Annotated in this window: 114 protein-coding genes and 1 tRNA gene (1 of these 115 running past the window's edge); 48 read left to right on the plus strand and 67 right to left on the minus strand. The window is 55.3% G+C overall.

Features of this window, described 5'->3' with window-relative positions:
* Window positions 1-238, plus strand: a 238-nt coding sequence (locus ACR0AA_RS19530; protein WP_480756892.1) for a transposase, incomplete at its 5' end; no start/stop codon positions are given.
* 132 nt (window positions 239-370) lie between these two features.
* Window positions 371-874, plus strand: a complete 504-nt coding sequence (locus ACR0AA_RS19535; RefSeq protein WP_480666344.1) for a hypothetical protein — start codon at window positions 371-373, stop codon at window positions 872-874.
* A 133-nt stretch (window positions 875-1007) separates the two neighbouring features.
* Here ACR0AA_RS19535 and ACR0AA_RS19540 read toward each other — a convergent pair whose 3' ends face one another.
* The 7 genes from ACR0AA_RS19540 to ACR0AA_RS19570 are packed head-to-tail and all read right to left on the minus strand — an operon-like array spanning window position 1008 to window position 9346.
* Entirely contained in the window at window positions 1008-2393 is a 1386-nt protein-coding gene (locus ACR0AA_RS19540) for a M20 family metallopeptidase (RefSeq protein ID WP_480666345.1), read from the minus strand.
* Between the two features lie 12 nt (window positions 2394-2405).
* A complete protein-coding gene (locus ACR0AA_RS19545; protein ID WP_480666347.1) occupies window positions 2406-3812 on the minus strand; it encodes an amidohydrolase in 1407 nt (468 codons plus the stop codon).
* Window positions 3813-3832: 20 nt separating this feature from the next.
* The gene (locus ACR0AA_RS19550) at window positions 3833-4837 is read right to left on the minus strand and encodes an ABC transporter ATP-binding protein (RefSeq protein WP_480666348.1); all 1005 of its coding nucleotides are present in this window, start codon (window positions 4835-4837) and stop codon (window positions 3833-3835) included.
* Window positions 4834-5811, minus strand: coding sequence for an ABC transporter ATP-binding protein (locus ACR0AA_RS19555; RefSeq protein ID WP_480666349.1), 978 nt, complete (start codon window positions 5809-5811; stop codon window positions 4834-4836). Before ACR0AA_RS19555 ends, ACR0AA_RS19550 begins: the two co-directional genes overlap by 4 nt.
* A complete protein-coding gene (locus ACR0AA_RS19560) occupies window positions 5808-6731 on the minus strand; it encodes an ABC transporter permease (RefSeq protein WP_480756896.1) in 924 nt (307 codons plus the stop codon). The genes ACR0AA_RS19555 and ACR0AA_RS19560 overlap by 4 nt, the downstream gene beginning before the upstream one ends.
* The gene (locus ACR0AA_RS19565) at window positions 6728-7705 is read right to left on the minus strand and encodes an ABC transporter permease (RefSeq protein WP_480486506.1); all 978 of its coding nucleotides are present in this window, start codon (window positions 7703-7705) and stop codon (window positions 6728-6730) included. The genes ACR0AA_RS19560 and ACR0AA_RS19565 overlap by 4 nt, the downstream gene beginning before the upstream one ends.
* 60 nt (window positions 7706-7765) lie before the next feature.
* Complete coding sequence (locus tag ACR0AA_RS19570) at window positions 7766-9346, minus strand: ABC transporter substrate-binding protein (protein WP_480666352.1); 1581 nt, start codon at window positions 9344-9346, stop codon at window positions 7766-7768.
* 181 nt (window positions 9347-9527) lie between these two features.
* Between ACR0AA_RS19570 and ACR0AA_RS19575 the strand changes: the two genes are divergently transcribed.
* Entirely contained in the window at window positions 9528-10439 is a 912-nt protein-coding gene (locus ACR0AA_RS19575; protein WP_480666353.1) for a LysR family transcriptional regulator, read from the plus strand.
* On the opposite strand, the gene ACR0AA_RS19580 is transcribed toward ACR0AA_RS19575, so the two are convergent.
* A complete protein-coding gene (locus ACR0AA_RS19580) occupies window positions 10436-11977 on the minus strand; it encodes a M81 family metallopeptidase (RefSeq protein WP_480666354.1) in 1542 nt (513 codons plus the stop codon). The genes ACR0AA_RS19575 and ACR0AA_RS19580 overlap by 4 nt on opposite strands.
* 151 nt (window positions 11978-12128) lie before the next feature.
* On the opposite strand from ACR0AA_RS19580, the gene ACR0AA_RS19585 reads away from it, so the two are divergent.
* The gene (locus tag ACR0AA_RS19585; protein WP_480756900.1) at window positions 12129-12629 is read left to right on the plus strand and encodes an RES family NAD+ phosphorylase; all 501 of its coding nucleotides are present in this window, start codon (window positions 12129-12131) and stop codon (window positions 12627-12629) included.
* A gap of 101 nt (window positions 12630-12730) precedes the next feature.
* Here ACR0AA_RS19585 and ACR0AA_RS19590 read toward each other — a convergent pair whose 3' ends face one another.
* Window positions 12731-13294 (minus strand): TetR/AcrR family transcriptional regulator, encoded by a 564-nt coding sequence (locus ACR0AA_RS19590; RefSeq protein ID WP_480666356.1) that lies wholly within the window; start codon window positions 13292-13294, stop codon window positions 12731-12733.
* Between the two features lie 78 nt (window positions 13295-13372).
* Between ACR0AA_RS19590 and ACR0AA_RS19595 the strand changes: the two genes are divergently transcribed.
* Genes ACR0AA_RS19595 through ACR0AA_RS19610 form a run of 4 tightly spaced genes read left to right on the plus strand, consistent with a single transcriptional unit; the run spans window position 13373 to window position 15512 of the window.
* Window positions 13373-14254, plus strand: coding sequence for an oxidoreductase (locus tag ACR0AA_RS19595; RefSeq protein ID WP_480756903.1), 882 nt, complete (start codon window positions 13373-13375; stop codon window positions 14252-14254).
* A gap of 21 nt (window positions 14255-14275) precedes the next feature.
* On the plus strand, window positions 14276-14719 hold the full coding sequence (locus ACR0AA_RS19600; RefSeq protein ID WP_480666358.1) for a hypothetical protein: 444 nt from the start codon (window positions 14276-14278) through the stop codon (window positions 14717-14719).
* Between the two features lie 21 nt (window positions 14720-14740).
* A complete protein-coding gene (locus ACR0AA_RS19605) occupies window positions 14741-15220 on the plus strand; it encodes an SRPBCC domain-containing protein (RefSeq protein ID WP_480756905.1) in 480 nt (159 codons plus the stop codon).
* Window positions 15204-15512: an NAD-dependent epimerase/dehydratase family protein gene (locus ACR0AA_RS19610; RefSeq protein ID WP_480756907.1), complete on the plus strand. Its 309-nt coding sequence runs from the start codon at window positions 15204-15206 to the stop codon at window positions 15510-15512. Before ACR0AA_RS19605 ends, ACR0AA_RS19610 begins: the two co-directional genes overlap by 17 nt.
* A 348-nt stretch (window positions 15513-15860) precedes the next feature.
* Here the strand turns inward: ACR0AA_RS19610 and ACR0AA_RS19615 are convergent, their stop codons facing one another.
* From ACR0AA_RS19615 to ACR0AA_RS19625, 3 genes are all read right to left on the minus strand, one after another.
* Complete coding sequence (locus ACR0AA_RS19615; protein WP_480756909.1) at window positions 15861-16949, minus strand: DUF2652 domain-containing protein; 1089 nt, start codon at window positions 16947-16949, stop codon at window positions 15861-15863.
* 339 nt (window positions 16950-17288) lie between these two features.
* Window positions 17289-17507, minus strand: a complete 219-nt coding sequence (locus ACR0AA_RS19620; protein ID WP_480756911.1) for a GDCCVxC domain-containing (seleno)protein — start codon at window positions 17505-17507, stop codon at window positions 17289-17291.
* A 139-nt stretch (window positions 17508-17646) separates the two neighbouring features.
* Window positions 17647-17835, minus strand: a complete 189-nt coding sequence (locus ACR0AA_RS19625) for a hypothetical protein (RefSeq protein ID WP_480756913.1) — start codon at window positions 17833-17835, stop codon at window positions 17647-17649.
* Window positions 17836-17934: 99 nt separating this feature from the next.
* On the opposite strand from ACR0AA_RS19625, the gene ACR0AA_RS19630 reads away from it, so the two are divergent.
* Complete coding sequence (locus tag ACR0AA_RS19630; RefSeq protein WP_480665752.1) at window positions 17935-18333, plus strand: MerR family transcriptional regulator; 399 nt, start codon at window positions 17935-17937, stop codon at window positions 18331-18333.
* Between the two features lie 114 nt (window positions 18334-18447).
* Window positions 18448-18810 carry a YybH family protein gene (locus ACR0AA_RS19635; protein ID WP_480665753.1) on the plus strand — a complete coding sequence of 121 codons (363 nt, stop codon included), beginning with the start codon at window positions 18448-18450 and terminating at the stop codon, window positions 18808-18810.
* Window positions 18811-19018: 208 nt separating this feature from the next.
* Here the strand turns inward: ACR0AA_RS19635 and ACR0AA_RS19640 are convergent, their stop codons facing one another.
* Window positions 19019-20095: a DUF2652 domain-containing protein gene (locus ACR0AA_RS19640; protein WP_480665754.1), complete on the minus strand. Its 1077-nt coding sequence runs from the start codon at window positions 20093-20095 to the stop codon at window positions 19019-19021.
* 215 nt (window positions 20096-20310) lie between these two features.
* Here ACR0AA_RS19640 and ACR0AA_RS19645 point away from each other — a divergent pair, with 215 nt between their 5' ends.
* From ACR0AA_RS19645 to ACR0AA_RS19655, 3 genes are all read left to right on the plus strand, one after another.
* Complete coding sequence (locus ACR0AA_RS19645) at window positions 20311-22041, plus strand: tetratricopeptide repeat protein (protein ID WP_480665755.1); 1731 nt, start codon at window positions 20311-20313, stop codon at window positions 22039-22041.
* A gap of 247 nt (window positions 22042-22288) precedes the next feature.
* Window positions 22289-24889: a response regulator gene (locus ACR0AA_RS19650; RefSeq protein WP_480756919.1), complete on the plus strand. Its 2601-nt coding sequence runs from the start codon at window positions 22289-22291 to the stop codon at window positions 24887-24889.
* 3 nt (window positions 24890-24892) lie between these two features.
* Window positions 24893-26494 carry an adenylate/guanylate cyclase domain-containing protein gene (locus tag ACR0AA_RS19655; protein WP_480665757.1) on the plus strand — a complete coding sequence of 534 codons (1602 nt, stop codon included), beginning with the start codon at window positions 24893-24895 and terminating at the stop codon, window positions 26492-26494.
* 11 nt (window positions 26495-26505) lie between these two features.
* Here ACR0AA_RS19655 and ACR0AA_RS19660 read toward each other — a convergent pair whose 3' ends face one another.
* The 9 genes from ACR0AA_RS19660 to urtA all read right to left on the minus strand — a co-directional run bounded on the left by ACR0AA_RS19660 (window position 26506) and on the right by urtA (window position 36089).
* Window positions 26506-26874: a response regulator gene (locus ACR0AA_RS19660; protein ID WP_170558829.1), complete on the minus strand. Its 369-nt coding sequence runs from the start codon at window positions 26872-26874 to the stop codon at window positions 26506-26508.
* Between the two features lie 653 nt (window positions 26875-27527).
* The gene (locus ACR0AA_RS19665; RefSeq protein WP_480665758.1) at window positions 27528-27983 is read right to left on the minus strand and encodes an SRPBCC domain-containing protein; all 456 of its coding nucleotides are present in this window, start codon (window positions 27981-27983) and stop codon (window positions 27528-27530) included.
* Entirely contained in the window at window positions 27976-28299 is a 324-nt protein-coding gene (locus ACR0AA_RS19670) for an ArsR/SmtB family transcription factor (RefSeq protein WP_480665759.1), read from the minus strand. The genes ACR0AA_RS19665 and ACR0AA_RS19670 overlap by 8 nt, the downstream gene beginning before the upstream one ends.
* 324 nt (window positions 28300-28623) lie before the next feature.
* Complete coding sequence (locus tag ACR0AA_RS19675; protein ID WP_480665760.1) at window positions 28624-28974, minus strand: hypothetical protein; 351 nt, start codon at window positions 28972-28974, stop codon at window positions 28624-28626.
* A gap of 1154 nt (window positions 28975-30128) precedes the next feature.
* Window positions 30129-30824, minus strand: a complete 696-nt coding sequence (gene urtE / locus ACR0AA_RS19680) for an urea ABC transporter ATP-binding subunit UrtE (protein WP_480756925.1) — start codon at window positions 30822-30824, stop codon at window positions 30129-30131.
* A gap of 3 nt (window positions 30825-30827) precedes the next feature.
* Window positions 30828-31568, minus strand: a complete 741-nt coding sequence (gene urtD / locus ACR0AA_RS19685) for an urea ABC transporter ATP-binding protein UrtD (protein ID WP_480665762.1) — start codon at window positions 31566-31568, stop codon at window positions 30828-30830.
* The gene (gene urtC, locus ACR0AA_RS19690) at window positions 31565-32794 is read right to left on the minus strand and encodes an urea ABC transporter permease subunit UrtC (protein WP_480665763.1); all 1230 of its coding nucleotides are present in this window, start codon (window positions 32792-32794) and stop codon (window positions 31565-31567) included. Before urtC ends, urtD begins: the two co-directional genes overlap by 4 nt.
* Before the next feature lie 3 nt (window positions 32795-32797).
* Window positions 32798-34750, minus strand: a complete 1953-nt coding sequence (urtB, locus tag ACR0AA_RS19695) for an urea ABC transporter permease subunit UrtB (RefSeq protein WP_480756930.1) — start codon at window positions 34748-34750, stop codon at window positions 32798-32800.
* Between the two features lie 58 nt (window positions 34751-34808).
* Complete coding sequence (urtA, locus tag ACR0AA_RS19700) at window positions 34809-36089, minus strand: urea ABC transporter substrate-binding protein (protein WP_480665765.1); 1281 nt, start codon at window positions 36087-36089, stop codon at window positions 34809-34811.
* Window positions 36090-36619: 530 nt separating this feature from the next.
* Between urtA and ACR0AA_RS19705 the strand changes: the two genes are divergently transcribed.
* The 9 genes from ACR0AA_RS19705 to ureG all read left to right on the plus strand — a co-directional run bounded on the left by ACR0AA_RS19705 (window position 36620) and on the right by ureG (window position 41889).
* Window positions 36620-37300, plus strand: a complete 681-nt coding sequence (locus ACR0AA_RS19705) for an urease accessory protein UreD (protein ID WP_480665766.1) — start codon at window positions 36620-36622, stop codon at window positions 37298-37300.
* Between the two features lies 1 nt (window position 37301).
* The gene (locus tag ACR0AA_RS19710) at window positions 37302-37604 is read left to right on the plus strand and encodes an urease subunit gamma (RefSeq protein ID WP_480665767.1); all 303 of its coding nucleotides are present in this window, start codon (window positions 37302-37304) and stop codon (window positions 37602-37604) included.
* A 13-nt stretch (window positions 37605-37617) separates the two neighbouring features.
* Window positions 37618-37779 (plus strand): peptidase M23, encoded by a 162-nt coding sequence (locus ACR0AA_RS19715; protein WP_480756934.1) that lies wholly within the window; start codon window positions 37618-37620, stop codon window positions 37777-37779.
* On the plus strand, window positions 37776-38081 hold the full coding sequence (locus ACR0AA_RS19720) for an urease subunit beta (protein WP_480665769.1): 306 nt from the start codon (window positions 37776-37778) through the stop codon (window positions 38079-38081). The genes ACR0AA_RS19715 and ACR0AA_RS19720 overlap by 4 nt, the downstream gene beginning before the upstream one ends.
* Complete coding sequence (ureC, locus tag ACR0AA_RS19725) at window positions 38081-39790, plus strand: urease subunit alpha (protein ID WP_480756936.1); 1710 nt, start codon at window positions 38081-38083, stop codon at window positions 39788-39790. Before ACR0AA_RS19720 ends, ureC begins: the two co-directional genes overlap by 1 nt.
* A 130-nt stretch (window positions 39791-39920) precedes the next feature.
* Window positions 39921-40142: a DUF1127 domain-containing protein gene (locus ACR0AA_RS19730; RefSeq protein ID WP_480756938.1), complete on the plus strand. Its 222-nt coding sequence runs from the start codon at window positions 39921-39923 to the stop codon at window positions 40140-40142.
* 31 nt (window positions 40143-40173) lie between these two features.
* On the plus strand, window positions 40174-40626 hold the full coding sequence (gene ureE / locus ACR0AA_RS19735; protein WP_480756940.1) for an urease accessory protein UreE: 453 nt from the start codon (window positions 40174-40176) through the stop codon (window positions 40624-40626).
* Window positions 40610-41263 carry an urease accessory protein UreF gene (locus tag ACR0AA_RS19740; RefSeq protein ID WP_480756942.1) on the plus strand — a complete coding sequence of 218 codons (654 nt, stop codon included), beginning with the start codon at window positions 40610-40612 and terminating at the stop codon, window positions 41261-41263. Before ureE ends, ACR0AA_RS19740 begins: the two co-directional genes overlap by 17 nt.
* Window positions 41260-41889 carry an urease accessory protein UreG gene (gene ureG / locus ACR0AA_RS19745; protein WP_480756944.1) on the plus strand — a complete coding sequence of 210 codons (630 nt, stop codon included), beginning with the start codon at window positions 41260-41262 and terminating at the stop codon, window positions 41887-41889. The genes ACR0AA_RS19740 and ureG overlap by 4 nt, the downstream gene beginning before the upstream one ends.
* Window positions 41890-43649: 1760 nt before the next feature.
* On the opposite strand, the gene ACR0AA_RS19750 is transcribed toward ureG, so the two are convergent.
* Window positions 43650-44030, minus strand: coding sequence for a hypothetical protein (locus tag ACR0AA_RS19750; RefSeq protein WP_480756945.1), 381 nt, complete (start codon window positions 44028-44030; stop codon window positions 43650-43652).
* 87 nt (window positions 44031-44117) lie between these two features.
* On the opposite strand from ACR0AA_RS19750, the gene ACR0AA_RS19755 reads away from it, so the two are divergent.
* The 3 genes from ACR0AA_RS19755 to ACR0AA_RS19765 are packed head-to-tail and all read left to right on the plus strand — an operon-like array spanning window position 44118 to window position 47469.
* Window positions 44118-45674, plus strand: coding sequence for a recombinase family protein (locus tag ACR0AA_RS19755; RefSeq protein ID WP_480756947.1), 1557 nt, complete (start codon window positions 44118-44120; stop codon window positions 45672-45674).
* Window positions 45674-46573 carry a plasmid partitioning protein RepB C-terminal domain-containing protein gene (locus ACR0AA_RS19760; RefSeq protein WP_480756949.1) on the plus strand — a complete coding sequence of 300 codons (900 nt, stop codon included), beginning with the start codon at window positions 45674-45676 and terminating at the stop codon, window positions 46571-46573. Before ACR0AA_RS19755 ends, ACR0AA_RS19760 begins: the two co-directional genes overlap by 1 nt.
* Window positions 46570-47469 carry a plasmid partitioning protein RepB C-terminal domain-containing protein gene (locus tag ACR0AA_RS19765; RefSeq protein ID WP_480567720.1) on the plus strand — a complete coding sequence of 300 codons (900 nt, stop codon included), beginning with the start codon at window positions 46570-46572 and terminating at the stop codon, window positions 47467-47469. The genes ACR0AA_RS19760 and ACR0AA_RS19765 overlap by 4 nt, the downstream gene beginning before the upstream one ends.
* 426 nt (window positions 47470-47895) lie before the next feature.
* On the opposite strand, the gene ACR0AA_RS19770 is transcribed toward ACR0AA_RS19765, so the two are convergent.
* The gene (locus ACR0AA_RS19770) at window positions 47896-48366 is read right to left on the minus strand and encodes a MarR family winged helix-turn-helix transcriptional regulator (protein ID WP_480567723.1); all 471 of its coding nucleotides are present in this window, start codon (window positions 48364-48366) and stop codon (window positions 47896-47898) included.
* Window positions 48367-48469: 103 nt separating this feature from the next.
* On the opposite strand from ACR0AA_RS19770, the gene ACR0AA_RS19775 reads away from it, so the two are divergent.
* Both ACR0AA_RS19775 and ACR0AA_RS19780 read left to right on the plus strand, forming a co-directional pair.
* Window positions 48470-48838 (plus strand): antibiotic biosynthesis monooxygenase family protein, encoded by a 369-nt coding sequence (locus ACR0AA_RS19775; protein ID WP_480756952.1) that lies wholly within the window; start codon window positions 48470-48472, stop codon window positions 48836-48838.
* A gap of 37 nt (window positions 48839-48875) precedes the next feature.
* On the plus strand, window positions 48876-49319 hold the full coding sequence (locus ACR0AA_RS19780; RefSeq protein ID WP_480567729.1) for a hypothetical protein: 444 nt from the start codon (window positions 48876-48878) through the stop codon (window positions 49317-49319).
* A gap of 654 nt (window positions 49320-49973) precedes the next feature.
* Here the strand turns inward: ACR0AA_RS19780 and ACR0AA_RS19785 are convergent.
* The 4 genes from ACR0AA_RS19785 to ACR0AA_RS19800 form a co-directional block, all read right to left on the minus strand.
* Window positions 49974-50354 carry a hypothetical protein gene (locus ACR0AA_RS19785; protein WP_170337130.1) on the minus strand — a complete coding sequence of 127 codons (381 nt, stop codon included), beginning with the start codon at window positions 50352-50354 and terminating at the stop codon, window positions 49974-49976.
* A gap of 114 nt (window positions 50355-50468) precedes the next feature.
* A complete protein-coding gene (locus ACR0AA_RS19790) occupies window positions 50469-51647 on the minus strand; it encodes a carbohydrate porin (RefSeq protein WP_170337128.1) in 1179 nt (392 codons plus the stop codon).
* Window positions 51644-52408: a DUF3299 domain-containing protein gene (locus tag ACR0AA_RS19795; protein ID WP_480756955.1), complete on the minus strand. Its 765-nt coding sequence runs from the start codon at window positions 52406-52408 to the stop codon at window positions 51644-51646. The genes ACR0AA_RS19790 and ACR0AA_RS19795 overlap by 4 nt, the downstream gene beginning before the upstream one ends.
* Before the next feature lie 26 nt (window positions 52409-52434).
* The gene (locus ACR0AA_RS19800; RefSeq protein ID WP_170337131.1) at window positions 52435-53832 is read right to left on the minus strand and encodes an amidohydrolase family protein; all 1398 of its coding nucleotides are present in this window, start codon (window positions 53830-53832) and stop codon (window positions 52435-52437) included.
* Between the two features lie 132 nt (window positions 53833-53964).
* On the opposite strand from ACR0AA_RS19800, the gene ACR0AA_RS19805 reads away from it, so the two are divergent.
* The gene (locus ACR0AA_RS19805) at window positions 53965-54972 is read left to right on the plus strand and encodes a helix-turn-helix domain-containing protein (RefSeq protein ID WP_170357373.1); all 1008 of its coding nucleotides are present in this window, start codon (window positions 53965-53967) and stop codon (window positions 54970-54972) included.
* 447 nt (window positions 54973-55419) lie between these two features.
* Here the strand turns inward: ACR0AA_RS19805 and ACR0AA_RS19810 are convergent, their stop codons facing one another.
* Window positions 55420-56301, minus strand: coding sequence for a LysR family transcriptional regulator (locus tag ACR0AA_RS19810; RefSeq protein WP_170379999.1), 882 nt, complete (start codon window positions 56299-56301; stop codon window positions 55420-55422).
* A gap of 104 nt (window positions 56302-56405) precedes the next feature.
* On the opposite strand from ACR0AA_RS19810, the gene ACR0AA_RS19815 reads away from it, so the two are divergent.
* The 3 genes from ACR0AA_RS19815 to ACR0AA_RS19825 are packed head-to-tail and all read left to right on the plus strand — an operon-like array spanning window position 56406 to window position 58369.
* The gene (locus ACR0AA_RS19815) at window positions 56406-57200 is read left to right on the plus strand and encodes a VOC family protein (protein ID WP_480570605.1); all 795 of its coding nucleotides are present in this window, start codon (window positions 56406-56408) and stop codon (window positions 57198-57200) included.
* 35 nt (window positions 57201-57235) lie between these two features.
* Entirely contained in the window at window positions 57236-58006 is a 771-nt protein-coding gene (locus ACR0AA_RS19820; protein WP_170380001.1) for a nuclear transport factor 2 family protein, read from the plus strand.
* Window positions 58007-58066: 60 nt separating this feature from the next.
* Window positions 58067-58369, plus strand: coding sequence for a hypothetical protein (locus tag ACR0AA_RS19825; RefSeq protein WP_214648679.1), 303 nt, complete (start codon window positions 58067-58069; stop codon window positions 58367-58369).
* Between the two features lie 138 nt (window positions 58370-58507).
* Here the strand turns inward: ACR0AA_RS19825 and ACR0AA_RS19830 are convergent, their stop codons facing one another.
* Window positions 58508-60001: a DUF1254 domain-containing protein gene (locus tag ACR0AA_RS19830; protein ID WP_170380003.1), complete on the minus strand. Its 1494-nt coding sequence runs from the start codon at window positions 59999-60001 to the stop codon at window positions 58508-58510.
* 34 nt (window positions 60002-60035) lie between these two features.
* Window positions 60036-61547, minus strand: a complete 1512-nt coding sequence (locus ACR0AA_RS19835) for a DUF1214 domain-containing protein (protein WP_214648678.1) — start codon at window positions 61545-61547, stop codon at window positions 60036-60038.
* 96 nt (window positions 61548-61643) lie between these two features.
* Between ACR0AA_RS19835 and ACR0AA_RS19840 the strand changes: the two genes are divergently transcribed.
* A complete protein-coding gene (locus ACR0AA_RS19840; RefSeq protein WP_170469388.1) occupies window positions 61644-62666 on the plus strand; it encodes a helix-turn-helix domain-containing protein in 1023 nt (340 codons plus the stop codon).
* Window positions 62667-62915: 249 nt separating this feature from the next.
* Here ACR0AA_RS19840 and ACR0AA_RS19845 read toward each other — a convergent pair whose 3' ends face one another.
* From ACR0AA_RS19845 to ACR0AA_RS19870, 6 genes are all read right to left on the minus strand, one after another.
* Complete coding sequence (locus ACR0AA_RS19845; protein WP_480567741.1) at window positions 62916-63341, minus strand: GFA family protein; 426 nt, start codon at window positions 63339-63341, stop codon at window positions 62916-62918.
* A gap of 109 nt (window positions 63342-63450) precedes the next feature.
* The gene (locus ACR0AA_RS19850) at window positions 63451-64122 is read right to left on the minus strand and encodes an NAD-dependent epimerase/dehydratase family protein (protein ID WP_170755642.1); all 672 of its coding nucleotides are present in this window, start codon (window positions 64120-64122) and stop codon (window positions 63451-63453) included.
* Window positions 64112-64591: an SRPBCC family protein gene (locus ACR0AA_RS19855; protein ID WP_480567744.1), complete on the minus strand. Its 480-nt coding sequence runs from the start codon at window positions 64589-64591 to the stop codon at window positions 64112-64114. The genes ACR0AA_RS19850 and ACR0AA_RS19855 overlap by 11 nt, the downstream gene beginning before the upstream one ends.
* Window positions 64578-65054: a hypothetical protein gene (locus tag ACR0AA_RS19860; protein ID WP_480567747.1), complete on the minus strand. Its 477-nt coding sequence runs from the start codon at window positions 65052-65054 to the stop codon at window positions 64578-64580. Before ACR0AA_RS19860 ends, ACR0AA_RS19855 begins: the two co-directional genes overlap by 14 nt.
* A 57-nt stretch (window positions 65055-65111) precedes the next feature.
* Window positions 65112-65924, minus strand: coding sequence for an SDR family NAD(P)-dependent oxidoreductase (locus tag ACR0AA_RS19865; RefSeq protein WP_170755675.1), 813 nt, complete (start codon window positions 65922-65924; stop codon window positions 65112-65114).
* A 52-nt stretch (window positions 65925-65976) separates the two neighbouring features.
* Entirely contained in the window at window positions 65977-66957 is a 981-nt protein-coding gene (locus ACR0AA_RS19870) for an oxidoreductase (RefSeq protein ID WP_480567751.1), read from the minus strand.
* On the opposite strand from ACR0AA_RS19870, the gene ACR0AA_RS19875 reads away from it, so the two are divergent.
* Window positions 66937-67500: a TetR/AcrR family transcriptional regulator gene (locus ACR0AA_RS19875; RefSeq protein ID WP_170424605.1), complete on the plus strand. Its 564-nt coding sequence runs from the start codon at window positions 66937-66939 to the stop codon at window positions 67498-67500. The two genes, ACR0AA_RS19870 and ACR0AA_RS19875, sit on opposite strands and share 21 nt — an antisense overlap.
* Before the next feature lie 169 nt (window positions 67501-67669).
* On the opposite strand, the gene ACR0AA_RS19880 is transcribed toward ACR0AA_RS19875, so the two are convergent.
* The 6 genes from ACR0AA_RS19880 to ACR0AA_RS19905 all read right to left on the minus strand — a co-directional run bounded on the left by ACR0AA_RS19880 (window position 67670) and on the right by ACR0AA_RS19905 (window position 74270).
* Window positions 67670-68020, minus strand: a complete 351-nt coding sequence (locus ACR0AA_RS19880; RefSeq protein ID WP_170424603.1) for a hypothetical protein — start codon at window positions 68018-68020, stop codon at window positions 67670-67672.
* 146 nt (window positions 68021-68166) lie between these two features.
* The gene (locus ACR0AA_RS19885) at window positions 68167-69978 is read right to left on the minus strand and encodes a TniQ family protein (protein ID WP_170755638.1); all 1812 of its coding nucleotides are present in this window, start codon (window positions 69976-69978) and stop codon (window positions 68167-68169) included.
* Entirely contained in the window at window positions 69975-71024 is a 1050-nt protein-coding gene (locus tag ACR0AA_RS19890; protein ID WP_480756968.1) for an ATP-binding protein, read from the minus strand. The genes ACR0AA_RS19885 and ACR0AA_RS19890 overlap by 4 nt, the downstream gene beginning before the upstream one ends.
* Window positions 70960-73098 carry a Mu transposase C-terminal domain-containing protein gene (locus ACR0AA_RS19895; protein WP_170755636.1) on the minus strand — a complete coding sequence of 713 codons (2139 nt, stop codon included), beginning with the start codon at window positions 73096-73098 and terminating at the stop codon, window positions 70960-70962. Before ACR0AA_RS19895 ends, ACR0AA_RS19890 begins: the two co-directional genes overlap by 65 nt.
* The gene (locus ACR0AA_RS19900) at window positions 73095-73790 is read right to left on the minus strand and encodes a TnsA endonuclease N-terminal domain-containing protein (protein WP_170755635.1); all 696 of its coding nucleotides are present in this window, start codon (window positions 73788-73790) and stop codon (window positions 73095-73097) included. Before ACR0AA_RS19900 ends, ACR0AA_RS19895 begins: the two co-directional genes overlap by 4 nt.
* Window positions 73791-74045: 255 nt before the next feature.
* Window positions 74046-74270: a helix-turn-helix domain-containing protein gene (locus ACR0AA_RS19905; RefSeq protein WP_170755634.1), complete on the minus strand. Its 225-nt coding sequence runs from the start codon at window positions 74268-74270 to the stop codon at window positions 74046-74048.
* A gap of 259 nt (window positions 74271-74529) precedes the next feature.
* Here ACR0AA_RS19905 and ACR0AA_RS19910 point away from each other — a divergent pair, with 259 nt between their 5' ends.
* Complete coding sequence (locus tag ACR0AA_RS19910) at window positions 74530-74988, plus strand: hypothetical protein (protein WP_170768163.1); 459 nt, start codon at window positions 74530-74532, stop codon at window positions 74986-74988.
* A gap of 211 nt (window positions 74989-75199) precedes the next feature.
* On the opposite strand, the gene ACR0AA_RS19915 is transcribed toward ACR0AA_RS19910, so the two are convergent.
* The 7 genes from ACR0AA_RS19915 to ACR0AA_RS19945 form a co-directional block, all read right to left on the minus strand.
* Window positions 75200-76588, minus strand: coding sequence for a HEPN domain-containing protein (locus ACR0AA_RS19915; RefSeq protein ID WP_170755632.1), 1389 nt, complete (start codon window positions 76586-76588; stop codon window positions 75200-75202).
* A 193-nt stretch (window positions 76589-76781) separates the two neighbouring features.
* The gene (locus ACR0AA_RS19920; RefSeq protein ID WP_170755631.1) at window positions 76782-78623 is read right to left on the minus strand and encodes a UvrD-helicase domain-containing protein; all 1842 of its coding nucleotides are present in this window, start codon (window positions 78621-78623) and stop codon (window positions 76782-76784) included.
* A complete protein-coding gene (locus tag ACR0AA_RS19925; protein WP_170755630.1) occupies window positions 78624-80720 on the minus strand; it encodes an ATP-dependent nuclease in 2097 nt (698 codons plus the stop codon).
* Window positions 80721-81324: 604 nt separating this feature from the next.
* A tRNA-Arg gene (locus tag ACR0AA_RS19930) sits at window positions 81325-81401 on the minus strand.
* Window positions 81402-81465: 64 nt separating this feature from the next.
* Entirely contained in the window at window positions 81466-82848 is a 1383-nt protein-coding gene (locus ACR0AA_RS19935) for a sensor histidine kinase (protein WP_480665776.1), read from the minus strand.
* A gap of 18 nt (window positions 82849-82866) precedes the next feature.
* Window positions 82867-84285, minus strand: a complete 1419-nt coding sequence (locus ACR0AA_RS19940) for a dihydrolipoyl dehydrogenase family protein (protein WP_480756979.1) — start codon at window positions 84283-84285, stop codon at window positions 82867-82869.
* 3 nt (window positions 84286-84288) lie between these two features.
* A complete protein-coding gene (locus tag ACR0AA_RS19945; protein ID WP_480665778.1) occupies window positions 84289-85020 on the minus strand; it encodes a TVP38/TMEM64 family protein in 732 nt (243 codons plus the stop codon).
* A gap of 295 nt (window positions 85021-85315) precedes the next feature.
* Between ACR0AA_RS19945 and rpmH the strand changes: the two genes are divergently transcribed.
* The 14 genes from rpmH to ACR0AA_RS20015 all read left to right on the plus strand — a co-directional run bounded on the left by rpmH (window position 85316) and on the right by ACR0AA_RS20015 (window position 97717).
* Window positions 85316-85450: a 50S ribosomal protein L34 gene (gene rpmH / locus ACR0AA_RS19950; protein WP_005980833.1), complete on the plus strand. Its 135-nt coding sequence runs from the start codon at window positions 85316-85318 to the stop codon at window positions 85448-85450.
* Window positions 85451-85475: 25 nt separating this feature from the next.
* Window positions 85476-85901 carry a ribonuclease P protein component gene (gene rnpA, locus ACR0AA_RS19955; protein ID WP_480665779.1) on the plus strand — a complete coding sequence of 142 codons (426 nt, stop codon included), beginning with the start codon at window positions 85476-85478 and terminating at the stop codon, window positions 85899-85901.
* Window positions 85898-86146: a membrane protein insertion efficiency factor YidD gene (yidD, locus tag ACR0AA_RS19960; protein WP_480665780.1), complete on the plus strand. Its 249-nt coding sequence runs from the start codon at window positions 85898-85900 to the stop codon at window positions 86144-86146. Before rnpA ends, yidD begins: the two co-directional genes overlap by 4 nt.
* Window positions 86147-86213: 67 nt before the next feature.
* The gene (locus ACR0AA_RS19965) at window positions 86214-87830 is read left to right on the plus strand and encodes an acyl-CoA dehydrogenase family protein (RefSeq protein WP_480665781.1); all 1617 of its coding nucleotides are present in this window, start codon (window positions 86214-86216) and stop codon (window positions 87828-87830) included.
* A gap of 44 nt (window positions 87831-87874) precedes the next feature.
* A complete protein-coding gene (gene ttcA, locus ACR0AA_RS19970; protein ID WP_480665782.1) occupies window positions 87875-88768 on the plus strand; it encodes a tRNA 2-thiocytidine(32) synthetase TtcA in 894 nt (297 codons plus the stop codon).
* Window positions 88769-88839: 71 nt separating this feature from the next.
* On the plus strand, window positions 88840-90375 hold the full coding sequence (locus ACR0AA_RS19975) for a putative bifunctional diguanylate cyclase/phosphodiesterase (protein WP_480756984.1): 1536 nt from the start codon (window positions 88840-88842) through the stop codon (window positions 90373-90375).
* Window positions 90376-90498: 123 nt separating this feature from the next.
* Window positions 90499-92328 carry a membrane protein insertase YidC gene (yidC, locus tag ACR0AA_RS19980; RefSeq protein WP_480665784.1) on the plus strand — a complete coding sequence of 610 codons (1830 nt, stop codon included), beginning with the start codon at window positions 90499-90501 and terminating at the stop codon, window positions 92326-92328.
* Window positions 92325-93062 carry an MOSC domain-containing protein gene (locus ACR0AA_RS19985; RefSeq protein WP_480665785.1) on the plus strand — a complete coding sequence of 246 codons (738 nt, stop codon included), beginning with the start codon at window positions 92325-92327 and terminating at the stop codon, window positions 93060-93062. Before yidC ends, ACR0AA_RS19985 begins: the two co-directional genes overlap by 4 nt.
* Window positions 93059-93712, plus strand: a complete 654-nt coding sequence (yihA, locus tag ACR0AA_RS19990; RefSeq protein ID WP_480665786.1) for a ribosome biogenesis GTP-binding protein YihA/YsxC — start codon at window positions 93059-93061, stop codon at window positions 93710-93712. Before ACR0AA_RS19985 ends, yihA begins: the two co-directional genes overlap by 4 nt.
* A complete protein-coding gene (locus tag ACR0AA_RS19995; protein WP_480665787.1) occupies window positions 93709-94077 on the plus strand; it encodes a DUF2946 domain-containing protein in 369 nt (122 codons plus the stop codon). The genes yihA and ACR0AA_RS19995 overlap by 4 nt, the downstream gene beginning before the upstream one ends.
* A gap of 67 nt (window positions 94078-94144) precedes the next feature.
* Window positions 94145-95548 carry a PepSY-associated TM helix domain-containing protein gene (locus ACR0AA_RS20000; RefSeq protein ID WP_480665788.1) on the plus strand — a complete coding sequence of 468 codons (1404 nt, stop codon included), beginning with the start codon at window positions 94145-94147 and terminating at the stop codon, window positions 95546-95548.
* A gap of 106 nt (window positions 95549-95654) precedes the next feature.
* A complete protein-coding gene (gene argB, locus ACR0AA_RS20005; RefSeq protein ID WP_480665789.1) occupies window positions 95655-96518 on the plus strand; it encodes an acetylglutamate kinase in 864 nt (287 codons plus the stop codon).
* A gap of 18 nt (window positions 96519-96536) precedes the next feature.
* Window positions 96537-97223 carry a ferredoxin gene (locus tag ACR0AA_RS20010; protein WP_480665790.1) on the plus strand — a complete coding sequence of 229 codons (687 nt, stop codon included), beginning with the start codon at window positions 96537-96539 and terminating at the stop codon, window positions 97221-97223.
* Window positions 97220-97717 carry a SixA phosphatase family protein gene (locus ACR0AA_RS20015; RefSeq protein ID WP_480756988.1) on the plus strand — a complete coding sequence of 166 codons (498 nt, stop codon included), beginning with the start codon at window positions 97220-97222 and terminating at the stop codon, window positions 97715-97717. The genes ACR0AA_RS20010 and ACR0AA_RS20015 overlap by 4 nt, the downstream gene beginning before the upstream one ends.
* A gap of 48 nt (window positions 97718-97765) precedes the next feature.
* Here the strand turns inward: ACR0AA_RS20015 and ACR0AA_RS20020 are convergent, their stop codons facing one another.
* From ACR0AA_RS20020 to secY, 17 genes are all read right to left on the minus strand, one after another.
* Complete coding sequence (locus tag ACR0AA_RS20020; protein WP_302477163.1) at window positions 97766-98557, minus strand: amino acid ABC transporter ATP-binding protein; 792 nt, start codon at window positions 98555-98557, stop codon at window positions 97766-97768.
* 12 nt (window positions 98558-98569) lie between these two features.
* Window positions 98570-99925: an amino acid ABC transporter permease gene (locus tag ACR0AA_RS20025; protein ID WP_480756990.1), complete on the minus strand. Its 1356-nt coding sequence runs from the start codon at window positions 99923-99925 to the stop codon at window positions 98570-98572.
* A gap of 1 nt (window position 99926) precedes the next feature.
* Window positions 99927-101195, minus strand: coding sequence for an amino acid ABC transporter permease (locus ACR0AA_RS20030; protein WP_480665793.1), 1269 nt, complete (start codon window positions 101193-101195; stop codon window positions 99927-99929).
* Between the two features lie 126 nt (window positions 101196-101321).
* Complete coding sequence (locus ACR0AA_RS20035; protein WP_239344774.1) at window positions 101322-102338, minus strand: amino acid ABC transporter substrate-binding protein; 1017 nt, start codon at window positions 102336-102338, stop codon at window positions 101322-101324.
* A 207-nt stretch (window positions 102339-102545) separates the two neighbouring features.
* Entirely contained in the window at window positions 102546-103253 is a 708-nt protein-coding gene (locus tag ACR0AA_RS20040) for an ATP12 family chaperone protein (protein WP_480665794.1), read from the minus strand.
* A gap of 4 nt (window positions 103254-103257) precedes the next feature.
* Window positions 103258-103929, minus strand: a complete 672-nt coding sequence (locus ACR0AA_RS20045; RefSeq protein WP_480665795.1) for an HAD-IA family hydrolase — start codon at window positions 103927-103929, stop codon at window positions 103258-103260.
* On the minus strand, window positions 103926-104969 hold the full coding sequence (locus tag ACR0AA_RS20050; protein WP_480665796.1) for an RluA family pseudouridine synthase: 1044 nt from the start codon (window positions 104967-104969) through the stop codon (window positions 103926-103928). Before ACR0AA_RS20050 ends, ACR0AA_RS20045 begins: the two co-directional genes overlap by 4 nt.
* A gap of 107 nt (window positions 104970-105076) precedes the next feature.
* The gene (locus ACR0AA_RS20055; RefSeq protein WP_480756996.1) at window positions 105077-105883 is read right to left on the minus strand and encodes a crotonase/enoyl-CoA hydratase family protein; all 807 of its coding nucleotides are present in this window, start codon (window positions 105881-105883) and stop codon (window positions 105077-105079) included.
* 76 nt (window positions 105884-105959) lie between these two features.
* Entirely contained in the window at window positions 105960-107270 is a 1311-nt protein-coding gene (locus ACR0AA_RS20060) for a replication-associated recombination protein A (protein ID WP_480665798.1), read from the minus strand.
* A gap of 4 nt (window positions 107271-107274) precedes the next feature.
* The gene (locus ACR0AA_RS20065; protein ID WP_480757028.1) at window positions 107275-108663 is read right to left on the minus strand and encodes a trypsin-like peptidase domain-containing protein; all 1389 of its coding nucleotides are present in this window, start codon (window positions 108661-108663) and stop codon (window positions 107275-107277) included.
* Between the two features lie 78 nt (window positions 108664-108741).
* Window positions 108742-109851, minus strand: coding sequence for a TauD/TfdA family dioxygenase (locus ACR0AA_RS20070; RefSeq protein WP_480665799.1), 1110 nt, complete (start codon window positions 109849-109851; stop codon window positions 108742-108744).
* A 104-nt stretch (window positions 109852-109955) separates the two neighbouring features.
* Window positions 109956-110378, minus strand: a complete 423-nt coding sequence (gene rplQ / locus ACR0AA_RS20075) for a 50S ribosomal protein L17 (protein WP_039538314.1) — start codon at window positions 110376-110378, stop codon at window positions 109956-109958.
* 118 nt (window positions 110379-110496) lie between these two features.
* The gene (locus ACR0AA_RS20080) at window positions 110497-111513 is read right to left on the minus strand and encodes a DNA-directed RNA polymerase subunit alpha (protein ID WP_480756999.1); all 1017 of its coding nucleotides are present in this window, start codon (window positions 111511-111513) and stop codon (window positions 110497-110499) included.
* A 114-nt stretch (window positions 111514-111627) separates the two neighbouring features.
* A complete protein-coding gene (gene rpsK / locus ACR0AA_RS20085; protein WP_008757289.1) occupies window positions 111628-112017 on the minus strand; it encodes a 30S ribosomal protein S11 in 390 nt (129 codons plus the stop codon).
* A gap of 15 nt (window positions 112018-112032) precedes the next feature.
* Entirely contained in the window at window positions 112033-112401 is a 369-nt protein-coding gene (gene rpsM / locus ACR0AA_RS20090) for a 30S ribosomal protein S13 (protein ID WP_170332212.1), read from the minus strand.
* Window positions 112402-112602: 201 nt separating this feature from the next.
* Window positions 112603-113178 (minus strand): adenylate kinase, encoded by a 576-nt coding sequence (locus ACR0AA_RS20095; protein ID WP_480757001.1) that lies wholly within the window; start codon window positions 113176-113178, stop codon window positions 112603-112605.
* Window positions 113175-113816: the 3' portion of a preprotein translocase subunit SecY gene (gene secY, locus ACR0AA_RS20100; RefSeq protein ID WP_480665800.1), read on the minus strand. Its footprint extends 723 nt past the window's final position; the window shows 642 of its 1365 coding nt (coding positions 724-1365); its start codon lies beyond the right edge, outside the window — the gene reads right to left on this strand; it ends in the stop codon at window positions 113175-113177. The genes ACR0AA_RS20095 and secY overlap by 4 nt, the downstream gene beginning before the upstream one ends.

The following is a 113816-nucleotide window of genomic DNA, read 5'->3' on the forward strand; positions in this document are numbered from 1 at the left end:
CGCCGACTGGTTTCGAGAAGCGTTAAAAGACAAAGGGATACGCGCCAGCATCCCCGGCCGTAAACAACGCAAGACCCCGGTCAAGTACGATAAGCGTAGGTACAAACGCCGAAACCGCATCGAAATCATGTTTGGCAGGCTCAAAGTTTGGAGGCGTGTGGCAACCCGCTATGACCGTTGTCCAAAGGTCTTCCTTTCTGCCATCGCGCTCGCAGCAACCGTCATCTATTGGTTATGAATCCTGACCCTAATCTCAGCGACAGGGCAAGGCAGGGCCGACGTGAAAGACAAAGACGATTCGAAAGCTCACCCAAATGATGGTGAAAGGCTCTTTAGATTGAGAACGAGTATGGGTCTCAAAAAGTAGGAGATGGCCAGCCTTGTTAGATGTACGGCAAGGACGATACATGCCTACGAAAATGCAATTACCGAAATGCCTTTGCATCTGCGTCGGCTTCTACGCAGTTTAAGCGGCCTTGATGTGAACCCATCCGACCCGGAGGAAGATCCTTATTTAATCACAGCCCAGTATCGTGAAATGCACAAGGCGGAAGAGCTGACTGAAACTCCCGACCAAAGCCCTTTACAAAGAAACCTGCTCGCGAGAATAAGGCGCCTTCGAGTTTCAAGTCGAGAAAGGTTAAGGAACGAGCTTACGCCTGCACGACGGGCAGTCGAGAACACGATCTTTACCGCCTACTTGACCGCAGCAGCTGTAATCGCAATCGAACTGTTTCAACGCTCGATCGGTGGTTGGCAAACGCATCAATTGTATCACGACATGTTGCTTGCAGGTTCTCTGCTGACCGCATTTCTTCTCGTACTACCCGCCTGGATGACAACCTCTTGGGGCACAAAAGCCAAAACGCCTTGAAATGTAGGGCGGACAGCTGACTTTCGCTGCATTTGCGATATCAACTCCCCCTATCCGTGAAAGCGGTCATTTACAGTCGGGAGTGCGATACCCGCCCGATCCAGGTACGGATGAAGTCCTTTGTGGTGCGGGATCAGAGCGGCCTGACAAGGTCGCCAATATCCCAAAAAAGCCCGGCCATTGCGCGCAATGCGTCACGCGAAACTGACTTTAACACGTGCTCGTTTGGCGCGTGCTGCGAACAGCCGCAATAGGAATGCGGCACCCAAACCGTTGGGAGGCCGAGCACATCGGAAAAGACCTCGTTGGGCAAGGAACCGGCGAGATTTGGCAGGACATGGGGTGGCTTCCCACACGTTTTTTCAAGCGAACGCGCGACAAAAGACACCCACGGATGGTTGGGCGACGTTCGCGTTGCATCAAAGAAGCTGCGGTCGTGAGACTTGATCTGAACGATCTCAAAACCTCTCGCATCAAGGTGGCGTCGAAGAGCGGGTAGGATATCGGACTGGTTAGTGCCAACAACGAAGCGGAGCTGGCAGGCGGCTATGGCAAATCCCGAGATCGCGTTGACTGGTGCCTCGGGGACACCGCTTTTCATTGCGAGGACCGCAAAACTGTTCCAGCCGAAGACGCGTTCGGCCGGTGTCAGACCTTCCTCTCCCCAATTTTCGTCAATCTTCGGACCGCCATCCCCGCCAACCGGCAAGTTGCGCAGGGCGTCCCGGATGTCTTCAGTCAGGCTGGTCGGCCGCCACTCTGGTATTTGGATTTGGCCCCGCACATCGGTGATCGTCGAGAGGGCTTGTGCAAGGATCATCGCGGGGTCGGCAAGCAAACCGCCCCAGTTGCCGGAATGATGCGCACCGTCTCGAAGGTCAACGATGAGGTCGAACGAATTGCCGCCCCTTGCCCCCATGAACAACGTAGGCGTGTCGGACTGAAGGCGCGGTCCGTCCGATGCGATCAAGACGTCGGCGGCTAGGTTGTCTTTGTGCTTGGCGCAAAACTCCGACAACCCCGGTGATCCCATTTCTTCGCCCATTTCAATGAGAATGCGCATGTTGAAACCGAGCGCTCCACGAGCCTCAATGACAGCGCTCAGCGCCGCCAAATTGATGAGATGCTGCCCCTTGTTGTCGGCGGTTCCCCGTCCATAGAGGCGGTCGCACTCGTCAACCAATCGAAATGGGTGAAGCCCGTCGCGCCATTGATCCGTTTGCGCGCGGATCACGTCGCCATGCCCATAGGACAGGATTGTCGGACGCGCGTCGTCCTCGATGCGATCCGCAACTAAAATCGGTCCGGCATCGTGCACAGGGTTCGGGTAGATTTCACAGGAGAACCCGAGTCTGCTCAGGCGCGGAACGAGGGCTTCCTCAAGGTAGCGCGGAAGCTCCGCGGCTTTTTCCTGTGTCTGGCTCTCCGTCTCATGGGCAACCAGTTCGCTAAGTTCTGTTGCAAATTGACCGGCGTCGAAAAACTGGGCGGCGTTGTCTATTGCAGAGGCGCGGGTCACGGTTGTTTTGCCTCAGACAGGTGGACGCACGTCGTCCGGGATCGGACAAGTGTAAGGTGTTTCGCCCAGATGGTCTTGATGCGTCGCACGTGCAGCTTCGATGCGCGAGGGATCCTCAACCAGTCGACACGCTGTCGCGGCCATTGCTTTTGCCGCGTAGACCATGCCTTTGTGAGCCGCGGGCGCCTTGCCTTGTGCCACTGTTTGCCACGTATGAAACGGCGTTCCTATTGCACAGGTCGCAACTCGTGCCTGAACGGTTGGGACTGCCCAACTCACATCCCCCACATCTGTTGAGCCTTCGCCACCATCGCTGTGGCGATCAAGAGGTGCGATGAAGTCGCATAGTGCGAGATCCTTTTTCGGCTTGGCTCCGATCCGCTTGAAGGTCGTGTTGATGTCAGCCTTGGTCAATGTAGTCTGAATCTCGCGGGCAAAGCTGAGGTCTGCCTCGTCAAAGGCGACGGGTCCGAGTTTCTCTAGCTCGTGCTGCATGGTTTCTTCCAAAGGACGGTTGCCAAGCAGGTTTGAAACGCCGGAAAAAACCTGGCTGGTAACTTGCGTTCCTGTCATCAGCGCCGCGCCGTCCGCGATCTTTCGGACGCGCGTAACCAAATCGGCGAGGTCCGGTAGCGAGCTGGCACGGACGAGTTGGCGCACTGTGGCCTTGGCCTGCACCACATTCGGCGCAACGCCACCTGCGTCGAGATAGGCGTAGTGCACCCGGGCGCTGTCGGGCATGTGCTCGCGCAGATAATTCACGCCGATGTTCATCAGTTCAACCGCATCAAGCGCGGACCGGCCTAATTCAGGCGCGCCAGCAGCATGGGCAGCTTTTCCATGAAAAGTGAAATCGATCCGGGTGTTCGCGAGCGATCTGGCCTCATTCACGCCTGTGAAGGTCGCTGGATGCCAGGAGATGGCCGCGTCGACATCATCGAACAGTCCTTCGCGCACCATGTACGTCTTGGCCGCGCCCCCTTCTTCAGCCGGACAGCCATAGTACCGCACGCGCCCCTTGATGCCGTTTTCGGCCAGCCAGTCTTTCACAGCCGTCGCGGCCAAGAGTGCGGCAGCGCCCAGCAGATTGTGACCACACCCATGCCCGTTGCCGCCCTCTTCAATCGGCTGATGTTCAGCCACACCTGGCGCCTGGCTCAGATATGGCAGCGCATCGAACTCGCCGAGGATGGCGATCACCGGCCCCTCGTCTCCCGCTTCGCCAATCACGGCCGTAGGAATGCCAGCTGCATTCTCTGTTATCTTGAACCCCTGAGCGCGTAACATTTGCACATGCTCAGCGACGGACTTGTACTCGGCGTAAAGCGTCTCGGGCGTGTCAAAGACGCGGTCTGACAATGCGATAAAATCATCACGATGGCGGTCAACGTGGTCCCAGATCGGATCGGCGTTTTTCAAGGGGCTCTCCAGCTTCTCGTTCAAACGGTTTCGGCGTGTTCCAGCAGGCAGGCTGTTTCGCGCCCGCCGCGCCCGGCTTTCAGTTCAGGAACGGTGGTGCGGCACTCAGCTGTCGCCACCGGGCAACGCGGATGAAAAGTACATCCAGATGGCGGATCGAGCGGCGACGGAATTTCCCCCTCAATCGGGGCAAACTCACGCCGGCGCTGATCAAGGCGCGGAGCCTCTGCAAGCAGCGCTTTCGTGTAGGGATGGCGTGGGTTAGAAAAAATTTCCTCAGTCGAGGCGCTCTCGACAATGCGGCCCAGATACATTATCGCCACGCGGTCGGCGATGTGTTCGACGACGCTCAGGTCATGGCTGATGAACAGATAGGTCAGGCCCAGCTCCTCGCGCAGATCCATGAACAAGTTGATGACCTGCGCCTGGATCGATACGTCCAGCGCAGCGATGGCTTCGTCGCAGACAAGGAACTTCGGCTTCACGGCGAGCGCACGGGCGATCCCGATCCGCTGCCTTTGCCCGCCGGAAAACTGATGCGCGTAACGCCGCTTAAGCGACGGGTCGAGGCCGACCTTGCGCATAACGTCGTCTACGTAGTCCGCACTCTCTGTCTTGCTGACGATCCCATGCATACGCGGTGCTTCGCCGATGATATCTTCGACGCGCATACGCGGATTTAGGCTGGCAAAGGGGTCCTGAAAGATCATCTGAATTGCGAGGGTCGCCGCGCGTTTGTCGGCGCCGTTCAACGTCGCAACATCTTTGCCTTCGTAGAACATCTGTCCGTCACTTGCAGGGTGAATGCCGGCAACAACACGTCCCAAAGTGGACTTGCCGCAGCCGGATTCGCCGACCAATCCCAGAACCTCACCCTTTTGAATCGACAGGTTCACGTTATCGACAGCATGGACCGTTTCTTCCCGGATATTCGCGCCAAGTCGCTGCGCGATTTTCCCCGCGACGTCCAAACGCTTAGTGAAGCGCTTGGAAACGCCGCGGATTTCGACGAGCGGTTCTGTCATGATGCCTTCTCCTCCGCGCGTTGCGGGTTGAAACAGCGAAGGCGGCGACCGTCTACGTCCTCTATCGGGGGTCGCTTGGAACACGCTGCCGTTCGGGCCTGACAACGCGGGCCAAAGGCGCATCCTTCAGGCAGGGCGAGCATGTTTGGCGTCATCCCTTCGATCTGGAACAATCGTTGCCCGCGCCGGTTCGCCGTCGGAACCGATCCGAGGAGCCCAACCGTATAGGGATGCAACGGACGGTCGATAACATCGTCGATACCGCCTTGCTCAACGATCCGTCCGGCATACATGACCGAAATCCGGTCCGCGAGCCCTGCAACAACGGCTAGGTCATGCGTGATCCAGATCATGGCGGTACCTGTGCGTTTCGTCAGCTTCTGCGCCTCGTGGATGATCTGCGCCTGAATTGTCACGTCGAGTGCGGTTGTCGGCTCGTCGGCAATGATGAGGTCCGGCTGGTTCAGGAAAGCTGTCGCAATCGCCACGCGCTGCCGCATCCCACCGGAAAGCTGATGCGGATAGGCCTGCAAACGTTCTTCCGGCGATGGGATGCCGACCAAACCAAGCGCATCGCGGCTTCTTTCCCAGGCTGTTTGGCGGCTGACGTTTTCATGGGCGAGAATGGCTTCGATCATCTGTGTATCGACGCGCAGGACCGGGTTGAGCGTCATCATCGGATCCTGAAAGATCATCGAGATCCGGTTGCCACGCAAGGCCTTAAGTCGCTCTTCCGGCGCGTTCGCGATCTCTTCACCGTTGAATCGTATTGACCCTTTGACGATGCGCCCGGGGGGATCGATCAGCCCGAGGATGGAAAACCCGGTGATCGACTTGCCTGACCCGGACTCACCCACCAGCCCCATGACCTCGCCTTTGGAAACGGTGAAGTCCACACCGTCCACGGCCTTGACCGCACCCGCGTGTGTGAAGAAGTGGGTCTTCAGCCCGCTGACTTCGAGTACTGCCGTCATTTCTTCAACCTCGGGTTCAAAACATCGCGCAAATGGTCGCCCACAAGGTTGATGGACACGACCGTCAGCAAGAGCGCGACGCCGGGGAAAACGGATATCCAGTAGCGCCCGGATAGCATGTACTCGAAGCCATTAGCGATCAGCACCCCAATCGACGGTTCAGTCTGTGGAAGGCCTACGCCAAGGAACGAAAGCGTCGCTTCCAATGAGATCGCGCTGGCGGTTTGCACCGTGCCGACGACGATCAGAGGAGCCATGCAATTCGGAAGGATATGGCGAAAGACGATCCGGGGTCGCGATATTCCAAGGCATTGCGCGGCTTCGACATACTCCTTGCCACGCTCGACAAGCGCGGTCGCGCGAACCGTGCGGGCGTAGTAGGCCCATTGCGCGATCACGAGGGCGAGGATGATCTTGTCGACACCCTTACCAAGTGCCGCAACCATCATCAGCGCAACCAGCGATGCCGGGAACGACAGTTGAAGATCCACGATGCGCATGATGAACGCTTCGGTCCGGCCACCGGCGTAGGCCGCGACCAGACCGATCGCCATACCGATCAGAAGGGCAATCACTCCAGAAGCAAGCCCAACGGTCAGAGAAATACGCAAGCCATAGAGAATTGCCGAGTAGAGATCGCGTCCAGACCCGTCCGAACCGAGCCACATGGTGTATCCGTCGAATGCTTCGGAACCCGGAGGCAAGCGCCCATCCATGACGCTGACCTGACCAAGATCGTAGGGGTTCTGCGGCGTGATCCAGGGTGCCAGGATGGCCAGCAGAACGATGATCAGGAATATGCCAAGCGCCGCTGTCGCGATCCTGCTTTCGAAGAACTCGGCCCGAAAACGCTGGAACGGCGTCTCGACTTTAGGGGACTTGGCGGGGGTCAGCGAATGATCTGTGACGGTGTCGGTCATGCGCCCTGATCCTGCAAACGAACCCTCGGGTCGAGGATCGAGTAGAGTATGTCGACGATCAGATTGATCAGCACGAAGAACAGTACGATGATCATCAGATAGGCGACGACGACGGGCCGATCCAATTGCAGTATTGCGTCGATCAGCAGTTTGCCCATCCCGGGCCATGCGAAGATCGATTCAGTCACCACCGAGAACCCAATCAAACTGCCGAATTCGAGGCCCATGACGGTCACTACCGGGATCATGATGTTCTTCATCACATGCACCAGAATGATGCGTCGGGTCGAAAGCCCTTTGGCCCGGGCATATTTCACGTAATCCTGCCCCATCGCTTCACGGACACCTGCTCGGGTAAGGCGGATTGCCAGTGAAATCTTAAGAAGTGCCAGGTTGAGAGCAGGCAGGAAGATGTGGCTCAACCCATCGAGCGTAAATAGGCTGCTGTGAATCCCAAGAAACGAGCCGATATCGCCGCGCCCTGTCGCTGGGAGCCATCTAAGTTCTACGGCAAACAGCATGATGAGCATAAGCCCGACCCAGAAGGTCGGCAGTGAGAAACCGAGAATCGAGCCAGCCATGATGCCTTTGGAAAGCGGGCTGTCGGGATAGAGCCCGGCATAAAGACCCAATGGAATACCGATCACGATAGCAAGAAAGAGTGCACTGAAGGCCAGTTCCATCGTGGCAGGCATATGGTGCAGGATCAGTTTGAGCGCGGGCTCACCGAAGACGAAGCTATCGCCGAGGTCACCCTGTGCCGCACCTTTGAGGAACAACCAGTACTGTTCCCAAATAGGCCGATCCAATCCAAGCCGTCGAATGGCAGCTTCGATGTCAGCCTGATCCGCGTCGGGGCTGACTAGCATGTAGACCGGGTCACCAACGATGTTGACGCCAAAAAAGACAATCACCGACATCAGGAAGACAACAAGCATTGCTTGCAGCAATCGGCGAATGACGAAAACGGTCATGAGGACATTCCTTGGGCAAAGGCTCCGGGCCGCTGCGAAGTCGGCCCGGATGCATTGCGGTTACTCTTTCACGACGCCTGTCGCGAGAGTGTACTCGTCGGTCCGAGGGATGTAGCTCAGACCTTTTTTGGCCGCCCAGGTGTTGACCTGGAAGTGAGTCGGAATGATCGCCACATTATCGATCGCGCGCTCCGTCGCCGCCGCGAGTAGTTCCTGTCGCTTGGCGTCATCGACTGTTCGCAGGGCTTCCTCGATCAACGCGTCGGTTTCGGCATCCGAGTGCCGGCCTCGGTTCGATGATCCAAAGCCCGCATCCTTGTCATGCGTGTGGATCAGGGACTTAAGAGGCGAAGACGCTTCGCCAGACCCTGCGCCCCATCCGACGAGGATAAAGCTGAACTCCGGCAGACCCTCCGGGCTGCCTTTGGACGCGCGTCCGAAGTATACCGAACGCGGCATGGTTTCGACGGCTGTCTTGATGCCCACACGGGTCAACATTTGCGCAATTGCCTCGGCAATTTTGGCGTCGTTGATGTAGCGGTCATTCGGCCCATGGATTGTCATTTCAAATCCATCGGGATAACCGGCTTCAGCCAGAAGCGCTTTAGCACCATCCGGATCATAGGCCACCACGTCCAGATTGTCGGACACGCCAAAGAATCCCTCGGGCAGAAGCTGGCCGGCGGGCAGCGCAACCCCCTCCATGACACGCTCGACGATTGCATCGCGGTTGATCGCCATGCTGATCGCCTTACGGACGCGGACATCCATGAGCGGGTTCTTGATATCGCCGCCACCGTTGGCCTTCACAAAGGGTGAATCCTCGCGGAATTGGTCCATGTGAAGATAGATCACTCGGTTGGACACGCCCTGGCTCAACTGGATATCATCGTTGCCCTGAAGTGTTGTGATATCGGTCGTCGGAACGCCCGATATCATGTCGACGTCACCGGCAAGAAGCGATGCGACACGGCTCGGACCGGACGTGATTGGGCGGAATTCCACCTCGGACCAGATCGGTGCATCACCCCAGTAGTCGTCGTTCCGTACCAGTACGATGCTTTCACCCGGCGTGTAACTTTGGAACTTGAACGGCCCTGTGCCAATGGCTGCCGTACCCGCGTTGAAGTCCTCCGTCGTTGCTTCGCAGCCCACTTCTGAGATCACAGGGATCGTGGAAATGTCATTGCCCATCAACGGATAAGGTGCGGTCGTTTTGAAGTGCACCGTGTAGTCATCGATCTTGACGACTTCCTTACCCTTTAGATAGGTGCCGTATCCCGATGGAGAGTTCGGTACGTCTGGCGCGCGCGCCATGGTGCAGACTACATCGTCTGCCGTAAAGTCGCTTCCATCGTGAAACTTAACGCCTTCACGCAGCTTGAATTCCCAAGTTAGTTCATCAATCGGCTCCCATGACACGGCAAGATCCGGCGATAGGCGCTGATTTTCATCCTGCGCGATCAGCCGGTCAAAGATGTGCACGGACATTGCGTTGTTCGGACCCAGGTTGTGAAAATGCGGATCGAGCGACGTCGGCTCCGAAGCGAGGCCGATCGTTAGTTTTTCGGCCGAAACAGCACCGGCGCCGAAAGCCAAAATGCTGACGGCGACGGCTGTCGCAGATGTGAGTTTCCTCATCAAAAAGACTCCCTGTTTGTTTGGCGCTTGTGAATGGGCGAATCTTTGGCCGATCCCGCGCCCTATTAAAAAAGGCTAGCTACCGCAAAAATCATTGCCAATACTTATTGCTATGCGACTTTGCATAGACCAATCCAAGAGTTTGGATGTTCAGCCGCTCGTACCGGGGGAGTAATGTAGCATGACGGAACACAGACACAGACTGCGCGAGTTCGAGTCGCTAAGAGCCGTGATCACGACTGGGACAACCATCGGCGCCGCGCGGCGTCTCGGGATTTCTCAGTCTGCCGTAAGTCGGTCCTTGTCGCAACTCGAGGCCCGAGTTGGACGGTCGCTGTTTCTCCGCCGGTCTGGACGAATTGACCCAACCGACGAAGCGTTGCGCCTCAACGAAAAACTGGACCCAATCTTCGAGACGCTTGCCGATATCGAGGGCGCAGAATGGGCTACTCCGGATAACGAGCCGTTGCGCCTGATCGTGCCGCCGACACTGGCGCATCACTTTGTCATCTCCAGGGTCGCCAGTTTTCTCAAGAAGAATGAAGGAAAGCAGCTTCAATTGGATATTCAGGCCACAGACGTGCTGGTCGCCGGCATTCTCGACCTCCGCTATGACCTTGGTTTGACGAGTGCGATGATCCAACGAACGGGTGTTCACCTAATGCCATGGCGCCGCAGTCAGGTGGTCTGCGCCATGCCGAACAACCATCCGCTATCGGAAAAACGAGTGGTAACGCCGCACGACCTAGAAGGCGTCGCGCTGATCGAGTTTCTGCGAAGGCTGGGGACGCGAGCGATCACCGAAAAGATCTTTGCGCGCGCCGGAATTCGTCCAAAACAAGTCGCCGAAACGGCAACGAACATGGCCGCTCTGGAGCTTGTCCGCGAGGGTTTGGGCGTGACGCTCATCAACCCGTTCCCATTGTTGTCGACGGGGATGGAAGGTGTTGTCGTCAGGCCATTTGACGCCGCCATCTTTTATGACACCAGCTTCGTTCTACCATCAGGCCGACCGCCTTCTCAGCTTGCCCGCCAGTTCATGCAATTTGTCAAGTTGACGACGCCGCATGACAAGTACTCAGAGCCCGTCTAGCGCAGCATCTTAGCCGACCACGAGGTGTCGACGTCCATCGGAAAGTTCGGTCGTGGCAAATTCGCAAACGGCCAGCGGTCGTGAACTGGCGACGTAAGTCCACCCGTGTCGACCTCAAATACCTGGTTTGGAGCAAACCAATTGGAGAAACCGGCCCGAAAATGACCTCGGGATTTCACAACAACGGTCCGGGCCGACGCAATATCCAGTCCGAACATGTGAAAGAACACGGGGTCGGCAGTCTGCGTGCGATCGGTTATCACAACCACGGTGATGCCGCCAATAAGTAGCGCGGCGGATGGCCCCGGGGCCAATCTCCGACCGGCCGTCATGCCCAGTTCACCAACCACATCGCCATTGTGGAGACCCAAGACCTCTGCATCCGCCTCAAAAGGCACATCCCATTGCGCCCAGGAAGCGTTCGGATCGCAAGACCGGTTGAATTGTGCCCTAAATTTGCCACCGACACCGATACGGTGGGCTTGGTTCGCAAGTTCCGGATCGCAAAAGGAACCGAACAGACATTCCTCGGCTTTTGCCGCGTGAAGAGCGGCTAACAGTTCTGTCGTCCTGCCACTGCCGCCGCCGCCAGGGTTATCGCCGGCATCGGAGAATATTACAGGTGCACGTGCTCGCTCGGAGGAGATCGAGATCGCGTCCGAGACAGATGAAAGTTGCCGGACAAAATCCGTTCTCAAAGACCAGGCCATGTCCGCCAGTTCCGTCGCCAATGCCTTGGCCGCGTTCTCGTCTTCACGCGCGGTGACAACGATGCTCAAACCGTTGTCAGGTGTGTCTGAGAAAAGGAAATTGCCGAAGATTGATACGTTGACGATCTCGCCTCGACTTTCGGCTTGTCGTCGCTGACCGTAGTCGATCAGCGTGCCATATGGGTGCTCGGCACTTAGCAGGGTCACGGATGCCGGAACAAGAGGCAGTTTGACATGCGCGGTTTGGGGCCGGACGCCCGACGCCAAAACTCGGCGCAGCGAAAAGGCGGCTTCCTCGCCACGTTCTATCTGATCGACGTGAGGATTGGTCCGATAGCCGACGATCAGATCGCAGGCATCGACCATCCGTTGTGAGATATTTGCATGCAGATCGAGTGTCGCAACGACAGGTACGTCCGGTCCGACAACTCTCCGAATGCGTGACATCAACAAACCGTCGGGGTCGTGGTCATGTTCAGCCACCATCGCGCCGTGATTGCAGATGTAGACTGCGTCAACAGGGCCAGCTGAGCGAAGCATGTCTTCCGAAGTCACTATGATCTCTTCGATCACGGTTTTTCGTACTGGACCTGCGGGATGGCTGGCTGCCAAGATACAGGGTACCGGCGTCCAGTCGCCCGTAGCATCCATCGCCCGGACAAAGGCTGCAAATTCTATTGCCAGCTTTGGTGTCGCGGATCTGGCTTCAGACATCAAAGCATCGCCTGAAAGCCATGTCAGAGACTTAAAGTCTGACAAATCAGCCGGGGGTGCAAAGCGATTTGACTCGAGAATTGCGCCAAGGAGGGCGATCTTTGGAGCCGTCATGCGAGAGGCCTTTGGAAATGCAACACAGTGAGAGGAAACATGAGTAAGTGATTTCAATCAAGATATCATGAGTCTTCTCTTTTCTAGGAAAACCCCTGCCGCCTTGCGTCTTTCCTATAACGCGACGCGCAAACGATCAGTGCCACCGGTTATGCTGACAGAAGTTTCAGGAGAATTCGTAAAGATTGTTTGGGCCGATGACCCAGACGTTCACCTCATGCGCGGCGCACCGGATCGCCCACCGGCCCGGTTCAATCGCCGGGGGCAGGACGCTTTGTATCTGAGCCCTGATGTCGAAAGCGCAAAAGTCGCTATTGGTCAGGACGTCAGGAAGGATGATCGCCCGCGGGTTGTGCTGACCTTCGAGGTGGAACGATGTGCGTTGTTCGATCTGCGCAGACCCGAAGCCGCAAATATTTATGCGCTCGCCAGTCAACCCTGGCGCAAACTCCTAGCTGCGGGCGGAGAACCGTCCTCATGGCTCGCTGCTGATCGGTTCAGAACAGATGGGCATATCGGATTGATTGACCCTTCACGAAGGCGTCCGGGTCTTTGGCACATCACTTTATTTCGATGGAACGAGCCAGGCGCACCTGGCGTGTTTCGGCGTAGTGAAGTGAAGCCGGTTTCCGTCCTGCCGGATTATCGGTGACGTTTAGCTTTGCTTTTTGCCATCGCAGCGAATGGCGACTTTGCGGATGCGACCGCAGTAATGCTAAAGGCTGCTGACAATCCGTTATGGGCCGAGCTGGTCTAAAAGCTGTCGGTGACTTTCAACGCCGACACTCGCAAAGCGGACAATAATTCGAGTAAGTGTTTTTTACTCTTTGCGCTGTACTTGGCCGCTGTTGAGGAGCGCTGAATGAAGTCTGCGTACTGCTCAACAGTCAGATCGCAGCTTTCAATCGCACCTGAATACGGCTTCAGGACACGTATGATGATCTCGGTGTTTCGTTTTGCGCCGGCCTCCAACTCTTTCTGACTTGTCGAGGTAACGCCAGCGATGATGTCCTCGGCGTTGGGCGATGACTGCAAGAAGTCATAATGCTCGATGACGGCGTATTTGAAGACCACATCAAGTTGCGCACCAAGGCCATCAGCTTTTCCAAGATCGCTCTCGATATCAAGAACGACCCTGTCTGCCAGCGAACGGATCGTGGCCCGTAACACCTCATCCTTGTTCGCGAATGCCTTGTAGAGCGTTTGCCGTGAAATCCCCGCTTCTTTGGCGATATCGTTCATGCCCGTGCGCTTCACGCCGTAGCGAAGAAAAAGCCGTTTCGCGGCTTCGAGGATGTAGTCGTGGCGTTCTTTCATGATTTACATATTGACAAATAGATGCCTTGTGTCAATATTGACAATCACCCATAATATGTCAGCTTGTCAGGATGCGAGATGCCCAAACAATCTGAAAAAGTCGCGATCGTCACCGGTGCAAACAATGGCATCGGGTTTGAAACAACGGTCGGGATGTCCGAAGCAGGTTTCCACGTCGTCATGGCGTGCCGCAGCCTTGAAAAAGCCGAAGCCGCCAAAGTAAACGTTCTCGCGCGGATCCCTTCTGCATCACTCGACATTCTCGTGCTGGACCTGAGCGATGTGACTTCTGTTCGTGCGTTCGCCGATGCATTCCGCAATAGGTACTCCAAGCTGGATGTGCTGATAAACAACGCGGGTATCTTGCTGTGCTCCGCTCAAACGAATGCACATGGCGTCGGGTTGCAGTTCGCAACCAACCACTTGGGCCACTTCCTGCTGACTGCGCTTCTGATCGACATGTTCCCGGACGACCCCGCATCGCGGATCGTCTCACTCTCCAGTATTGCCCACAAGAATGCGAACATTCACTTTGACGATCTGACATGTGACCAAGATGGCGGCGTTGCTTACGGTCAATCAAAGCTCGCCTGCCTATTGTTCGGCGACGAACTGGACCGTCGCCTTAAGGCTTCGGGCAAGCTACTGAAGTCGCTGACTGTGCATCCGGGCGGATCAGACTCCGGTCTGTTCAACGATTTGGACGAAGCAACGCGCGCTGTGATGAAGGCACAAGTCGAACAACTTCTGCACTCCAATGAAGACGCTGCGAAGCCGTCTCTGTCCGCCGCTTTGTCGGATCAAGTCAAAGGCGGCGAATACTACGGGCCTACTGGCCCAGAAGAGATGAGCGGGAAGACTGGAGTCGCGATCCGCAATCCAATTTGCGAAGACCACGATTTGGCCAAACGTTTGTGGCGTCTCTCGGAAGAGATGACCGGCCAGACATTTGCGATCTGAGGGATGGGGATGAACAGGTTCATGGATCGCTTCTCGCAGGGGTTCGAGTATCTGATCGTACTCGCCTCGGGTATCATGCTGGGCTGGGGTTTTCTCGGGTTTTTTGAATACTTCACCGGGCTGGCTCCGCTCATGCCATTGCAAAACGCAACGTTCCCACTGGGCATGCAAACCCTCCACTGGGTCCTGATCACCGCATCCGGTGCCACGTTTCTGGCCGGTTACGTCCTGCGCTGGAAATTCACTCCAATTGCCATGCTGGTCATGTTCACCGCGCTCGCCACCATGTGCGCTGTGCAAACCTTTGACATGTTGGAAAATCCGGATCGCTACCGGAACTTCGTCCAGGAATGCGTCAATTACATCATCATCTCGACCTACCTTTTTCGATCCAAGCGCAGGCGGGATCGTTTTGGGCGGATCACAATTCAGGGCGGGGATCGCGTCTCGCCACAGAACGCTTGAGACCGCAACGGAAGGACAGTCATGGAAACCGGATCATCGGAAAAAGTGAACCTCTCACATCACAAAATCCACACAGACATTTTAATCGATGCGCCGGCGGACTTGGTCTGGGCGGTTCTGACCGACACGGCAAACTACAAGGACTGGGCTGTGTTCCTTGTGGGTATCAAGGGAGAAATCAAGGATGGATCGACAATTACCGTCGACTTTCAGCTTGATTCATCAAAGGAGAAACTGACCACCTTGGATCACACGATCTCGGTCGTGGAGGGGACGGAGTTTTTCTGGGCTGAAAAGGGGCCGGGTGGCATTCGCGATAACCACCACTTTTGTGTTGAGCCGTTGGTGGGTGGCAAAACCCGCTTCGTACAATCCGATGAAATCATGGGGGGCATCACATTCCTGATGGGCGGGCGCTTGGCAAAAATGTATGTCGAAGGTTACCAAGCTTTCAATCGCGGCTTGAAAGCCGAGGCAGAGCGCCGTGCCCAGTCTGCCTGACAAGACATCTCGACCACTTGGACGTGTCCTGCTGACCGGTGCGACGGGGATGGTGGGTTCATCGGTACTTGCGGCATTGCTGGGCGAAGAAACTGTGTGTGAAGTCGTGTCGCTTGGGCGCAGGCCGTCCGGTTTAGATCACCCAATGCTGATCGATGTGAAGTTTGTAGCATTCGACGAAACTCAATCCATTGAGCCCCACCTCGATGGTATCGACACTGTTTTCCATTACCTGCTAGCGGCCATTGATCCTGCATGCAAAGAAGGTTGGAAGAGAGCCCAAAGCGACTGATACTGCGCGACGCACGAACGGGCGTATTACCGCCATTGTTTATGGTTAGTACGGCTCACTGCCGACATCCAGCGGCAGGTCGCAATGCTGCTACCGCAGCCCGCGTTGCCGCCATTCGCTGCAGGAGCAAAGCCGAAGGCAACTCGAAATAACGATCTGACTAACAAAGCAGAAGTGGCTGCTCAATACCGCGAGGTTCGCGTGAAAGCCATTGCGGCCATCTAAAAAGCTCCAAGCCCATTCTGATTTGAAGCGAACAACCCCGATCGTAAAGGTCCCACCTACTTCGATGCATCGTGTGATGCCCTCAGCTCATTTAGCGGCAGTGTCGCCTCTAAATACCCATCTTTACTGTTCCTGACTCTTTTGACGAGCCTCCAATGCCATCTCGTCGAGAATACCGAAAGCCACTGGATAAAAATTCTCGAATAATTCGATCACCGCTGTTTCCTCCTCGGGATGATGTGTTCCCTCGGCATCAGTAAGCCGCCCCATTCGAAACACGATCTCGGTGCCTTCATCTACAGGGACTAACTCATAGGTCTCAAAATTAGTAAGACCCTCAATAGACGAATTGTGTAGAATATCAGTCACGTAATCGAATGGATGCCAGTCGACGATCAGCATCTGAAAGTGAGCGGCTTCATGAATGCAGTGCAAACGAACGCCGACCGAAGTGCGCGATGCATCCCCTTCCCGATAGGCGTCTTTCAACATCATCCAGCGCATCTTGAGCCGCGGCTCTGTGAGCATTTCCCAAACCACTACCGGTGGCGCGTCTATTGTGTGCCGGGTTGTGAACACGGCATCCTCGTCGGTAACGCGGACGGGTCCGGCGACTTCCCGGTATCGTTCCCAGGCCGCAGCAAGGTCGTAGACCCGCATCGGCACGTCGCCAAAGTGCTCGAACTGAGCGCTGTATTGCATGAGGTCAGACTCGATGCCCATTGCCCGGAACGCGTCTTCTGAGAACAGGGCGTAGCTGAGGATACCAGTATCCTCCTTCACATCAGTCTTCGCCATACGATGCACGAGTATGACGTCAGCACCGGAAATGTCCTTCATCGGTCCGATCGATAGTTCTTCAAATTTTCCGTGATGCGCAAGGATCTTTAGATCGAGATCGGCTACGTTGCGGCACGCGTTGCAGGGGCAAGTCGTGTTTTGCACAATGTTCCGTCGACGTTCGGCGAACGCCCGATAAAGGCTTTCACATATATTGAGGAAAGTTTCGCCAGAAGGGAATGGCCCACTCGAATAAGCGAGAACGGCGTCACCCTCGAGGCCCCGCAACTTCATTGGGTCCTTCAATTCCATCACAATTGCTTCCAGCAAAGAATGGATGATCGGGTTGGCGTGTTCCAACTCTGACCGGGTCAAGTATCCAGTGTAACCGGTGATATCGGCGATGAGCAGATAGCCTGACTGAATAGACATAGTCACAAAGATCCCAATTTCGCGCGTCAATACATATGGTAGACAACGAATTTGTTCCGAGCAACGTAGTTCAGGCACAGGAACTGAATGCCCGGAAATGACGCCAGATGGGCATTAGTTGTTGGTATTCTGTCATCTTCTTCAGACTCGCACCTGCCGTCCAAGACGGCGCAGCATCTTGGTCATCGCTGAAGAATGGATAATCAATGTTGGCCCATATTTGACACTGAACGTGCAAATAGATTTTGCCAGTGCAGCCCGCAATTCGGACGTTCGCCTCCGGTGCGAGATTTTGAAGCTGATGAACTCACTCATCGCGCAACAAACCTGCCCCTTAACTCAACCGCAACAACTATCGCCCGTCTGAATTGGCGGGCACGGAACGGTGGCATAGGAGCAGTATACGCAACAGTCGCCCTCGAGCGGTTTCAATACTGTCTCGCACGCTTTGCACTTATAGAACCACTGGCAGGCGTTTGTCGGCATTTCCTCGGTCTCGGCATGTCCGCATTTGGGACACGTCAATGTGCTTTCAAGCACCACGTTTTGATCCGTCATAATCTCACATCTGCATAATCAGATAGTCGTTGATCCGAGCCTCATTGAACACGATGACCCATGCCAGTCCGGTCATTGCTGTGCTTCCGGCAAGCCACCATTTCAGCCGCCCAATTGATCTGCGTCGATGCGATACCGATCAGGACAACGCGACCAGCGCAGTCGATATTGTCAGTACATAAAAACTTGCTGCCGCAATATTCCCGAATATTGCCAGCCAACTGCCGCCCAACCCGAGCAACATCATGGCCATGGGTAGAACACAGCAGGTCGCCACGCCAAGCGCTGAAACCGATCCTAAATAACTGAGGCCAAGGTATTTCTGCATTCTTCTTCTCCACTGGTCTTCACGGCACGGCTTTGCAGTGATGACCCAAGCGGTGTATAAATCCTGTAGCCACTACAGGATCAAGCAGGACAATTTCATATGATTGCGATTGGAGAGGCTTCCCGGCAAAGTGGAGTAGGTATTGAAACCATCCGCTATTATGAACGCGAAGGAATTGTGCCCAAACCCGAGCGCGCCTCCAACAATCGCCGTCTCTACTCACAACGTGATGTTGGAAGGTTGCGTTTTTTGAGAAAGTGCCGGGATTTAGGATTCCCACTTGCAGACGCGAAGACGCTGCTCGACCTGTCAGAAAGCAGTGGTGCAGACTGCCAAACCGTGAAGGAGATGGCAGAGCGTCATGTCTCCAATGTGCGTCGTAAGATCAAGGAGTTAACAGTTCTGGAAGCGGCGTTGAATGAACTTACTGCTAACTGCGATAGCGGAAACATATCCTGCCCAATGCTCTCCCAACTGAGGACAAGAGATAGTCACTAAGGCCTCGGTCCAGACTTGCGGCGATGCGGCGTCGAAGGTTGAACACCAGAGATGAACGTCAACCCGATCTCCTGTGATAACCTGAGGGCACCAGTAAAAACTCGGGAGTAAACAATGTCGGATATTGATACTGTAAAAGCACTCGACGCGGCTATCATCGAGGGGATCAATTCAAAGGACGCAGGTAAGGCGACAGCACCCTATGCTGAAGATGGCGCGGCCATGCCGCCGGGTGCGCCGATAATGACAGGTCATACAGCCATTCGGGAATATTGGCAGGCAGCTATTGACGGCGGCCTGAGTAATGTTGTGGCCAATCTGACCGATGCCCATGTCGGCGGAGATTGTGCCGTTACTATGGGAACCCTGACGGGCTCGATGGGAGGGCAAAAACTTGCTGGGAAGTACGTTCTCTACTTCCGAAAAGGCGACGACGGCTGGAAGGTACAGCGCGACATCTGGAACTTCGACGCATAGAGTGTCGGCGATGGCTTAACGGTTAAATCTACTGATTTGTGCTGGCAGGTCGCATCCACCGAACTTGGCTTGCGTGCCGCGATGACGTCACCACTGTTTGCTCAGCGCAACTGATGGAGTGAAGCTTTTCATAGCCTACTCTTTTGATCAGGCAGCGCTGGGATCATCTACCAGTCAGATCTGTAGCCCGACGTTAAGCCGCACGACGCTATTTGGAATGGCTGAGTTGGTCATTCATATCCGCAAAAGACACTGCCCAGAAATCCGCTAAAAACGCGGAACATTCCTGTTCGGAAATTTCCGAACGCGCACCGTCTCCATCAGTTGCCATACCCATTGTGTAGCGCAGTTCGGTACCCGTATCTGTTTCCGTCAGATGGTAGGTCTCGGGAAAGCTAACATCGGGGCGCGCAGGGTCCAGAATGCGGGTGGAGAAATACTCAAAGGGTTCCCAATCCGTGACCCGATAAAAGAACTGGGCCATTTCATGCGCGCAATGATAGCCTGACCCCGGGCCAAGACGTCCCAAAGGGTTCTCCATCTTGATGTCGCTGACGCTGTTCATCCATTTCAGCTTGTGTTCAGGAGCAACGAGGGCCTCCCACACGAGGCCTATGGGCGAATCGAAATGGTAGCGCAGGGTCCACACGCCATCTTCTTCTTCGAGAAAATCGCGCGGGCGATCAGCGCGCATCTTTTCCCATGATTTGGCCAGATCGTAGACCTTCATTCCGACTTCACCAAAATGTTCTATATCCTGGGAAAACGGCTCCATTATGTCGCCAATATCCATGGCTTTTGCGGCCGCTTCGCTAAACAGGGCATAGCTGCGAATGCCCGTGCGCTCGGCCACATCCGTCTTGGTCAATCTGTGAACAAGAATGACATCGGCGCCGGAGATGTCTTTGGCTGGCCCCAGTTGCATTTCATCGAACTGACCGTGATGGGCGATGATCTTGAGGTCCAGACCGCCGACATTGGCGCATGCCCGACACGGACATGTCGTGTTGGCGATTATATCCTGCCGTCTGAGGGTGAACGCGTTGTAGAGATTTTCGCAAATGGTCAGAAATGTCTCTCCTGACGGGAAATCTTGTCGTGTCGAATAGGCCAGAACGGCATCGCCTTCGGTTTTCCAGAAGTGCAGCGGATCTCCGACCTGCTCGAGCAAAACGCTAAGAAGGGATTGCAGAATGGGATTGGCATGGTCCATTTCCGAAGATGTCAGAAACTGAGTGTAGCCGGTAATGTCGGCAATCAGCAGGTAACCTGTGTGCGTTGTCATTTGGCAGCCCCCCCCGGTCCAAAGATCGCGTGCGCTCACCATAGATGAAAACATACTTAAACAACAAATATGGTCGGTTGCGCGAAGTGGTCCCGGTCTTCAGCCGCTGTCATCGAACCCTTGGCGTTCGCAGCCGAAACTGGAGCGGAGGCATTAACGTTTTACCCAAAATTACTGAAGTTTCCCATTCGCCCGCCGTCGGCTATGCTTTATCCATGTCGAATGCCTCTGAACGACGGCTGACCGCTATTCTGGCTGCGGATGTGGCAAACTACTCCACACTCATGGGGGAGGATGAAGCTGCCACATTAACCGCCCTGCGCCTTTTTCGAAACGACATTCTTACTCCAGCCGCTCGTAAGTATGAAGGCAGAGTGGTAAAAAGCATGGGGGACGGCTGGTTGGTTGAATTTCCCAGCGTAGTCAGTGGGATCAAGTGCGCGATCGCTATCCAAAACGAACTGACCGATAGTCCTCAGTTCAAGTTGAGGATGGGATTGCACAGCGGAGATGTCAGTTTTGCTGATGAAGATGTTTATGGTGACGGCGTCAACGTTGCCGCACGTCTTCAAGATCTGGCCGAACCCGGATCACTGGTGATATCCGAAACTGCGCGGCGCAGCCTTGATGCCAGGCTTTCAGATCACTTCACCTGTCTCGGTTCTCAGAAACTAAAAAACATCGCAGAGCCTTTGGTCGCCTATGGTTGGGGAATGTCTGCATCAGCCATCCAGAGCTACCTTTTGGAGGTGCCGGAACGACCTTCGATTGCGGTTTTGGCCTTTGACAACGTGTCCCAAAACGCGGATCAGACCTTTTTTGCCGAAGGTATCGCCGAAGATGTGATTTCCGCGCTGTCCCGGTTTCACTGGTTCTTCGTGATCTCTCGAAATACGAGCTTTTCCTACCGGGGCCGCGTCATCGGGACGGAGCAAATTGCTCGCGATCTGGGCGTGCAATACGTTCTTAAGGGCAGCGTTCGAAGGGTCGGCAACAGGGTTCGTGTTTCGGTGCAACTGATCGACGCGACTGCAAACCACTACGTCTGGACCGAACGATTTGACGGCGTAATCGAAGACATCTTCGATCTGCAGGACGAGATCACGCAGAAAATTGTAGGCGCTGTTGCACCTGAATACCTGGCTGCTGAAATGCAACGCGCACGGCGCAAGGTGGTCCCACGGATGGATGCCTGGGAATTGTCTGCGCGCGCCCATTGGCATATCTCGCAGTTCACAAAAGCAGACGTAGACGAAGCCCAGAACCTGCTCATGAAAGCCGTCGAGTTGGACCCGCAAAGCTCATTCGGGCTGGCGGATTTGTCATTTACGCATCTGATGCAATGCGTGAACGGCTGGAGTGATGATCCTGACACTTCCAAGGCCGAGGCGGTAAGTTTGGCGCAACGGGCGGTTTCGATGAACGGCCGCGACGCCTATGCCATGGCCTTACTTGGTGCGGCGGATTTGTTTTCAGGCCATCATCAGGACGCCGTAAGGAAGTTGCGGGACGCTATAGACCTAAACCCCAACGACCCCCATGCCTATGCTTTGCTTGCCAGAGCTCAGGTTTATCTGGGCGACGGCAAGGAAGCGCTCGATAACATCATGACCGCGATTAGGCTCAGCCCGCGCGATCCTTTTATGGCTTTGTGGTACTCCATTCGCTCACTCTGTGGGTTTGTGGCTGGCCAGCACGAAGAAGCGATCGAGTGGGCCGAGGCGTCAATCCGGGCCCAGCCAAACCGCAGCAGCTCTTATCTTGATCTTGCCGTGAACAATGCCCTTTGCGGCAAGCTGGATGAGGCGAGGCAGGCTGTTCTCGACCTAAAGCGCCTGAATCCCGGCGCCTCGCTCCAGTTGGCAGAACGCACACACCCCTTCGCGCGATCGGAAGATCACGAGCGCTATAAACAAGGTTTGCGCGCGGCAGGCTTGAACCGGTGAACGCGGCCCAATCCTGCCGATTCCATGGTTTTCGCCGCGCCGCGGTGCGCAAAAGTTGGAACGACCAAGCCCGCCGTTCGGCGATTTCCATTGGTCTCACGGGGCCCGGCAGAATAGCGGCTCTGTCAACATCAATCCAAAGGCACACACAGACGAGCCAAAACAGCCTTGTTTTGATCCCGCATTTCAATTCAACTGAAAACAGTGATTTACTGACTTGCCGGTCTCGCCAAATGGAGAGCGCAGAATGAACCAATCCGACGATCACCGAGTTCCAAAACCGGATGGAGCGAAACACGCGCTGGACCGGATCGTCGATGCCATAGACACGATCCCCGAGGGCTTTGCCCTTTACGATTCCGATGATCGTTTGGTTCTGGCGAACGAGACGTATCGGAAGATGCTGTATCCGGGGCACGAAGATCTGGTGAAACCGGGGATGACGTTCGAACAGGTCGTTCGAAAAGCGCTGTCGCTCAACGTGATCACAGATGCGGTCGGACGTGAAGAAGAATGGTTGGCGCAACGGCTGAAACGCCACGACAATCCGGAAGGCACCCAGATGCAAAGCCGGACATCTGGCGGGTGGATCAAGATCAGCGAGCGCAAGACCGGCGATAACGGAACAGTCGCGATCTACAGCGATGTCACTGAACTGAAGAAGGTCGAAGCACGCAACGCCGAGCTTGCCCAGATCCCCGAGGAAAACCCCAATCCGGTGATGTGTATCAGCAGTGACGGAAAGCTGCTTTTTGCGAACAAGGCCAGCGATCCCATGCTGGATGCGTTGGGCCTGAAAGTCGGGGCGGATGTCACCGAGGACTGGTTGGTCCGCGTTAGGAAGGGACTGCAGGAAGACAAGCGACAGGACTTTGAATGTCACGCCGACGGCATGGTCTACGCATTACTGCTCTGGCCGGTGCCGGACGCCCGGCACGTCAACCTCTACGGGCGGGACGTGACGCAGCTTAAGCAGGCAGAAAAGCGGATGCGCGAACTGGCGCGTATTCCCGAAGAGAATCCCAACCCGGTTCTGCGCATCACCGATCAGGGCAAGCTTGTCTATGGCAACAGGGCAAGCGCGCCCTTGATCAAAGCGCTGCAGCTGAAGGTAGGCGACCGTGTGGGAACAGGTTGGCGCAAACGTGTTGCCAAAGGTTTGCGCGAAGATCAACGGCAGGATTTCGAGTACGAGGCAGGTGGTCTGATCTATGCCCTGTTGCTGTGGCCGGTTCCGGAAGGCGGTTATGCGAATATTTACGGCCGCGATATTACCACTCAGAAACAAGTTGAAAGCGAGCTGCGCGTAGCGAAGGATATCGCGGAAACGGCCAACAAAACCAAAAGCACATTCCTCGCCAACATGAGCCACGAGCTTCGCACACCGCTGAATGCGATCATTGGATACAGCGAACTGATGCTCGAGGAATCCATCGACCAGAATGACGAGGCAAACCTGAGCGATCTCCGGAAGATTCAATCTGCCGGGAAGCACTTGCTTTCCCTGATTAACGACATTCTGGATTTGTCCAAAATCGAAGCCGGAAAGATGGAGTTCAATCTGGAAGCCTTCGATGTTCTTCAAGTGATCAAAGATGTCGGAACAACGGTGCGACCGCTGGCCGAAAAAAACAACAATACACTGAAGATTGTGTGCGCCGAGAACATCGGGGATATGGTTTGCGATCTGACCAAGGTGAGGCAAGCATTGCTCAACCTTTTGTCCAACGCCTGCAAGTTCACCGAGAACGCGACAATCACGCTGTCCGTTCTACGATCGAAGAAACAGGATCAGCTGGAATTTTCAGTCGCCGATCAAGGCATCGGCATGTCGCCCGAACAAGTCGACAAAGTTTTCGAGGCGTTCACTCAGGCGGATTCCTCCACTACCCGCAACTATGGTGGTACCGGTCTGGGGCTGTCGATCACCAAGGTCTTCTGTGAACAGCTGGGGGGTGACATTCACTGCGCCAGTACTCTCGGCGAAGGTTCAACCTTCACCATTCGTCTTCCGAGTATCTGCACAGATCCGTCTACAGACCTGCTGCGGGAAAAAGGGTATTCGGGGGACGATCAGGGCGGCGCTTCAGACGCCCCATTGGTTCTACTGGTCGATGACGACCCGACGGTACATGACCTTTTGGGGCGACGGCTGCGCAGGGAAGGATACCGCGTTCTTGCTTCGGCCAAGGGTGACGAGGCTTTGGAATTGGCGCGCAAATTCAGGCCTGACGCCATCACGCTGGACGTGTTCATGCCCGAGATTGACGGTTGGGCGGTATTGTCAAAGCTAAAAAACGACCCGGATCTGGCAGACATCCCGGTTATCATGCTGACATTCGCAGAAGACCGCACTCGAGGATTGTCGCTGGGTGCCAGTGAATATCTGGGCAAACCCATCGACACGGTCGCACTTCTGAACGCGCTGAAAGACCATTGTCCCCCCCTGCCGGCGCCCCGAGCCCTTGTCGTGGAAGACGAGGCTGCAACGCGTGAAATGATCAGCCGCGTTCTGGGCAAAGAAGGCTGGCAGATCGAGCAGGCCGTCAACGGGCTGGACGCCCTTAAACATCTTTCTACATCCGTACCGGACGTCATTTTGCTGGATCTCATGATGCCCGAGATGGACGGGTTTGAATTTCTGGCGGGGATGAGGAAGAACCCGGACTGGAAAGACATACCTGTCATCGTTGTCACCGCTAAGACTCTGTCAAACGATGACCGCGCGCGACTGAGCGGCTCGGTCGAGACGCTTATCAGCAAGGACGGGGATGAAATTGAAACCATTCTCAATCAGTTAAACGACATTCTGATCAAACACCGGCCTGCCTCTGCAGAGGAAACATAAGTTGTGAATGGCGGCCCAGAAGACGAAGCACAAAAAGCACAGGCCGTATGGCTGGCCAATTTGCGTCAAAACCTCATCTCTCCGATCAGCGCCATCGTTGGGTTTTGCGAGTTGCTTCAAAGCGAATCCAGACGGCTGAACCTGGATGAAGTCACTTCAGATCTAGACCGGATTTCTCAGGCGACTACGGAACTGAGTGCCTTGGTGGATCAGCTTCTGCATCCTGAGATGGCGATTAAGCTGACAGTCAGCGGTGATGAGGGCGTGAAGCGGCTTCGTCACGATCTGCGTACCCCGATGAATGCTATCAAAGGCTACAGCGAGATGATGCTGGAGGATCTGGAGGACCTGAATGCAGAACATCTTGAGCCGGACTTGCTTGGGCTTTTGGATCACACCGACACCTTGCTGCAACGTATCGACACACTCTCGGGATCGTTCGGTGATGGCCACAAAATCTCTGACACACCGCGCGAAACGGCCGCGATGTTTGCCAATCTGGTCAAGAGCATGCAGCCCCTGCCTTCAATCGCCGATGCATCTGGATCAACCGGCGACATCCTTGTCGTCGATGATGCCGAGGCCAACCGGGACTTGCTCGCCCGCCGGTTAAAACGGGACGGGCATCGCGTTTGGACTGCCGACGGCGGCTATTCTGCTCTGGATAAGTTGTCCCGCCAACCGTTCGATCTGGTTCTGCTTGATCTGATGATGCCGGATATCAACGGTTTCGAGGTCCTGGCCCGGTTGAAACAGGATGACGCCCTTCATGATATCCCCGTCATTATGATTTCTGCTCTTGATGAGATCGAAAGCGTCGCGCGCTGCATCGAGGCCGGTGCCGAGGATTACCTGCCCAAACCCTTCAACCCGATCCTGTTACAAGCCCGGATCAGCGCGGCGCTGGAAAAAAACCGCTGGCGAAAGCGCGAACGCCAGTACCTTGAGATCATGGAGGCGGAAAAGCAAAAGTACAAAGACCTTTTGCTCAGTATCCTGCCGCAACAGATCGTGACGCGCCTTAATGACGGCGAGGCTACAATTGCCGACCGCCACAACGACGTCACCGTGCTCTTTTCCGATATCGTCGGCTTCACTGAGATGTCAGCCAGGCTCGCCCCGGCACAGGTGGTTTCCTATCTGAACCGGATTTTCTCGGGGTTCGACAAAACGGCGAAGGAACTTAGCGTTGAAAAGATAAAGACGATTGGCGACGCTTATATGGTTGCCGCCGGGGTGCCGGATGGTCGCGCAGATCATGCCGAAGTGATCGTCGAGATGGCGCTTCGGATGCTCGATCAGGTCGAGGCGCTGAACCTTGAAACGGACCACCCGATGCATATCAGGGTCGGCGTGCATACCGGGCCGGTGGTTGCTGGTATCATCGGATCGCACCGTTTCCTTTACGATGTCTGGGGGGACACTGTTAATTTTGCCAGCCGCCTTGAGTCAACGGGGGCGCCGGGCCGGGTGCAAGTTTCTGAGGCTACCGCCAGACGGGTCGAACATCGCTTTGACATCTCTGAACCTGTCGAAACAAGGGTGAAAGGCAAGGGTCAGATTAGAACCTACTATGTCACCCAACGCAAAAAGGCGGCGGATTGAGTGGTTCTTCCTCAGGTCGTAGGCAGAAGGTTCCCCATCTTGTCCAGCAAACGGCTCAACTCAACCGGTTTGGTATCGAAGTCGTCGCAACCTGCTTCTAGCGCCTTTTCCCGATCACTGGCCATCGCGTGCGCGGTCAGGGCCACCACCGGAATCGACGCCGTCTCGGGCGCCGCCTTGATACGTCGCGTAGCCTCCCATCCATCAATCTCAGGCAGGCTCATATCCATCAAAATGATGTCTGGACGTTCTTCTCCAGCCATTGACACGCCTTCCAGCCCGTCCTTCGCAACGACAACGTGAAAACCTTTGCGTTCCAACCGGCGCGACAGCATATCGCTGTTCATTTCATTGTCTTCAACCAACAGAACTTTAGTCAAAACTCCCCCCTTGCGCCTCCGCGCATTATGAAAACCGATTGGCTCAAGAAGCTTCGAAACTTATGCTCGAAGGCCGTGCTCTGCCACTGGATCGTGCAAACCTACCGGTCGGTGCATTCTTTCATCAATTATATACTACGCAATGAGTATTTGGCCGACTTAGGTCGACCCACCCCCTTTTGCCAATGATGGGTATGATCCGTAGCAATTTGGTGAGCGGCGGTTCGCTTTGTGAACAGCTGGGAGGTTAAATGACCGCTCTGCGATAGAAAGACCCTCAAATTTGCTCCTGCGGAGAACGTCAGCTTCCCGATCTTGGTGCAGGAGATCGAGGTCGCGATGCGCAGACTGCAGAAGTTGGGGTCCGCGACGTGAATTCACGCCATGTCCGCATTGCGGTCGTAGCGGTTCGGCACCACAAATGGCTGGTTTCGCAACCAATGCACGAATTGCAGCGCCATAACAAACCAGGAACATCGCAGTAGCGGTTTTATGTGAAGCGATCTCTGGTTGAGGAGTGGCCATTCAGTGGAACGAGTACAAAAGGCTGCCTCGCGGACAAAGAGGACCTGCGCCGCGTTGTCGCAAATGACCACAATGCACGCATTCCAACCTCGTGAACCACCGAGACGGACCAACGGCTGGGAGGTCGGTCAGGACTGATCTGAGCCGGAAGCAAGCGCAGCGAGGTTATCGAGCGCCGCAGACCAGCCATTGTTGTAGTCTCTGAAGAGATCAGAACCTGCAAGGCTGGCGATTTGCAGAGTGACTCGCAGCGCGCTGCCTGTCTTGCTCTTCGATATTTCGTGGCTGCAAAGCGAGATCGACACTGTCTGCCCAGCGACAACAAGTGTTTCTGTGAATGACAAGAAATCAGGTGTGACAACGTGAAACAAACCGATAGTGTTGAACTCGGGCGCTTCTTTGGGGCCGCAGCGGGTCTTTTCTTGACCTCCGGCGCGACAATCATATTCGTCAATGATTACCACACTGTCGTCATTTGGTGCGCTCCACTTCTGTCGGGAGGCACGGTCGGTAATCACTTGAAAAAGACGTTCGGGGGAACAGGCGATGTCGCGTTCCAAAATCAGGGTTTCAAAGTCAGCCATCATCGCCTTCCTTCTCAAGTTGCTCGGCAAGGGCGGATAGGCGATCCAGTCGGCCTCTCCAGATACTGTGCTGGCGATGCAGCCAGTGTTCGGCCTCCGCAATCGGGGCAGCTTCCATATGTACTGTTCGAACACGGCCGATCTTTTCGGACCGGATTATCCCAGCAGATTCGAGCTTGCTCAGATGCTTCAAGAACGATGGCAAAGCCATGTCGTGGGGTGCGTGCAGTTCTGAAACCGGGGCGGGGCCGGTGATAAGGCGCTCGATAACCGCGCGACGGGTCGGATCGGCAAGGGCCGAAAAGACATTGCTCAAATGGTTTTCCATATAGCTAAGTAATTGAATTCGGAAGGGTGCGTCAAGAAAAAGATAGCCTATTGGATAAGTAATTGAATCTCACCACCATATTGATGGTCTGTTGCAAGGCGTCATTAACAGCAGTGAGATTGAGCAACGGCAGCTTTGAGCGCATCTCACTACTTCCGGCGACGTGCAGCATCCAACACTTCGGGCTCCTTCGAGTCATTCGCCGCGTCCCGCCTAAATGTCAGGTTTTGAGTTCTCGGAGGGAAGGCCTTAGATAAAAGCCATTGGACATTGCTGAACGGGTGTTACGTGAACCAACTTCTAGTTGCATCTTCACCCATCTGGGTCCTCATCACTCCAGTGTCCAATCTCGTAATCGCCCTGCTTTTTCATGCGACGTATGAACGATAGGTAGTTAACTACGCGGTCGATCTCATCCAATTCTCCAGTGGCATAGGCGACCGCAATCATCTTGAATTGGGCCTCAAGATCTTCCGCAATTTTTTCGTCTCGTCGAGCGAGACCCTTTCCCGTCCCCAAAGAAGCAGTAGTTGTTTTGTCTTCGCTCCACATCTCATCGAGATAGGCCTTTAGATTAAGCGCGGGACTATTCGAGCCCAGCTTGCCTACGGCCTCCCATATTGGTTGAAGCCGTTCAGTAAGATTTCTTCGACTGCTAGTCATGTTTCTTCACCTCGCTGTACAGCAATTCAACGTAGTTGGCCCAATCGATAGACCGCCACTACTACTGATGAGCATGAGCGGCGGAGCATCAACTTAGCTCCGCTACCAGCTTTTGTTGACTCAACCAGTCAGTTTAGATTGACGTTTTGCCCCCCCCAATCATCAGTTCCCGAACCACATCTCGTGTCTCGTTCGGGTAGGCACGAACAAACCCAGCCTCGCAGGGGATTGTCTCAACTTCTCTACGATCCAGTGCCGGACCCAAATGGATCGCGGCGATCTCAAACTGCTCTGCCATTTGGCCCAGCGTTACGTAGGACTCTTCAAACGTCTGAATACTCTCTTCAGTGATGTAGCAACGGTAGTGCTGCGTGTCTGGGTTTCGCAGTTTTATCTGCTTCAGGTATCCACCATCTCGCAATAGCCGGATTGGCTTTGGGCCAGCGGGATTTGGACAAGCCAAACGCCCCCGGCCATCAGGGGTAAGACGCTGCCTTCCCCCTCGGGCAACCCTATTAGACAAAACCGTGTCCTCGGCTGCACCTGCGGGCCGCACCACTATTGTCGAATAGCATTGCCTCGCCCCCATCCGCGTTCGCCACGTGGCAGATCAGCAGGAACAGGCGCCTTCGGCGTCTGATCTGCAAATCAGCCCTTATTTTTCAAAAAGGAAGTCAGGATCAGTGAAATCGGCTTAGGTGCTGGATGAAGGAATTAAGGCGAAATGGCAAGGTTCTGTCGCTGGTGGCAGAACTATGTGTCGCCTTACAAAGACTGTAAGGCGACACATTGATTTACCATTTAGAGACACCTAAAGTATTGATTTTCAATCATGCGGAAATTCTTCGGCGTACAGGTTTTGCCATTTGCGACTCAAAATCCTTCCACAATATAGGTGCGTCTAGAAAGCCGTCACTACCTATATTGCGGTGCAAGTTGGAGGAGCTTCCACGTCGAACCTCAGCACGAAGTGAAGTCCGTCATCTGATAAAAAAATTTGCCCTTTTAGGCAGGAGACACCGAACAACGGGATTTCCGAACAAAATACTGTATCAATTGAACGTTTTCAGAGGATCAAACCATACCCCGAGCTTTTATTAAGCCAAATTTTGGGTTTCATTCTTCAATCCCGAAACAATTTTCAGGTATCAGCGCTAGACGGTTACGGCCTGCAACAACTTATCGCGTGTCACGTCTACCCTTGTGCCGTTGATCAAGACTTCTCCACGTCGCAACGCGATAAATCTGTCGGCAAGGTCATAGGCAAAGTCAAAGTATTGCTCCACTAGGATGATTGTCATTCCGCTCGTAGCCCTGAGGTGCCGGATCACTTCGCCTATGTGTTGGATGATGTTGGGCTGAATACCTTCGGTCGGCTCGTCCAACAAAAGCAGGCGTGGCCGCGTGATCAGTGCCCGGGCGATCGCCAGCTGTTGCTGCTGACCGCCAGAAAGGTCACCTCCGCGCCGGTATTGCATTTGCTTAAGAACCGGAAACAAATCATATATTTCGTCTGAAATGAAATGCTCGCTGGCGGGTAGACAGGAGAATCCAGTTTCCAGGTTTTCGCGAACTGTGAGCAAGGGGAATATTTCACGACCTTGCGGGACATAGGCCACGCCTTTCCAAGCCATTTGATGAGCAGGCAGGACACCCAAAGGTTCCCCATCCAGTTCCAGATTGCCACCCGAACGCGGATGCGTCCCGGAGATTGCCTTCATCAGGCTGGTTTTCCCGACACCATTGGTTCCCATGACACAAGTCACTTCACCTTGCCTGGCTTCCATGGAAATCCCGTTGAGGATTTGCGAATGTCCATAGTGCAAAGTCAGATCGGTCAGTTTCAGCATTGCTTAGCGCCCCAGATAAACGTCGATGACGTCCTGATGGGATGTCACGTGATCAAGACTGCCCTCAGCCAAGACAGACCCTTCGTGCAAAACCGTGACCTTGCAATTCAGGCGTCGGACAAATTCCATATCGTGTTCCACCACGACCACCGCGCGGGTTCTGGCCGCCTGCACCAGCAGGTCGGTGGTGTGTTCGCGCTCCTGCGGCGTCATGCCGGCGGCAGGTTCATCCACCAGCAAGAGTCGTGGCTCCTGAGCCAGCAACATGCCGATTTCCAGCCACTGCTTTTGACCGTGGCTCAGTTCGCCAGCTTTGCGGCTTAGGTGCTGATTTAGACCGATCTCGACGCTCAGGTCGTCAACTTTCCGCAAATCGTCTGTGGAGGGTCGGAAGAAAAGCACGCGAAGCCAGCCGCGTTTGTTTTGAAGCGCCATAAGCAGATTCCCGTGCACGGTCTGGTCTTCGAAAACCGTCGGCTTCTGAAACTTCCGCCCGATGCCAGCCTGCGCGATTTTTGCTTCGGACATTTTCAGCAAAGATACAGACTTCTTGCCCCAGATGACGCGTCCATTATCAGGCCGGGTTTTGCCTGTGATGATATCCATAAATGTGGTCTTGCCTGCTCCGTTCGGGCCGATCACGGCGCGAAGCTCGGCCTCGCCGATCTGGAAAGACAAGTTGTTGATAGCGCGGAAACCGTCGAATGTGACCGTAACGCCGCTAACTTCAAGCAAAGTGCTCATTCGATGGCCTCCTTCTCTCGCAGGGCTCCGTCATCCGGTCCCAGATTTGCCCCATGCCTGTCCGGGTGGCGGCGGTCGGTCCACAAGTCGAACAATCCTCCGATGCCCTGCGGGGCGAACAACGTAACCAACACGAAAGTTACGCCCAGAAGCACCTGCCACCAGTCGACCCATTTGATCGTGTAAAACCCAAGCGAAATATCCGGGGCCTGCCCGCCCGTGAACCACGTACTCAGAAGGCTGACAAAAGCTGCGCCAATTACCGCGCCGTACAAGCGACCTCGTCCACCGATGGCGACCCAGACGGCCAAATAGATCGAGGCGATGGGGGCCATCTCCTCGGGGTTGATGATGCCGGCTTGCGGGTAATAAAGCGCGCCGGCAATGGCCGCGATACAGGCAGTCAGGGTAAAGACGGCCAGCTTGTAGACCTCGACCGAATAGCCAAGGAAGCGCACACGCGCCTCGTTGTCTCGGATGCCACGGATGACCGAGCCGAACTTGCCCGAAACGATCCACGCAGCGAGCATATAGCCCAGCCCCAGTGCCAGTGCCGAAGTCCAGAGGAACCAGATCGACACCACATCCTGCGAGGCGGAGACACCAGGCAGGTTTTGCAAGCCCGACAGGCCGTTATTGCCGCGCAATCCGCTGTCGTTCTGGAACAGGTACAGCGCCAGCGCCAGCGTCATGGCTTGGGTCAGGATCGACAGGTATACACCCGTCACCCGGCTGCGGAAGGCCAGCCAGCCGAAGATCAGCGCCAGAATTCCGGGCACCAAAACGACCAGTATCAGTTGCAGGGTCAGACTATGGGCAAAGGCCCAGATCAGCGGGAAGTCCGATGATCCGACCACGCCAAAAATCTGCGTTCCGATGGCGTCCACGACCTCGGTCGGCGTAGGAGGGATTTCGGCTTGCGACAGCGACTCGACCACGATCAGGCGCGTGCGTTCGTACATCAGCCACATGCCGATCATGTAGCCTCCTAGCCCGAAGAAGGCGAAGTGACCCAGCGACAGGATGCCGGTGAAGCCCCAGACCAGATCCATCGCCACTGCGATCAGGCACAGGCACAGGGTTTTGCCTAGCGTTTTGACGAAGCTGGTCGAGATCACACCAACCCCGAAACCCTCGGACAGGATGGTCACGCTCAGGGTGAACAGGGATAGGATGGCAAGAAACATCAGCACGGATGGGTTCTTGGCGATAAAGCTGCGTTCCATGGCTCAATCCCCCGCCGCGCGGCCCTTGAGGGCGATGATGCCCCGCGGCCGGAATTGGATGAAAATGATGATGAAGATGATCATGTAGGTTTGGGCTGCGAGAGTGTTCGATGGATTCATCCACTCGATGCCTTTCTGCAGAAAGCCGATCATTCCGGCACCCGCCAGCGCCCCCCAGATGTTGCCGACACCGCCGACAACCACGGTCATGAAGCTTTGTACGATGTAATCGTTGCCCAAATCCGATGTGACCTTGGCAAAGAGACCGATGGCGACACCCGCGATCCCGGCGATGCCGGAACCCAGCCCAAAGGTCAGCATATTTACCCGCCCAGGATTGATGCCCATTGACCCCGCCATGCGCGGGTTCTGCGTCACTGCGCGCATCTCAAGCCCCAGCCGGGTCCGCTTCATGATGTAAAGGAACAGCCCCAGAAAGATCATCGCCAGCACGAAGATCGCAATCCGGATATAGCTGATCGAAACCACATCGTTCAGCACCCATGCCCCATCCAGCCAACCGGGCGCGGTCAGCGGGCGGGCTTGCGTGCCGAAGATGTTCTTGGCCAGTTGCTGCAGGGCAATCGAAATACCGAAAGTCGCGAGCAGCGTCTCCAGCGGGCGAGCGTAGAGCCAGCGGATCACCAGCCGCTCCATCGCGACGCCCATGGCGAAGGTAACGGCAAAGGCCATCGGGATTGCGACGATGATCGAAAGCGTGTGATCAGGGATGAACTGTTGCACCACGTAACCGGTATAGGCGCCCATCATGATGAACTCGCCATGGGCCATGTTGATCACGCCCATCACACCGAAGGTGATGGCCAGACCAATGGCGGCAAGGAAATAGATCGACGCCAGTGAGATCGCGTCCAGTGTCAAGTCGAGTGTTTGGTTCAGACCGACCTTCAGTTCGATCTGCTCTAGGGCTTTCTCGGCTACTTCAGTGACCTCGGCAGACGGCTCGCTGTACGTTTCAAAGAATATATGCGTGTTAACTGCAGCGTTGACGTCCGCGTTCGTGAATAAGACTGGCACGAGCCCCGCCTCTGCTAGGGCGGCATACGCACGCTCGCGCATTGCGTCTGAATTCAGTTGAGCGACTGGAATGTCACCTACACGCCCCCTGACAATATTAGCCGATAGTGCCGCTCTGATATCTTCCGCAGAAACACGCGGTGGGGCAAGGTTTCCCGCAACGAGCAAGTCATATGCTTCGTCAGACGTTAAGGCATTTGAGCCCGCTTCAAGAATAACTGCGACGTTCAGGTCCGAGGGTAATTCAGTAGCGGCATGCCGGGAGGTGACGACCAACGGGTTCAAAGCGGCGCGAACATCTACGCCCAGATCGCCGGACATTTCTTCGATCGCGGCCACGCGGGCTGCGGTATCTTCGTCGAATCCGATCGTGAGCAACCGTTCGAGCCGTCGCTTTTGCGCCTTCAATTCTGCGTCGGGTTCATCGCCTATCGAAGCCCGAAGTGGCTCTAAGAGTGCACTTTCAGGATCACGCTGAATGGATTGCAGGGCCGCCAGCCGCTTCTCGCGGCTGGGATCGGTCAGTTGGAACTCCACCAACGCTGTCCCAATCATCGCGCGAATACCGCTGTTGGGCTTCAACTGCTTAAGCTCGGATTTCTCGAACGTGCCAACGACCTTGCCTGTATCGAAGTCGGTCAATTCATACGACCGCCCCTCACCTTTCTGTCCAGAAAAGAACAGACCGTCAGACTTGCGCATCCACATGTTTTTAGCGGCCCATGTCTCAAGCATCACTTGCGCCTGCGGCAAGCCACTGGCCGCGATCGCATCAATCGCTGGCTTGATGGTCTTGCGCGAGCTTTTGGCGATGATCTCCTGATGCTCTTGCAGGATCGGTTGCAGACTACCCTCTTGCGCATTGGCGGTCAGGCAGGCGCACAGGATTGCGAGTCCCGCAAGGAAAAGTCGTAACATGTGGAGAAACCCGAATGTCTTGGGCAAGGCGGGCGATTACTCCCGCCTTGCGGGAGGATTAGTAGTTCGACAGGGTCTGAACGCAGGTCTTGGTCTCGGTGTTGTACATACCGCAACCCAGCTCTTTCCAATCCGAGACCAGCACCGCCGATTCCGGCAGGAAGTCGGTCCATGCATCACCCGGCACGACATCAGTCTCACTGATGATATCGAACTGGCCGTCTTCCTGAATCTCGCCGATCAGAACCGGTTTAGCGAGGTGGTGGTTCGGCAACATCACAGCAGTGCCACCGGTCAGGTTTGGGAATTCCTGCCCGTACATCGCCGCGCGCACAGCATCGACTTCGGTCGAGCCGGCCTCGGTCGCGGCGTTCACCCACATGTTGAAACCGATGTAATGCGCCTCCATCGGGTCATTGGTCACACGCTCGACGCCCATGGTGGCTTTCCAGGTGTCCACGAATTCCGCGTTGGCTTCTGTATCCGCCGACTGGAAGTAATTCCAAGCGGCAAGGTGACCGACGAGGTTGGTGGTATCCAAACCGGACAGTTCTTCCTCGCCGACCGAGAAGGCTACGACTGGAATATCGTCCGCCGAAACGCCAGCGGCGGCCAGTTCCTTGTAAAAACCGATATTGGCGTCGCCATTGATGGTCGAAATCACACCGACTTTCTTGCCATCCGCGCCCAGCGCGACCACGTCAGCCACGATCTTGGACCAGTCGGAGTGGCCGAAAGGCGTGTAATTGACGAAGATATCGTCATCCGCGATACCCTTCTGTTTCAGGTAGCTTTCAAGAATATTGTTGGTGGTCCTGGGGTAGACATAGTCCGTACCGAGCAGAGCAAATTTCTCAACCCCCAGTTCCTCCAGGAAATAATCCGTGGCGGGAATGGCCTGTTGGTTCGGAGCGGCACCGGTGTAGAACACGTTCTTCGAGCTTTCCTCACCCTCATACTGAACCGGGTAGAACAAAAGACCATTCAGTTCTTCGATGACCGGCAGAACCGATTTGCGGCTGACCGAAGTCCAGTTACCAAAGATCACATCCACCTCGTGGACGGTCAGCAGTTCGCGCGCTTTTTCAGCGAACAACGGCCAATCCGATGCAGGATCCACCACAACCGCCTCAAGTTGTTTACCCAGCAGGCCACCCTTGGCGTTTTGCTGATCGATCAGCATCAGCATAGTGTCTTTCAACGTTGTCTCCGAGATAGCCATGGTACCCGACAGCGAATGCAGCACTCCAACCTTGATCTTGTCTTCGTCCGACAAGGCTGCGGTGGCCATGGCAGCAAAGACAACCGATCCGGCGAGCGTGGATTTGAGCGATTTCATGTAATCCTCCTGGCGGGGCCGGGAGAGAGGGCTTGCGCAAAGGCACACTCTTCTTCTACCTGATCCCCGCAACTGTTGTTGCGTTCCGTGTGGCGGTTGTGTTCGAGATCCAATTCGCGCAGCCGTCACACACCTCCGGGTCGTTTCCGCGGTGGCACCCATACGGTTTCTGCATCGCAGCAAGCTTGGCAACTTACCATTAACCCAATTTGGGAAATCGGCGAGATGCGCCTATTTTTTCATCCAAGACCGGGGTCGCTGTCTAAAATTTAGACGCACGACGTCGAAATAAGCAGATTTCGACACTGTAGATTAGTGTTCCGCCCCTTCAACAGAGAAACAGGTGCCACCAAATCAAGCTCTAAAGGTGCCCTATAACCCAAGTTACAGCCATATTGCCCACGCACAGTGCTGTTCCACCGCGTGCTACAGGTGCCGTCAGCCTGAGCACCAAGCAATTGGGCAACAGGACGGTGCTGAACAAGTTTCGCCAGTCCGGGTCTTTTAAGTGCCTGTTCCCCAGAACCAATATGCCTGATCTTGACGCGGTTCTCCTAAACACGGCTGGCGGCGTAACCGGGGGCGATTCATTTCGATTTTCCGGTAAGGCGGCGAAAGGAACCGCGCTGACCTTGACAACACAAGCCTGCGAGCGCGCCTATAAGGCTCAGCCGCAAGAATGTGGCCAGATTATTAATCATCTGACTGTTGAGGCTGAAGCCCGGCTGAACTGGTTGCCGCAAGAGACCATCTTGTTCAACGGCAGTGCTCTGGACCGACGCCTGAAAGTCGAGATGGCGCCGGATGCCGAGTTGCTGATGGTAGAACCGCTCGTCTTCGGGCGCCTCGCTATGGGCGAGACGCTTACCGATATCCGCCTGAACGATCGGATCGAGATACAACGCCAAGGAAAGACGGTGTTCCTTGACGCGATCCGGTTCTCTGGTGATTGGCACAAGCATCTGTCCAAGCCTCATATTGCAAACGGTGCAGGGGTGATGGCGCTGATCGTCTTTGCTTCGGAGTTAGCCGAAGGTCATCTGGATTCCATTCGCAAATTGCTGCCCGAGGACGCAGGGGCAACACTGATCCAAGACGGTCTTCTGGCTATCCGTATTCTGGCCGACAACAGCTTGGCTCTTCGCCGCACATTGATGCCGATTTTGCGCCGGTTGAACAAAGACACCCTCCCCCGATGCTGGATGCTCTGACATGAACCTGACACCTCGTGAAAAAGACAAACTTCTGGTCGCCATGGCCGCCGAGATCGCCCGAAAGCGACTGTCACGCGGCGTCAAGCTGAACCACCCCGAGGCTGTCGCCTTGATCACCGATGCTGTAGTCGAGGGCGCGCGCGATGGGCGTTCAGTTGCTGACATGATGCAAGCCGGAGCCGAGGTGATCACCCGCAACCAATGCATGGAGGGTGTGCCCGAATTGATCCACGAGGTTCAGGTCGAAGCCACCTTTCCAGATGGCACCAAGCTGGTGACCGTCCACAATCCCATTCGCTGAAAAGGAAACCAATATGACACGCATGCTTTTCCCTGCCCTGATCTTCGCTGGCCCCGCAGCAGCCCACAACGGAACGCATGTCCACGCGCACGGCACCGATTATGCCGCGATGGGCGTCGGGTTGGCTGTTGTCGCGGTGGCCGCTGTCGCGTTGATCACAAAGCTGAACAAATGATCCCCGGAGAGGTGTTCCCGGCTGATGGTGAAATTACCCTGAACCCCGACGCTGATGCGATCACTTTGATGGTCGCCAATACCGGCGACCGCCCGGTTCAGGTCGGCTCACACTACCATTTCGCCGAAACCAACCCGGCGCTCGACTTCGACCGTGCTGCCGCGCATGGCCTGCGTCTGGACATTGCGCCAGGCACCGCTGTGCGGTTCGAACCAGGTCAGGCACGCGAAGTTTCGCTGATCCCGATCAGCGGTGCGCGCAAGGTCTACGGCTTCAATCAAAAGGTCATGGGGGCACTCTGATGCCAGCAACAATCCAGCGCTCAGACTATGCCGCGATGTTCGGCCCTACCACCGGGGACAAGCTGCGGCTGGCCGACACCGACCTAGTGATCGAGGTCGAACGTGATCTGACCAGCTATGGCGAAGAGGTCAAGTTTGGTGGCGGAAAGGTAATCCGCGACGGAATGGGGCAGTCTCAGGCCACGCGCGCCGAAGGAGCTGTGGATACGGTCATCACCAATGCTCTGATCGTTGATCACTCGGGCATCTACAAGGCTGACGTAGGCCTGAAAGACGGGCGGATCGCAAAGATCGGCAAGGCTGGAAACCCCGATACGCAACCTGGTGTCGACATCATAATCGGACCCGGTACCGAGGCCATTGCTGGCGAGGGTCGTATCTTAACAGCAGGTGGGTTCGACAGTCATATTCACTTCATCTGCCCGCAACAGATTGAAGATGCGCTGCATTCCGGCCTGACCACCATGCTTGGCGGTGGCACCGGGCCGGCACATGGCACTCTGGCGACCACGTGCACCCCCGGCCCATGGCATATCGGGCGGATGTTGCAGGCGGCGGATGCTTTCCCGATGAATCTGGCCTTTGCGGGTAAGGGCAACGCTTCGCTGCCCGCCGCGCTCGAAGAACAGGTCAAGGCCGGAGCCTGCGCGCTTAAGCTGCACGAGGATTGGGGAACCACCCCAGCCGCCATCGACTGCTGCCTGTCGGTAGCGGACGCGATGGACGTTCAGGTTATGATCCACACCGACACGCTCAATGAATCAGGCTTTGTCGAAAACACAGTAGCGGCCATGAAGGGTCGCACAATTCACGCCTTCCACACCGAAGGCGCAGGCGGCGGACATGCTCCGGATATCATCAAGATCTGCGGCGAGAACCACGTTCTGCCGTCCTCGACGAACCCCACACGGCCCTTCACCGTCAACACGGTCGAGGAGCACTTGGACATGCTGATGGTCTGCCACCACCTCGACAAATCTATCCCCGAGGACGTGGCCTTTGCCGAAAGCCGCATCCGGCGCGAGACGATTGCCGCCGAAGATATCCTGCACGACATGGGCGCGTTCTCGATCATCGCGTCCGACAGTCAGGCAATGGGCCGGGTCGGAGAGGTTTTAATCCGCACATGGCAAACCGCTGACAAGATGAAAAAACAGCGTGGGCGATTGGCGGAGGAAACCGGCGACAACGACAATTTGCGCGTCCGTCGGTACATCGCAAAATACACCATCAACCCGGCCATCGCACATGGCCTGAGCCACGAGATTGGCAGTATCGAGGAAGGCAAACGCGCCGACCTTGTCCTGTGGAACCCGGCCTTTTTCGGTGTGAAGCCCGAGATGGTTCTGCTGGGCGGTACCATAGCCTGCGCGCAGATGGGCGATCCCAACGCGTCGATCCCTACACCGCAGCCAGTATATAGCCGCCCAATGTTTGGGGCTTACGGACGGTCGGTGGAAAACTCGGCGATCACATTTGTCTCGCAGGCGGCCCATGCCGACGGGATCGGTGATACACTGGGATTGGCAAAGCAAACCGTCGCCGTCCAAAACACACGAGAAATTGGCAAGCAGGATCTTCTGCTGAACAACGCGACACCGCATGTCGATGTCGACCCGGAAACCTATGAGGTGCGCGCCGATGGCGAATTGCTAACCTGTCATCCTGTCGAAGTTCTACCGATGGCACAGCGATACTTCATGTTCTGATTAAAAAATACGCTGCATTGCAGCAAGCGCATCCCGGGCATGACCAATCACCCACTACCAAGCGAGTGAAAGATGACAGATATTAGGACGCAAGGGAGGACCAACGTCTCGCAAGCTTACGAGGGTCCCAATGGCACACACAGAAAATCAACCGCATTCCGGCTTCTCCGTATTCGGTCTGTTTTCGACGATTGGTTCGTCGATCTATTCGGCTCTTGCTCGATTGGCCGAAGCACGATCGCGCACCGATCAAATCCAGTTCCTGCAATCGATGAGCGACGAAGAACTGCGCAAACGCGGCCTGTCTCGCGACCGGATCGTACAACACGTGTTCGCGGGTTCTATCTGGTAATAGCTACCCGTTCCACAGAGGGGGCGCTGGCATGACCATCCTCCTTTGTACAGCACGGCGGTATTCTGATCATCTACACGGCGATCCGGCAGACTGCCTGTCATTAACCTATGACGACCGGTTTTTGCGTCGCAAGGTTCTGACCTGCGAAAGTGGCGAACAGATTCTCATCGATCTGGCGCAAACGACGTCGTTGAATCACGGTGGCGCTTTGGTTCTGGATGACGGCCGCGAAGTAGAAATACAAGCTGCACCCGAAGTTCTACTGGCGGTAACAGCCCCGGACCTGACGCGTATCGCATGGCATATCGGCAATCGCCATACGCCTTGCCAGATCGAAAAGGATCGCCTGTTGATCCAGGTCGATCACGTTATCCGAGACATGCTTCTCAAAATCGGGGCTACCGTGCGAGAGGTGCACGAGCCGTTCACCCCCGAAGGCGGCGCCTATGGCCACGGCAGGACCCATGGCCACACCCACTGACGCCGACATCCTGACGCTGACACAATGGTTGTCCCCTGCCTATCCTGTGGGGGGGTTTGCCTACTCTCACGGGCTTGAGGCTGCGATTGACCGGGGAGCTGTCGCGAATTCTCAGGACACCGAAGCCTGGATTTCAGATGTGCTGGAACATGGCTCTGGGTGGAATGATGCTTTGTTCGTTGTGGCGGCCTTTAATGCGCAGAACAAAGATGAGCTGATCAACGTCGATGTCTTGGCGCGGGCCTTTTGCGCGACATCCGAAAGGCTCATGGAAACTGAGCTACTGGGTCAGGCCTTCGGAAATGTCACCAATGGCGTCTGGGAATTGGACCTTGGGCAGTTCACCTACCCGGTCTCGATTGGACGGGCTGCAAGACTAAAAAACCTTCCCTTGCTGCTGACGACCAAGATGTTTCTGCAAGCATTCGCAAGCAACCTTGTCGCATGTGCGACGCGTTTTGTGCCACTGGGACAGACCGATGCTCAGTGCCTGATCCGCCAGCTGACACCGCTGTGTGCCCAGATTGCTGAAAGAGCACAAACGGCAAGTTTGGACACGTTAAGCTCTACGGCGTTTTTGGCGGACATTGCGTCCATGAAACACGAAACACAATATTCGAGGATTTTCCGCACATGACCAGTATGAACGGCCCGCTTCGCGTAGGTATTGGAGGCCCGGTAGGCGCCGGTAAAACCACTTTAACCGCCGCCTTGTCTGAAGCGCTGCGCGATGTCTGCTCGGTAGGTGTTATTACCAACGACATTTATACGCAGGAAGATGCCGAGGCGCTGATGCGTATGCAGATACTGCCGCAGGACAGGATCATCGGCGTCGAAACCGGTGGTTGCCCGCATACAGCAATTCGCGAAGACGCCTCGATCAATTTGGCCGCCGTCGCCGAGATGCAGACACGCCATCCGGATCTCGACGTTGTTTTGATTGAAAGCGGAGGCGACAATCTATCGGCCACATTCAGCCCGGAACTGGCGGATCTGACCATCTACGTGATCGATGTCGCCGCAGGCGAGGAGATTCCCAGGAAAGGCGGGCCGGCAATTACGAAATCTGACATCCTTGTAATCAACAAAACCGACCTTGCGCCGCATGTTGGCGCTTCGCTGCAGGTTATGGAACGTGATGCGAAAATGATGCGTAAAGGACGGCCCTTTCTGTTTTCGTCACTTCGTCACAGAAGCGGGGTCGACGCTATTGTGGATCTGCTTGTGAAAGGGGGAGGTTTAGAGGTTTCAAAAGCAAGTTAGCCCCCGAAACGAAGAGGCCAAGTTATCGATGCTCAAAGCCGATTGGACAAACCGAAAGCACGATCATCATTTTGGCATTTGTCTGGAGGTAACATTTTGTTTTCGTTTGCAGGCTAACTGCTAACGAAATTCAACACGGCATTTTTGACAAAAAAATGGTGAGCAAAACCCTTACCTTGACCCACGTGTTGCGTATCCCAGTTATCAGTAAAAAGCGCATAAAATGGCAGGTTTTCGCAACCATTGGATGACTGGCGGCGCCATAACAAACCAGGAACATCGCAGTACGGGTGTTATGTGAAGCGATCTCTGGCTGAGTGGTGAGCTCCTCTGCGGACAAAACGAACCATCACTTCAATCTGTCGGACAGCAGTCATTGATCCTGCGCGCGGAGAACGTCTGTTTCGAGCCCCTAGCGCCCCTTTTCCCGCCGACGACCTTCATCTGCCAAAATGTTGACGACTAACAATAGCGCTACAAATGCGGCGCAGGCCAATAAACCGAGAACCTTGCTCCAAGTGAAGAGAAAGACAGAGACAAGCATCGTGAGCATTGCAGCCGTGAAGACAACCAATGAACTGATTACAAGTCTTAAGTTGGTCTTTGTGGCAAATTCCCAAATCCGTGAATTTTCGATGCTGAGACGAACTAGACGATATCGGTGCATCAAAAGCTTCATCATATGACTGTGATATCCCTGCGACAGTTATTCAAGGCAAAGCGGCTCGTTTGGTTTATTCGTCGGTTGTCCGTTTAGTCCGCGTCGCGATGATCTCATCAACCGGTATCGAACGGCATCGAACGGCATGTTTCCAGATTTCTGCAACGATGGTGACAGCTACATGGCGATGTGTTAGCTGACGCCATGATCTGAGCGCTTTCCAATTATCCGCATTCCACACGGACGTTTCCGTGACCTTTGAAATGCGCGTATGAAAGGAAAACACATGAAACTTTTAGATCTTCCTCCGATTCAAGGCAAACGCTTCGATATCGAAATGCTTCAATACAATACCATTAGCTAGATGAAACAAGCGGATGAGGGTCCGACATTCCTGCGCCACGCAGGGCGGGTGACACATGTCGTAATGACCGAGAAACTGTTCGACGAGCTTTGGCCAGACCCGCGGCGGGCCTGGAGCATCTGTGAAATGCCACTCCGCGAGAAGCTGCCGTTAAGTGCAAAAGGATTTGCGACCACATCGAATGTCCGGAAGGTGGTCTACTTATTGCAGTTCGACAGAATGGCACAATCGCAAATGGCGGCAGGCTTTCTTCCACACCGTTTTCCATTTTTGAGCCAGCGGGTTTTGGACAAGCCAAACGCCCTTCACCGACAGGGTGAGGGCGCGGCCCTCCCCCTCCCGCGATCGCCACGAGGCAGATCCGTAGGAACAGGCGGCTTCACCGTCTGGTCTGCAAATCAGCCCTGATTTCCGAAAGGGAAGTCAGATCAAACCAAACTGTCTGCGGGAGTACAAAATGCGGGCGGCGTTTTAGTTGATGACGTAAAGGTCAAAATCAAATGATGTCCAAAATCGGGGTGCCTTCCGATGTCGAACGTTCACCCCGTTTCTGGTCCAACTGTGACGGTTGGGTCAGGTTCGTGTGACGTTCAACAAGGTGTCGGGCGACACATAGTTTTGCCATTCAACGACAGCTAAGCCATTGATTTTGAGTCATTCGATTTTTCATGGGCGCACGGGTTTTGCCATTTGCGACTCAAAGGCTTTCCATCACGTTGGAGCAACCGAAAGAGTCTATTCTGGTTTTTGATCGCCCTCATCGGCGCAAATCGTATCTAAATCACTCAAAATTCCGGCCAGTTCTTCTCTGACAAGCTTTAGCCGTGCTATCGAAATCGCCTCGCTCCGTCCCGCCAATTCGAGTACAACCGCGAAAACTGTGTCTGAATGCTTCATCAATGCGATCAGGTTTTCGCCTGTTGGTCCGTATGAGCCAGATATCCAGTTCTTAGCCGTTCGTTCACTTGCTCCAGTCCACCGCATCGTTGATTTTGTAGCTCGCCCTGCCCCACCCAGTTCTTGAGAAAGAGCGTCGCTGATCGCCTCCCTGTATTCTGACGCCGAAACGCGCTCGTCGCACTTTCGATGAAACGTGTTGCCCTTTTTATGAAACATGTTTCCGGACCTCTCCCTTTAGGATTGAGAAAGGAATCGCAGAGTTCCCGTACAGGTTTGCAAATTTGAGTGGTGGGAGCCGCAGCATTGAGTTGGCCGAAGAACAAGACAGACAGGGAAAACCGCCGGAACGCCGCACAGTACGTTCGCATGTCGACAGAGCATCAGCGCTACTCGACCGAAAACCAGGCCGATGCCATCCAGCGCTATGCCGATGAACGCGGCTACAAAATTATCCGAACCTATTCTGATGCAGGCAAAAGCGGATTGAGAATTCAAGGCCGCGCAGGCCTATCGCAATTGATCGACGACATCGAAACTGGCCAGACCGAATTCGGAACTGTTCTCGTTTACGATGTCAGCCGTTGGGGGCGCTTCCAAGACGCGGATGAAAGCGCCTACTACGAGTATATCTGCAAACGGGCGGGCATTTCGGTCGAATACTGCGCGGAACAATTCGAGAATGATGGCAGCCCAATGTCCACAGTCGTCAAAGGTTTAAAGCGGGCTATGGCTGGCGAATATAGTCGCGAGCTTTCGCAAAAGGTCTTTGCTGGGCAACAGCGGCTGATCGAGTTGGGCTATCGACAAGGCGGCGCAGCTGGGTTCGGGTTACGGCGGATGCTGATTGATGAAGCAGGACGTTCCAAGGGCATTCTTTCGCGAGGTGAACACAAGAGTATTCAGACCGACCGAGTAACACTTGTTCCGGGTCCTGCCGATGAAATCGCAATAGTGAGCCAGATCTTCTTGAGGTTTGTGAACGACGGTTGGTCTGAAGCCGAGATTGCGTCAGACCTGAACCGGCGCGGCATTCGAACTGATCTGGATCGGGATTGGTCACCGGCGGTTGTGCGTCAAATTCTGACCAACGAAAAATACATCGGGAATAATCTCTGGAACCGTAATTCCTTCAAACTCAAGAAACGCCATGTCCGGAACGATCCGGAAAACTGGGTCCGCGCTGTTGGTGCCTTTGAAGCAATCGTTGACGCCAACCTGTTCGACGCAGCCGGAGCAATCATTGCAGCCCGCTCCCATGTGCTGTCCGACGAAGAAATGCTGGATCGGCTAAAGGAGGTTTTGGAGGAAAACGGGTATCTCTCGGGCTTTGTCATCAATGAAGCGCCAAAGCTTCCATCCAGCGGTGCTTATCAGAACAGATTTGGTAGCCTGTTGCGCGCTTACAGCCTCGTCGGCTTCAAGCCTGACAGAGATTACCGGTACATCGAGATCAACAGACGATTGCGCAGCCTCCATTCCGACATCATCCGGGACATCATTGCTGGAGTCGAAGCCGTTGGCGGAGATGTCGCTCGTGACCCCAATACAGATACCCTCATCATCAATGACGAGTTCACCGTTTCAATTGTCATTGCGCGCTGTCTTCAGACAGGCGCAGGTGCGTATCGCTGGAACATTCGTTTGAACACCGGTCAGCTCCCCGACATGTCCATCGTCGTCAGGATGGGGCAGGCAAACAGAACGCCGCTCGACTACTACTTGCTGCCTACCTTTGACATGACCAAATCAAAGCTGCGCTTGGCGGAAAACAACGGTTTGTCCCTTGATGCATTCCGCTTCGACAACATGGCGCATTTCTTCGACATGGCCGCACGTACGCCAATACTGGAGGCAGCGTGATGGACCATGCGCCGGTCGGGCACACTGTTCTTGTTCCTGTCGATGCAATTACCGTCGTCAACCCAAGGCTCAGGAACAAAAAGGTGTTCGACGAGATTACCGCGAACATCGCGGAGCTTGGGTTGAAAAGACCCATAACGGTTGCTGCGCGTGCGACTGAGGACGGAAGTGAGCCAGCATACGAATTGGTCTGCGGCCAGGGCCGTCTTGAGGCATTCAAGGTTCTTGGCCAATCTGAAATACCGGCGATCGTCATAGATGCCAGCAGCGAAGATTGCCTTGTTATGAGCCTGGTGGAAAACCTGGCGCGCAGGCACCACCATTCGCTGGACTTGCTCAGAGACATTGGGCGCCTCAAAGAAAGAGGTTACTCTGAAACTGAAATCGCCGCCAAGACTCAGCTGTCCAAGAAGTATGTCCACGGTGTCATCAAACTTCTGGAAAGTCACGAACACCGCCTTCTGCGTGCAGTGGAGAGCGGTAAGATTCCGGTCAGTGTTGCCGTTGACATTGCGGACGCGGATGACGTCGGCGTGCAACGTGTTCTGAGGCAAGCTTATGAGAAAAAGCTTCTGCGCGGCGGTAGACTCCTGGCGGCCAAACGTCTTGTTGAGGCGCGCCAGAAGCATGGCAAGGGCCGCGCGCCCACTAGCGAACGACCGCGTAAAAGCCTGTCGGTCGAAAGCCTGCTCAAGACTTATGAAAACGATGTCGAGAAAAAGAAGGTGTTGCTGAGAAAAGCAAGTGCAACGCGCAGCGAACTGCTCTTTCTGACAGAAGCACTCAAGACCCTGATGACTGACGAAAACTTCGTCACATTGCTTCGCGCCGAAGGCTTGATCAGCCTGCCAAAGCAGGTTGCAGATCGCCTGGCAAAATCCGAGGAGATATCCACATGACGGTGACCAAGGAAGAACAGAAGATTGCAGCGGCTTTTGAACAGGAGCTGGTGACGCTCTCATTCGAGAACATCGCACCGCTCTATGTTGTCACGCCGCAAAAAAAGGCCAGCATCAAGTTCAAACAGATCATCACATCTGTTCGGGACGTCGGTCTTGTTGAACCTATTGTTGTGTCCCGCGACCCATTCAACGCTGGTCAATACACTTTGCTTGATGGGCATCTACGCCTTGAGGTTCTGAAAGACCAGGGTCAGACACATGCGCGATGTCTCGTGTCCACGGACGACGAAGCCTTCACCTACAACAAACGCATCTCTCGTCTCGCGACCATTCAAGAGCACAAGATGATCCTGAGAGCCCTCTCTCTTGGCGTACCGGAAGCCCGATTGGCGAGCGCGCTTAATGTCAACATCAAGACCCTGAAGCAGAAACGCCAGCTTCTTAACGGTATCTGCGATGAGGCGGCGGAACTTTTGAAAGACAAACAAGTGGCTTTGACCGGGTTTCAGATTCTGAAAAAGATGAAGCCAATCCGCCAGATTGAAGCGGCGCAACTCATGGTCGCCATGAACAAGTTCACGATCAACTATGCCCGATCACTTCTGGCCGCGACACCAGAGAGCCAGTTGGTGTCAGCGGCAACGCCGAAAAAGATCAAAGGCATTTCGCGCGAACAGCTTGAGCTGATGGAGCGCGAGTCTGCCAATCTGGAACGCGAGGTGCGCCTTGCCGAAGGCAGCTACGGCGCGGATCACCTCGATCTGGTCCTGACACGCGGGTACATCGCGAAACTGATGCGCAGCAAGCAGATCACACGTTACTTGTCGCTGCATCATGACGCGTTCTTACCCGCGTTTGAACAGATCACAGAAAACGAGTCCTTCACTTCTTGAACCCTCACGGCTGATTGGAATTGTTTTTGGGGACCCGGACCCATCAAGCGCGGGGACCGCAGGAGACGCCGCACGGTGGGGCGGATCAAGCGCGGCGATGGGGAGGGCGGCGGACCCGTCGGAGCCCATCATGCCGGGCCAGACGCCCGGCAGGTTTCTCGATGGTCTGCGCGTGTCTCCCGATACAGAGGCACGCGCAGACAACTTTTGGCTGAAATGCCTCACCATAACGAACCGCGAACGCCGTTGAAGCGGCATAATGTGAAGCGATATCTGGTTCAGTGGTTCTTTCATCTGCTTGTCAAAATGCTCCAGCAAATCAATGCGCTTGATAACGAGCATTGATAGCGCATGCAGATACCAACTGCGATGAGCCAGTCTCAATTGATGCTGCGATCTGTATTTGCATCAGCTTTGGGTCGGGCTCTATTCTTGTCGTATTGAAGCTTCTTCGAGCCGTGTTTTGAGACGACCAATAACATTTTGCGCAGTGGCAATCTCATCTGGCGACAGGCCCTCCGACAGTTCATTCACCCATGGGATTTGCCTCGCAATCGCGGCTTCGTACAACTCCTGCCCCTTTCGAGTCATGACAACCAAGTGCGCCCGCTTGTGGTGTGGGTTCGGCTGAAACTCCACCATGCCTTCTTTGCTCAATTCATTGATGATCCGTTGTACGCCTTGCCGGTGAACACCCATCGTCCGTGCATGCCACGCAACGGATTCCGGTCGATCAGAATAGGCGATGGCGCCAAGGATCTGCCATCGAGCACTTGTCAGACCGAGTTCTGATACAAGGCGATCACCGGCAAGCTGCAAACGACCGTTCAGCCGAAACACATCCAGTATCAAGGCCGTCACAGCTTCTCCTTCTTCGGTCCTTCGCGCATCCGGCATGTCGATTCCTCATTTCATTTGACAACGTGTTGTCATTGTGTTTGATGCTTCCTAAATATGACAACATGACACCAAATTGAAGCAACTTTCAAGGAGCACCGAAATGGTAAGTTTCAAACCCCTCGACCCGGAGTTTCCAATTGAACGGCAATTGGACATCGACGCTGGACCCGTCGTTCTCGTCAATCTCTTCACAGTCGATCCCGTTGACCAAGTCGCCTTGGTAGAAGCTTGGAAGTGCGATGCCCAATGGATGAAGAAGCAACCGGGTTACATCAGCACCCAACTGCACAAAGCCGTTGGCGACGGCAGCATGTACCTGAACTACGCGGTCTGGGACTCTATTGCGGACTTCCGCGCCGCATTTTCAAACCCCGAGTTTCAGCAGCAGCTCAACCACTATCCCTCAAGCGCTGTGACAGCACCCCACCTATTCGAAAAGGTTGCGGTGCCGAATTGCTGCACGGCCTGACGAAATCCTTTCCAAAAGCCAATTTGAGTGAACCGCTATGAAAACAAAGATTCACGCCATCGCGGGCGGTATCGGCTTTTTGATGATCCTCCTCTTCTGGACATCAACGATCACCAGCGAACTCTTTGCGAGCCATGAAACAGTCGCAACCGTCAAGGCATTGATCCTGAAAGGCATGTTCATCCTCATCCCGGCAATGGCGATTGCTGGCGGATCGGGCATGGCAATGGGCCGGAAACGCAAGGACGCGCTTACGAAGGCCAAGAAGACCCGTATGCCGATCATTGCGCTAAACGGTTTACTGATCCTCGTACCAGCGGCTTGGTTTCTGGCCGGTAAGGCTGCCGCTGGCGAGTTCGACAGCATCTTTTACATCGTTCAGGTGGTTGAGTTGATCGCCGGGGCAGCGAACCTGTTCATGATGGGGTTGAATATTCGTGATGGTTTAAAGATGACCGGCAAAATTAAGCGCCTACACTGAAAGCTCGATTCTAATCCAAGTGCTAGCGAAATTGCCGACATTCGAGCGAAGGCGACGAATTGGTGCATTGTTGTGCCAAGAGGATATCAAGATACACCCAATACAATGTCGGCCTACTGGTCGCTTAGAACAACCAAAGCTTGAAAGTGCTAACCTCAACAAACCGCGAACATCCTTGTAGCGGTTTTATGTGAAGCGATCATTGGTTGAGTGATCATCGCCCCAGCGGACCCAACGCACCTTTACTTAGATCTGTCTAGCAGCAGACGTTGATCCCAATTGCAGAGATCGGCCGTCTCGAGCCCAAAATACAAAATGCTTCAACGCGCTTTAAGGTCAGCGATGCGCAGAAAGCAGACTTTGCAAAGTCCGGTTGACCACATTGTCCACCAAAGGCGACAGTTCTGCTTCGCGACTGGGCTATACATAGCCCTCAAAGCGTATTGTTTGCGGGACTTCAGTTGCACCGTTTTCCTGAGCGAGTAGGGCGCGTGCTGACGAAAAGGTAGCAAGCGCAAAAAGAACAAGAAGGGCCTTTATCATCGTAGCGCCTCGGATCCGGGTTTTGAACTTGGGCCGGGGTTCACAAATGATCGCCCCGGCCAGCGTCAGGGCAAACGAGGTAGTTCTTGCCCTGAAACATCGTACTTTCGCCTAATTTAGAAGATCACCGACGATGCCGACGGCATCGACCACGGTAGACAGGTCATTCGTAACTTCGAGGACTTCGTCATCGACCAGAATGTAGCGGTTTCCTTTGCCCGGCTCCCCAAGCTTCCATTTGGAAAGGTCCCCAATATCCTCGAACTCCAGGTCAGATGGGAGCTTGGCACCGCGCGTGTAGCGCTTGATCTGTCCAGGTGGTACAGCTTTTGGGCCTTTGCCGGGTTTGTCTTCTATCTGAATGCTGACATCACCGTTCTTGCCCCCCTTGTTCGGCTTTTTACCCTTGTTGTCTTTGGCATGGGCATCGCTGCCTCCAAGGATGAAAAACACAACTGCTAAGGCTGCAAGAATTCCGTATGCAATCTTCATAGATTGTTCCTTTGCTTCCCAACTTCATTCGACCGGCGTTGAAAATTCCGGCACGCGCTTGATCTCTCTTAGTTGCCCTTTGGCACACCCCTTAGTGACTGCCTTCACCCCGCATTAGAAAACGATCCGGGTTCTTAGACCGAACAGGGTAATCCGGTCCTGATCGGGATTTAGAAGCGGGTCGGAAATGAATTGTACCGATGGCGTGATCTGCAGTCCGGGTGAGATTGAAAAGCGGTAGAAAGCTTCAAGCGTGAACTGATCGCCATCTATGCCTCTTGCTTCGGCCCAGTTTAGGCCCAGACCGGCCAAATCGGTGTTGCGACCATAGTAACCGAGACCGGCAGAAATCGACCGTTCATAAAGCGCTGCGGTTCCCTTCGAGGCCCCTGCACGGAAGAACGGCATCCATTTATTGTCAACAAACCATGCGGCGGAAAACGCTGCGCCGTAATCTTCTGCTCGACTGCCATCGTCAGCCGCATCTGCATGCCAGAGGGTCAGATGGATATTGTCGAAGTAGATGCGATCAAAGCCGGACGTGTACCCAAGTTCGAGCGACTTGAAGAGATTGCCGTCGCTAAACACATCAAAGTTTGGATCGGACGGGTCGGCGTTTGCGTCTGATACGCTGGCAACGGCGTAGAGGTTCTCGCTCAGCTTTACCCCACCGGCAATACCAAGGCCTTGGTTGGGCGTGTTGATTGTCGGGTTGGTATTGAAAGACAGGTTTTGAAAACCACTGTAGGGGCTTACCAACCCGTAGATATCCACAAAGTCCGTTACATCAATCTGGCCGACTTGCAGCGCCCACGACCCATTCTCAGCCCTTTGGGTCCAGAACAAATTGGTCAGAAGCAAACCGTTGTCATTGAAGGCTGTTCCCGTGATTGAAAGGGCTCCGCCATCCAGCCCGAGAAATTGCGGAGCAACGTCAGTATAACTGTGCCTGTCTTCGATCTTGAATGTCAGAGACCCCCGTTCAGTTGCCTGCCAACTGCCGTAGAACCGCGCAATTCCGCTGGCTGCTTCGCCGGTTCCCAGATCAGCATCCGTGGTTTGGCCCAATGCCAGGTAGTCAATGTTGAACCGAAAACCACCCTCAGCCAGTCGGTCTTTCCACTGAAACCAACCCGGTGCGATGTTGCGTGGAAAATCGGAACGATATTGCGGATCGGTGAGCCCGTCTCCGGGCGCAAGATCGGCTTCGACTGAAGATGGCCCGGATAGTCCCTGAGCCGACGCTGCGCCAGCAAATGCAATGCTCAATGCGGCAACCAGAAGTCTTATCATTTTGACGCCTGTGCCCCACCGGTCTTGCGATTTCCTGCCGCGCGGATGCGATCAGCAGCACGCTGCTTCCATTCCAACCTGTCTGCCTCGGTTTCCAGAGTTTCGACACGTTCCGCCTCTAGCTGGAAAGTCGCATTCATAGGCATGAGGCCATCCACAACCATCATATTATGAACGGAAGGATCGATAGTCAGCGTGCCTGTCAGCCGAACGGGTTCGTGGAAATAGCTAGGCGACCAGTCCCCGTTCAACCGCACACGGATCATCTGGTTAGGCGGAGGTGGAGGCATGTGGCTGCACATCCCTCTTTCTGGCACCAAATACGCCACAGGCCGGCCGTCCGGATCGCTTGGAGCAGGAATGGCAAAGCCCGCGAGTGTGATTGTTCTGCCGTCGAATTGCGGGTTTCCGCTCGTTCCAGCCTTTCTTCGACGTTCAGTCACAACCTCGCGCTGATCGAGTAACCAGTCGACGTCAATTCCGTCTGACACCAAGGCGTCTTCGGTCTCTGCTAAAAGCAATTGCCATTTCTGCCGTTCTTCGGCGCTGCCAACCTCCTGCTGCAACCTGCCGCGTATACGCACAACGAAAAGAACATCGTCGAACTGTTCGGGGCTGAGTTCACGATAGGGGTCATCAAAGACCTGCGCAGACGGATCTGGCAGATCTGCCCAGTCCAACGCGGTTCCAGGCGTCGCCGCAGCATCATAACCGCACAAAACCAACCCTGCGAATACTGCGGAGCAAAACCAATTTCGCATGAATGCTCTCCGGCTGCTTTATCTGGTCAATCCAGTGTGTTTTTGTAGATCACACCGTCCTTCATGATCAGGCGGATTGTTTCCGGGCTGTCCGGCCTCGGGTCCGCACCGAACCACTGATCGCCTGTTCCAACGACAGAGAAGTCTTCGAGGGGGTTGCCGTCTATCAGCAGGATGTCGGCATAGGCGCCTTCTTCGATCACACCCAGTTTGCCTTCCGGATAGGGGTTCATGAAATCACCGCTAAGTGCCGCGATCTCGCCACCTACCGAAGTTAGGGTTACCATCGACGCATAGGGGCCGAAGAAATGGTTATTCAGATGTTTCTCGTAGGCGATCTGGATGTTGCACGCTTCGACCGAGCCGACGCAATCGGTTTGGAAACCGCGCGGCGCCGGGCATTCCTTCATACTTGGAATGTAGGCTTCGAAGGTCGCCGAGGCCGATTTGGCCTTCCTCAAACTGTTGGGGTTGTTTTTCACGGAAGGAACATCAAGTAGGCCTGGATCAAATGCTGTGATGTTCGTCGTGATGTACGCTCCTTTTTCTTTCATCAAAGCAGAAATCTCGCAGTCAAAGTGAAATCCGTGTTCAATGGTTCTGACCCCTGCATTCAGGGCATTGATGATCGCTTCTTTGCGGTAGGAATGTGCCATGACATAGGTGCCGTACTCGTTGGCAACCTGAACAGCGGCCTCGATCTCTTCTTTCGAACCGGCGAGCAACTGCCATGGATCGAATGCCGAAATCACCCCACCTGATTGCATGAACTTCAATTGCGTGGCACCCATGCGCAGGTTGTTGCGGCCATACATGTAAATTTCGTCAACACCGTTGACCTGTTGGGCCATATTCAGAGTCCCAAAGTTGGTCACCCCACCCGGCGGAGATGTGAAGGATGCGAAATCGGCGTGACCACCACGTGTTCCGAGAAATGCCCCGGAAGGGTAAAAGCGGGGGCCGACGATCTGGCCGGCGTCTATTGCGCGCCGCAGCCCACCGCCAGCGCCCCCGGCATCGCGAACGGTCGTGAAGCCCTGCATCAGGTACATTTCGGCCATCCGGGTCCCGTGGATGGCGAAATCCTCCCAGGTCGAGTTGGTTTCCATCTCGGCAATCGATGGCCCCATGAGCATCAGGTGCGCGTGATTCTCTATAAAGCCCGGTGTCAGAGTGCGCCCACCGCCGTCGATAACCGTCGCGCTCGGCGCATCAATGGCATCGGTTGAGACGGACTTGATCAGATTGCCCTCGACCAGAACACTGGCATTTTCAATGCGTTGCTCATTCACACCGTCGAAGACATGCACGTTGGTAAACAGCGTTTGGGGTTCTTCTTGATCCTGAGCCTGCGCGGTCGCCGAAAAAGAAAGAACTGCCGCGACAATTGCCGTCGAGCAAAGAGACATTCGTAAGCCGGACATAAGTACTCCCTTCATATTCATGTTTTGCCAACTATAGTCTGGAATTCATTGGCTCGGTTGCCCCTTTTGAATTAGGATGTACGAATGTGACTGCAAAAATGGCCACTTCTTAAAGCTAATCCAACAAGGGTTATGAGCTTGCCTTTCAACTCCACCTCCCGAGAGCATAGCGAGGGCTTTGTTCGCCTCTCTTTAGCCGCTCCCTTTCTGCAATATCTCACCGAACGTAAGATCAATCCGCAACCAGCATTGGATCAGGTCGGCTTGAAAGCTGAACTGATGACTAACCCATCCGTGTTCGTTCACTCCGAGTTGGTTTACGGCTTGGTAAATGCTTTCTCAGAAGTATCAGGGGATCGATACCTAGGACTGAATGTAGGGGAAGCGTTTGACCTACAAGGATGGCCGCCCTTCGCTCAAGCCTTGCAATCTACAAAAACGCTGTTCGAGTTTTTTACCCGCTTTGTTGAGCTCGTGCCGCAGGAGTCCAATTCTGTGCGGCACAGCCTTGTCATTGAAGCAGACAAAGCGACTTATCGTATCGAGAGGCAACAGGAACCAACCGTCCCACCCATTCAGGTGACCGGTTTTGGTGCCGCAATCTATGTACGCCTATTGCAGACCGTCGTCGGAGAGTCCTGGGACTCTTCCCGTGTGCGATGGGAAAGCAGATACATCAATGGGCTGCCTATCGACTACAAAGGGATCGAGGTTGGCCTTGGGACTGATCCCGGAATGCAAATTAGTTTTCCTGTGGAATGGTTGTTTTTGCACCACGTCTCTGAGGGTTCTGCCAAGCCCATAGCATCACTTCGACAAGATGAAGAAGTAACCGTGGTGGCAGCTTTGCGATCTGTCTTACGCGACAAACTGGATGAAACCGATTTGGGACCAGAGATGGTGGCTGGAATGCTGGGAATACAACCGGAACGGTTTCTGAAAGCGCTTCAAAAACAAGGCACAACGCTACCGCGCGAAATCAAACGGCTGCGTATCGATGTCGCCAAGGAGCACCTCAAACAAAACCAGATGACAATTGCAGAGATCGGACTGATGCTCGGCTATTCTGACAAGTCCCATTTCACTCGCTTTTTCCGAGGTCAGACCGGAATGACACCGACCAAGTTCCGAAGCAAGTAAATGTGGTCGAGCCAAATGAACGCTTCGAAGATTAGGTCCTCGTGGGATCAGTTCGGAGAAGTTGTAGTGCGACGTTGAACAGGTTAGTCGACGACATGAATGGTTGGTTGCCACCGCCGATACAACCTCTGCAACTGGCCGTTTCGTTGTGTATTTCGGAGTTAGCAAAGCTTGGTTGCGAAGGTCCGCTTCGGGCTGCGTGCGGCCAATCATGCTAACAGCAGACAACGATGGCACCGAGCCCAATTCAGTCGTTTACAGCAGACAACATGATTTCCTGAACGTCGCGCATGTCCTAGTCAATGGCTTGGTGCAAAACTGAAAAGCGTGATTGTGAATGCCTGCTTCAGGCTGGGACCAGCCAATCATGCTTGCTGCGGAGAACGGCAACACTGAGCCCATACCTACCAAATGCTGCGCATAGCGCGAGTGACTGCTTTGGACTTCCTACGCTCGAATCTCTTCACGCATAAACTCGACAAAGGACTTAACACGCGGCTTTCGAAAGGCCGAAGGCAACTGCACGCTTTGGATCGGCAAAGTGCGGGAATGGAACTCCGGAAAGAGTTGCACAAGACGTCCGGTTTCAAGGTCGTCCCCCAAAAACACATCTGGGCATATGAAGATGCCGCTCCCTGCGCGCGTCGGAACGAGGCAGGCGGGAGGACTGTTTGCGAGAAATGGGCCAGAGACAGGCACCTGCACGGTTTGCCCTTCGATCTGGAAGGGCCAGCGGTTTGGATCCGGGTTGTTCGCATCTCGAATGCAAATGTGGTCCGAGAGTTCCGCAGGATGTGAAGGTGCGCCATGTTCTTCAAGGTAGGAAGGGGTCGCGACGACTTTCATATGCGTTTCACCAAGCTTGCGAACGACCAAACTGGAGTCACTGAGCGCGCCGATCCGTATTGCGATATCGAAACCGCCCTTGGCCAGATCGGCATAATGATCCGACAAGTCCAATTCGACCGTGACGTTCGGGTGTTGCTCTACGAAGCGGCTTGCTGCTTTAGCCACCGCCGTGTCGCCATAGGTAAGGGGCGCGGCCACACGAACGATGCCCTTCAAGCCCTCTGAAGCGTCAAACTCAGTCTCCAACTGCTCCATCTCAGCCAGCACTCGTCGCGCTCCTTCCAGATATCGCTCCCCCTCGTGGGTCAGCGACATAGACCTGGTGGTGCGATGGAGAAGATTCAGCCCAACCATGTTTTCGAGCTGTGCGACACGCTTGCTGACCAGCTTGTTTGAAATGCCAAGCCGTTGTCCGGCGGCGGCAAAAGAACCGGATTCCACAACAGCCACGAAGCTCTGCATCCCGTCGATCCGGTCCATAGAATTGTCTCCATTTGCGCGATACACACTCGCTCTTATCGCCATTTTATGGAGAAAAGACCATCGCTAAGTTCCTCTCAAGCTTAATCGCAGGAGAAAAGAACATGGCAGCGTCAGACGCCCCCATCTCAATAGGTCAGGTCGCCCTGACGGTGCGCGATCTGGATAAGACCGCCACCTTCTATGAAGACGTGATTGGCCTCGGCCTGATCGAACGCGACGGTGAAAGCGCCTACCTCGGCACCGAGGCTGGAACGCTGATCGAGCTGCGCCAGGACCGAAACGCCAAACCCTTTCCTAAAGAGGCGGGGCTGTTTCACACGGCATTTCTGTTGCCTTCCAAACAAGACCTCGGCGCATGGCTGATCTACGCGGATGAGCGCGGTGTTCGCCTGGACGGGGCATCCCACCACGGTGTCAGCGAGGCGCTTTATCTGAACGATCCCGAAGGAAACGGCATCGAAATCTATCGTGACCTGCCTCGCAAAATGTGGAAACGCGAGGGCGACACCGTCCACATGACAACGCACCCGCTCGATCTGAAATCACTCACAGAAGATGCCACACAGTGGCAAGGCGCACCACAAGGCACAGTCATCGGACACGTTCATTTACGTGTCGGTGATGTCAGCAAAGCAGCGAAATTCGTTACTGACGAACTGAGTATGGTTCAGACCTTTGAGCTGCCCTCAGCCCGCTGGTTCGGGTCCGGTGGCTACCATCACCACCTAGCTACAAACGCTTGGCAATCCAAGGGAGCAGGCTCGCGCTCTGCTGGGGCCGCTGGTCTCACAAGTGTTGAGCTGTTGGCAGACCCCAAAACTCTCACGCCCGGCCGCAAGGTCGACCCGTGGGGCACTGAATTCACGATCAACTCGGCGCAAGCCTGCGCCGCGTGAATATCGTCAAATCAAACCAAGAGAGGACAACAACAATGACACCTAAAGAGCTCGTATTGGAGGCTGTAGCCGCCATTTTCGTCAACTTCGACGCAACCGCAGCCGAACAACTGCTGGCAAATGACTACATTCAGCACAACCCTGCTGTACCCACAGGTGCCGCTCCAATCCTGGGGTTTATCCCCGGTCTTAAGGAAAGCGGGATCGAGGTGGACATCCACCGGGTCATCACGGAGGGCGATATCGTCGTCCTGCATACCACCTACAACAACGCCCAGGCGTTTGGTGCAGACACCTTGGTTGGCTTTGATGTCTTCCGCGTCGAGGACGGAAAGGTTGCAGAACACTGGGACAACCTGACACCAATCACACCGCCGAACCCGTCGGGTCATACTCAGACCGATGGTCCAACTGAGATAACCGATCTGGATAAGACCGCTGAGAACAAGGCGCTGGTCACAGACTTTGTGCACACCATCCTGAAGGATGGCGACGTTGACCGGATAACCGAATTTCTGTCGACGGAGACCTACATACAGCACAACAGCAACATTGCCGACGGTCTGGACGGTTTGGGTGCGGCTCTTGCAGGCATGGCCGAGCAAGGCATCCAGATGATCTACACGGACGTCCACATTGTTGTGGCCGAGGGCAACTTTGTCTTCACCGCCTCCGAGGGCACGTTTGCCGACAAGCCGACTGCCTTCTATGACCTGTTCCGCGTCGAAGACGGCAAGATCGTTGAGCATTGGGACGTAATCGCGGACATCCCGTCCGAGATGGCCCACGACAATGGAAAGTTTTGATCGGGTGCCATCATGAAAGCGTTCTTGATCACCCTGATAATGCTCGTAGGAGGTAACGCAATGGCACAAGACGTCGGCGTCATTGAAATTGTGACGATGGACCTTGCTGAAGGCGTTACACCGCAAGAGTTCGAACCTGTTGATAAAGTCATCGAAGATGAGCATGTCAGCAAACAACCAGGCTTTGTCTCGCGCCAAGCTGCATTCACAGATGGCAAATGGGCAGTGGTAGTTAACTGGGAAAGTGCCGAAGACGCCCAAGCGTCCATGGATAGCTTTGCATCAGCACCCGCTGCTGAACGATTCATGAGCATGATCGATGCAACCACAATGTCGATGACACGCTACAATTTAGCGCGATAGCAGACAAACAGAAGGGCGGCACTACGAGGTAGTTGCCGCCCTCCCCTGGTTGTTGTCGCGTTGTTCGGGATGCGCACTCACATGGCACGACATCTCGTTCTCGATAGCGAACTGTTAGGGCGCTAAATTGACAGTCTATCACTCCATAAGTTCGATCTCGCCCGGGCGCCACGATCCGTCGAACCAAGGCTCGAGAGGGCCATACAATCGCAGTACGGTCGACCAAGATTTGCCCGGCATCGTCTGTATCCAGTTGCCCTCTTTGCCTTCAGGCGCTTCAGGCGCGAACCAGACAGTGTAACTTCCGTCTTCATTCGCTTCCAATGTAGCTTGGTTGCTGTCGACCCCTGCGAGTTTCTGATCAGTTTCGAGCAGTGAACGGGTTTGGGTGTCGTAAACGACGAAAGACCAGTAATCCTGCGCGGGCGGATTTGGCGGGATGGTGACGGAATAGGTGTTGCTCCCATCGAAGTAGTTCCCGTCACTGTCCCGGTTTGCCAGCGCATATTGCGACCCGACACCAACCTTTTGTGCAACCATGGCAGGCGTAATGCCAGTCGCGTAGTAGTGGAACAGGGTCCGCGCATCGAGGATTTTCACGTCCCCCGCCTGGAACTCATGATTGCCACCGACGAACGCCGTCTTCCAATACCCTTCGTCATAGTAGAATGGCGCACGCGAGCGAGGAGCAAAATTCAACGACTTAGCCGCCGCCGTGCCCAATGCGACTGCCTCTGTGAGCAGCAGCCTCAGTTCGTCATCGGGTTCAAATGGTTCACCTTTTCGGATACCCAGCGAGAACATTGCTCCCATCAATTCATCGGGAAGTGCTCCTTCCGCTTCGTTGTCTACAACGGCCTTCATCTCTTCAAAGAAGGAAAAGTCATTGGCGTGTATCGTGTTGAACTGAAGATCAGTCAGGTTCACAAATTCCTGATCGGGCGGCGCGTCGCGGTCTTCCCACCGGTAAACACGAAGAGTTTCCTTCACACGATCCACTGCGGCTCCAACGCCGTCTTCCCCATAAAACGCACGCAACAGAAACCAGTTCCGATAGCTTGGCGGCTTCACAATATAGTAACCGTCGTCCGGCAACTCACCTTCATAGTCGGGCGGAACGATCAAGAACTTCCCACCCTCGCCAGCGTCAGGCCCAGCGTTCCCGATGTCAGTGACATAACGCATATAGGCATCGTTCACGAACCCCAGCATGCCCGGCGGCACGTCGTAAACCACTGGCCCTTCGGACAGGTCCGTACAGTTAAGAATGTAGATTGTCGTGGTGTTCGGCGTGAGAAGAAGCGAACGGGCGTTATACAGGTCTTCAAAGATCCCGATCTTCATCGGATCAACGCCAGCGCCCTCTTCGAGCCCGTGACACATTGCATATGTTGAGGCTGCAGGCATTCCATCCATGAATACCTGCATGCCACGCATGAAATTTAATGCGTTATACGACAGCTTAGCTGTATCCGGCGTCGGCAAGCCGTCAAAATATTCCAACGTTCCAAATCGTGTCTCCACCTGATCCGGTACGATTATGCTATCCGGAACTTCAGCCTTGTACTCTTGGGCTGGAGATTGCGATGCGAGTACCAGGGCGGTCAGCACGGCTAACGACTTTGTTTTCATTGTTCACTCCATTGGGAATTTTTGTTTGTTTTGATCAGTTTACTTTTTCTAGATCGCCCAGCATCCAGCCACTTTCCAACCATCCGTCTTGCGGCCCATATAGACGGAACAAAAGGAAGTACGGCTCTGTGGTTGGTATCCAGTTGCTTTCCTTGCCTTCCGGTGCCTCCGGTCCAAAAAAGATGTCGTAAGAACCGTCTTCATCGGCTTGCATAGAGTCTGTGTCGCGCTCGGACAGACCCACTGGATCAACGTTCCGGATGAAGCTCTTGGTCTCCATCGAATAAACAATCACGGACCAGAAATCGTCGGCAGGTGTGTCTGCTGGCACGTTAAGTCTGTAAGTCTGATTGTGGTCGTACATGTCGCCGTCGCTGTCGCGAAGGCCCGTCAGATAAAAGGTACCGCCACCGAGTTGTTTCGGCAGGTACGTGATCCAGAAGTAGCTGCCGCCCGCACGCGCATCCACAAGTACCTCTGTCTCAGTCTCATACGGGAAGCCTGCCTCGGGTTGACCTTCGGCAAAGTCCCATATCAGCCACTGGCTTTTCATCTCGCCGCTATCGTCGACCCAGAGCGGTATCATGGCTTTGCCGGGCGTAACAAAGTAGTTCTGCATAGAGGCATACGCCAACAACAAACCCTCATTCATTGCTTTCAACTGAATTTCCGATGGTTCGAAAGGTTTTCCCTTTTCGATCCCGAGATCCTTCAGGAAATTTACCATGACCTTGTCTTGTTGTCTGACGGGGTTGTTTTGAACGTAATCATTCAAGTCCTGAAAGAAGGTCTCGTTGTAGTATGGAAGCGAGTCGTACGGCACTTCTGACGCTTCGAGATAGTTGTTGGGTGGTGGATTGTCAGCCTCAGACAGGTAGTACACTTTGATCGTCTGAGCGTACTCGGCCGCATCGGTGTCCGTTCCGCCATTCGTCAGTTTTGGCCGGAACGAAAAACCATATTCGTAGGTATCTGTTTCAAAGGGAAGGTATCCCGCTTCAGTCAATTCCTCCAGCGACATTTCCCCTTCGTAGCCTGGGGGTAGCATGAGGTACTTGCCGCCGGCACCTTCATCGAAACCATCGGGACCTACGTCCACAATAGGAACATCCCAAGCATTCACGATTGTACCGAAGTAGTTCACCTTGTCGGTGGCAGCGGGCACTTCAATGACAAGGGGACCGGGTTCGGAGGTCATTGAAGCCCAAGCATAGGCCGTAACATCGTTGGCCGTAAGAAACCCATGTTTGGAGTCGAACGGCTTGTTGAGATAAATGATGTCATTGTAGTCGCCACCGAGGTCGCGGCGAATGCCCTTGAGGAAATCGATCATACCGGCGGCAGGCATTCCCCAGATGGCCGTCTGGGTGGCACGCTGCACCATAATCTTGTACTCGATGTCCTCGACCTCGGCTGATCGTGCAAGGATGTCGCCCGTGTCGTTGAAGGACTGGGAGAAAACTGGTGAAGCAGAAATACCTGCGCCGAGCACCATTCCCAAAAAATGCATCGAAAAACCGCCGTGTAATGGCCGAAGTATTTTCATATTGCAATGCTCCCTGCTGTTTAGGGAAAGCTTGCACATCCGTTCAGCCGATGCGTATCATTTCACGACACGCGGGCGAACAAGCGGGTTGACGGATTGAACCTACCACCGATGATTTCGGCTAAGGCCTTGGGCGCGATGCCCCAGTTTGTGCTTGAGGCCGCTGGGGAAAGACGCTTGTTGCGTGCTTTTGACTCTGCCGATCTTCCTGTTCACTTCATTGAGGAAAGAGGCGGTTACATCTCGGAGCATGCCTTGGCGACCTTTGTGCACGAAGCCGCACGATCCACGGGACAACAAAACATCGGATTGTTGTGGTCACCGTATCTCACTGTCGCTGACTACGGCGCCTGGGGGAGTTACGTTCTTTCTGCTCCAACGCTGGGGGCAGCGCTAATACGAGCTTCTGCCGTCATGCCATTTCATTCGTCTACGGATCGCGCGTGGCTTGAAACTTCGGGCACAAGCGCGCGCTACTGTTATCGTTTTGGACTTCGCTCGCATTTCGCGTATCCGGACATCGGCTTCTCGGCCGTTGGGGTTTTTTTGAGCATATTCCGCGCGTATTTAGGAAGCGACTGGAAGCCATCTGCCGTGCTCTTGGACTTCCCGAAGGTTCCTGGATTTGTCGAGGCAGAAGACACCTACGCTTGTCCTGTAATCTGGAACGCCTCCCGGCTTGGGGTTGATTTTGATGCATCGGCTTTGCGAGCCGAAACCACGCCCAAAAAACTTACCGGCGGCTCGACAACCGTCGGAGATATTTCTCGCGAACGATTGGGCGGCCCACCTCAAACACTTAGAGGACAAGTCGAGGAAGTGGTTTGGCAACAACTTCATCGGGAGGAAATGTCGATTGATGCCACCGCGCGTTCGCTCGATCTTGGCGTTCGCACACTACAACGGAAGTTAGCAACCGAAGGGGTTCGTTTTCGCGAAATCGTCAACGATGTCAGGGTAGCAAGGGCCGAGGAACTCCTCACAGATACGCGCGAGACAGTCTCCAGTATCTCCTCCATGCTAGGATATGAAACCGCAAATAATTTCAGCCGCGCATTTAGGAAGGTGACGGGACTGACGCCCTCTGACTATCGCAAGATGAACTCCGACAATAGTTGACTTGTGGGTCGCGAGAGCAATCTTCCAATGTCTGCTTTGTCCGCGTTGCAGTCTTTGTCGATCCGGACCTCGAAAGGCAGATTTTCGCAACCAACGGATGATTGACAGCGTCGTAATAAACCGCACATCTCACTGAAGCGGTGTTATGTGAAGCGATCTCTGGCTGAGTGGTGGCCGTTCAATGGAACAAGCACGAAAGGCTGCCTCGTAGGCAAAGCTGCCGTATGAAAAATCAGGAGGCTTCCCAATCTACTTATATCCGTCTGGGTCGTTAGGAGTTTGTAATAGGATACCTTCAAACGCGTCGAGATCATCAGTCATTTGCAGCCAAGGTAACTTGCTTTGCTTGTTGACGTGAAAAGTCGGTTTGAAATCTTCCGGGTTTTCGAGCGATGCAGCATAGAGGTGCATACCACCCGGATAGTGATCGGCTTCAAATCCAATGGGTGATCCGCACGTACCGCAAAAATGCCTGAAAACGCCTTTGGAACTTTCATAAGTGCGGGGTTTATCACCGGTCCACTCAAAGTTTTCTATTGGCGCACCGAGCCACGCAACCACCGGCGCGGCACAATTCCGACGGCAGTCATCGCAGTGGCAATAACATGCCCATGTTTGATCTCCTTGGTAGGCCCAGCTTGTTTTTTTACAAAGACAATACCCGCGCGTCGCCATTCTATTTTCCTCCAAACCTCCGCTAACGTAGGACGCAGGCGGGTTTTGAAATGGATAATTTAGGACGTATTGTCAGCAGAAAACGTCGAAGCTCGGGGGCAATCTACGCTCACAGCAGTAATGCCCGCATTTCAGTGTTTTCCAAAACGGCAGACGAACTTTCGTTGTTGATCACCGTTCTGATCATAGCCTGTGCTAGTTCATCGGATGCCACACCTATAGAAGGTACTAGCGTATGAAGCGGCGCGAACAGATAGTCTAATGGTTTCCACCTGCTTCGTTCAGATGGGGCGATATAGCCGGGGCGAAAGGCAAACTTGCGTTTGATATGGGAGGCGAAAAGAACAGTCTCGGCTTCACCTTTGACTTTCAAAGCAAATGACATGCCACCCCCGTCTGTTCGCGCACCTTGGGCCGAGAAGAGGCAGAATGTTGCTTCCGGCACTGTTTCCTCACAAGCCCGTACAAGGTTGATCAACCAATTGACGGTGACCTCTGAATAAGTCTCCCTACTGACGCGGGCTGAGTAGGTCGCAAGACAATGAAACACCGTGTCGATACCGATCAGATACTGGGTATATGAGGCTGAGTTCCCGAAATCCGTAAAGCTGATGTCGGTCAGCTTGGCGTGAGTTCGACCCGAAGACCTCCGCCCAAGGGAAACAACCTCTGTTACGCTCTCCTCCTCCAGCAATGCAGCCAGAACAGATGACCCGACCATGCCGGTTGCCCCAGTAAGCAGAACGCGCCCGAGAGCTCGTGCGGTGGGTTCATCCGACATTACCGCGTCGCTCCGCTTCCGCCTTCAGGCTGCGATTGAAAACCTGGTAGCCCTCCAGATACAATTTCGCCAACCGTCCACCCATCAGGAGAGTCATGCCACCGATGATCTCGTCCGATTGTACGAACCGGGTCTTTCCATCTGCGGCAGCCTCGACCTTGAAATGGTGGTTATCGCGGATGCCGCCGGGTCCTCTTTCAGCCCAGTAGAACTCGTGGCCGTCTACCACAGTGATCTTGTGATCAATCCGTGTGAGCTTGTCCTTTTTGGGGTTCAGCTGGAAGGCAACATTGATGCTTTCACCGTCCGCGATCTGGCCCTCGACTCTCACAAGGAACGCAGCCCAGGAGCTATAGTTGGCAGTATCGGTCAGAACCGCCCAAACGGCTTCGGGCGCCGTGTTGATAATGATGTCAGTGTGGATTTTGTGATGCGAGAAGTTGACCTTCTCAGTTCTACCAGTTTCCATGATCTTCCCTTTTTGATCGGTTCAAGCCTTTAGAGGCGCGGTGCGCCGTCTCAACGGTGATCCGCCCGAACCGCTCGCGCATGCGCTGCGCCCGGAAGAGGTAGACGGAAATAAGGGTGTAGTTGATGCACTCAACCAGGAAGTTGCGGTAGCGATCTGGGTTTTGCAGCATGTCGAAGGTTTGGACCGCGCACATCGTGGCAAGTGCAGTGAACATCACAAGCATTGCGATGGGCGTGTAGCGCCAGCGCACGGCGTAACCGGCAAGGAACGTGGCCCCCGACACAGTGATCAAAATCCAATGGAGGGTCTGCATGCCAATTGGAAATGTCTCGTTTTGTAGCGGCATCAGCGGGGCAAGTCCCCAGAAGTATTCCAGAAAGCCTAGAAGTCCCCAGCTGAGCATGATCAGTGCGGCGAGGATCAAGAATAAACTGAAGATATGTGAAAGTAACTTTTGCATGATCTACCGCCTTTGGAGATACGGCTCCCAAATGATCGATGTGGTTTGGAAGGCTACCTAGCAGGGCCTAAGCCCCGCCGCCGACATCTCTAGAAAATTGCGGATGTCGTATTCGATGTCGCCGTCGTATCGCGGGGCGTAGGTGTCATAAGCGCGCGCGAGTTTTCCATAGCGGTCATCAATCCGAACCTTGTTGTAGGCATGACTGACCGCGAAAAATTCACCGGCTTTCAGCTGATTAAGCACCCGCTTCACAAACTGATCCGTCGGCATGCCCAGGCCCTGGCTCATCTCGGAAACTACCAAGCCAGGCATGATCAAGGCCACGTCCATAAAGTCCGGCGTCTCTTCGGCCAGAAGTTCGGTGATGGCTAAAAGGGCATGCTTGGACGAGACATAGGCATGTGACGATGGTACGGCGGTGAAGACACTGTTTTCGGAGCCAATGTTGTAGATCGCGCATGGTGTTCCGCGGTCGAGCATTTTGCGCCCAAAGACCTGAATTCCGTTGAGCGTTCCGAATATGTTGATCTCATAGACACGCCGGAACACATCCAGATCCATGTCGATCAGCGGCTTGGGGTCCTGGCCGATACCAGCATTGTTGATGAGCACATCAACCGGACCAAACTCAGCCTCGGCAAAGTCTGCCAGCGCTTCTACTTGTTCGCGATCCGCGACATCGCAGGCAGTTCCCGCCGCCTTGATCCCTTCGGCTTTCAGTTCTGACACTGCCTCCTGAACGCGGTCCAAACGGCGACCGCAGATGACAACCTTTGCGCCTTCCAGCCCCATCTGGAGGGCGAGTTCTTTACCGATCCCCGTCGCGGAGCCGGTGATGACAACGGTCTTGCTTTCAAAATCTTGCATGATCTTTCCTTTTAGGAGGTCAGCACTGTCGCTTCTGGAATGAATGGCGGGATCAGATTTTGAAGGATTGGCCGGTAAGCACTTCGGACAGGGTCCATAACCGGGTAGCAATCTCGATATTCGCGGTTATCGGATCGCGGGTGGCCACGCCGACTTCCCCGCTCATTTCCTGCGGGCCGGTGGGGCCGTAGTAATCGCCTCCTTGGACATCCGTGGACAGGGCGGCGTACAGGGTGGGTTTCGCGGCTTCTTCTGGAGAATGAAGGAATTGTTCAACTTGCGCTTTCATCTGCGCGAGCTGATCCGGGGCAACGTTATGGAACAGACCGGACTCAGAACCGCCGGGATGGACGGACAGTGCTTTTAGCCTACGCCCAGAAGCCCGTAGGCGACGGTTTAGCTCGTCCCCAAACAAAAGGTTCGCGAGTTTCGACTGACCATAAGCAATGCCGCCATCCTGGCCACAGGTCAGATCATCAAACTGGATGGTGGCCCCCTTGTGCCCGAGGCTTGAAAGCGCCACGATCCGGGATGCCGGATCGTCTGGCACGAGGTCAATCAGCAACGCCGTCAAAAGAAAATGACCGAGGTGATTGGTCGCGAATTGCAGTTCGATCCCATCGCCATTCGTCTCAGCGGTGTAAAGCAGTATGCCTGCATTGTTGATCAGCACGTCGAGCTTCGAATAGCGCGCGCGGAACGCCTCGGCAAAGCTTCTGACAGAGGCAAAATCGCCCAGGTCTAGCGGCATCACATCAAGCGAGGCTGACGGCACGCGTGCCAGCACGTCGTCCCGAGCGGTTTTTGCCTTTTCGAGATTGCGGCAGGCCATCACTACGTGGAACCCAGCTTCGGCGATGCCGATTGTGGTTTCAAACCCAATGCCGTTGTTGGCACCAGTGACGATGGCAATTTTTTGGGAAGTGGCGGTCATGAAAGGCTCCACAAAGTTTACATTTGATGACTGATTGTAAATATTGACAGTCACCCACGTAATGTCAATATGCCCTTTATGAAAAATCGCGACGCCCACATCCTAGAAGCAGCAGTCCGTCTCTTTCTTCGGTTCGGGGTTAAACGGACAAGCATGAACGACATTGCGGAAGAAGCAGGGTTATCGCGACAGACGCTCTACAAAGCATTCGCCAATAAAGATGAAGTGTTACAGGCCACGATCCGATCCATGGCGGACAAGGTTGTGGTGGACATTGAGGCCGGGCTGATGAAGACGACGGGACTCAGTGCGCAATTGGATGTAATCTTCCAGCACACCGTGATTGAGCACTACGATGTACTTCAATCCTCGCCGAATGCCGAAGACATCATTGCTGGCGTAACCGCTTCTTCACAGAAGGAGCTTGAAGCAGGTGCTCAACGGAACACTGAGATTATTGCCCGAGTTCTAGAGCCATTCTCGGATGACCTTAGGGCTGCGGATCTGTCTGTGGACCAGTATGCAGATTTTATTCAACGCACTGCGACGGCGGCAAAATACACGGCGAAAAACAGAAAGCACTTGGTACAACTGCTCGATGCACTCCGCGTCTCTGTGCTGAAGGTAGTCGAAGCGAATTAGTTCAAAGAATGTCCAATGCGGAATTCGATGCCCGCCGCGGCATCGGGCAAAATGGACTAACTACTGGCATTTTTCGCAACGCGCTTCAGCGACTTTTCCCAAGGCCTTAGATAGAAGCCCTTGGACATTGCTAAACGGGTGTTAAGTGAACCACTGACTGGTTATGTCGTCACCCATCTTTGTCCTCATCACTCCAGTGTCCAATCTCATAGACGCCTTGCTTTTTCATGCGACGTATGAACGCTAGGTAGTTAACTACGCGGTCGATCTCATCCAATTCTCCAGTGGCATAGGCGACTGCAATCATCTTGAATTGGACCTCAAGATCTTCCGCAATTTTTTCGTCTTGTCGATCGAGACCCTTTCCAGCCCCCAAAGAGGCAGTAGTTGTTTCGTCTTCGCTCCACATCTCATCGAGATAGGCCTTTAGATTTAGCTCGGGACTGTTCGCGCCCAGCTTGCCTACAGCCTCCCATATTGGTTGAAGCTGTTCAGTAAGATTTCTTCGACTGCTAGTCATGTTTCTTCACCTCGCAGTTCAGCAATTCAACGTAGTTGGCCCAATCGAGAGACCGCCACTAAAACTGATGAGCATGAGCGGCGGAGTATCAACTTAGCTCCGCCACCAGCTTTTGTTGACTCAAACAGTCAGTTTAGATTGACGATTTACCCCCCAATCGTCAGTTCCCGAACCACATCTCTTGTCTCGTTCGGGTAGGCACGAACAAACCCAGCCTCGCAGGGGATTGTTTCAACTTCTCTACGATCCAATGCCGGACCCAAATGGACCGCTGCTATCTCAAACTGCCGCGCCATTTGGCCCAACGTCACATAATGTTCTTCAAAAGCCTGAATACTCTCTTCAGTGATGTAGCAACGGTAGTGCTGCGTGTCCGGGTTTCGCATTTTTTTCTGCTTTAGGTATCCACCATCCCGCAACCGCCGGATCGACCCGACACTAATTCTCAAGCGCGCCGCCGCATCCATCAGAGACAGATCGCCGGAAAACACGCGCTCCGATTTCTCCAAGATCTCAGCGCAGTCGATAAGAATTCCAGCTAACCCTTCCACGTCCGGATCTCTCCATACGCCGGTCAGTCGGCCTGCTACCCAATCAGCGACAACGCGAGCCAGGGCCACCTTGCTCTGTCGGCTGTACTCCGAGAGACGCAACCTATGACGTGCCCGAGCGGCAATGCGTAGACCTTCAAGCCTAGTCAGCAGGGTCTGTACCGAGGACGATGGCACATAGCGCAGAGACGTTCCAAAACGATAGGATTCCAGAACGTTATGCCGGATCAGCGCCTTCACCTGGACCGGATGGATATTCAACTGAGTCGCGGTGGCTTTGATATTCTGCAATCCAGACCAAAAGTCGAGCACGGCGACCAGATCTTCATGGCTGACATCTTTCATATTTGAAAGGTCGCTCGCGTTTTGACTTCGAAGATGGGCGAGAATGCCTCGCACCCGAACCTCGCCGACCCCATGTAGCTCCCGCGCGCGTTCAAGCGTGATAAGTTTGGGTGCTGTGATCTTCGTGCCGAGGACTCTTGCGCCGGTCTGCAGCGGATAATTCTCCCGAACAAAACCCTGCACACAAGCCCTGAGGACTGCTGTCGCCGGGTCTTCTTCAGTGTCTTTCAGCCAGGTATAGAACTCGCCCATATCTGTTGTGAAATATGACCGCTTGGAGGGAGACTGGCGCCTGGCACGCTCCAACTCAGATTTCAGGGCTTCCGGCCCACTCTTCAAAACCTCGAAACCAGCCGACATGCAAGCACGCTCTTGTTCGAAGTCCAAGTCCGAACGGTAGACGCCCCGGTCCATAGCAATCGCCATACCTAATGTCAGAGCGGCCTGATGAAGATGCGTCAGCTCCAGCGAGTCTAACCAGTCATCAGCGACCCCAAACTCAATTCGGCGGCTCAGGTAGGTTTCAAACGAAGATCGCCCAAGATTTGTTGCGTCTTGAGCGGCCTCAAAGATCAGATCCTGGTGACGCGTCACTTGCTCAACCACGTCGTAGGTGAGATGCGCATGCGACGCATTGGGAAGCTGGAGCAACGGTACGCCATGTTTGGCACAGGTCTTGATCGGCAGCACCAACCATTCAAGAGGTTGGAACGCGTTCTCAGGACCAGAAGCCTCCTTGGCCTCCACAATACATCTCGGACAAATACGGGTGGTAGCCCGGCGGAACGAACCGGAGGTGGCAAAGGAATGCCCGACGCGGTACCGACAGGGGCCAACCAATCTGGCCGCCGCCAACTCCAACGCTTCAAATGACACTCCAGCCAGTTGTGACAGCCGCTCAAGCTGATCCGGATGGGCCGAGCAGATATGGGGCCATCTCAGACCCAGATCTGAACAGAACTCCCTCGTAACACTAAGATTGCGACGTGACAGCCGGGCGACATAGGAAGCGGGCGTCTCCATGTGATGATGAGGCAGAGTCAGAGCAAGCTGTGCTTTCATATTCTCGCTCCGCTACTCGAGGGATCATTCAATTCCAACCACCCCATCACGGCTTTGACGTCGATAGTGCGGTAGTCTTCGGCAAGAAACGGATTGAACGCCGGGATACAGCCTGACTTTCGCCGGAATGCCTCGGCAAAGTGCGCCAGCTTGAGTTGATCGGACTCCACGTAGAGCGCTTCTTCAATACCACAGAGGATCATATCGATGATCAGACCGAACTCGTTTCCACCGGCGTGAACTAAACGTTTCAAAAACGCATCCTCGCCCAGTTCAACGTCATTCCCTAAACCAGACTTTGAAACAAACCCCGCAAAAAGACCTTTGACATCCGCTTCATGCGAAATCCAGCTCACTGCACCCAGATGCACAACATCTATGCGCCTTTTAAGCTGAACATCCGAATTGATCATCTTGATCAGATCAGGCGTGCCAGACAGAACAAGACCAACCGGCCAATCCTTATCGTTCATCAGCGACTTCAGGGTGTTCACTACGTCATTGCGGGCTTTGATCCCCTTGCTGATGTAAAGATCCTGTGCCTCGTCCAGATGCACAAACATTGTACGACGTAACTGGAGAAACTGGCGGACTTGCGTCCAGATGATTGCAGCAGATTTGTCCCGAGCGAGCGGATAACCCAGACCAGACAGAATCGTTGCGCCAACATTCTTTAGAGTGGCTGGCGATGGCACCTGAAGCCGGATCACTTCTGCCACATCTTGCCCTTCAGTCGGCAGGATCAGGCTTGGGTGGTTGTCGAACAAACGGTCCGCAGCCGTGGATTTCCCACTACCAGAGGCCCCAATAAGCGCAATGCCCCGAGCTTCACTGCGGTTTCCCAATCGGATGGCCGCCCTCCGTCGACGGAGATGACGGTCGAAGATCATTTCGAGATTTTGAAACGCTTGGTGAGACACAAAAGCGCTACGCAACTCAGCAATTTGAAGGTCAATATCGTCGCAGTTAGTTTTGTGTTGATCAGTCATCTTCGAACCTCCAAGTAGAAGTTCTGGGTTGCTCCTCAGAAGAGTTTTGGATGTCATCTACCGCAGTTTCTGAAACTTCTCGGTGCTCGTCTGAAAACGGGATCAAGTACCCAAATAGGTCCGGCTCTGGTGGTAATTCAAAGCCTTCGGGATCACCTGACTTGATGCTCAATCCCACGAACAAGTCTTCTCGCGCTCGTTTTAATCCCGCAGGCGTCTGACGCTTTAATACTGCGCCAAATCTACGCCGCTCTTCAGCATCTCGTTGGATAATGGCATCCAAGGCATCGGACACTGTCTGCGCATGTAAAGCGGCCTCAGCTTTGTGTTTTTGGCGCAATTCACGCGCCGCCGCTTCCCATTGTTCGTAGGACACGCCTTCAAACCGTTTTTGCAGAGCTTGTGCGACAACCCAATTGTCACCGACCTGGACCATGATCCAACCAAGGTCATTGAGATCAACTTTGATATCCACGTGCGTTTCGCGGCTATGCAGGTGGAAGTTGCGCAATTCAGCACAAGTATAGTCGATACCGAACACGCGGACACCTTTGCCGTTAACACTCCGGTTCTGTTTCACACCGAATGCCCTGCGTCGGGTCGTTTCTGCGAGGATCGGAACAATGCCTACCTTGTCAGCGAGACGTTTCCAGCAATTGTTCGGTGTCTCGCCGTTCAAGCCACGATGCGGCAGGTTGTGATACCTATCCACAACAAACCTAATGAGCAATTCCATTAAGACATCGTCAGTGAGAGACGCCATTTCTTCCGAAGGATAGTCGCCACGTTCCCTGGTGTTGGAAAACGTTCGTCCAGCTAGACGCGGCATTAACAACGTCCCGAAAGTTCGAAAAATACGTTCCACCCGCGCGCGCAGGTGAGGTAGGCCGCCACGTGGAGTCTCAACAATTCCATGAGCTTCGAAGACGGCCTGGCGAAAACCAGAGTCTACAAACGCAACACCCAAGTCTGTGACGACAGAGCTTAGTCCGCCATAATGATGCCAAGTCGATTTGCAGCCTGCAGCAATTGCCATATCTGTTTTGTCGCGCGTGACATCAGACAACAATAATACCGCATCGGTCAGGTTAGGTTTTGCTGAGAGGCGCATTCCGACGACGCAGCGAGTGGCGCAATCGATTGCGAGATAGAGCCAGCGGCGCCCACGATCCAGCTTAGCGAGTGCCTCCGGGCTCAGATGATCCAGCGCGCCACGTTCGGCCAGAATCGTGATCAGATCAACGCACCATTCGTCGATCTCAATCCGCTCCATCGGATAGCTTGCGTCAATCCCTTCTTCATAAAGCGCAAATGCCCGGTTCGCGGCATCAACACCTTCTCTTTGGACGCATGTAAAATAGGGATCCAGTTTTGCGATGTCTCGCTCAACTTTCCGGCTGCTAGGAGTTCTAAGCTCATGTTTTCCCTCAACTAACCTTTCAGCATTTACTTCGGTGAAACGCCTGATGCAGTCCTCTACTACGTTGCCCCTTTTTGCTTGATCTCGAGTCAAATAGCCCTCAATACACTCACCCATCAGTCGAGTGGCTTCTAAGCAGAATCTTGGGCTCCGATTGCCGCACCTATGGGTCTGAGGAACCAATCCAAATGGCGAATACCCAGCATTCTCAAATCTCTTGACCCATTCACGGAGTGTTCTGGGACTCGGTGGATCTTTGAGTTTGCTTTCGTTCCCAGCCCGTGGCTTGCGCCACTTTCTCTGAGCTGCGCGCATTTGCCTGTTCACATGCACCTCAAGCGAGGGCATCGCACGCGCTATGGATTCGTCTGTGCGCTTCAATTCGCCAGATGACTGGAACTGCAAAAAGGCATCAACCCAAGCGCTTCGCCAACCAACAATTTCACATAAGTGCTCAGGCATACTCGCAAGGGTGTCCAAACCAGCACTCATCCGAGCTTTCTTACTTTCCAAAAGGAAATATCCAGGCTCGAACTCTACATTCGGCTTTTTTAACAAGTCATGCAGCTCATCGAAGGTGAGAGAAAGAACATGAGCGGTCTCATCAACGGCTTCAAAATGACATCCCAGTTCGGTTTTTTCGGTGAGACGGTGCTCGCGGCCATCAACGGACAATCGGTCATTCACAGTCACTCTGAGAGGAAGTTTCATTTCAAACCTCCGCTGCACACCAAAGTATCGAGATCGATCAAGTGTCTCTTGTCGGTTTTGAGCAAACCCTCATAGATAGCGATCACAACGGCACGGAAACCGTGACCACCTAAATTTAGCAACTGCGACAGCTCACCAACTGTCCTCGGAAATTCGTTATCTCTGACAAGGGCTTCAAGTCGTTTCTGATGGTCGGGATTTCGTGATCTCGAAAATTCAACAAAACGCTGCGCGTTGAGTGCTTCAGCACGGGTAAAGTGCCTATCGGTCACAAGTACAACTTCGTGGGCAAATTCCTTGGGTGTTGCTGCACGAATTCGCCTCAACTCGCGGGGGAAGTCGCTTTTCTGTACAATTTTCCATGGCTTTACGGCGAGCGCCAGGCGACGACCATCTTTAAGTACTACCAAGAAATCGAAAAAGTGGTGCTTTCGCTTTCCAGCTTCATCACGATATCTGATGAACGGCGGCTGTTCCCAAATGTCGACGACATCATGATTGGCCAAGTAAAGAAACAGGACGCGCTGTTCCAGCTTGCTCTCAAACTGCACGACCCTCGGGCGCTTATTGCCCGGCAAGTCAACGACTATCCCGCCTCTGGAGCTGTGCTTGGATCGTCGCGAAATACCCCGTGTCGCACGGCTAGGCTCAGGCGACATCTCGCCCGTCAACGTGAACTCTTCATCATTCATGTCTGCGATTTGGAGCGCCGACCAGCTTGGGCCGATCGTGCCACTCCACCCTCTTTTGGTGTTCCTCGGGCAATGCCAAGCCATCTCATCGCCAACACAGACGACGAAACAGTTGACTTTGCGATGTTGGCGGGGGAAGAAGGTGTATCGGTTCTCAATCGATACGGAATAAAGGGTCTCGCGGTGTAGTGGCTTGCGAGGCCTTTTTCCTTTCTTCCTATGAAATTTTTACTAGCTCATATTTGGGTACCTCCGTTATCCATAACGTTCCGGCCACAGAGCCTCGGGAGTGGTCCCAAGCTTCTCTGCTATGGCTTTCTGGACGTAGTCAGAGCGCCTATATCCTTGTGACACAGTAGACACTGAGCTGATGGAACGGCCGATATCTCGGCTCAGCTTAGCCAGTGAACTACCCTTGAGCCGAAGATCACACTTGATCTGCTCATGTTTGGCGAGATCGACAATCAAATTCGCTGTCATGTCAAAGATTCCGACTGATTCCAGTTAACGAAACCTAGCAAATGACCTTGCTGATGTCATTTATATTGTTTAATAGCAATAAGTTACACATTCATGCCTCAAAGTATCAATGCCATGTCGGAAGACAATCAGCTAAGCTGCTGAAACGCCGACGGCTTTGCGTCAAGTCACGCAAATTGAGGTATCTGACGTTGAAGGAACTGGGCAAAGCTTGAAAACAGTAGTCGAAATAAGGTGCGGGAGAGTTCCGACTATTTTCTTGAGAGAAACGCCAAATGCGTGGCAGCCGTACCTGCGTCGCAACATCCTCGCTTTGCTGAAACAAAGTAAAACCCATAGGGACTTTGCTCAGCGGCTAGGAGTTAGCCCGTTGGTTGTGCGACGGCTCTTGGATTTGCTTGGCGTCGACTATGTTCAACGCCTCTACAGGCAATATGAAAGAGGAAAGAACTGTTCAGATATTGCCAACGCAAACGGAATTAAGCCAGCAACGCTTTCCAGGCTCTTTAGGGAACGCGGCTTCGAAGTGCAGCGCGGGGTTCGTAAACCCAAAGTGCCAAAACAAAAGCTGCGCCGCATCTGGATAGAAACCCAGATAATCAACAGGGTGGCGCGAGAATTCAAAATCCATTGGAAAACGGCGCTGCATCTGCTTGAGGACGAAAAGCTAATCGTGGGATACAAAGTCAAACCAAGAAATTATTTGGTTGGGTCCTGACCACCTTGAGTCCTACTCAAAGAGTGCGCGAGCGTAGCAAACTGGGATACTCAAAATTATCAGAATTTCAATAAATGCACATCTTGGTTCGGTTCAAGTTAGACAGACTTCACTGTTCAGACGAGGCTCCAACAGCTTAGGTGGCATCAAATTCTAGTCAGGATAAGGCCAGAGCTCTTCAAGTAGATTGGAAGCTGAAAGTTCGACGCGCTCACTCTTTCGTCACGCCCTCAAGTACCAATTTGAAATAGGCTTGTTTCGCTAGATTAAAACCACTTCTGAAAGCGCGCTGCCGGCCTTCCAGCAATCGCTTCCGATACGCATCGCTTGCTCCATGCACAATTGCGGATCTTACATCATAGAAGTGTTTTACCGCGTTGCGGACTTCTTCGGCGTGTTCCTCATCGAGAGCAAGCAAGTCCACCATCGCTTTCTGCAGCTTCTTCCCTATACCAGTTCCCTTTATCTCAAACATTAGCTCTATGGATTGAGACACATCCAATATCCGATCATCAGCGCCAAACCGCCCGTCCCTTGCAAGAGCTTCAGAGAGCCTGCGAACTACTGCAGAAAGCCTAATCTGATCAACATTTTCCCGACTTTTGTAAACTTTCATAGCTTGGTGAACTGCTGACTTATGAAGCTTAGGTGGGCTTCTGAACGGGTCGTACCGCTTCCCAACTAAACGACAAGGATGGATTCCACCATGACTTTGCCGCACGCCAAGCAAATTGCATGCTGTGCGATGTATACAACCGCGTAATAGTACAAACGGGATTATTGGCGTTTGATTGGCCACCGCTAACAGATCAATAAACTCAAAAGCGTCAGCCTCAAATTCAACCGGCCAAATTGGAGGCCTGTCGTAGAAGTCGGTTTTTCGTTCGAATGCTGGACGCCAACGAAAAGGCCGGACTACAGCCCCTATCTGACGCCAATCTCGGTGATCGATATTTTCAGGAACGAAGTCCCTTAGCCACTCAACCTCGAGAAAATTACGGAGATCTGCGGCGGGCTTGATGAAAAGGCCATCTTGTAGATCGATTTCAGCGTCGATTCTTGGACCGTGAAAGAGGAGTAGATCAAACCCAATATTTAAATTATTGGGAATATTTGTTTTTAAAGTGTGCGTGCTCAGATCAAGGAGCGCACCAAGTTCTGCTGAAGCGGTTTCAAAGCCACTTATGTGTTCTTCATTTGCTCGTTCCATCAAGCCACAAATCAAACGGGACAACCAAGTCAGAGAAGAACCGTTCAAGATTGTGGTGCGAAATTCGTCGTTGCCGATCACTGGACCCAAAGCTCGTCCAAGAGCAGGATGGGATCTTAATATCCCCCGAACTGGGTCTAATGCAGAACGGAGGGGTTCGTAAAACTTGATCTCACTTGACTGTATTGCTCTACGCGCAAGATCATACACTTCGCATAAGTCATCCTTGGGAAACGGTGTTTCATCTTTTCCATTGAACGAAATCTGTTCGGGATAAGAGTTCGTTTGCCAGTACTTTTCGAGGAACGGGCGTTGAACTTTTTCCAAACACTGCAATGCAGCGGCTAAGCGAGCACACCATGTACCGGTCGAGTAAGTCATTGTTTTCATACAGTGGCCTTTCCGAACAGTTGCGCGAGTTCGCGGTTAAAGCAACACAAGAGAAAACAAGAGATCGCCGCAGTTGAATCAGGTCGAATTATTGAAGCGAGAGTGCGTCACAAGCGAAGAAGATATCGAGTTTGCCTTTGGAATTGAGCGTGTCGTCAATTAACCCGGAGAATGCGAGCGGACGACACAACAGCTACAAATACGAAACCTGTTCTACTTCAAATAAGCCTGCATCGATCAGCTCCGCTCCCGCCGCCTTGGCATCTTTGGAGAAAAACAAAACTCTCAAATTCACTTCAGCGCGAGAGAAGCAAACGTAGGCGAGTTTTTCTGTTAGCTCTCGTTGCCGATCCGTTGGGTCACCAGCGACCTTCGGCGTGAGGAATTTCGAGAAGCTATACGTGTTCCAGTTCGCTTCTATATCATCAATCATAACAAGGACGTTCTCGTACTCTTCTCCTTTTGCACCATGCTGCGTACTAAATGGAGAACTCTCATCAAGAAACTTGAAGTAGCGCTCTAGCTCTTCGGTCTCTAGCGTAAAAAACTGATCAGCCAGCCAGTCCCCCTTTTCACGTTGATGATCTTCGTTTTCCCGATCAAATTCTTCCCGAGATTTACGGTCCATTTGATACGCAAGCCGCTCGGATATTGAGCACAGATCATTGTCTCGGCAGTATTGAAGAACCTCCTTCACAGTCCGAGTGTCCCATAGCTCATTCAGTTTTTGTGTGTGCTGCACAGCGTGATCTAGCATCGCCTTAAGCGATTTGGTCTTGTTACTTCCATCGTTGGAAAATGCGGGGCTGATCCTACGCAGCGTTTCTATGATCCTCTTTGCATCGCCCGTTCGCGAGGCCTCAACGAGTTCAAAAACACCATCCACAAAAGGCTTGAAAAGATAGTGGGTGCCATCCTCGTAGTCCGATTGCGAACGCGAAGACGAATAAGTGCCGGTAAATAGAGAGTGTATTTCTACAAAACTCAATCTACGTGCAATCATCCGCCTGGCTAAAAACAGGTTCTTCACTGACGGCAGATCTTTCCAGCCCCATTGCGCGACGGCGTCGCTGTACTTGGAAGTAACAATATCAAGCTGTTCAGCTGTATATGTGTTTCTTGGTCCTGCGGGGTCAGGGGCTTGAACAACCGTAATTTGAACACTGCCTTCGATATCCGCGTTCTGCCCGCCCGCTACCTGCTGCAGGTCCGATCTGAAGTTGTTGAGCAGATCGATTACCGATGTCGAGCACCTAAAATTTTCTTCCTTGGGTATGACTTGTGAGCCCTCGGGTCCCGCGAAACTTCCCGCACGTTTGTCGTAGATTTGCTGCATCGGGTCGCCAAAGTACCCAATTATCGGAAGACCTTCCTTTGCGCAGATTGCGTTCAACGCGGTCATTACTTGGGGGAAAGTGTCCTGCGCTTCATCGACAAAGAAGTAAGGGAATTTAAACCCAAGACCTTTTCGCAGGATCGGTTTGTTGGAGATCAGGAAGGAAGCAACATCGATAACGTCGTCGTGGTTCAGAACGCACTTGGCGTAGTCACTTATTGTCGTTTCCTCGTATCTGACCGGAGGTTCCGCCTTGAGAGCATCCAACTCTTGGGAAAGTCGTTGAACCTTTTCCCGTGCATTTCTGGCTTTTTGGGAGTTACCACCGTTGTCATCGTTCAGCGCTTTTTCGATATGTCTGGGAATTACATCATCGCAAAGTGCTTCCCGCATCGCATCTTGAAATCGAAAAATCTCGCCCCACAAGAACCCATGAAGTGTGGTCACAAGAAAAAGGTCGTCAAACCCGAGTTTGGAAGAAATCACATCAACGGCTCGGTTCGTATAAGTTATGCACACGACGCGTTGTCCATTTTTACGGAGCTCTTTTCCGTGTTCTTCACGGATGTTTTTGAGAGCTTCGACAAGTGATGTGGTTTTTCCAGAACCTGCGCCGGCAATTACTGAAAACGATCTTTCTTCAGTGATGCACTCCACAATTTTTTTGTCTGCCTCTGTTGGCTTCAATGCGATTTCCATTCACTCCTCCACTATGTTCTGGGAGAGTTGTCCATCCAGCCAGACCAGACCCTCAGCGATGTATTGCGGTACGCGCCAAGGAAGCAACGCGTTGCCGTCGTTGTCAGTTTCCTCTTCATCCTGTTGCTGAGGCGGCTCGTATGCCAGTACATTCATCGCAAATTCGGTTTTTTTGAATGTGGAGCTTTTGATACGCTTCCAGACATCTTGGTGTAGTTCGATAGGATCATCCGGCAGATCAATTCCGATACTCAATGCACCGTTGCGAAAGAGGTCGAGGTTCTCATAGACAAAGGCCTCTTCAAGTGTCCTCCCGTGGAAGTTGTGTGCTTGTTCTTCTACGTTTAGCGAGACAGGCACTTGATAGCTGATGAAACGCATTCCGTCCGCTTGTTCACGTTCGGTTTCCGTTTTGGCGGCGAGTGCTTTCACGCTGTTTTCCCCGAAGAAGTATCCAAGTGTCGCATTCGAAGACACCGCGTTTTCAGCGGTCGCAATGCAGTTTTTGCGATTATTTGCAGGATCAACAGAATCGATGTCTGTGATGACAAGGTAGGGTATCTCCAGAAACTCCAGTAGTCCGGCAAAACGCATTCCGTATGCACCGCCCACTTCGAGAACGGTCAAATATTTTTTGTTTAGGTTCTCGGCTGCGAAATCAATCATTCGAGGCAACAAGAGCTTTTCAACTGACCCTTCTACAAGAATGGCTGCGTCTGAAAAGAATAGGTCGCAATGGGTGAGGCGTAGATACTTCTTCAAAAAGGAAAGAGCTGCTTCTGGTGAAACAATTTCGCCACCCAAATCGATTGGCTCCGGTTGAAACTGACCGAGGCTGTGCACAGTGGTTCCATGGAATGCTTCTCCATTTTGAGCATCATTAACAGGCTTGCGGCGGAAGTACCGAATTTTGGAAAAATCGACAGTATCCAGAATGTGTGAAGAGTGTGTTGTGATTGCGAGCTGAGGGGTGCTTTCGCCGTCTGGTCTGCCTTCTGTCAACACGTCCCACATTTGCCGAATAAACGTCTGCTGAACTTGAGCGTGAAGGTGAACTTCAGGTTCTTCAACAAAGATGACCTGACATAAGGGGCGGTCTTCCTCGGTCGCAAGCCATTGCCTGTAGAAATGATCAATTTGAATTGCCATGAAGACAAGGTTCTTGAACCCTAACCCGTTGTAAGCTTCAGGAAGCTCATGGCTCGTGTTGGCGTCTACGTAGAATAGCTCTGTGTTTCCGCGCAATGCATCTTCTGAACTCAGCGTCGAAACAACTTTCATTGCGCGATCATTGTCAGAGGGAAGCCCAAGCCCTCCAATCATCGTCATCAAGGGTTCAAAGCGTTGACGGTAATGGCTGGTCAGGTTTTCATTGTTTTGCTCGATGACAGCTATGGCTTCATCTGCAAGTTCCGCTTGCTCAAGATTGCGCCTGTAGTAGGTCGCAAAGGCTTCGGAAAGCCTGTTACTTCTCGCAGCATTCTCGTCGTCGATGTTTCGCTGCGCATCCACAAAATCGACGCGTATTAGAGAGCTAAGAATTTTCTTTCCATCTTTCGGGTCTAGTGGCGTTGCGCTGGAGTCGTTTTGCGTACGTTCCAGCGATGAAAACTGAACACTATAGTGCTTTTTCAAATTGCCCTCTAAATCCAGAAAATGGCTTAGCGAGCGTTTGCGTTCACCGTTCTGATCCACCGGAAAAGCAATATTATAGTGCCTCCAGAGTTCGTTGGCATCATCAACTGCCAGGGCGCACCGAATTCCGATTTCAGTAAAATCAGTCGATAGAGTTGTGGCAAGAGCGAATACCCGCCCGAACGATACTGCCTCTGGATCAACTTTGAACCACAGATCGAGCTCGATCGGTGGCAAGTTTTCCCCTTCGCCATTTAAGTAAGCATCAATCGCCGAAATACTGCTTACCGAGAAGTCGTGTATCTTAAAATCACGATTTCCAAGGAAACTCCGCATGACTGCGGTTGCCGAAGTTTTTCCACTGTTGTTTGGACCAACAAACACCGTCTCCTTTTCTTCGAAATCTAGATCAATGCTCTTGAGACGGCGAAAGTTTCTTACAGAAATGCTGTGTAAGCGCATGCAAAACCTCATTTTTTCTTGAGGCCATAGTATCATCATGAGAGACTCTGAAAAAGGGAATAGCGAGCTTTTTGATCTATTTCAGGTTGCCAGCTTCAACATGCCGCAGCAGAGTTGTCAGGTCCCGGTAGAGGCGAGCCTCCCGTAATGGTCACGGCTATCCGGCATCCATCCCTGAAAAAAATTGTAAGGAGGGAAAGACCAAAAAAACTATCAAGTTTCAGGTGGCAGGACTGACGCCCCGCCGATTCTGTTTCGTGAGCCAGCGGGAATTGGACAAACCGGACGCCTCTGGCCATCAGGGGTAAGGCGCTGCCTTCCCCCTCGGGCAACCCTATTAGACAAAACCGTGTCCTCGGCTGCGCCTGCGGGCCGCACCACTATTGTCGAATAGCATTGCCTCGCCCCCATCCGCGTTCGCCACACGGCAGATCAGCAGGAACAGGCGCCTTCGGCGTCTGATCTGCAAATCAGCCCTGATTTTCCAAAAAGGGAAGTCAGGATCATTGAAATCGGTCTGGGTGCTGGACGAAGGAAGTGAGGCGAAAATGGAAAGGTTCTGTCGCTGGTGGCAGAACTATGTGTCGCCTTACAAAGGGGGAAGTGGCGGACCGAGGAGGATTCGAACCCCCGACCCCTTGATTCGTAGTCAAGTACTCTATCCAGCTGAGCTATCGGTCCGCGTTGGTGAGGCGCTATGTAGACCCAGGTTCCGGGACGTGCAAGTCGATTCTTGAAAAATTTTTCAAAAAGTCACGTCGCCCTGCGGAAGCCTGATTTCGAAGGTCGTCCCTTGTGGTCCTGTCTCGGCCAAAACCAGATCTCCGCCGTGTCCGCGCACAAGTTCTTGCGCGATTGCAAGCCCAAGGCCAGAGCCACCTTTTCGTACGCCACCCTGAAACGGCGTAAACAAGTTTTCACGCGCTTTGGGCGGCAGGCCCGGGCCATTGTCCTTGATCTCGATGCACCAGTCGTTTTCGTGTACGCAGCCGGCAATTGTGATCTTGCCAGGCTTACCGGACGCCACCAGCGCCTGACGCGCGTTGCGCACGAGGTTCATTATGACGCGGAAAATCTGCTCGGGATCGGCACGGGCAACCAGGTCCTCCGGCACTTCGTTGACGATCTCGACACAGGCATCCGCAACGGCGAGCATTTCACTGGCCACAACGTCCTCGGCCACATCCCGCAAACGTACCATGGTTAGGGTCGGGGCGGGCTCTTCGGCGCGTCCAAAGGCCAGCGTGCTTTCGCACAAGGACACAGCCCGCGTAATCGAATTCACCAGCTTCGGAGCCATGCGGCGCACCAGCGGGTCATCGCTGGCCTCGATCCGGTCGGTAAAAAGCTGAGCCGAAGTCAGAATATTCCTTAGGTCATGGCTGACCTTTGCCACGGCGCCACCTAACTGAGCCAAACGTTCGCGCTGCTTCAGGGCTTGCGTCAACTCAGTCTGCAACTGCTGCAGTGCCTCCTCGGCTTCTCGCAGCTCGGTCACTTTGGAATTGGGGGAAATAATTCCCCGCGCATCCTCCGGGGCCCCCGCATAGCGCTGCATGTAACCAACGACGCTCTTGATCGGTTTGACCAGAACGACACGCACGGCCAGGAACAGAAAGAATGCAGTGATGATCGAGATAACGAAAGACAGGCCAAGAATGCGAAGGCCATAATCGGTCATCGCCATGCGCAAAGGCATGCTGTCCATAGTGACTTCGATCAGCAGCCCAGCGCCTTTGACCGGCTCACCTATCACACGAATAACCTCGTTTTCCGGTGTGAACAGGCGCGTCAGGGCGTCCCGGATCAATATCCACGGCCCGGCATCGCGCAGGTCATATGTCTTGGTGATCTGCTCGGGAATGGGTGACGACAGCATAAGCTGCCGGACCTCATCGCGCCGAAGCACAACGTTATAGACGCCCGCGTTAGCCAGCAACTCAGCCTCAAGCTCTTCGGCCAGCATGTCGTCTGCCAATAAAGCCAGCGAGGCGATCTGAGCGCGCTCAAGCCGGTTCAGCAGGAAATCCTCTCGAAACCGCGCGATCGAAGGGACAAAGATCAGGACCTCGGCCAACATCACGAAGACCGTCGTCAGGATCAGAAAACGGCCCGACAGCGAGTTCAAATGGCGCTCCTTTCCCGGTCAGGGGATCCAGCGCTGGACGAACCTGACCACTCGTTTAACCGTCTGATTCTCAAACAGCCTTGGCGAGAAATAGGCTCCCGCCACCCGTTTGTTAAGCTCTCCGATCGTTGGATAGGGTGAAACCATCGCGGCGATCTGGCCCATCTTCAGGTTATTGGCCAATGCCAGCGACCACAAGTTGATCAATTCGCCTGCCTGGTGACCCACGATTGTAGCACCCACGGGGCGACCTTTTACAACCATGACCTTGATAAAACCTTTCGTCTTACGCTCAGTGATCGCGCGGTCGTTGTGGTGGTAGTCAAACCGCGCGATTTCGAACCTGTCGCCATGTTGGGCGCGTGCCTGTGCTTCGGTCAGGCCGACCTGTGCCAGTTCGGGATCCGTGTAGGTTGCCCAAGGGATATGCGTTGTCTTCGCTTTCGACGGCAGTCCAAACAGGGCCGAGCGAATGATGATCCCAGCGTGATACCCCGCGACATGGGTGAATTGCAGCCCACCGGAAACGTCGCCAATGGCGTAAACCTTTCTGTTCGTGGTGCGCAGCGTGTCATCCACTTTGATCCCGGTGCGGGTCGGCTCGATCCCGGCGGCCTCAAGGTTCAGGCGGTCGGAATTCGCCTTGCGTCCTGCAGCCAAAAGCAGGTGAGAGCCCGAGAAGATGTCTCCGTTCTCGGTCACAACCTCAATTGCACCGTTATTGTGCCTGATCTGCGCGACCATCGCCTGTTCGTGAATCGCCACACCTTCGGCGCGCAGAGTCTCCAAGACAATCTCGGCCGCTTCGGGATCATCTTTGCCCAGCGCCGTCAGCCCCTCGATCACGGTCACTTTGCTACCCAGCCGGATATGAGCCTGCGCCATTTCCATGCCGATGGGACCTCCGCCAATGATCAACAGATGCTCGGGTTTGTCGCGCAGGTCAAAGATGGTCTCGTTGGTGTAAAACGTCACCTGATCCAAACCGGGAATCGGCGGCACCAACGGGGAAGAGCCTGTTGCGATCACAACGCGCCGGGCGGTGATCAGGTTGTCACCCGCCTGCACCTGGGTCTGAGAGACAAAACTGCCGTATTCCCGGATCACTTTGACGCCGAAGCCTTCGAACCTCTCCTGACTGTCCATTGGTTCAATCTGCGCGATCACATCATGCACATGGTCCTTGGCGGCCGCGTAGTCGACCTGAGGCACCACGTCAGCCACGCCCAGCGCTTTTGAATGCGCCTGCCCATAAGCTGCCTTGCCACTGGCAATCAGGGCTTTGGACGGCACGCAGCCGAAATTCAGGCAGTCGCCGCCCATCTTGTGTCCTTCCAGCAGGATGACATTTGCCCCCATCTGGCTTGCACCTGCGGCCACCGACAACCCACCCGACCCGGCACCGATCACCAGGATATCGGTCTTCAGTTCTTGCATGAATCAGGCGTCCTTTCGGCCACGAATGGATTTTATGACGATCGGCAAAGCGGCCAGGACACACAATCCAATGATGGGGCCGATCACAAAGGGCTCCCACAGAAGCGATACGTCTGGTGATTCACCCCTGTCGAACACGCCGCCCAGCCCGACGCCGATCCAAGTGTAGACGATACCTCCGGGAATGATACCCAGAGCTGTGGTGATCAGGAAATTGCGGAACTTCACACCGACCAGCGCAGGCACCAGATTGGCGACAAAAAACGGCACGACGGGAACAAGACGCAGCAGGAACAGCACCGAGATTTCATTCTCGCGCAGGCCATCCTTCAGTTTTTTCACAGCCCCTTCCGAAGCCTCAAGCCGGGCAGTCAGAGATTCGCCCAGCCCCCAACGCGCGGCCAGAAAGATCGCCGATGCACCGATTGTAGCCGCGAACACGTTGAAGACCGTTCCGGCGAACAGGCCAAACAAAAAGCCTCCGGTCATTGAGGCTACCGCAGCACCCGGCAGTGAAAACGCCACGATGATAATGTAGATCGCCACAAAAGCACCGGCCATGGCCCAGTAATTGGCATCACGCCAGGCCAACAGCGCCTCGCGATTGTCGCGCAGCGTCTCAAAGGTCAGGTAATCGCCCAGTGTGAAAAACCCGACCGCCGCCACGGCGAGAATCACCAGCAATGGTATATGTCGCGCAAGCCCGCTGCGTGGGGCCTGAGTTGTGTCGCTCATGAGGCTGTCCGGTTTTGTGCGTTTCATTGTGCGAATAACATGCGCCGCAAGCAGCGCCAGAAACAGGGGCCTCACGCTGCCTTGATGTTTTTGGCTGGGAATGTGAGGGTTTGGGACCGTAAACCGGGCATTTTGAAACCTTTTGTGCGCTGCGGTTACAGAATTGTTGCAAAAGGCGCGAAAACCCCACCTAGGGGTTTGACTTACCCCCCGCTACCCAGTAGAGGACGGGCTTCGAACACCACGGGCAGGCGAATCCGCGCCGCACCCGACCGCATAGATTGGAGACGGAGCGATGAAACGCACCTATCAGCCTTCGAACCTGGTTCGCAAACGCCGCCACGGTTTCCGCGCGCGCATGGCCACCAAGGCCGGCCGCAAGATCCTGAACGCGCGCCGCGCACGTGGCCGCAAGTCGCTGAGCGCGTAAACCGCTCACCGATCAGGTTATGAACATGACGCCGCCGGAGGCCCCTGTGGATGGTAAGAACCAGCCCGGGGATACGCCCCCGGCGGCGTCCGTTTGCGCGCCTGATACTCTGACCGTTCTCAAGAAGCGATCCGACTTCCTGAAAGCCGCGCGCGCGCGCAGGCAGGGCACATCTTCGATGATGGTGCAGGCCCGCAAACGCGCACCTGACGAGGCAATTGGGATTCGGGTGGGCTTCACCTGCTCCAAAAAGGTCGGCAATGCAGTTGCCCGCAACCGCGCCAAGCGTCGGCTGCGCGAGGCCGCGCGGGCTGTTCTGCCCATCAGCGGCCAAGACGGGTGGGATTACGTCTTGATCGGCCGGGCCGAAACCACAGCCAAACGGCCCTATGAGGCGCTTCTGGACGATCTGCGTTATGCGCTGCGCAAAGTGCACACCGCTCGGAAATGACCCTGTTCTCACATATCGTCGCCCTGCCCGTCCGGGTCTATCGGCTGGTGTTCAGCCCCTGGGTCGGTTTCAATTGCCGGTATCAACCGACCTGCTCGGCCTATGCGCTGGAAGCCTTGGAAAAGCACGGTGCGATCAGGGGAAGCTGGCTGGCGGCACGGCGGATTGGCCGTTGCCATCCCTGGGGCGGCGACGGGTATGATCCTGTTCCGGATCGCAAAGACGACGGCGGCGGCTGTTCGTGACCTTCCGTCAGACTTGACCCGTTCCGAGCACCGCTAAACACTTGGACCCGTACTACCTGAGGTCCAGATGACATCCCAAGCCCGCCACTCACTGCCTACACATGATGTTCTGAATCAGCCGCCATTGCGTGGCGACTCCAACCTCTGGACGTCTGATCCCGTGCTGCGAAACACCGTGCATTTTGCAGGCGGGCGTTCCGCTCCATTAGAGGCTTATGGAGAAACGCTTGGGCGTGCAGAGACCCGCGAACTGGGGCGCGAGGCCAATCGGCACCCCCCGGAACTACGACTGTTCGATCAGGGCGGCAGACGTCTGGACGAGGTTCGGTTTCACCCCGCCTATCACCAGATGATGCAGACCAGTCAATCCGCCGGCTACCCGTCATTGGCCTGGGACGGGCAGCCCGGAGGCCACGCCACGCATGCAGCGATGGTGTATTTGGCCAGCCAGGTCGAACCCGGGCACTGCTGCCCGATGACCATGACCTATGCGGCAATTCCGGCCCTTGCGGCCAATGAGCAGGTCGCGTCGGTCTGGCGGCCAAAGCTCATGGCACGCAGCTATGATCCGTCGATGAAGCCGATCAAGCAGAAGGCCAGCGCTACGCTAGGCATGGCGATGACCGAGAAACAGGGTGGCTCGGACGTGCGCGCCAATACGACCGTCGCGATCCGCGATGGCGAGCACTGGCGATTGCGCGGGCATAAATGGTTCTGTTCCGCCCCAATGTCAGACGGGTTCCTGACACTGGCGCAAGCGCCGGGCGGCCTGACATGTTTCCTCGTGCCCCGCTGGCTTGATGGTGAGCGCAACGCGATCCACCTGATGCGGTTGAAGGACAAGCTGGGCAACAAATCCAACGCCTCGTCCGAGATCGAATACCACGACGCACTCGCCTATCAGCTAGGCGAAGAAGGGGCGGGCGTTCGGACGATCATCGAGATGGTGCACCACACGCGGCTGGATACGGCCGTGGCGCCGGCCGGCCTGATGCGCGCCGCACTCGCCGAGGCGCATCACTGGGTGTCGCACCGCAACGCCTTTCAGCGCAGGTTAATCGACCAACCCCTGATGCGCGCCGTGCTGGCTGATCTTGTGCTGGACTGGGAAGGCGCGATGACGTTGGGTATGCGTGTCGCACGGGCGTTCGACGGCCAGTCGCCCGAGGACAAAGCCTTTGCCCGCATCGGCGTCGCACTGGCCAAGTTCCTGAACAACAAACGCTGCCCCGTCGTCGTGGTCGAAGCGATGGAGGTTCTGGGCGGCATGGGCTACGTCGAAGACACCCCCCTGCCCCTGATCTATCGCGAAGCGCCCCTAAACAGCATTTGGGAAGGGTCGGGCAATGTGATCTGCCTCGACATTCTGCGCACCCTCACCCGCGATCCGTTGGCTGCCGACGTTCTGCAGGCCGAGCTGGACGCCGCAGCAGGCACCGACAGAGGTTACGACGAAGCTCTGAAGGCGCATCGTGGTCGCTGGCCGGAAATTCCGCCAGAGAGCGAAGCGCGTTGGTTCGCTGAGAACGCGGCCCTGTTGCTGACCGCATCGCAGCTACTGCGCCACGCTCCGAGCGAGGTTGCCGACGGCTTTATTGCCGCGCGTCTGTCAGGTGAAAGCGGTCGCATCCCGGGATCGGTCACAGGACTGGACACGGAAGCCCTGCTGGGGCGTCTGGGATGACCCGCCCACTTGCCCGGTTGCCACAACTGCTGTAGGGGCTGCGCATGTTTGACGAAGCTGACGATATCCACCCGCTCTTTGCCGGCGCGCCCTCGACCACCGAGTTCAAAAAGCTGCGCAAGCGCATCGTGCGCCAGACCCGTGAGGCCATCGAGCAGTACGGGATGGTGGACCCGGCCGCCCATGACAAGGATGGCAAACCGCCACGTTGGCTGGTCTGCCTGTCCGGCGGCAAGGACAGCTATACCCTGCTGGCGGTCCTTTATGAGCTGAAATGGCGCGGGCTGCTGCCAGTCGATCTTCTGGCCTGCAATCTGGATCAGGGTCAGCCTGGTTTTCCGGCGACCGTCCTGCCCGAGTTCCTGGAACGAATGGGCGTCCCCCATCGGATTGAGTATCAGGACACCTATTCCGTTGTGATGGACAAGGTTCCGCAGGGCCGCACTTATTGCGCTCTGTGCTCGCGACTGCGGCGTGGCAACTTGTACCGCATTGCCCGCGAAGAAGGCTGCAGTGCCGTCGTACTGGGCCATCACCGCGACGATATCCTTGAGACATTCTTCATGAACCTGTTCCACGGTGGGCGTTTGGCTACCATGCCTCCAAAACTGGTGAACGAAGAAGGCGATCTGTTCGTCTTCCGTCCCCTCGCCCATGTGGCCGAGGCCGATTGCGAGAAATTCGCCATCTCGATGAACTATCCCATCATCCCCTGCGACCTGTGCGGCAGCCAGGACGGCCTGCAGCGCCAGCAGGTGAAACAGATTCTCGACCAGTGGGAAAAGAACAGCCCCGGACGTCGCCAGGTGATGTTCCGGGCGCTGACAAACGCGCGTCCTTCGCATCTTCTGGACCCGAAACTGTTTGATTTTCAGAACCTTGCGCTGAGTCCGGGCAAAAAAGACGAAAATTCTGACGAAATTCCGCAGTTGCGTTAACGAGTGACTCAGATTGGCTTTCTAGGGTCGACCTGAGCGAGCGATGCTCAAGGTAGAGGCCCGGATAACCGATGTGGAAACATATCTCAGTCAACAGAATTCTAGACTTTCTCGCCACGGCGCTAAGCGGGCCTCCAGCGCTAGCCTTTGCACCGGCGATCAGCCTCGCCGCATATTGGATTGGCGGAGAACGCGCGCTAGTCATCGTCGCGCTGGCGCTTCCGCTGGTGTTTGCGGTGGCGGTCTCAGTCGCGAACAAAGTCGATGACCGGTCAAAACGCCAAAGCGGACTGTTGCCGATCGATGTTTTCGCTGCCGAGATGGAAGCCGTTTTCCAGGACAATCGGCGCACTGGTCACGAAGCCGCCTGCATGGTTGTGGAACTGGACGGGTTTCCTGATTTTCTGGATCTCCACGGCAATACCGCTGGCAACCTGATGGCGGACCAGTTCCGTGCTCGCGTTCTCTCCGTCATCCGTTCCCAGGACATTGCCACGGGCTTGGATCAAAGCAAGATCTCCATCGGTTTGCGTGGGTCGCAGAATCTGGACCTTGAAGCCTGTATTCAGATGTCGGGCCGACTTCAGGCAGCTGTCGAAGAGCCGATTACTTTGAATGGCACCAGCGTATACATGTCCTGCTCGATCGGGTTTTGTCTTCAATCCTCACTCCCTGATGCCGCCTTTGCCGAGTGGATCGACGCCGCAAGCGCGGCTTTGGACGAAGCACAAAGAAACGGCCCTTCGACCATCCGCGCCTATTCTTCGGAAACACAACGGCGGGCCCGCATTCGCGCCAATCTGCGCAATGAGTTTATTGCGGCCCTGGACAGCGGTGAGATTTGTCCATGGTTTCAACCACAAATTTCTACGGATACCGGGCATGTGACAGGGTTCGAGGCTCTGGCCCGCTGGGAACATCCCCAAAAGGGCGTGTTGGGCCCGCAGGTTTTTCTGCCTTTTGCCGAACAGGCCGACCTGATGGAACGGCTGGGTCAGGTGATGCGGCATCACGCCTTTGCCGCCATGCGAGAGTGGGACCGCGCCGGAGTGATCGTGCCTCGGATCGGAGTAAATTTCTCATCAGACGAACTGCGCGATCCGGCGCTGATCGAGCGTCTGAAATGGGAACTTGATCAGAATGACCTCACCCCCGACAGACTGGCCGCCGAGATTCTTGAAACCGTATTTTCCAGACGTCCGGATGACGTGATCACCCGCAATGTAACCAGCATGTCCAATCTGGGCTGCTGCATTGATCTGGATGATTTTGGCACCGGTCATGCGTCCATTGCCTCGATCAAACGCTTTGACGTCTCGCGCATCAAAATCGACCGGTCCTTTGTTGCCAAGGCTGATCGCGATGCCAGCCAGCAACAGTTGGTTGCCGCAATTTTGACCATGGCGGAACGGCTGAATGTCGAGACTTTGGCCGAAGGCGTTGAAACCCCCGGCGAACATGCACTGATGGCTCAGTTGGGCTGCGATCATGTTCAGGGCTTTGGAATTGGGAAGCCGATGCCTTTTGAAAAGACCATCGACTGGATGCTGGCGCATCAAAACAAGATCAACGGAATGCCGCAAATCGGGCGCCAGGCGCGGCCATAACCGCGAATTAACGCCACAGAACCGCGATCCGTGAGGAAATAAGGGGCGATTCCGCTTGACCTTTGGGCTTGCACTCTGTTGAACCCAGCGGGTGTCTTTCACTGCTCAAGGTGGCTGTCCCAGATGGACGATCAGAACAAGAATCTCATCCTCGCAACCGCGCTCAGCTTTCTCGTGATCCTGGTTTGGTTCGTGCTGTTCCCACCGCCCGAGCAGACCACGTCGCCAGAAACGACCGAGATCAGCGCAACAGAGGGTACAGACGTTCAGACCCCCAGCGCCACCAGCACCGGCACTGTCGGCGAAGCGACGGCAGACGCGACCGAAGTCGAGCCCGATGCTGAGGCACCTCGGATCGAAATCGACACGCCGCGTCTGAAGGGCAGCCTGTCCCTGTCCGGCGGCCGCATCGATGAGCTGTTTCTGAAGGACTACAAAGTTTCGATCGAAGAAGGCGCACCCATTGTCGAGCTGCTGTCGCCCGTGGGCTCGGACTCGGCATACTACGCCCTATACGGATGGGCCCCGGGCGCGGGTGTGGCAGGGGCTGACGTCCCCGGCCCGAACACGCTGTGGACCGTCGAAAACGGTGATGCACTGAGCGTCGATACTCCGGTTACCCTGAAATGGGATAACGAAAAGGGTCTGACCTTTCGCCGCACGATCTCGGTTGACGCAGACTTTATGTTCACCGTTACCCAGTCGGTTCAGAACAACACCCAGTCCGAGGTCGGCATGGCCCCTTACGGCATCCTTGCCCGCCATGGTATGGGTGAAGACGGCGAACTGCCTGATCTGAAGAACTTCTTCATCCTGCATGAAGGCGTGATGGTCATGGCTGACGGCGTTCTGGACGAAATCGACTATGGCGATGTACGCGATTTTGACATCGACCCGAATGAGCGTGCGCAAGCCGAGGTCTTTCAGATCAAAGAAGGCGGTTGGATCGGCTTCACTGATCACTACTGGATGACCACCCTGATCCCTGAAGAAGGGTCTGCCTTCAAGGCCGCAGCAAAATACGACTCTCGCCGCAAGATCTACCAGACGGAAACCGTTCTGCCGACGCTGACTGTTGCTCCGGGCGCAACCGAGGAAGTCACCACTCAACTGTTTGCCGGTGCCAAGGAATGGGAGACCATCCGCGAGTATCAGCAAGAGGGCGTGCAGAAGTTCATCGACAGCATCGACTGGGGCTGGTTCTACTTCCTGACCAAGCCGATCTTCTGGCTGCTGCACAACATCAATGCCCTGATCGGCAACATGGGTTGGTCGATCATCGGCCTGACCCTGATCATCAAGGCAATCCTGTTCCCGCTGGCGTTCAAATCCTACGTCTCGATGGCGAAGATGAAAGAACTCCAACCGCAGATGGAGGCCCTGAAAGAGGCTGCTGGCGACGACCGCCAGAAGATGCAGCAGGGCATGATGGAGCTGTACAAGAAGGAAAAGGTGAACCCGGCCGCAGGCTGTCTGCCAATCCTGCTGCAGATCCCGATCTTCTTCTCGCTGTACAAAGTGATCTTCGTCACGATCGAACTGCGTCAAGCCCCATGGTTTGGCCCGTTCCAGGACCTCAGCGCGCCGGACCCGACCTCGATTATGAACCTGTTCGGCTTGTTGCCTTGGGCCGGTCCGCAGCCTGACACGCTGATGGCGCTGATCTTCATTGGTATTCTGCCGCTGCTGCTGGGTATCTCGATGTGGCTGCAGCAGAAACTGAACCCGGCGCCAACCGATCCGACACAAGCGATGATCTTTGCCTGGATGCCGTGGGTATTCATGTTCATGCTGGGCAGTTTTGCCAGCGGGCTGGTCGTCTACTGGATCGCGAACAACACGATCACGTTCACGCAGCAGTATCTGATCATGCGCAGTCAAGGCTATAAGCCCGACGTGTTCGGCAACATCAAATCCGGCTTCAAGCGTACGCCCAAGACGGACGACAAATGAATGCCAAAGTGACCCATATCTGGCGGCATCCGATCAAAAGTCATGGTCGTGAAGCCGTCCAGACCGTAACAGCAACCCCCGGGCAGACCTTGCCCGGGGATCGTGTTTGGGCGGTCGCGCATGAGGCCTCCGCCGCGGATGGGTCACAATGGGTGCCTTGTGCTAATTTCAGCCGAGGGGCGAAAGCACCTCAGTTGATGGCGATTTCGGCACGGCTGAACGGCGATACAGTGACTCTGATGCACCCGGATCTGCCGGAACTCAGCTTTGACCCCGACACAAATCAACAGGTGTTTCTGGATTGGGTCAAACCGCTTATGCCCGCTGATCGCGCGGCATCGGCGCGGATCATTCGGGTCCCCGGACGGGGCATGACCGACAGCGATTTCCCTTCGATCAGCTTGTGCAACTTGGCGTCGCATCGGGCCGTTGAACAAAAGTTGGGCCAGTACCTGTCGTTCCATCGCTGGCGCGGCAACATCTGGTTCGATGGCCTTCCCCTGTGGGAAGAATTCGATTGGCTCAACCGAGAGGTTCAGGTTGGCGAGACCGTGTTCCGCGTGCGTGAACGTATCACCCGCTGCTTGGCAACGACGGCCAATCCCGAAACCGGCGCTCGTGATGCCGATACACTGGGCACGTTGAACAGCTGGGGCCATCAGGATTTCGGCGTCTATGCCGAAGTGGTTCGTGGTGGCACAATCTCCGTCGGCGATAAGGTTCACCTGTTATGAGCACTCTTCCCTTCCCACTGGTCGAAGACCCGGACGAGTTCGCGCTGGAGCGCGGGCGTAAGCTGTTTGCAGGACCGTCCGAGTTTGTAAAAGGCGTGGTTGCCATGAACGGCCTGCCAGCGCCTGATCGGCTTGAGGTTTGCTTTGCAGGCCGATCCAATGTGGGCAAATCCAGCCTGATCAACGCGCTGACCGGCACCAAGGGGTTGGCCCGTGCGTCGAACACTCCGGGCCGCACGCAAGAGATCAACTTTTTCACACAAGGCCCCGAGCTTTATCTCGTGGACCTGCCCGGCTATGGCTACGCCAATGCCCCGGTAAAGGTCGTGGAGAAATGGCAGCGGCTGCTGAAACAATATCTGAGTGGGCGGCAGACATTGCGCCGCGCCTTTGTTCTGATCGACTCACGCCATGGTGTGAAACCGGTTGATGCCGAGATCATGAAGCTGCTGGACACCAGCGCAGTCACGTTCCAATGCGTGATGACCAAGGCTGACAAGGTCAAGGCCAATGAGCGCCAGAAAGTGCTGGATCAAGTGCGCGGCGCGCTGTCGAAACACCCGGCAGCCTTTCCGGAAATCGTTCTGACCTCGTCCGAAAAGGGTGATGGTATTCCAACACTCCGCTCAATCATCGCGCATCTGGAATGATCCTGATCAGCCGCATTTTCCCTGCATTCATGTTGCTCGCGCTTTTGGTGACCAGCGCGATTCCGCAAGGCTGGATGCCTGCAATGGGGAATGACGGAAAAGTACTGCTGGTGCTGTGCACCGGGGAAGGTACGGTCGAGCAATGGGTCGATCTGAACCCCGACGGTCCAGTTCACGACGATACCGACTCGCGCGTCTTGTGTCCCTTCGCGGGCATGACAGCGGATATCGAGCTGCCTTCCACCCAAGTGGTTGTCCCATTCACCGCGCCAATCCAGGCCCGCTGGGAACATCGCGATTTCACACACCGCAGTGCCGGGTTCTACACCCGCTACGACGCCCGCGGGCCACCTCTTATCTCCTGATTCACCTCAACAAAGTTTGAACCTACGCAGGCACTGCGTAGGGCAATTAGCGAATCCGGAGACTATCATGGCAATGAATAGCCAAAACCTGGGGGATACCCCGGCGCAGACTACTGCTGCGCAAAAATTCTACTTTGCCGCCTGGCGGTGGCACTTCTACGCGGGGATCTTCGTCATCCCATTCCTAATCATTCTGGCCGTCACCGGGATGATGATGATGTTCATCACTCAGCTTGACGGACGCGACGGAGAGAAAATCGGGGTGACCATTCAGGGGCACGCGCTCCCTGTGTCCCAACAGGCCGAGGTCGCCCTTGAACAGGTGCCCGGTACGGTCGTGGAATGGATCGGCCCCAAAGCCGCCGATCTGGCAACCGTCTTCCGCATCAAAACCGAAGTGGGTCAGCGCCTTGTGGCCGTCGACCCTTATGCCGGAGAAGTTCTTGACGTATGGGATCGCCGCGCGGGCTGGTACGATCTGGCCGACAACATCCACTCCACATTGATGATCGGCACGACCGGAGACCGTATTCTTGAAATCGCGGCGGGGCTCAGCCTGCTGCTGGTCTTTACCGGGCTGTACATGTGGTGGCCGCGCGGAAACACTATGGCAGCGCTGGTGCCAAATATGCGCGCACGCGGTCGCGCAATGTGGAAGTCGCTGCACGCTGTTGTCGGATTCTGGATGTCCGGGCTGTTGGTGGTCTTCCTGATCTCAGGCCTTTCTTGGGCCGGTGTTTGGGGTGGAATGATCGTCCAGCCTTGGAGCAGTTTCCCGGCCGAGAAATGGGACAATGTCCCGTTGTCCGATGATATCCACGCCAGTATGAACCACGGGCACCAGAACGACGTCCCTTGGGCGCTGGAGCAGACACCAATGCCTGCCTCGGGCTCCGGCGCCGGGATCGATGGAGTACCACAAGGCTCAACGGTCGATATTGACGCGCTGGTGGCGCTTGGCACCGCGCTGGACATGACAGGACGGTTCCGTGTGGCCTATCCCGGTGGTGAGGACGGTGTCTGGACCCTGAACCGGGACAGTATGAGCAGCGATTCGACCGATCCGGTGAATGACCGCACTGTTCACGTGGATCAGTACACTGGCAGGATTCTAGCGGATGTCCGTTATGAGGATTACTCGCTTATGGGCAAATCCATGGCGGTTGGTATCCCGTTTCACATGGGTCTGATGGGCACGTGGAACTTCATCCTGAACGTGGTGTTCTGCCTGTCGGTCATCTTTGTCTGCGTCTCTGGCGTTGTGATGTGGATCAAGCGTCGGCCGCAGCGTGCCGGGCGTCTGGCCGCGCCGCCGATGCCTGCGGAACTGCCATTGTGGAAAGGGGCTGTCCTGATCGGCCTGTTCACCGCGATGGCCTTCCCGCTGGTGGGTTTGACGCTGCTGGTCGTGCTGGCCTTTGACCTTCTGCTGGTCAGCAACATCCCGGCCATGAAACGCGCGATGAGCTGATCTAAAAACAGGCCGCTCCGGACCACCCGGCGCGGCCCTACACGCGATCCGGTCTTGGCAGAGCTGCACAAAACTCCTAACACGGGTTCCCAGAGGGACTGCAGCCATGAAGACAAGAGATATGAACCGGGACTGGATCGCCACCGCCGCAACGCTGAACAGCGCATTGCCCTATCTGCAACGCTATGACGGCGCAATTGTCGTCATCAAACTCGGCGGCCACGCCATGGGCAGCGACGAGGCGATGGAAAGCTTTGCGCGCGACGTCGTCCTGATGCGTCAGGTCGGTGTGAACCCGGTGATCGTTCACGGCGGCGGGCCCATGATCAACGCGATGCTGGACAAACTGGATATCCAGTCCGAGTTTGTGAACGGCAAGCGCGTCACCGACAAAGCCACCGTAGAAGTGGTTGAGATGGTGCTGTCGGGTCTGGTGAACAAACGTATTGTTCAGGCGATCAACGATCAGGGTGGCATGGCCGTTGGCTTGTCGGGCAAGGATGCGCAGTTGATGCTCTGTGATCAGACGGACGAGTCTCTGGGCTTCGTTGGAAGCCCGGCAGAGATGAACCCGAAAATCCTGCATGACCTGTTTGCACACGATGTGATCCCGGTCATCGCCCCGCTGGGCGCAGGTCGCAACGGAGAAACCTTCAACGTGAATGGCGACACCGCGGCAGGGGCCATCGCCTCTGCGCTGAAGGCCGATCGCCTTCTGCTGCTCACGGATGTCTCGGGCGTTAAGAATGCCGCTGGGGACGTTGTGACCGAATTGAAGGCTGGTCAGATCCGCGAGATGACGCTGGACGGTACGATTGCAGGCGGCATGATCCCCAAGACCGAAACAGCGCTGGACGCGCTTCACAGCGGTGTTCGCGCGGTTGTCATCCTGGACGGGCGCGCGCCGAATGCGGTCTTGCTTGAGCTTTACACAGAACACGGTGCCGGATCACTGATCCGACCGGATTGATTCAGTGGTGGAGGAGACATGATAGATCGCGCCCCACTCTCCTCTGACACTGTGGTTATAACCTATGATCTGGTCGAACAGGCGGCAAAAGCGGCCGGTCTGATCGTCATGGGTGCGCTGCATCCCCGCCTCACAGATGCCAAGCAACTGGACGGCGGTACGTTGATTCTGTTGGGGGCTGGTCCGGAGTTCTGGTCGGCGCTGAAATCCTCGCCCGAGTGGCAGTCCGGCGATCCTGTGGACCGTTGGTCGTCGCGCGTGGTCGGCCAAATGGCGCAAGAGTTATCCGCCGAGGCCCATTTCCCATTTGGTGGTCCTCCCTACGTGCCATTCATCGACTGGGCGTTGAAATCAGGGCGCACTTTCAGCAGCCCCGTTGGTGCTTTGGTGCAGGATGAGGTCGGCATGATGATCTCATTCCGAGGCGCGCTGCACTTCGCCCAAGAGTTTCCTCTGCCCGAGACGCCGGGCGTATCACCCTGCACCACCTGCCCAGCCCCGTGTACGCAAACCTGCCCAGTCGGCGCGCTGAACAGCCATGACTTCTACGATGTGGCGGCCTGCCACGACCACCTTTCCACGGTCGACGGCCAGACCTGCATGACCGGAGGCTGCCTGGCGCGACTGTCCTGTCCCCTCAGTTCTGGCGCGGGGCGGGATCCGGAGCAATCCGCCCACCATATGAGAGCTTTTCATCCGTCATGACCCGCACCCTGATCCTGACCCGCCATGCAAAGTCCAGCTGGGACAGCCCAGCCCTTTCCGATCATGACAGGCCGCTGAACAAGCGTGGACGCAAGTCTGCCCCGGCGATTGCATCGTGGTTGCAGGAAAACGGCTGGTTACCGGATGAGATTCTCAGCTCAAGTTCAGCCCGAACGCGGGAAACCTGGGACCGCATGGGTTTGCAAGCTGACAAAGTGTGTTTTCGCCGAACGCTCTATCACGCTGGCCCAGTAGACATGTTGACCGAACTGTCCGGGGCCACTGAGCAGACGGTTTTGATGCTGGGGCACAACCCCGGAATTGCGGCATTTGCCAGTCAAATTGTCCGAAAGCCGCCAGAACACGCTCGTTTCTGCGACTATCCGACCTGTGCGACGGCCGTGATCCGATTCAACACCAATAATTGGGCAGATATTCAGTGGCACAGCGGCGACGTTCTGGGATTTGTTACTCCTCGCGAGCTGCTAGAATAGAAAAAGGCGAGGCCAAAGCCCCGCCTTTCTTTGCGCATGTGATCGGGATCAGTGCCCCAGAATCTGGCTGAGGAACAACTTGGTCCGCTCGCTCTGTGGGTTGTTGAAGAACTCTTCCGGTTCATTCTGCTCCACGATCTGACCGGCGTCCATGAAGATCACGCGGTTGGCGACCTGACGGGCAAAGCCCATCTCGTGGGTCACGCAGAGCATGGTCATGCCTTCCTCGGCCAGCTCGATCATGGTGTCGAGCACTTCTTTGATCATTTCGGGGTCCAGCGCCGATGTCGGTTCATCGAACAACATGATCCGCGGCATCATGCAGAGCGAGCGGGCAATCGCCACACGCTGCTGCTGACCACCCGAAAGCTGACCGGGATACTTGTCGGCCTGCTCGGGGATCTTCACCTTTTCCAGGAAGTGCATCGCACGCTCCTCGGCCTCTTTCTTGGGCGTCTTGCGTACCCAGATCGGTGCCAGCGTGCAGTTCTCCAGAATGGTCAGGTGTGGGAACAGGTTGAAGTGCTGGAACACCATGCCAACCTCGGAACGGATCTTGTCGATGTTCTTGAGGTCATTCGACAACTCGGTCCCGTCCACGATGATCGTGCCCTGCTGGTGTTCCTCCAGCGCGTTCAGGCAGCGGATCAGGGTGGACTTGCCCGAGCCCGAAGGCCCCGCGATCACGATCCGCTCGCCCTGATTGACGGTCAGATTGATGTCGCGCAGCACGTGGAAGGACCCGTACCACTTATTCATGTTGGTGATTTCGATGGCGACCTCGTCGCTCACCTGCATCTTGGAGCGGTCGATTTCGCGTTCAATTGCAAGTTCAGACATGTGTTGAACTCCTTAACGATGGCCAGTCTGAAGCTTGCGCTCCAGATACATGGAATAACGGGACATGGAGAAGCAGACGACGAAGAACAGAACGCCAATAAAGGCAAACAGTTCCCAGTAGATGCCATTCCACGCGGTATCAGCGCGGATGCCGTTTGTCAGGCCGATCACGTCGAACAGACCGATGATCGAGACCAGCGTGGTATCCTTGAAAATGCCGATAAAGGTCGACACGATGCCCGGGATCGAGATTTTCAGAGCCTGCGGCATGATGATCAACCGCTGCGCCTGCCAGTAGTTCAGGCCCAGACTGTCGGCCCCTTCGTACTGACCGCGCGGCAGTGCAGCCAGACCACCCCGGATCACCTCGGCCATATAGGCGGCCGAGAACAGGGTCATCATGATCATCACCCTCAGGATGATATCGAAATTGGTGCCCGGCGGCAGGAACAGGTTCAACAGCAGAGATGCCACGAACAGCAGGGTGATCAGCGGCACGCCGCGGATGAACTCAATAAAGCCCACGCACAGATACTTAACGATCATCAGATCCGACTGACGACCCAGCGCCAGAAGGATGCCGATGGGCAACGAGACACCAATGGCCACAACACCCAACAGGATCGCCAGCATGAAGCCACCAAAGTCGCGGCTTTCTACCGGGGCAATGCCGATCGGAATGACGGAGTTGATAGCGTCGGCAACCGAACCGGAAGCAAACAACCACCAAAGAATAGGTAGCGCCACCGCAACGATGATCGCTGTCAGTGAACCAGCGACTGGGAGAATAAACTTGTACGCAAGATACCCAATGCCCAGCCCAGCCGCGACCATCAGCGGACCCCAGATGCTGCCGCCCCACATCAGCCAAGGCAACAGGAACGGGTAGGCCGCCGTCACAAAAAGCAATTTGCGCGGTACGTTGGTGAACAGCACAGGCGCTATCGCGACAAGCAACAGGATGAAGGTCAGGTTCGGCCGGAAATAGGCGGGCCAGCCGCCGGTTTCGGGTGGGTTAGACCACGTTGCATCCGGATGCGCCGGATAAGGCGGATAGAAACCGTACAGCAATTGCAGCCACCGGTCCTTGATCACGCCCCAGCAGGCATGACCATGCGTATCGCCCCACGTCGCCATCATGATCTCACGGCATTCCGACAGTGAATTGGCGTTCCAAACGGATTCGAACGTCCAAGTCAGGATGTTGGAAAGCACATAATAGATGAAGATCAGCGAGATAACGGTCAGGATCGCGTTAAGCCAGCTTGAGAACAGATTGTGCCGGATCCAGCCCAGTACGCCTACCTCTGAGGCAGGTGGCGCCTGTTCCGGCAACATTTCCGTGCGGACAAATGAAACATCACTCATATTACCGCTCCACCAGTTTGACACGGTTGTTGTACCAGTTCATCACCGCCGAAATGCTCAGCGAGATGGTCAGATAGACCAGCATCAGCAGCAGAACGCATTCCAGCTCGCGGCCGGTCTGGTTCATGGTGATGCCGCCAAGGGTCCCCGTGATGTCCATATATCCGACCGCAATCGCCAGCGACGAGTTCTTGGTGAGGTTCAGATAGTTCGAGATCATCGGCGGGATGATCACCCGCAGCGCCTGAGGCAGGATCACAAGGCGCATGGTCCGACCCGGGCGCAGACCCAGAGCGGATGCGGCCTCGGTCTGACCTTTCGAGATGGCCAGGATACCAGCGCGAACGATCTCGGCGATGAAAGCCGCTGTATACAGCGACAGGGCCAGCCAGAGGGCAATCAGCGAGTTCCGCAAATGAGTGCCGCCGGTGAAGTTAAAGCCTTTCAACTCGGGGTAGCCCAGATGAAAGCCCAGCACAGTCAGCAGAATGATCGACGGAACGAACAGCAAGCCCAACTGGATGTGCCAGATGGTCGGACGGTCGCCCGTCTTTTCTTGCGCCGCATTGGCCCAGGCCGACACTTTGCGCATTGCGAAGATGCTGCCGCCAAGCACGATCAGGAAGGCGATGAGGTCCAGCGAAACATCGAACCGCAGGCTTGACGTGCCGAACAGGTGGATGTCACCCAAACCACGCGAAAACAGGAATTCGGGGATATAGACCCCGCGATTGGTCACAGCGACTGTGCCGAACAGATCCATAGTGGCTTCTGGGTTTTCACCCCGGAAGGCGCGCGGTGCAGGCAGGCTTTCGATCAGGATGGCCATGGCGAACACGATCCACAGCAGCACCGGCACGTTACGGAACATCTCGACGTAGACGGTCATGATCCGGGCGATCAGCCAGTTGTTGGACAGACGCAGGACGCCGACCATGACGCCGATAATTGTCGCCGTGATACAGCCCAGAACTGCGACAACCAGCGTGTTCAGCAGGCCTATGAACGCCGCGCGCAGATGGGTATCGCGTGAATCGTATTCCAGCAGACGCTGGTTGATGTCATAACTGGCCGGTTCGGCGAAAAAGTCGAATCCGACTGTTCTGCCCAGCGTTTCGAGGTTTTGAATGGTGTTGTTGATAATCCAGGCTGCCAGAAGCATGAAACCGATCATCGCTATGACCTGAATGGTCGCAGATCGGTACCGCGTATCATAAAGGAGCATGGACAGCCGGAACTGCTCCTTCGGCGGGTCAGTGAGAGTCGTCATGACCTATGTATATCCCCGTGCATCCCGTTTTTTGCCGGCAAAGTTGTTCTTTGCTCAATCTAACCGGGAGTGTTTCTTATTGATGGAAAAAGGGCGCAGGTTGCCCTGCGCCCTTTTCCGTGGATTTTAGCGGAACGGCGGTGCGTACAGCAGACCACCATCGGTCCATTGTGCGTTCAGGCCGCGTGCCAGACCAATCGGAGTTTCTTCACCGATGTTCTTGGCAAACACTTCACCATAGTTGCCGCCGACTTTGATCGCGCGCTGTGCCCAGGTTGCGTCCAGGCCAAGCATCTCACCCAGAGTGCCTTCGCTGCCCAGCAGACGGTTCACTTCGGGGTTGTCGGTACCTGCAGCCATCTCGTCGATGTTTGCCGAGGTCACGCCCATTTCTTCAGCGGCGATCAGCGCGTTCAGAGTCCAGCGAACAACGTCGCCCCACTCGTGGTCACCGTGACGAACCAGCGGGCCCAGAGGCTCTTTCGAGATGATCTCGGGCAGGATCACGTGATCTGCTGCGTTCTCGAAGGTGGCGCGGGTTGCGGCCAGACCGGATGCGTCAGTGGTGTAGACGTCACATGCACCAGCCAGATACTGCTGCTGCGCTTCAGCGTTGGTTTCGATCGGAACCGGCTCGTAGCTCATGTTGTTGATGCGGAAGAAGTCCGCCAGGTTGAGCTCGGTGGTGGTACCGGTCTGAATGCAGACAGTCGCACCGTCCAGTTCCTTGGCTGAGCTTACGCCCAGAGCCTTCGGAACCATGAAGCCCTGACCATCATAGTAGTTGATGCCGACGAATTCGAATTTCAGGTCGACATCGCGGCTGAAGGTCCAGGTGGTGTTACGGGCCAGCATGTCGATCTCGCCCGAAGCCAGCGCGGTGAAACGTGTTTTACCGGTGGTCGGGATGAATTCAACAGCGGTCGGGTCGTCCAGAACGGCGGCTGCTACTGCGCGGCAGACAGCCACGTCAAAGCCCTGCCATTCGCCATTGGCATCCGGGCTGGCAAAGCCGGGTACGCCAGTCGCCACGCCGCAGTTCAGTTTGCCGCGCGCCTTGACATCATCAACAGTGCCCGCCGCCGCTGCGCCAGCAGCCAGGCCGGCGACAGTTGCCACGCCCAAGATTACGGATTTTTTCATTTTTACCTCTTCCTGATTATCCGCCCCGGTTCGGGACGGCTCTGTCCGGCACCCTTGGCACCAGAAAGGTTTCCCCAAAGGTGTCTCCCCTTTAGTGGCCACGAGTTTGGGCGCATTCATAAACAAACGTCAAGGGTCGGATCAGTGAAAACGATGAGTCAATTCAGAGATGACCTCGTCTGCAACACAAAATCAGGCAGAATAGGCTCAAATCGAGATATCAAAGAACCGTTTAGCGTGTAAAAAGGCAGCTTTTTTGGTTTCGGCAACCGCGTGGGCCTCGTCATCGTGGCCCCATTGTTCGATTTGCCAATCCTCATCTAATCTTGAGATTTTCCAGATTTCACCCGGAGTGCGCCAATTCAAGGCCGACGCAAAGCCCAGAACCAAAGATCCGGACAGGCTGACGAGATCGTGAAAAGCGGCAAGCTGGAAGTCGTTGAATTCATGAACGCGCTGCCGAAGCGTATCCAGCGCAGGCGCAGATTGCGGCTGATGCAGCACACCGGCCACAGGAACAAGGCGCACAGCAAAGGTTTCCGCCGCCCAATCCAGAACCGGGTCCCATTGATCTGCCTGCCGCTCTTGCAACTCGTGCGGGTGGGTCGCCCTGTAACACAGCAAGTCCGAATCGCCGTAATCGGCCAGCATATCTGCAACCTCGGCGTGCTGGTGACGCACCTTGTCGATGGCTGCGTTGGCAGACCGGGTGAACGGCATCAGGGTCGGGTCGACTTCTTTTTCCTGTGCGTCCCACTCTGCCGCGACCTCTTCGGCCATTGCGCGTGTCGGCAATATCAACCCGGCTTTGGCAGGCGTTTTCACTCGGCGACCGTCCAGTTCGACCGTGTATCCGTCGTCCGCTTCAACAACGGCGCTCGCAGTCCAAAATCGTTTAGGCTTCCAGTCGCTCATGTCTTCAGGTCCAGATGTCATCCAGCGCGCGCGGCAGCTGGTCAAAAGTCTCAATTACGCAGGTTGCGCCATCCAGGGCGGATCGGTCGTGATAGCCCCAGGACACACCAATGCCCGCAACCCCGGCGGCCTTGGCCATTTCCATGTCAAACATGGTATCGCCGATCATTGCCGTATCTGCCGCCTTAACGCCGGTCTCTGCGCGCGCCGTGTCGATCATCGACGGGTGCGGCTTGGAGGGATGGTGATCTGCAACCTGCCGCGTTACGAAATAGCGCTCCAGAGCATGCCCTTCGATCAAGGCATCCAGCCCTCGCTGAGATTTTCCGGTGGCCACGCCCAACAGAACTTCGGGGATCGCGTGCAGGGCTTCGATCACCTCTCTTGCTCCGGGGTAAAGCGGCGAGCTTGCAACACCTTGGTCAAGGCGATGCGCGTGGTAGGCCTGCTTGTAACCTTCGACAAGGCGTTGCTGGACAGCACCGGACAGGTCGGGTGCCAATTGCGCCATCGCATTAGGAAGAGACAGGCCAACGATGGACAGAATCGCCTGGCGGTTGGGAACCTGCAAAGACAATGCGTCAAAACTGGCGGTCATGGCCGCAACGATGCTGCCCTGACTGTCGACCAGAGTGCCGTCGACGTCAAACAACACCAAACGCAAGGGTGCGCTCATTGCAATTCCTCGAACGGGTCGTCCGCGGCCAAATCCTCGGTCCAGCCGAACGTGTCCCAGCTGTGCTTCATGTGCTCGGGCAAAGGTGCTTTGACTGTGACGGTCTTACGCGTCACCGGGTGCTGGAACGAGGCTTGCCGCGCGTGCAGGTGCAGCTTTTTGCTGATGATCCCGCCCAGTTGCGCGCCCCAGCCGTCGCCGAGATTCTCTTGCCCCGAACCGCCGTATTTGCCGTCACCGATAATCGGATGCCCGATCGCTGCCATATGTGCCCGCAGCTGGTGCGTGCGGCCGGTGATCGGCTCCATCGCCACCCAGGCTGCACGCCCGGCCACGCGGTAGAGCGTCGCATAGAGCGTGTGCGCCCGTTTTGCGCCGGGATTGTCGTCGATCTCGTTTAGGTGAACGGCGACCATCTTTTCACCCTCACCTTGCTTGCCATGACCCGGAGCCTTGACCAGCCCGGTCTTGATCTCGCCGAGATAGGGGGTCGGTACGCCAGCCACCAAAGCCCAGTATATCTTGCGCGTGTCGCGGTGACGGAACGCAGCCGTCAGCCCCTTAGCTGCCTCACGGGTCCGGGCCAGCAGCAGAACGCCCGAGGTGTCCTTGTCCAGCCGGTGCACAAGGCGGGGGTTTTCGTCATAGCCGAACCGCAGCGCCTCGGACAGGCTGTCCACGTGGCGGGTCTGACCGCTGCCGCCCTGAACCGGCAGGCCATGCGGCTTGTTCAGCGCCAGCACATGATCGTCGCGGTAGATCACGCAGGACTGGATCATCTTGGCATCGGCGTCCGAGATGCTCCGTTTGACTTCAGCGGGCTTGTGGTCGGCATCCGGCAAGGGCGGTACGCGCACGACCTGACCAGCCTCAAGTCGGGTCGAGGCTTTGACCCGCCCGCCTTCGACGCGCAGTTCACCCTTGCGGCACATCTTCTCGATCCGGCCCTGACTGACATGTGGAAACAGACGGCGCAGCCAGCGATCCAGCCGTTGGTCGCCGTCACCTTCTGCCACGGTGATCATCTGTACGCCGCTCATGCCGATATCCCCTGCGTCGCGCGGATTATCCGCCCGGTAAACCAGTGTGTAAGTGCCCTAGAAAACATGCGCGTCTGTGGCGTGCAAGGGGCCAAGAGTCAAGCCGGTCAGATGTTCGAGAAATCCCCGTGCCGTCCTGCACCATCGCGGAAACGCCCTGCCCCGGTCGTGCCTTCGCGCCGGATCGCCTCTAACCCGTTGGCCCATTCGACTTTCAGCGCCTCACGCACCGGCATTCCCCGCGTCTCGATGATCGAGCGGCGGTCGGCACGTACGGCCTCTTGCGGGAAACGGGCGATCTCATGGGCCATGGCTTCAGCCGCGGCACGCGCTTCGCCATGCGGGACGATCTTCTCGGCCAACCCGATCCGATAGCATTCCTCGGCTTCGACCTTGCGGCCCGTCAGGGCAATTTCCAACGCCTTGCCCTGCCCAACCAATCGCGGCAGCCGCACGGTTCCTCCGTCCATCAGGGTAACGCCCCAGCGGCGGCAATAGACACCCTGATAGGCGGTTTCGGCCATTACCCGGATGTCACACCAAAGAGCCAGCTCCATTCCACCTGCCACCGCTGCACCTTCAATTGCGCCGATCACCGGTTTGGACAACTCCAGACGCGATGGCCCCATCGGACCGAGGGTCGATGGAGCAGAGCCAATCGGGAATGCATGTTTTTCATAGTAAGGCTCTCCCGAATCCGGGTCAGACAGGGTCGCGGCCATCTTCAGGTCCCAACCGGCGCAGAAATTGCCGCCTTTTCCCCAGAACACGGCCACCTTGGCCGGGCTCCGCTCGAATTCCAGAAAAGCATCGGTCAGCGCCTTGGCGTGATCACTGTCCACGGCGTTCCGCGCCTCTGGCCTGTCGTGAATGATGGTCCAGACGTCATCCGTTTTGTCGATAGTTACGGTCATGAGCTTCCTCCCTCGACTCTCACGATCTCAGGGAAGCTGGATTTTTGCGCTCTGTCGCCTGTGACGCAGCGGCGTCTTAGCTGTTCCGCTGTGCGCGCAGCTTGGCGAAATAGTCCAGCCGCTTTTTCAACTCACGCTCAAAGCCGCGTTCGACCGGTTGATACAGCTCGGGGCGTTCCATGCCATCGGGGAAATAGTTCTGGCCCGAGAACCCATCCTCGGCATCATGGTCATAGGCATAACCCGCACCATATCCCTGATCCTTCATCAATGAGGTCGGCGCGTTCAGGATGTGTTTCGGAGGCGGCTCGCTACCCGATTGTTTGGCCAATCGCATGGCTGCCTTGTACCCGACATAGGCCCCGTTCGATTTCGGTGCCAAAGCCAGATACACCAGTGCCTGCGCCAACGCCAGTTCCCCTTCAGGGCTGCCAAGCCGTTCATAGGTCTGCCACGACTGCAGGCAAATCGCCTGCGCCTGCGGATCGGCGAGGCCGATATCTTCGACCGCCATCCGCGTGATCCGCCGCGCCAGATACCGAGGGTCCTCGCCGCCGGTCAGCATTCGTGCAAACCAATAAAGCGCCGCGTCCGCGTCGGACCCGCGCACCGACTTGTGCAGCGCCGAGATCAGATTGTAATGCTCATCTCCGGATTTGTCGTACTTTGCCGCGCGCCGCATCAGTCTTGTTGAAAGAGCATCCGGGTCTAATGGCGCATCCACAGACCACGCCGCGACCTGTTCGATCAGGTTCAAAAGCGCGCGCCCGTCGCCATCCGCCATCTCTTGCAAGGCCTCGCGGGCTGCCCCTGTCAGCGGCAACGCGCAATCCAATTCTTTCTCAGCGCGTTGTGTCAGACGCTCCAAATCAGCCAGGCTGAGGCGTTCCAGAACCAGGACCTGCGCCCGGCTGAGCACAGCGGCATTCAGTTCAAATGACGGGTTCTCGGTCGTCGCACCAACCAACAGGATGGTGCCATCTTCCATATGCGGCAGAAACCCGTCCTGTTGTGCTTTGTTGAAACGATGGATTTCATCCACGAATAACAGCGTCCCCTGCCCGTTCTGACGCCGTATCTTGGCGGCCTCGAATACTTTCTTCAGGTCCGGAACACCTGTGAAGATCGCGCTGATCTGCACGAAATGCAGGTCGGTTTCCTGCGCCAAAAGACGCGCTATGGTGGTCTTTCCGACACCCGGAGGACCCCAGAACACCAAACTGGACAAACTGCCCGATGCCAGCATGACCCCCAGAGGCGCGTCCGGACCAAGAACCTGTTCCTGCCCAATGACCTCGGCCAACGATTTCGGTCGCAGCCTGTCGGCCAACGGACGATGCGGTGTCGCAGCGGGCTCGGTGGCCCCGGTGTCGAACAGATCGCTCACGAGGTCACAGACGGAACCGCAAGGACACGGCCTGTCCGCGCCGCATCACATCCAAAGTCAGCCTGCGCCCCGGATCCGTCAACGCATCCACGACGTCTTGGGGGTGCTCAATATCCGCGCCATTGATGCTGATGACGGCATCACCTGCACGCAGGCCCGAGCGACCACCATACCGGCCCGCGTCCACCACGACGACACCGGTTTGCGATAACAACAACCCCATCCGGGTAATCACCGCAGGGTTCACGCGGGACACCTTCAAACCGGGCATCACGGTGTTGTCGTCCAGTACGGTTTCATCTGCTGGCGGCGTTTCCGGCGCTCGGATCAAATCGACTTCGACGTCAGCGCTATCCTCGCCTCGCAACCGGGTCAGGACCGAAGTGCCCCCGACACCAGCGACAGACATGCGGAACTTCATCTCGGCCGGCGAGTTTACCTCATCCCCGTCCACATGAGTCACCACATCACCCACGCGCAGACCGGCCTCAGCCAGCGGGCTTAGGCTGTGCAGGTCAGAGATCACAACACCCATCGGGATTACCAACCCAAGGGAATCCGCGATGTCGGCGCTCATGTGTTGACCAGCGACTCCGGCCCAAGGGCTGACGAAACTGGCATTGCCGGCCTTGGCCTGGCGCAGAAATTCGGCGACCAAATTGGCCGGGATCGCGAACCCAATGCCGTTGGAACCACCCGAACGCGTCAGGATCGAAGTGTTGATCCCGATCAGATCGCCATTCACGTCGATCAATGCCCCGCCGGAGTTGCCCGGGTTGATCGCGGCATCAGTCTGAATGAAGTACCCACGCGCATTGCCCGTGGCCGTTCCTGTACGTGCCAGCCCGGAAATAATACCTGACGACACAGTCTGGCCCACACCAAACGGGTTGCCGATGGCAAGCGCCAGCTCTCCCACCTCTACCTGATCGGAGTCGCGGAAGTTCAGATGCGGCAGATCTTCGGCCTCTTCCAGACGAAGAATGGCAATGTCGCTTTCTTTATCCCCCAGAACCACCTGCGCCGAATATTCGCGCCGATCCGTTGTCACCACGCGGATTTCCGTGGCCGTTCCAACCACGTGATAGTTCGACACCACATAGCCGTCTGCTGACAGGATGACGCCAGACCCCAGCGAGTTCTGAACCCGTGGGCGCGGTTCGGAAAAACCTCGGCCGAAAAAGTCTTCAAAAAACGGATCCGAAAAGAAGGGATTGGATCGCCCCTGCCGCACGATCTTGGCATAGATGTTGACGACTGCCGGCGAGGCCTGTTTCACCACAGGGGCAAAACCCAGGCTGATTTCGGCCTGCAATGTCGGAACTTTCGTTTCGGCGCTTGCTGAAACAGCAAACGTCGCCAACATCAGAGAACAGAGAATTTTGCGCATGATCCATCCGTCGATTACTCGCCCATCGGATATGCGTCTACATGGGCCGTAATGCAAGCATCAGCTCAGCGCGTTGGGCCGTCAATCTAAAGGGGCGTGCAGGCGGGTACCTTCCGTGATGATCCCACCGCGTTGTCCTACTTCAATTGTGCCATACCGTTGTCTGAAGACTTCGGGCAATTCGCGGTCCCCTTCGGGCGAAAGCCAGAGCCGTAGCAAATGACGGCGCTCAGCGGGGTCCGGCCAGTCCACGAATCCGGTTCGGTCATGCAATTGCGAGTGGTTGTACACGAATTGCATGTCCCCCGGTTGTAGCCGCATGGTCAGGCAAAGGTCGGGATCATTCGCCAACGCGTCAAAGCGATCCAGCGCCTCGACGTGGTCCGATGTAAGCCGCATCGCGTCCGGAAAACGCTGAGCACTGTCGATATATTGCCTTTGGTAAAACACCGTCAATTTGCCATCATGCCAGGAAAACGGCGGGATCGTCATATATGGTTCCATACCGTCGGGCACTTCACCTCGTCGATCAGTCGCAATCGGATCGAACAACAGTTTCAACAAATCCGGGCACTCGGACCGCATCCTGTTAAAAATCGTCTCTGCACTCACCAGCAGCGAGTCCCCTCCTTCCTTGGCCTCGCGCAGGCACAAAAGGCCGACGATGTCGGCGCTGTCTGTGTGAAAGGTTTGACGCTCATGCGTCTGATAAATCCGGGTGTTCGGATCGTTCGCATCCGCACCGATATCCCGAACGTGCCCCAGAATGTGACCCTGAGCGTTCTGCGACCGGGCCGAGCCCAAATGGGCACCGACGCCGCAGAAAATCGTAGCTGCCATCTGTTGCGTGTAATCCTGCACCGGAAGGCCACGGATCACTTCGAACCCAATCCCGTTGATCAGCTTGTCGCGCAGCATCGCCAGATGCTGGTCAAATCGTTTCAGCGGGAAAGCGGCCTTTGTGATCTCACCGATATCTCTTCCAAGGCTCAGGTAATGACGGGCGGCTTGCTCAAGGTCGTCGATGTCGTCCGCCGTCAGGTCGATGATCCATTCACTCTGGCGCGTGCGCATGTCCTGACCGATCCAGACAGACGGCCCTGTCAGTTCGTTCGGTGTTTCCGTTGGGATTGCCATCATCCGTCCTCCACGCTCAGCATACAGCATGATCTGCGACGTTCTGGATTTCATCAACGGATACCGCCGCAAATGCTTTGATTGCGACACTGCGGGGTAAAAAAGAAAAAACCCCCGCGTCCGGGACGCAGGGGTTCAAGTTAGAAAGCCAGGCTTTCTTATTCTTCGTCAGCAGCCTCTTCAGCGGCAACGCGCGCTTTATCAGCTGCGCCTTTGGCGTCTACGTCACGATCAACGAATTCGATGATCGCCATCGGCGCCATGTCGCCATAGCGGAAGCCAGCTTTCAGGATGCGGACATAACCGCCCTGACGCTCGGCGTAGCGGGGGCCCAGAACTTCGAACAGCTTTGCGACGTCTTTGTCTTCTTTCAGCTGTGCTGCGGCCTGACGACGGGCGTGCAGGTCGCCGCGCTTGCCCAGAGTGACCAGCTTTTCGATGATCGGGCGCAGTTCTTTTGCCTTGGGCAGAGTTGTTTTGATTTGCTCATGCTCGATGAGCGAGCCAGCCATGTTCGCAAACAGCGCCTTGCGGTGCTCATGAGTACGGTTCAGGCGGCGGTAACCACGTGCGTGACGCATTTTCTAGTTCCTTCTTTCGCGTTTTGCTTTGTCTGGCCGGCGATGCGTGTCACCGGCTCTCCTTGGGGCGGAAGTGCCCATGCAGTCCCCGGAAGCCCGGGCATTGGTGAAGACGCGCTTAGAACGCGTCTTCGAATTTCTTCGCCAGATCTTCGATGTTGTCGGGCGGCCAATCCTCGACATCCATGCCGAGGTGCAGACCCATGCCAGACAGCACTTCTTTGATCTCGTTCAGCGACTTGCGGCCGAAGTTCGGGGTGCGCAGCATCTCGGCTTCGGTTTTCTGGATCAGATCGCCGATGTAAACGATGTTGTCGTTCTTCAGGCAGTTTGCCGAACGGACCGACAGTTCCAGCTCGTCTACTTTCTTCAGCAGCAGCGGGTTGAACTCCAGACCATCGTCTTCGTCCTGGCGGCCAGCCGATTCCGGTTCGTCGAAGTTGACGAAGATCGACAGCTGATCCTGCAGAATACGTGCGGCAAAAGCCAGCGCGTCTTCCGGCGTGATCGAACCGTCGGTGTCGATCTTCAGGGTCAACTTGTCATAGTCCAGAACCTGACCTTCACGGGTCGGCTGAACGTCATAGGCAACCTTTTTGACGGGCGAATAGATCGCATCGATCGGGATCAGGCCGATAGGTGCGTCTTCCGGCTTGTTCTTCTCAGCCGAGACATAACCCTTACCGGTGTTGACGGTGAGCTCCATGAACAGGTCAGCGCCATCGTCCAGGTGGCAGATGACGTGATCGCGGTTCAGAACCTCGATACCAGCGCTCTCGCTGATGTCACCAGCGGTGACAACTGCAGGGCCTTTGGCATTGATCGACAGGCGCTTGGGGCCTTCGACTTCCATGCGCAAAGCAACCTGCTTAAGGTTCAGGATGATGTCGGTGACGTCTTCACGTACGCCCGCAACCGAGGAGAACTCGTGCAGGACGTTGTCGATCTGAACGCTGGTGATGGCCGCGCCTTGCAGCGAGCTCATCAGAACGCGGCGCAGCGCGTTGCCCAGAGTCAGACCAAAGCCACGCTCCAGCGGCTCGGCAACCAGAGTCGCCTGACGTGCGGGATCGTTGCCCGGCTTGCCTTCCAGCTGGTTCGGCTTGATCAATTCAGCCCAATTCTTATGGATCATGTAATCCCTCCATTCCTGTCCGCGCCCCATGACCAACAAGGTGCAGACGCCCGAGGTTCAAAATGACGTGCTGGGGCCGTGCAAAAACACAGCCCCAGCTCAATTCAAAATCGCTTAGACGCGACGACGCTTCGGCGGACGGCAGCCGTTGTGAGCGATCGGAGTCACGTCGCGGATCGACGTGATGTTGAAGCCCACTGCAGCCAGCGCGCGCAGAGCCGATTCACGGCCCGATCCGGGGCCCTGAACTTCGACTTCCAGCGTCTTGACGCCATGTTCCTGCGCCTTTTTGCCTGCATCTTCTGCAGCCATCTGAGCGGCGTAGGGTGTCGATTTCCGCGATCCCTTGAAGCCCATGGTACCGGCAGACGACCACGAGATGGCGTTGCCCTGTACGTCCGAGATCAGGATCTTGGTGTTGTTGAAGGTCGAGTTCACATGGGCGACGCCCGATGCGATGTTCTTACGCTCTTTGCGCTTAACGCGAGTCTTATCACGTGCCATCAGTCAGACCCTCCCTTATTTCTTCTTACCAGCAATGGCCTTTGCGGGGCCTTTACGGGTACGAGCATTGGTGTGGGTACGCTGACCGCGAACCGGCAGGTTGCGGCGGTGACGCAGACCGCGATAGCAGCCCAGGTCCATCAGGCGCTTGACATTCATCTGAACTTCACGACGCAGATCACCTTCGACGGTGAAATTTTCGTCGATGTATTCGCGAATTTTCAGAACTTCGGCGTCGGACAGTTCGTTGACGCGACGGGTCGCTTCAATGCCCACGGCCTCGCAGATCGCTTTGGCCGAGGTGTTACCGATACCGGTGATATATGTGAGGGCGATAGGTACCCGCTTTGCAGTCGGGATGTTTACGCCGGCAATACGTGCCACGTGTCACTTTCCTTTTTGTTGCGGTTCCGTAGCTCCGGAACCTTTTTTCACAACACTTGATCTTGGCAGTGACGCCAGAGGATCCAGCATTTGTACGAGGTAGTTGCGACAAACAGGACGAATCCCGAATGCACAGTTGATTCCCAAAAGGGATGGGGGTCGATATGGGCTTTTGGCGGTGCCGTCAAGCCCATTTAAGATTTAGCCGAGAACAGCCTCGATCGAAGCGGTCACTTCGTCAATGCTGGCCAGGCCATTGACCGGGCGCAAATCGCCCTTGGCGTAGTAGTAGCCGATCAACGGAGCGGTTTTCTTGTAGTACTCCATCAGGCGGATGCGAACGCTCTCTTCATTGTCGTCTGCCCGAACAGGTTCACCGGCAGCGCGTGCCTCTTCGGCCCGGTTGACGATGCGCTTGACCAGCGTCTCTTCATCAACACGCATTTCGATCACGGTGTGCAACGACTGACCCAACTTGGCGAGCAGAGCCGCCAGCGCGTCGGCTTGCGCCAGCGTGCGTGGGAAGCCGTCAAAGATAAAACCAGCGCCTTTTTCGGTCATCAGCTTTTCTTCGATCAGGCCGATCACGATCTCATCGGTGACCAGCTTGCCCGCGTCCATGATAGCCGCAACCTTCTTGCCCATATCGGTGCCCGAGGTCTTAGCTTCGCGCAACATGTCGCCGGTGCTCAGCTGGACCATGCCGCGTGTCTTGACCAGGTGTTGCGCTTGCGTCCCTTTACCTGCCCCCGGGGGGCCCAACAAAATGATGTTCATCGACGAGAGGGTCCCTTCCTGCCGCGTTTCTTGCTTTTACCGCGCAGTTGGGACTTTTCGATAAGCCCTTCGTATTGATGCGCCAGCAAATGGCTCTGGACTTGTTGGATCGTGTCCATGGTCACAGAGACGATAATCAGAACCGACGTGCCGCCGAAATAGAACGGGATGGCGAACTGGTTCCGCAGAATTTCAGGCAACAGACAGACAGCCGCCAGATAAGCCGAACCTAGAACGAGCACGCGGTTGACCACGTATTCCAGATACTCGGCGGTTTTCTTGCCCGGGCGGATACCCGGCACAAAGCCGTTCTGCTTTTTCAGGTTGTCCGCAACGTCGTCCGGTTTGAACGACACGTTGAAGGTGTAGAAGTACGCAAAGAACACGATCATCGACGCAAAGAACAGCAGGTACAGCGGCTGTCCTGGGCCAAAGTTGGCCAGCAGCCACGACATGATCGGACCGTTGGTGGCACCCGACGAGAAGGTCGAGATCGTTACCGGCAACAACAGCAAAGAGCTGGCAAAGATCGCCGGGATAACGCCCGCCGGGTTCACTTTGACCGGCAGGTGGCTGGAGCCGCCCTCGTATACCTTCATACCGGCCTGACGGCGCGGGTACTGGATGTGGATCTTGCG

The sequence above is a fragment of the Ruegeria sp. CE8 genome, from assembly GCF_056537465.1.

Bases quoted from the DNA above. Each gene is read 5' to 3' on its own strand.
- ACR0AA_RS19795 (WP_480756955.1), bottom strand. From the start codon at position 52,408: ATGCGAAATTGGTTTTGCTCCGCAGTATTCGCAGGGTTGGTTTTGTGC.
- urtA (WP_480665765.1), bottom strand. From the start codon at position 36,089: ATGAAATCGCTCAAATCCACGCTCGCCGGATCGGTTGTCTTTGCTGCC.
- ACR0AA_RS19805 (WP_170357373.1), top strand. From the start codon at position 53,965: ATGAGCTTGCCTTTCAACTCCACCTCCCGAGAGCATAGCGAGGGCTTT.
- ureE (WP_480756940.1), top strand. From the start codon at position 40,174: ATGACCATCCTCCTTTGTACAGCACGGCGGTATTCTGATCATCTACAC.
- ACR0AA_RS19750 (WP_480756945.1), bottom strand. From the start codon at position 44,030: ATGTTTCATAAAAAGGGCAACACGTTTCATCGAAAGTGCGACGAGCGC.
- ACR0AA_RS19535 (WP_480666344.1), top strand. From the start codon at position 371: ATGGCCAGCCTTGTTAGATGTACGGCAAGGACGATACATGCCTACGAA.
- rpmH (WP_005980833.1), top strand. From the start codon at position 85,316: ATGAAACGCACCTATCAGCCTTCGAACCTGGTTCGCAAACGCCGCCAC.
- ACR0AA_RS19555 (WP_480666349.1), bottom strand. From the start codon at position 5,811: ATGACGGCAGTACTCGAAGTCAGCGGGCTGAAGACCCACTTCTTCACA.
- ACR0AA_RS20015 (WP_480756988.1), top strand. From the start codon at position 97,220: ATGACCCGCACCCTGATCCTGACCCGCCATGCAAAGTCCAGCTGGGAC.
- ACR0AA_RS19630 (WP_480665752.1), top strand. From the start codon at position 17,935: ATGATTGCGATTGGAGAGGCTTCCCGGCAAAGTGGAGTAGGTATTGAA.
- ACR0AA_RS19675 (WP_480665760.1), bottom strand. From the start codon at position 28,974: ATGACTAGCAGTCGAAGAAATCTTACTGAACGGCTTCAACCAATATGG.
- ACR0AA_RS19780 (WP_480567729.1), top strand. From the start codon at position 48,876: ATGAAAACAAAGATTCACGCCATCGCGGGCGGTATCGGCTTTTTGATG.
- ACR0AA_RS20055 (WP_480756996.1), bottom strand. From the start codon at position 105,883: ATGACCGTAACTATCGACAAAACGGATGACGTCTGGACCATCATTCAC.
- ACR0AA_RS19905 (WP_170755634.1), bottom strand. From the start codon at position 74,270: ATGACAGCGAATTTGATTGTCGATCTCGCCAAACATGAGCAGATCAAG.
- ACR0AA_RS19650 (WP_480756919.1), top strand. From the start codon at position 22,289: ATGAACCAATCCGACGATCACCGAGTTCCAAAACCGGATGGAGCGAAA.
- ACR0AA_RS19820 (WP_170380001.1), top strand. From the start codon at position 57,236: ATGACACCTAAAGAGCTCGTATTGGAGGCTGTAGCCGCCATTTTCGTC.
- ACR0AA_RS19580 (WP_480666354.1), bottom strand. From the start codon at position 11,977: ATGACGGCTCCAAAGATCGCCCTCCTTGGCGCAATTCTCGAGTCAAAT.
- ACR0AA_RS19860 (WP_480567747.1), bottom strand. From the start codon at position 65,054: ATGCAAAAGTTACTTTCACATATCTTCAGTTTATTCTTGATCCTCGCC.
- ureC (WP_480756936.1), top strand. From the start codon at position 38,081: ATGCCAGCAACAATCCAGCGCTCAGACTATGCCGCGATGTTCGGCCCT.
- urtC (WP_480665763.1), bottom strand. From the start codon at position 32,794: ATGGAACGCAGCTTTATCGCCAAGAACCCATCCGTGCTGATGTTTCTT.
- ACR0AA_RS19710 (WP_480665767.1), top strand. From the start codon at position 37,302: ATGAACCTGACACCTCGTGAAAAAGACAAACTTCTGGTCGCCATGGCC.
- ACR0AA_RS19810 (WP_170379999.1), bottom strand. From the start codon at position 56,301: ATGGACCGGATCGACGGGATGCAGAGCTTCGTGGCTGTTGTGGAATCC.
- ACR0AA_RS19900 (WP_170755635.1), bottom strand. From the start codon at position 73,790: ATGAATGATGAAGAGTTCACGTTGACGGGCGAGATGTCGCCTGAGCCT.
- ACR0AA_RS19570 (WP_480666352.1), bottom strand. From the start codon at position 9,346: ATGAGGAAACTCACATCTGCGACAGCCGTCGCCGTCAGCATTTTGGCT.
- ACR0AA_RS19830 (WP_170380003.1), bottom strand. From the start codon at position 60,001: ATGAAAACAAAGTCGTTAGCCGTGCTGACCGCCCTGGTACTCGCATCG.
- ACR0AA_RS20045 (WP_480665795.1), bottom strand. From the start codon at position 103,929: ATGAGCGCACCCTTGCGTTTGGTGTTGTTTGACGTCGACGGCACTCTG.
- argB (WP_480665789.1), top strand. From the start codon at position 95,655: ATGAAGACAAGAGATATGAACCGGGACTGGATCGCCACCGCCGCAACG.
- ACR0AA_RS20020 (WP_302477163.1), bottom strand. From the start codon at position 98,557: ATGTCTGAACTTGCAATTGAACGCGAAATCGACCGCTCCAAGATGCAG.
- ACR0AA_RS19550 (WP_480666348.1), bottom strand. From the start codon at position 4,837: ATGACAGAACCGCTCGTCGAAATCCGCGGCGTTTCCAAGCGCTTCACT.
- ACR0AA_RS19985 (WP_480665785.1), top strand. From the start codon at position 92,325: ATGAATGCCAAAGTGACCCATATCTGGCGGCATCCGATCAAAAGTCAT.
- ttcA (WP_480665782.1), top strand. From the start codon at position 87,875: ATGTTTGACGAAGCTGACGATATCCACCCGCTCTTTGCCGGCGCGCCC.
- ACR0AA_RS19575 (WP_480666353.1), top strand. From the start codon at position 9,528: ATGACGGAACACAGACACAGACTGCGCGAGTTCGAGTCGCTAAGAGCC.
- ACR0AA_RS19590 (WP_480666356.1), bottom strand. From the start codon at position 13,294: ATGAAAGAACGCCACGACTACATCCTCGAAGCCGCGAAACGGCTTTTT.
- ACR0AA_RS19880 (WP_170424603.1), bottom strand. From the start codon at position 68,020: ATGACTAGCAGTCGAAGAAATCTTACTGAACAGCTTCAACCAATATGG.
- ACR0AA_RS19825 (WP_214648679.1), top strand. From the start codon at position 58,067: ATGGCACAAGACGTCGGCGTCATTGAAATTGTGACGATGGACCTTGCT.
- ACR0AA_RS19875 (WP_170424605.1), top strand. From the start codon at position 66,937: ATGAAAAATCGCGACGCCCACATCCTAGAAGCAGCAGTCCGTCTCTTT.
- ACR0AA_RS19565 (WP_480486506.1), bottom strand. From the start codon at position 7,705: ATGACCGTTTTCGTCATTCGCCGATTGCTGCAAGCAATGCTTGTTGTC.
- ACR0AA_RS20095 (WP_480757001.1), bottom strand. From the start codon at position 113,178: ATGAACATCATTTTGTTGGGCCCCCCGGGGGCAGGTAAAGGGACGCAA.
- ACR0AA_RS19635 (WP_480665753.1), top strand. From the start codon at position 18,448: ATGTCGGATATTGATACTGTAAAAGCACTCGACGCGGCTATCATCGAG.
- ACR0AA_RS19585 (WP_480756900.1), top strand. From the start codon at position 12,129: ATGCTGACAGAAGTTTCAGGAGAATTCGTAAAGATTGTTTGGGCCGAT.
- ACR0AA_RS19890 (WP_480756968.1), bottom strand. From the start codon at position 71,024: ATGACATCCAAAACTCTTCTGAGGAGCAACCCAGAACTTCTACTTGGA.
- ACR0AA_RS19705 (WP_480665766.1), top strand. From the start codon at position 36,620: ATGCCTGATCTTGACGCGGTTCTCCTAAACACGGCTGGCGGCGTAACC.
- ACR0AA_RS19920 (WP_170755631.1), bottom strand. From the start codon at position 78,623: ATGGAAATCGCATTGAAGCCAACAGAGGCAGACAAAAAAATTGTGGAG.
- ACR0AA_RS19995 (WP_480665787.1), top strand. From the start codon at position 93,709: ATGATCCTGATCAGCCGCATTTTCCCTGCATTCATGTTGCTCGCGCTT.
- urtB (WP_480756930.1), bottom strand. From the start codon at position 34,750: ATGTTACGACTTTTCCTTGCGGGACTCGCAATCCTGTGCGCCTGCCTG.
- ACR0AA_RS19895 (WP_170755636.1), bottom strand. From the start codon at position 73,098: ATGAAACTTCCTCTCAGAGTGACTGTGAATGACCGATTGTCCGTTGAT.
- ACR0AA_RS19850 (WP_170755642.1), bottom strand. From the start codon at position 64,122: ATGTCGGATGAACCCACCGCACGAGCTCTCGGGCGCGTTCTGCTTACT.
- ACR0AA_RS19790 (WP_170337128.1), bottom strand. From the start codon at position 51,647: ATGATAAGACTTCTGGTTGCCGCATTGAGCATTGCATTTGCTGGCGCA.
- ACR0AA_RS19845 (WP_480567741.1), bottom strand. From the start codon at position 63,341: ATGGCGACGCGCGGGTATTGTCTTTGTAAAAAAACAAGCTGGGCCTAC.
- rpsK (WP_008757289.1), bottom strand. From the start codon at position 112,017: ATGGCACGTGATAAGACTCGCGTTAAGCGCAAAGAGCGTAAGAACATC.
- ACR0AA_RS19600 (WP_480666358.1), top strand. From the start codon at position 14,276: ATGGATCGCTTCTCGCAGGGGTTCGAGTATCTGATCGTACTCGCCTCG.
- ACR0AA_RS19625 (WP_480756913.1), bottom strand. From the start codon at position 17,835: ATGCAGAAATACCTTGGCCTCAGTTATTTAGGATCGGTTTCAGCGCTT.
- ACR0AA_RS19760 (WP_480756949.1), top strand. From the start codon at position 45,674: ATGGACCATGCGCCGGTCGGGCACACTGTTCTTGTTCCTGTCGATGCA.
- ACR0AA_RS20010 (WP_480665790.1), top strand. From the start codon at position 96,537: ATGATAGATCGCGCCCCACTCTCCTCTGACACTGTGGTTATAACCTAT.
- ACR0AA_RS19665 (WP_480665758.1), bottom strand. From the start codon at position 27,983: ATGGCTGACTTTGAAACCCTGATTTTGGAACGCGACATCGCCTGTTCC.
- yidC (WP_480665784.1), top strand. From the start codon at position 90,499: ATGGACGATCAGAACAAGAATCTCATCCTCGCAACCGCGCTCAGCTTT.
- ACR0AA_RS19975 (WP_480756984.1), top strand. From the start codon at position 88,840: ATGTGGAAACATATCTCAGTCAACAGAATTCTAGACTTTCTCGCCACG.
- ACR0AA_RS20080 (WP_480756999.1), bottom strand. From the start codon at position 111,513: ATGATCCATAAGAATTGGGCTGAATTGATCAAGCCGAACCAGCTGGAA.
- ACR0AA_RS19945 (WP_480665778.1), bottom strand. From the start codon at position 85,020: ATGAGCGACACAACTCAGGCCCCACGCAGCGGGCTTGCGCGACATATA.
- ACR0AA_RS20030 (WP_480665793.1), bottom strand. From the start codon at position 101,195: ATGACGACTCTCACTGACCCGCCGAAGGAGCAGTTCCGGCTGTCCATG.
- ACR0AA_RS19865 (WP_170755675.1), bottom strand. From the start codon at position 65,924: ATGCAAGATTTTGAAAGCAAGACCGTTGTCATCACCGGCTCCGCGACG.
- ACR0AA_RS20070 (WP_480665799.1), bottom strand. From the start codon at position 109,851: ATGAAATCCAGAACGTCGCAGATCATGCTGTATGCTGAGCGTGGAGGA.
- ACR0AA_RS19740 (WP_480756942.1), top strand. From the start codon at position 40,610: ATGGCCACACCCACTGACGCCGACATCCTGACGCTGACACAATGGTTG.
- ACR0AA_RS19785 (WP_170337130.1), bottom strand. From the start codon at position 50,354: ATGAAGATTGCATACGGAATTCTTGCAGCCTTAGCAGTTGTGTTTTTC.
- ACR0AA_RS19595 (WP_480756903.1), top strand. From the start codon at position 13,373: ATGCCCAAACAATCTGAAAAAGTCGCGATCGTCACCGGTGCAAACAAT.
- ACR0AA_RS19965 (WP_480665781.1), top strand. From the start codon at position 86,214: ATGACATCCCAAGCCCGCCACTCACTGCCTACACATGATGTTCTGAAT.
- ACR0AA_RS19765 (WP_480567720.1), top strand. From the start codon at position 46,570: ATGACGGTGACCAAGGAAGAACAGAAGATTGCAGCGGCTTTTGAACAG.
- ACR0AA_RS19615 (WP_480756909.1), bottom strand. From the start codon at position 16,949: ATGTCTATTCAGTCAGGCTATCTGCTCATCGCCGATATCACCGGTTAC.
- ACR0AA_RS19855 (WP_480567744.1), bottom strand. From the start codon at position 64,591: ATGGAAACTGGTAGAACTGAGAAGGTCAACTTCTCGCATCACAAAATC.
- ACR0AA_RS19885 (WP_170755638.1), bottom strand. From the start codon at position 69,978: ATGAAAGCACAGCTTGCTCTGACTCTGCCTCATCATCACATGGAGACG.
- ACR0AA_RS19770 (WP_480567723.1), bottom strand. From the start codon at position 48,366: ATGCCGGATGCGCGAAGGACCGAAGAAGGAGAAGCTGTGACGGCCTTG.
- ACR0AA_RS19835 (WP_214648678.1), bottom strand. From the start codon at position 61,547: ATGAAAATACTTCGGCCATTACACGGCGGTTTTTCGATGCATTTTTTG.
- ureG (WP_480756944.1), top strand. From the start codon at position 41,260: ATGACCAGTATGAACGGCCCGCTTCGCGTAGGTATTGGAGGCCCGGTA.
- ACR0AA_RS19715 (WP_480756934.1), top strand. From the start codon at position 37,618: ATGACACGCATGCTTTTCCCTGCCCTGATCTTCGCTGGCCCCGCAGCA.
- ACR0AA_RS20025 (WP_480756990.1), bottom strand. From the start codon at position 99,925: ATGAGTGATGTTTCATTTGTCCGCACGGAAATGTTGCCGGAACAGGCG.
- yidD (WP_480665780.1), top strand. From the start codon at position 85,898: ATGACCCTGTTCTCACATATCGTCGCCCTGCCCGTCCGGGTCTATCGG.
- urtD (WP_480665762.1), bottom strand. From the start codon at position 31,568: ATGAGCACTTTGCTTGAAGTTAGCGGCGTTACGGTCACATTCGACGGT.
- ACR0AA_RS20050 (WP_480665796.1), bottom strand. From the start codon at position 104,969: ATGAGCGGCGTACAGATGATCACCGTGGCAGAAGGTGACGGCGACCAA.
- ACR0AA_RS19915 (WP_170755632.1), bottom strand. From the start codon at position 76,588: ATGAAAACAATGACTTACTCGACCGGTACATGGTGTGCTCGCTTAGCC.
- ACR0AA_RS19620 (WP_480756911.1), bottom strand. From the start codon at position 17,507: ATGACGGATCAAAACGTGGTGCTTGAAAGCACATTGACGTGTCCCAAA.
- ACR0AA_RS19800 (WP_170337131.1), bottom strand. From the start codon at position 53,832: ATGTCCGGCTTACGAATGTCTCTTTGCTCGACGGCAATTGTCGCGGCA.
- rnpA (WP_480665779.1), top strand. From the start codon at position 85,476: ATGACGCCGCCGGAGGCCCCTGTGGATGGTAAGAACCAGCCCGGGGAT.
- ACR0AA_RS19640 (WP_480665754.1), bottom strand. From the start codon at position 20,095: ATGACAACGCACACAGGTTACCTGCTGATTGCCGACATTACCGGCTAC.
- ACR0AA_RS19775 (WP_480756952.1), top strand. From the start codon at position 48,470: ATGGTAAGTTTCAAACCCCTCGACCCGGAGTTTCCAATTGAACGGCAA.
- urtE (WP_480756925.1), bottom strand. From the start codon at position 30,824: ATGCTGAAACTGACCGATCTGACTTTGCACTATGGACATTCGCAAATC.
- ACR0AA_RS20040 (WP_480665794.1), bottom strand. From the start codon at position 103,253: ATGAGCGACTGGAAGCCTAAACGATTTTGGACTGCGAGCGCCGTTGTT.
- ACR0AA_RS19925 (WP_170755630.1), bottom strand. From the start codon at position 80,720: ATGCGCTTACACAGCATTTCTGTAAGAAACTTTCGCCGTCTCAAGAGC.
- ACR0AA_RS19940 (WP_480756979.1), bottom strand. From the start codon at position 84,285: ATGCAAGAACTGAAGACCGATATCCTGGTGATCGGTGCCGGGTCGGGT.
- ACR0AA_RS19560 (WP_480756896.1), bottom strand. From the start codon at position 6,731: ATGACCGACACCGTCACAGATCATTCGCTGACCCCCGCCAAGTCCCCT.
- yihA (WP_480665786.1), top strand. From the start codon at position 93,059: ATGAGCACTCTTCCCTTCCCACTGGTCGAAGACCCGGACGAGTTCGCG.
- ACR0AA_RS19815 (WP_480570605.1), top strand. From the start codon at position 56,406: ATGGCAGCGTCAGACGCCCCCATCTCAATAGGTCAGGTCGCCCTGACG.
- ACR0AA_RS19645 (WP_480665755.1), top strand. From the start codon at position 20,311: ATGTCGAATGCCTCTGAACGACGGCTGACCGCTATTCTGGCTGCGGAT.
- ACR0AA_RS19605 (WP_480756905.1), top strand. From the start codon at position 14,741: ATGGAAACCGGATCATCGGAAAAAGTGAACCTCTCACATCACAAAATC.
- ACR0AA_RS20035 (WP_239344774.1), bottom strand. From the start codon at position 102,338: ATGAAAAAATCCGTAATCTTGGGCGTGGCAACTGTCGCCGGCCTGGCT.
- ACR0AA_RS19720 (WP_480665769.1), top strand. From the start codon at position 37,776: ATGATCCCCGGAGAGGTGTTCCCGGCTGATGGTGAAATTACCCTGAAC.
- ACR0AA_RS19730 (WP_480756938.1), top strand. From the start codon at position 39,921: ATGGCACACACAGAAAATCAACCGCATTCCGGCTTCTCCGTATTCGGT.
- ACR0AA_RS20000 (WP_480665788.1), top strand. From the start codon at position 94,145: ATGGCAATGAATAGCCAAAACCTGGGGGATACCCCGGCGCAGACTACT.
- rplQ (WP_039538314.1), bottom strand. From the start codon at position 110,378: ATGCGTCACGCACGTGGTTACCGCCGCCTGAACCGTACTCATGAGCAC.